Annotated in this window: 114 protein-coding genes, 2 tRNA genes and 1 pseudogene (2 of these 117 only partly in view); 61 read left to right on the top strand and 56 right to left on the bottom strand. The window is 64.5% G+C overall.

Features of this window, described 5'->3' with window-relative positions; genetic code table 11:
• The 8 genes from accD to GTK01_RS07985 all read right to left on the bottom strand — a co-directional run.
• Window positions 1-861, bottom strand: the 5' portion of a protein-coding gene (gene accD, locus GTK01_RS08020) for an acetyl-CoA carboxylase, carboxyltransferase subunit beta (protein WP_252925346.1). Its footprint begins 63 nt before the window's first position; 861 of the gene's 924 nt are visible here — the first part of the coding sequence; it begins with the start codon at window positions 859-861; its stop codon lies off the left edge, out of view.
• Between the two features lie 35 nt (window positions 862-896).
• Window positions 897-1,736: a tryptophan synthase subunit alpha gene (gene trpA / locus GTK01_RS08015; protein ID WP_252925345.1), complete on the bottom strand. Its 840-nt coding sequence runs from the start codon at window positions 1,734-1,736 to the stop codon at window positions 897-899.
• A gap of 5 nt (window positions 1,737-1,741) precedes the next feature.
• Window positions 1,742-2,962, bottom strand: coding sequence for a tryptophan synthase subunit beta (trpB, locus tag GTK01_RS08010; RefSeq protein WP_252925344.1), 1,221 nt, complete (start codon window positions 2,960-2,962; stop codon window positions 1,742-1,744).
• Entirely contained in the window at window positions 2,959-3,636 is a 678-nt protein-coding gene (locus GTK01_RS08005; protein ID WP_252925343.1) for a phosphoribosylanthranilate isomerase, read from the bottom strand. Before GTK01_RS08005 ends, trpB begins: the two co-directional genes overlap by 4 nt.
• Before the next feature lie 46 nt (window positions 3,637-3,682).
• Window positions 3,683-4,435, bottom strand: a complete 753-nt coding sequence (locus tag GTK01_RS08000; protein ID WP_252925342.1) for a M48 family metallopeptidase — start codon at window positions 4,433-4,435, stop codon at window positions 3,683-3,685.
• Window positions 4,436-4,534: 99 nt separating this feature from the next.
• Complete coding sequence (locus GTK01_RS07995; RefSeq protein WP_252925341.1) at window positions 4,535-4,963, bottom strand: DUF2852 domain-containing protein; 429 nt, start codon at window positions 4,961-4,963, stop codon at window positions 4,535-4,537.
• Window positions 4,964-5,063: 100 nt separating this feature from the next.
• Window positions 5,064-6,221 (bottom strand): benzoate/H(+) symporter BenE family transporter, encoded by a 1,158-nt coding sequence (locus GTK01_RS07990; RefSeq protein ID WP_252925340.1) that lies wholly within the window; start codon window positions 6,219-6,221, stop codon window positions 5,064-5,066.
• The gene (locus GTK01_RS07985; RefSeq protein WP_252925339.1) at window positions 6,221-6,997 is read right to left on the bottom strand and encodes a carboxylesterase; all 777 of its coding nucleotides are present in this window, start codon (window positions 6,995-6,997) and stop codon (window positions 6,221-6,223) included. Before GTK01_RS07985 ends, GTK01_RS07990 begins: the two co-directional genes overlap by 1 nt.
• A gap of 200 nt (window positions 6,998-7,197) precedes the next feature.
• Between GTK01_RS07985 and infC the strand changes: the two genes are divergently transcribed.
• The 13 genes from infC (at window position 7,198) to GTK01_RS07920 (ending at window position 19,466) form a co-directional block, all read left to right on the top strand.
• Window positions 7,198-7,734, top strand: coding sequence for a translation initiation factor IF-3 (gene infC / locus GTK01_RS07980; protein WP_252925365.1), 537 nt, complete (start codon window positions 7,198-7,200; stop codon window positions 7,732-7,734).
• Window positions 7,735-7,977: 243 nt separating this feature from the next.
• On the top strand, window positions 7,978-8,187 hold the full coding sequence (gene rpmI, locus GTK01_RS07975) for a 50S ribosomal protein L35 (protein ID WP_252925338.1): 210 nt from the start codon (window positions 7,978-7,980) through the stop codon (window positions 8,185-8,187).
• 37 nt (window positions 8,188-8,224) lie between these two features.
• Entirely contained in the window at window positions 8,225-8,626 is a 402-nt protein-coding gene (rplT, locus tag GTK01_RS07970) for a 50S ribosomal protein L20 (RefSeq protein WP_252925337.1), read from the top strand.
• Window positions 8,627-8,760: 134 nt separating this feature from the next.
• Window positions 8,761-9,849: a phenylalanine--tRNA ligase subunit alpha gene (gene pheS, locus GTK01_RS07965; protein WP_252925336.1), complete on the top strand. Its 1,089-nt coding sequence runs from the start codon at window positions 8,761-8,763 to the stop codon at window positions 9,847-9,849.
• Window positions 9,846-10,244: a GFA family protein gene (locus tag GTK01_RS07960; RefSeq protein ID WP_252925335.1), complete on the top strand. Its 399-nt coding sequence runs from the start codon at window positions 9,846-9,848 to the stop codon at window positions 10,242-10,244. The genes pheS and GTK01_RS07960 overlap by 4 nt, the downstream gene beginning before the upstream one ends.
• Before the next feature lie 21 nt (window positions 10,245-10,265).
• Window positions 10,266-12,671, top strand: coding sequence for a phenylalanine--tRNA ligase subunit beta (pheT, locus tag GTK01_RS07955; RefSeq protein WP_252925334.1), 2,406 nt, complete (start codon window positions 10,266-10,268; stop codon window positions 12,669-12,671).
• A gap of 2 nt (window positions 12,672-12,673) precedes the next feature.
• The gene (locus tag GTK01_RS07950; RefSeq protein ID WP_252925333.1) at window positions 12,674-13,660 is read left to right on the top strand and encodes a Gfo/Idh/MocA family protein; all 987 of its coding nucleotides are present in this window, start codon (window positions 12,674-12,676) and stop codon (window positions 13,658-13,660) included.
• Between the two features lie 197 nt (window positions 13,661-13,857).
• Window positions 13,858-15,777 (top strand): molecular chaperone DnaK, encoded by a 1,920-nt coding sequence (gene dnaK / locus GTK01_RS07945; RefSeq protein WP_252925332.1) that lies wholly within the window; start codon window positions 13,858-13,860, stop codon window positions 15,775-15,777.
• A 216-nt stretch (window positions 15,778-15,993) separates the two neighbouring features.
• Window positions 15,994-17,118, top strand: coding sequence for a molecular chaperone DnaJ (gene dnaJ / locus GTK01_RS07940; protein WP_252925364.1), 1,125 nt, complete (start codon window positions 15,994-15,996; stop codon window positions 17,116-17,118).
• Between the two features lie 107 nt (window positions 17,119-17,225).
• Complete coding sequence (pmtA, locus tag GTK01_RS07935) at window positions 17,226-17,822, top strand: phospholipid N-methyltransferase PmtA (RefSeq protein WP_252925331.1); 597 nt, start codon at window positions 17,226-17,228, stop codon at window positions 17,820-17,822.
• A 56-nt stretch (window positions 17,823-17,878) separates the two neighbouring features.
• Window positions 17,879-18,472: an NADPH-dependent FMN reductase gene (locus GTK01_RS07930; RefSeq protein WP_252925330.1), complete on the top strand. Its 594-nt coding sequence runs from the start codon at window positions 17,879-17,881 to the stop codon at window positions 18,470-18,472.
• On the top strand, window positions 18,469-19,173 hold the full coding sequence (gene pyrF / locus GTK01_RS07925; RefSeq protein WP_252925329.1) for an orotidine-5'-phosphate decarboxylase: 705 nt from the start codon (window positions 18,469-18,471) through the stop codon (window positions 19,171-19,173). Before GTK01_RS07930 ends, pyrF begins: the two co-directional genes overlap by 4 nt.
• Window positions 19,173-19,466, top strand: a complete 294-nt coding sequence (locus GTK01_RS07920; RefSeq protein ID WP_252925328.1) for a DUF1330 domain-containing protein — start codon at window positions 19,173-19,175, stop codon at window positions 19,464-19,466. The genes pyrF and GTK01_RS07920 overlap by 1 nt, the downstream gene beginning before the upstream one ends.
• On the opposite strand, the gene dgcN is transcribed toward GTK01_RS07920, so the two are convergent.
• The 10 genes from dgcN to GTK01_RS07870 form a co-directional block, all read right to left on the bottom strand.
• Window positions 19,467-20,465 (bottom strand): N-acetyltransferase DgcN, encoded by a 999-nt coding sequence (gene dgcN, locus GTK01_RS07915; RefSeq protein WP_252925327.1) that lies wholly within the window; start codon window positions 20,463-20,465, stop codon window positions 19,467-19,469. It lies immediately after the preceding gene.
• A 276-nt stretch (window positions 20,466-20,741) separates the two neighbouring features.
• The gene (locus GTK01_RS07910) at window positions 20,742-21,077 is read right to left on the bottom strand and encodes a hypothetical protein (RefSeq protein ID WP_252925326.1); all 336 of its coding nucleotides are present in this window, start codon (window positions 21,075-21,077) and stop codon (window positions 20,742-20,744) included.
• A 481-nt stretch (window positions 21,078-21,558) separates the two neighbouring features.
• Window positions 21,559-21,643: transfer RNA gene (locus GTK01_RS07905), tRNA-Leu, on the bottom strand.
• 95 nt (window positions 21,644-21,738) lie between these two features.
• Complete coding sequence (gene dapB / locus GTK01_RS07900) at window positions 21,739-22,554, bottom strand: 4-hydroxy-tetrahydrodipicolinate reductase (protein WP_252925325.1); 816 nt, start codon at window positions 22,552-22,554, stop codon at window positions 21,739-21,741.
• Complete coding sequence (locus GTK01_RS07895) at window positions 22,551-24,314, bottom strand: ABC transporter ATP-binding protein (protein WP_252925363.1); 1,764 nt, start codon at window positions 24,312-24,314, stop codon at window positions 22,551-22,553. Before GTK01_RS07895 ends, dapB begins: the two co-directional genes overlap by 4 nt.
• Before the next feature lie 157 nt (window positions 24,315-24,471).
• Window positions 24,472-25,497, bottom strand: a complete 1,026-nt coding sequence (locus GTK01_RS07890; protein ID WP_371924299.1) for a glucokinase — start codon at window positions 25,495-25,497, stop codon at window positions 24,472-24,474.
• Between the two features lie 69 nt (window positions 25,498-25,566).
• The gene (mepA, locus tag GTK01_RS07885; protein WP_371924296.1) at window positions 25,567-26,574 is read right to left on the bottom strand and encodes a penicillin-insensitive murein endopeptidase; all 1,008 of its coding nucleotides are present in this window, start codon (window positions 26,572-26,574) and stop codon (window positions 25,567-25,569) included.
• A 59-nt stretch (window positions 26,575-26,633) separates the two neighbouring features.
• Entirely contained in the window at window positions 26,634-27,524 is an 891-nt protein-coding gene (locus GTK01_RS07880; RefSeq protein WP_252925323.1) for an SDR family NAD(P)-dependent oxidoreductase, read from the bottom strand.
• Entirely contained in the window at window positions 27,521-28,666 is a 1,146-nt protein-coding gene (queG, locus tag GTK01_RS07875; protein ID WP_252925322.1) for a tRNA epoxyqueuosine(34) reductase QueG, read from the bottom strand. The genes GTK01_RS07880 and queG overlap by 4 nt, the downstream gene beginning before the upstream one ends.
• 1 nt (window position 28,667) lies before the next feature.
• Entirely contained in the window at window positions 28,668-29,360 is a 693-nt protein-coding gene (locus GTK01_RS07870; RefSeq protein ID WP_252925321.1) for a glutathione S-transferase family protein, read from the bottom strand.
• A 175-nt stretch (window positions 29,361-29,535) separates the two neighbouring features.
• On the opposite strand from GTK01_RS07870, the gene GTK01_RS07865 reads away from it, so the two are divergent.
• Window positions 29,536-30,342, top strand: a complete 807-nt coding sequence (locus GTK01_RS07865; protein WP_252925320.1) for an undecaprenyl-diphosphate phosphatase — start codon at window positions 29,536-29,538, stop codon at window positions 30,340-30,342.
• Here GTK01_RS07865 and GTK01_RS07860 read toward each other — a convergent pair.
• The gene (locus tag GTK01_RS07860; protein ID WP_252925319.1) at window positions 30,270-31,619 is read right to left on the bottom strand and encodes a polyhydroxyalkanoate depolymerase; all 1,350 of its coding nucleotides are present in this window, start codon (window positions 31,617-31,619) and stop codon (window positions 30,270-30,272) included. The two genes, GTK01_RS07865 and GTK01_RS07860, sit on opposite strands and share 73 nt — an antisense overlap.
• 192 nt (window positions 31,620-31,811) lie before the next feature.
• Between GTK01_RS07860 and GTK01_RS07855 the strand changes: the two genes are divergently transcribed.
• The 5 genes from GTK01_RS07855 to GTK01_RS07835 all read left to right on the top strand — a co-directional run bounded on the left by GTK01_RS07855 (window position 31,812) and on the right by GTK01_RS07835 (window position 36,285).
• The gene (locus GTK01_RS07855; RefSeq protein WP_252925318.1) at window positions 31,812-32,780 is read left to right on the top strand and encodes a zinc-binding alcohol dehydrogenase; all 969 of its coding nucleotides are present in this window, start codon (window positions 31,812-31,814) and stop codon (window positions 32,778-32,780) included.
• Complete coding sequence (locus GTK01_RS07850) at window positions 32,781-33,176, top strand: 6-carboxytetrahydropterin synthase (protein WP_252925317.1); 396 nt, start codon at window positions 32,781-32,783, stop codon at window positions 33,174-33,176. It begins immediately after the preceding gene.
• Complete coding sequence (locus GTK01_RS07845; RefSeq protein ID WP_252925316.1) at window positions 33,173-34,219, top strand: glycosyltransferase; 1,047 nt, start codon at window positions 33,173-33,175, stop codon at window positions 34,217-34,219. The genes GTK01_RS07850 and GTK01_RS07845 overlap by 4 nt, the downstream gene beginning before the upstream one ends.
• Window positions 34,216-34,977, top strand: a complete 762-nt coding sequence (locus tag GTK01_RS07840; RefSeq protein ID WP_252925315.1) for a class I SAM-dependent methyltransferase — start codon at window positions 34,216-34,218, stop codon at window positions 34,975-34,977. The genes GTK01_RS07845 and GTK01_RS07840 overlap by 4 nt, the downstream gene beginning before the upstream one ends.
• A gap of 75 nt (window positions 34,978-35,052) precedes the next feature.
• Window positions 35,053-36,285: an FAD-dependent oxidoreductase gene (locus GTK01_RS07835; protein WP_252925314.1), complete on the top strand. Its 1,233-nt coding sequence runs from the start codon at window positions 35,053-35,055 to the stop codon at window positions 36,283-36,285.
• Here the strand turns inward: GTK01_RS07835 and GTK01_RS07830 are convergent.
• On the bottom strand, window positions 36,251-36,802 hold the full coding sequence (locus tag GTK01_RS07830) for a cytochrome b (protein WP_252925313.1): 552 nt from the start codon (window positions 36,800-36,802) through the stop codon (window positions 36,251-36,253). The two genes, GTK01_RS07835 and GTK01_RS07830, sit on opposite strands and share 35 nt — an antisense overlap.
• 126 nt (window positions 36,803-36,928) lie before the next feature.
• Between GTK01_RS07830 and GTK01_RS07825 the strand changes: the two genes are divergently transcribed.
• Genes GTK01_RS07825 through GTK01_RS07810 form a run of 4 tightly spaced genes read left to right on the top strand, consistent with a single transcriptional unit; the run spans window position 36,929 to window position 40,820 of the window.
• On the top strand, window positions 36,929-37,675 hold the full coding sequence (locus tag GTK01_RS07825; RefSeq protein ID WP_252925312.1) for a CDP-alcohol phosphatidyltransferase family protein: 747 nt from the start codon (window positions 36,929-36,931) through the stop codon (window positions 37,673-37,675).
• A complete protein-coding gene (locus GTK01_RS07820; RefSeq protein ID WP_252925311.1) occupies window positions 37,672-38,415 on the top strand; it encodes an FkbM family methyltransferase in 744 nt (247 codons plus the stop codon). The genes GTK01_RS07825 and GTK01_RS07820 overlap by 4 nt, the downstream gene beginning before the upstream one ends.
• Complete coding sequence (locus GTK01_RS07815; RefSeq protein WP_252925310.1) at window positions 38,393-40,012, top strand: sulfatase; 1,620 nt, start codon at window positions 38,393-38,395, stop codon at window positions 40,010-40,012. The genes GTK01_RS07820 and GTK01_RS07815 overlap by 23 nt, the downstream gene beginning before the upstream one ends.
• Entirely contained in the window at window positions 39,999-40,820 is an 822-nt protein-coding gene (locus GTK01_RS07810) for a RibD family protein (protein ID WP_252925309.1), read from the top strand. Before GTK01_RS07815 ends, GTK01_RS07810 begins: the two co-directional genes overlap by 14 nt.
• On the opposite strand, the gene addA is transcribed toward GTK01_RS07810, so the two are convergent.
• The 11 genes from addA to GTK01_RS07755 all read right to left on the bottom strand — a co-directional run bounded on the left by addA (window position 40,817) and on the right by GTK01_RS07755 (window position 57,814).
• Window positions 40,817-44,338, bottom strand: a complete 3,522-nt coding sequence (gene addA / locus GTK01_RS07805; RefSeq protein ID WP_252925308.1) for a double-strand break repair helicase AddA — start codon at window positions 44,336-44,338, stop codon at window positions 40,817-40,819. The genes GTK01_RS07810 and addA overlap by 4 nt on opposite strands.
• Window positions 44,335-47,442, bottom strand: coding sequence for a double-strand break repair protein AddB (gene addB / locus GTK01_RS07800; RefSeq protein ID WP_252925307.1), 3,108 nt, complete (start codon window positions 47,440-47,442; stop codon window positions 44,335-44,337). The genes addA and addB overlap by 4 nt, the downstream gene beginning before the upstream one ends.
• Window positions 47,439-48,143: a nucleotidyltransferase family protein gene (locus tag GTK01_RS07795; RefSeq protein WP_252925361.1), complete on the bottom strand. Its 705-nt coding sequence runs from the start codon at window positions 48,141-48,143 to the stop codon at window positions 47,439-47,441. The genes addB and GTK01_RS07795 overlap by 4 nt, the downstream gene beginning before the upstream one ends.
• 20 nt (window positions 48,144-48,163) lie before the next feature.
• Complete coding sequence (tsaE, locus tag GTK01_RS07790; protein ID WP_252925306.1) at window positions 48,164-49,654, bottom strand: tRNA (adenosine(37)-N6)-threonylcarbamoyltransferase complex ATPase subunit type 1 TsaE; 1,491 nt, start codon at window positions 49,652-49,654, stop codon at window positions 48,164-48,166.
• Window positions 49,655-49,660: 6 nt separating this feature from the next.
• Window positions 49,661-52,237: an ATP-binding protein gene (locus tag GTK01_RS07785; RefSeq protein WP_371924295.1), complete on the bottom strand. Its 2,577-nt coding sequence runs from the start codon at window positions 52,235-52,237 to the stop codon at window positions 49,661-49,663.
• Window positions 52,238-52,369: 132 nt separating this feature from the next.
• Window positions 52,370-53,767 (bottom strand): adenosylhomocysteinase, encoded by a 1,398-nt coding sequence (gene ahcY, locus GTK01_RS07780; protein ID WP_252925304.1) that lies wholly within the window; start codon window positions 53,765-53,767, stop codon window positions 52,370-52,372.
• Between the two features lie 144 nt (window positions 53,768-53,911).
• Complete coding sequence (locus GTK01_RS07775; protein ID WP_252925303.1) at window positions 53,912-54,205, bottom strand: HPr family phosphocarrier protein; 294 nt, start codon at window positions 54,203-54,205, stop codon at window positions 53,912-53,914.
• Window positions 54,202-54,603, bottom strand: coding sequence for a PTS sugar transporter subunit IIA (locus GTK01_RS07770; protein ID WP_252925302.1), 402 nt, complete (start codon window positions 54,601-54,603; stop codon window positions 54,202-54,204). Before GTK01_RS07770 ends, GTK01_RS07775 begins: the two co-directional genes overlap by 4 nt.
• A 264-nt stretch (window positions 54,604-54,867) precedes the next feature.
• Window positions 54,868-55,296, bottom strand: coding sequence for an HPr kinase/phosphorylase (locus GTK01_RS07765; RefSeq protein WP_252925301.1), 429 nt, complete (start codon window positions 55,294-55,296; stop codon window positions 54,868-54,870).
• Window positions 55,297-55,300: 4 nt separating this feature from the next.
• Window positions 55,301-57,082 (bottom strand): stimulus-sensing domain-containing protein, encoded by a 1,782-nt coding sequence (locus GTK01_RS07760; protein WP_371924294.1) that lies wholly within the window; start codon window positions 57,080-57,082, stop codon window positions 55,301-55,303.
• 30 nt (window positions 57,083-57,112) lie between these two features.
• Complete coding sequence (locus tag GTK01_RS07755) at window positions 57,113-57,814, bottom strand: response regulator transcription factor (RefSeq protein WP_252925359.1); 702 nt, start codon at window positions 57,812-57,814, stop codon at window positions 57,113-57,115.
• Window positions 57,815-58,159: 345 nt separating this feature from the next.
• On the opposite strand from GTK01_RS07755, the gene GTK01_RS07750 reads away from it, so the two are divergent.
• The 4 genes from GTK01_RS07750 (at window position 58,160) to GTK01_RS07735 (ending at window position 61,608) form a co-directional block, all read left to right on the top strand.
• On the top strand, window positions 58,160-59,770 hold the full coding sequence (locus GTK01_RS07750; protein ID WP_252925300.1) for a phosphoenolpyruvate carboxykinase: 1,611 nt from the start codon (window positions 58,160-58,162) through the stop codon (window positions 59,768-59,770).
• Between the two features lie 94 nt (window positions 59,771-59,864).
• Window positions 59,865-60,533, top strand: a complete 669-nt coding sequence (locus GTK01_RS07745; RefSeq protein ID WP_252925299.1) for a nitroreductase family protein — start codon at window positions 59,865-59,867, stop codon at window positions 60,531-60,533.
• Entirely contained in the window at window positions 60,530-60,967 is a 438-nt protein-coding gene (gene arfB / locus GTK01_RS07740; RefSeq protein WP_252925298.1) for an alternative ribosome rescue aminoacyl-tRNA hydrolase ArfB, read from the top strand. The genes GTK01_RS07745 and arfB overlap by 4 nt, the downstream gene beginning before the upstream one ends.
• A complete protein-coding gene (locus GTK01_RS07735; protein WP_252925297.1) occupies window positions 60,967-61,608 on the top strand; it encodes an alpha-ketoglutarate-dependent dioxygenase AlkB in 642 nt (213 codons plus the stop codon). Before arfB ends, GTK01_RS07735 begins: the two co-directional genes overlap by 1 nt.
• Here the strand turns inward: GTK01_RS07735 and GTK01_RS07730 are convergent.
• The 5 genes and pseudogenes from GTK01_RS07730 to hisA all read right to left on the bottom strand — a co-directional run bounded on the left by GTK01_RS07730 (window position 61,580) and on the right by hisA (window position 64,782).
• Window positions 61,580-61,903 (bottom strand): annotated as a pseudogene (locus tag GTK01_RS07730) (YnfA family protein). The gene GTK01_RS07735 and the pseudogene GTK01_RS07730 sit on opposite strands and share 29 nt — an antisense overlap.
• On the bottom strand, window positions 61,900-62,859 hold the full coding sequence (gene coaA / locus GTK01_RS07725) for a type I pantothenate kinase (RefSeq protein WP_252925358.1): 960 nt from the start codon (window positions 62,857-62,859) through the stop codon (window positions 61,900-61,902). Before coaA ends, GTK01_RS07730 begins: the two are co-directional and overlap by 4 nt.
• Before the next feature lie 38 nt (window positions 62,860-62,897).
• Window positions 62,898-63,218, bottom strand: a complete 321-nt coding sequence (locus tag GTK01_RS07720) for a phosphoribosyl-ATP diphosphatase (protein ID WP_252925296.1) — start codon at window positions 63,216-63,218, stop codon at window positions 62,898-62,900.
• Between the two features lie 14 nt (window positions 63,219-63,232).
• Window positions 63,233-64,018: an imidazole glycerol phosphate synthase subunit HisF gene (gene hisF, locus GTK01_RS07715; RefSeq protein ID WP_252925295.1), complete on the bottom strand. Its 786-nt coding sequence runs from the start codon at window positions 64,016-64,018 to the stop codon at window positions 63,233-63,235.
• Complete coding sequence (hisA, locus tag GTK01_RS07710; RefSeq protein ID WP_252925294.1) at window positions 64,015-64,782, bottom strand: 1-(5-phosphoribosyl)-5-[(5-phosphoribosylamino)methylideneamino]imidazole-4-carboxamide isomerase; 768 nt, start codon at window positions 64,780-64,782, stop codon at window positions 64,015-64,017. Before hisA ends, hisF begins: the two co-directional genes overlap by 4 nt.
• A gap of 263 nt (window positions 64,783-65,045) precedes the next feature.
• On the opposite strand from hisA, the gene GTK01_RS07705 reads away from it, so the two are divergent.
• Window positions 65,046-65,333, top strand: a complete 288-nt coding sequence (locus tag GTK01_RS07705) for a hypothetical protein (RefSeq protein ID WP_252925293.1) — start codon at window positions 65,046-65,048, stop codon at window positions 65,331-65,333.
• Here the strand turns inward: GTK01_RS07705 and hisH are convergent.
• From hisH to hisB, 3 genes are read right to left on the bottom strand one after another with little or no spacing between them, the layout of a single operon-like run.
• On the bottom strand, window positions 65,330-65,980 hold the full coding sequence (gene hisH / locus GTK01_RS07700) for an imidazole glycerol phosphate synthase subunit HisH (RefSeq protein WP_252925292.1): 651 nt from the start codon (window positions 65,978-65,980) through the stop codon (window positions 65,330-65,332). The genes GTK01_RS07705 and hisH overlap by 4 nt on opposite strands.
• Complete coding sequence (locus GTK01_RS07695) at window positions 65,980-66,456, bottom strand: DUF2628 domain-containing protein (RefSeq protein ID WP_252925291.1); 477 nt, start codon at window positions 66,454-66,456, stop codon at window positions 65,980-65,982. Before GTK01_RS07695 ends, hisH begins: the two co-directional genes overlap by 1 nt.
• A 4-nt stretch (window positions 66,457-66,460) precedes the next feature.
• Window positions 66,461-67,072: an imidazoleglycerol-phosphate dehydratase HisB gene (gene hisB, locus GTK01_RS07690; protein ID WP_252925290.1), complete on the bottom strand. Its 612-nt coding sequence runs from the start codon at window positions 67,070-67,072 to the stop codon at window positions 66,461-66,463.
• Window positions 67,073-67,213: 141 nt separating this feature from the next.
• Between hisB and hslV the strand changes: the two genes are divergently transcribed.
• The 4 genes from hslV to GTK01_RS07670 all read left to right on the top strand — a co-directional run bounded on the left by hslV (window position 67,214) and on the right by GTK01_RS07670 (window position 70,646).
• Window positions 67,214-67,762, top strand: a complete 549-nt coding sequence (gene hslV / locus GTK01_RS07685; RefSeq protein WP_252925289.1) for an ATP-dependent protease subunit HslV — start codon at window positions 67,214-67,216, stop codon at window positions 67,760-67,762.
• The gene (locus GTK01_RS07680; protein ID WP_252925288.1) at window positions 67,752-68,267 is read left to right on the top strand and encodes a GNAT family N-acetyltransferase; all 516 of its coding nucleotides are present in this window, start codon (window positions 67,752-67,754) and stop codon (window positions 68,265-68,267) included. The genes hslV and GTK01_RS07680 overlap by 11 nt, the downstream gene beginning before the upstream one ends.
• Complete coding sequence (hslU, locus tag GTK01_RS07675) at window positions 68,264-69,562, top strand: ATP-dependent protease ATPase subunit HslU (protein WP_252925287.1); 1,299 nt, start codon at window positions 68,264-68,266, stop codon at window positions 69,560-69,562. The genes GTK01_RS07680 and hslU overlap by 4 nt, the downstream gene beginning before the upstream one ends.
• Before the next feature lie 121 nt (window positions 69,563-69,683).
• Complete coding sequence (locus GTK01_RS07670; protein ID WP_252925286.1) at window positions 69,684-70,646, top strand: DUF1402 family protein; 963 nt, start codon at window positions 69,684-69,686, stop codon at window positions 70,644-70,646.
• Here GTK01_RS07670 and GTK01_RS07665 read toward each other — a convergent pair.
• From GTK01_RS07665 to GTK01_RS07650, 4 genes are read right to left on the bottom strand one after another with little or no spacing between them, the layout of a single operon-like run.
• A complete protein-coding gene (locus GTK01_RS07665; protein ID WP_252925285.1) occupies window positions 70,595-70,999 on the bottom strand; it encodes a helix-turn-helix domain-containing protein in 405 nt (134 codons plus the stop codon). The two genes, GTK01_RS07670 and GTK01_RS07665, sit on opposite strands and share 52 nt — an antisense overlap.
• A complete protein-coding gene (locus GTK01_RS07660) occupies window positions 70,996-71,547 on the bottom strand; it encodes a Smr/MutS family protein (protein WP_252925284.1) in 552 nt (183 codons plus the stop codon). The genes GTK01_RS07665 and GTK01_RS07660 overlap by 4 nt, the downstream gene beginning before the upstream one ends.
• Entirely contained in the window at window positions 71,544-72,605 is a 1,062-nt protein-coding gene (locus GTK01_RS07655) for a murein transglycosylase A (RefSeq protein ID WP_252925283.1), read from the bottom strand. Before GTK01_RS07655 ends, GTK01_RS07660 begins: the two co-directional genes overlap by 4 nt.
• 16 nt (window positions 72,606-72,621) lie before the next feature.
• Window positions 72,622-73,320 carry a Tim44/TimA family putative adaptor protein gene (locus GTK01_RS07650; RefSeq protein WP_252925282.1) on the bottom strand — a complete coding sequence of 233 codons (699 nt, stop codon included), beginning with the start codon at window positions 73,318-73,320 and terminating at the stop codon, window positions 72,622-72,624.
• A gap of 258 nt (window positions 73,321-73,578) precedes the next feature.
• On the opposite strand from GTK01_RS07650, the gene GTK01_RS07645 reads away from it, so the two are divergent.
• Window positions 73,579-74,085 carry an FxsA family protein gene (locus GTK01_RS07645; RefSeq protein WP_252925281.1) on the top strand — a complete coding sequence of 169 codons (507 nt, stop codon included), beginning with the start codon at window positions 73,579-73,581 and terminating at the stop codon, window positions 74,083-74,085.
• Between the two features lie 98 nt (window positions 74,086-74,183).
• Complete coding sequence (gene secB, locus GTK01_RS07640; RefSeq protein WP_252925280.1) at window positions 74,184-74,714, top strand: protein-export chaperone SecB; 531 nt, start codon at window positions 74,184-74,186, stop codon at window positions 74,712-74,714.
• A gap of 49 nt (window positions 74,715-74,763) precedes the next feature.
• Here the strand turns inward: secB and dnaQ are convergent, their stop codons facing one another.
• The 5 genes from dnaQ to GTK01_RS07615 are packed head-to-tail and all read right to left on the bottom strand — an operon-like array spanning window position 74,764 to window position 78,369.
• Complete coding sequence (dnaQ, locus tag GTK01_RS07635) at window positions 74,764-75,489, bottom strand: DNA polymerase III subunit epsilon (RefSeq protein ID WP_252925279.1); 726 nt, start codon at window positions 75,487-75,489, stop codon at window positions 74,764-74,766.
• Window positions 75,482-76,081, bottom strand: a complete 600-nt coding sequence (gene coaE / locus GTK01_RS07630; protein ID WP_252925278.1) for a dephospho-CoA kinase — start codon at window positions 76,079-76,081, stop codon at window positions 75,482-75,484. The genes dnaQ and coaE overlap by 8 nt, the downstream gene beginning before the upstream one ends.
• Window positions 76,078-76,914, bottom strand: coding sequence for a shikimate dehydrogenase (locus GTK01_RS07625; protein WP_252925277.1), 837 nt, complete (start codon window positions 76,912-76,914; stop codon window positions 76,078-76,080). Before GTK01_RS07625 ends, coaE begins: the two co-directional genes overlap by 4 nt.
• Complete coding sequence (locus GTK01_RS07620; protein ID WP_252925276.1) at window positions 76,907-77,506, bottom strand: Maf-like protein; 600 nt, start codon at window positions 77,504-77,506, stop codon at window positions 76,907-76,909. Before GTK01_RS07620 ends, GTK01_RS07625 begins: the two co-directional genes overlap by 8 nt.
• Window positions 77,503-78,369 carry a pyruvate, water dikinase regulatory protein gene (locus GTK01_RS07615; RefSeq protein WP_252925275.1) on the bottom strand — a complete coding sequence of 289 codons (867 nt, stop codon included), beginning with the start codon at window positions 78,367-78,369 and terminating at the stop codon, window positions 77,503-77,505. The genes GTK01_RS07620 and GTK01_RS07615 overlap by 4 nt, the downstream gene beginning before the upstream one ends.
• Before the next feature lie 371 nt (window positions 78,370-78,740).
• On the opposite strand from GTK01_RS07615, the gene hemE reads away from it, so the two are divergent.
• From hemE to GTK01_RS07575, 8 genes are all read left to right on the top strand, one after another.
• Window positions 78,741-79,772 (top strand): uroporphyrinogen decarboxylase, encoded by a 1,032-nt coding sequence (gene hemE, locus GTK01_RS07610; protein ID WP_252925274.1) that lies wholly within the window; start codon window positions 78,741-78,743, stop codon window positions 79,770-79,772.
• Entirely contained in the window at window positions 79,769-80,299 is a 531-nt protein-coding gene (hemJ, locus tag GTK01_RS07605) for a protoporphyrinogen oxidase HemJ (RefSeq protein WP_252925273.1), read from the top strand. The genes hemE and hemJ overlap by 4 nt, the downstream gene beginning before the upstream one ends.
• 153 nt (window positions 80,300-80,452) lie before the next feature.
• Window positions 80,453-81,718, top strand: a complete 1,266-nt coding sequence (gene rho / locus GTK01_RS07600; protein ID WP_252925272.1) for a transcription termination factor Rho — start codon at window positions 80,453-80,455, stop codon at window positions 81,716-81,718.
• Between the two features lie 77 nt (window positions 81,719-81,795).
• Window positions 81,796-83,091 carry a tRNA uridine-5-carboxymethylaminomethyl(34) synthesis GTPase MnmE gene (gene mnmE / locus GTK01_RS07595; protein WP_252925271.1) on the top strand — a complete coding sequence of 432 codons (1,296 nt, stop codon included), beginning with the start codon at window positions 81,796-81,798 and terminating at the stop codon, window positions 83,089-83,091.
• 5 nt (window positions 83,092-83,096) lie between these two features.
• Window positions 83,097-84,971 carry a tRNA uridine-5-carboxymethylaminomethyl(34) synthesis enzyme MnmG gene (mnmG, locus tag GTK01_RS07590; RefSeq protein ID WP_252925270.1) on the top strand — a complete coding sequence of 625 codons (1,875 nt, stop codon included), beginning with the start codon at window positions 83,097-83,099 and terminating at the stop codon, window positions 84,969-84,971.
• Window positions 84,968-85,597: a 16S rRNA (guanine(527)-N(7))-methyltransferase RsmG gene (gene rsmG / locus GTK01_RS07585; protein WP_252925269.1), complete on the top strand. Its 630-nt coding sequence runs from the start codon at window positions 84,968-84,970 to the stop codon at window positions 85,595-85,597. The genes mnmG and rsmG overlap by 4 nt, the downstream gene beginning before the upstream one ends.
• A gap of 2 nt (window positions 85,598-85,599) precedes the next feature.
• Window positions 85,600-86,400 (top strand): ParA family protein, encoded by an 801-nt coding sequence (locus GTK01_RS07580; RefSeq protein WP_252925268.1) that lies wholly within the window; start codon window positions 85,600-85,602, stop codon window positions 86,398-86,400.
• A gap of 13 nt (window positions 86,401-86,413) precedes the next feature.
• A complete protein-coding gene (locus GTK01_RS07575; protein ID WP_252925267.1) occupies window positions 86,414-87,295 on the top strand; it encodes a ParB/RepB/Spo0J family partition protein in 882 nt (293 codons plus the stop codon).
• 28 nt (window positions 87,296-87,323) lie between these two features.
• On the opposite strand, the gene holA is transcribed toward GTK01_RS07575, so the two are convergent.
• The gene (gene holA / locus GTK01_RS07570) at window positions 87,324-88,358 is read right to left on the bottom strand and encodes a DNA polymerase III subunit delta (RefSeq protein ID WP_252925266.1); all 1,035 of its coding nucleotides are present in this window, start codon (window positions 88,356-88,358) and stop codon (window positions 87,324-87,326) included.
• A gap of 194 nt (window positions 88,359-88,552) precedes the next feature.
• Here holA and GTK01_RS07565 point away from each other — a divergent pair, with 194 nt between their 5' ends.
• The 4 genes from GTK01_RS07565 to GTK01_RS07550 all read left to right on the top strand — a co-directional run bounded on the left by GTK01_RS07565 (window position 88,553) and on the right by GTK01_RS07550 (window position 93,513).
• A complete protein-coding gene (locus GTK01_RS07565; protein ID WP_252925265.1) occupies window positions 88,553-89,686 on the top strand; it encodes an acyl-CoA dehydrogenase family protein in 1,134 nt (377 codons plus the stop codon).
• Window positions 89,687-89,834: 148 nt separating this feature from the next.
• Window positions 89,835-91,313, top strand: a complete 1,479-nt coding sequence (locus tag GTK01_RS07560; protein ID WP_252925264.1) for an aldehyde dehydrogenase family protein — start codon at window positions 89,835-89,837, stop codon at window positions 91,311-91,313.
• Window positions 91,314-91,380: 67 nt separating this feature from the next.
• Window positions 91,381-92,127: a glucose 1-dehydrogenase gene (locus GTK01_RS07555; protein WP_252925263.1), complete on the top strand. Its 747-nt coding sequence runs from the start codon at window positions 91,381-91,383 to the stop codon at window positions 92,125-92,127.
• Between the two features lie 243 nt (window positions 92,128-92,370).
• A complete protein-coding gene (locus tag GTK01_RS07550) occupies window positions 92,371-93,513 on the top strand; it encodes a CaiB/BaiF CoA-transferase family protein (protein ID WP_252925262.1) in 1,143 nt (380 codons plus the stop codon).
• Here the strand turns inward: GTK01_RS07550 and GTK01_RS07545 are convergent.
• Window positions 93,508-94,491, bottom strand: a complete 984-nt coding sequence (locus tag GTK01_RS07545; protein ID WP_252925261.1) for a LysR substrate-binding domain-containing protein — start codon at window positions 94,489-94,491, stop codon at window positions 93,508-93,510. The two genes, GTK01_RS07550 and GTK01_RS07545, sit on opposite strands and share 6 nt — an antisense overlap.
• 113 nt (window positions 94,492-94,604) lie before the next feature.
• Between GTK01_RS07545 and GTK01_RS07540 the strand changes: the two genes are divergently transcribed.
• From GTK01_RS07540 to GTK01_RS07495, 10 genes are all read left to right on the top strand, one after another.
• Window positions 94,605-95,777: an acyl-CoA dehydrogenase family protein gene (locus GTK01_RS07540; RefSeq protein WP_252925260.1), complete on the top strand. Its 1,173-nt coding sequence runs from the start codon at window positions 94,605-94,607 to the stop codon at window positions 95,775-95,777.
• Window positions 95,778-95,785: 8 nt separating this feature from the next.
• Entirely contained in the window at window positions 95,786-96,619 is an 834-nt protein-coding gene (locus tag GTK01_RS07535; RefSeq protein WP_252925259.1) for a MaoC family dehydratase N-terminal domain-containing protein, read from the top strand.
• A 2-nt stretch (window positions 96,620-96,621) separates the two neighbouring features.
• Entirely contained in the window at window positions 96,622-97,920 is a 1,299-nt protein-coding gene (locus GTK01_RS07530) for an MmgE/PrpD family protein (RefSeq protein WP_252925258.1), read from the top strand.
• A gap of 179 nt (window positions 97,921-98,099) precedes the next feature.
• Entirely contained in the window at window positions 98,100-98,870 is a 771-nt protein-coding gene (locus GTK01_RS07525; RefSeq protein WP_252925257.1) for a phosphoadenylyl-sulfate reductase, read from the top strand.
• Window positions 98,867-99,820 (top strand): sulfate adenylyltransferase subunit CysD, encoded by a 954-nt coding sequence (gene cysD / locus GTK01_RS07520; RefSeq protein WP_252925256.1) that lies wholly within the window; start codon window positions 98,867-98,869, stop codon window positions 99,818-99,820. The genes GTK01_RS07525 and cysD overlap by 4 nt, the downstream gene beginning before the upstream one ends.
• A 2-nt stretch (window positions 99,821-99,822) precedes the next feature.
• The gene (locus GTK01_RS07515; protein WP_252925255.1) at window positions 99,823-101,262 is read left to right on the top strand and encodes a sulfate adenylyltransferase subunit 1; all 1,440 of its coding nucleotides are present in this window, start codon (window positions 99,823-99,825) and stop codon (window positions 101,260-101,262) included.
• A 96-nt stretch (window positions 101,263-101,358) separates the two neighbouring features.
• Window positions 101,359-102,135 (top strand): molybdate ABC transporter substrate-binding protein, encoded by a 777-nt coding sequence (modA, locus tag GTK01_RS07510; protein ID WP_371924292.1) that lies wholly within the window; start codon window positions 101,359-101,361, stop codon window positions 102,133-102,135.
• A 5-nt stretch (window positions 102,136-102,140) separates the two neighbouring features.
• On the top strand, window positions 102,141-102,842 hold the full coding sequence (gene modB, locus GTK01_RS07505; RefSeq protein ID WP_252925253.1) for a molybdate ABC transporter permease subunit: 702 nt from the start codon (window positions 102,141-102,143) through the stop codon (window positions 102,840-102,842).
• Window positions 102,839-103,915: a molybdenum ABC transporter ATP-binding protein gene (gene modC / locus GTK01_RS07500; protein WP_252925252.1), complete on the top strand. Its 1,077-nt coding sequence runs from the start codon at window positions 102,839-102,841 to the stop codon at window positions 103,913-103,915. The genes modB and modC overlap by 4 nt, the downstream gene beginning before the upstream one ends.
• Before the next feature lie 3 nt (window positions 103,916-103,918).
• Window positions 103,919-104,269 carry a winged helix-turn-helix domain-containing protein gene (locus GTK01_RS07495; RefSeq protein ID WP_252925251.1) on the top strand — a complete coding sequence of 117 codons (351 nt, stop codon included), beginning with the start codon at window positions 103,919-103,921 and terminating at the stop codon, window positions 104,267-104,269.
• A gap of 55 nt (window positions 104,270-104,324) precedes the next feature.
• On the opposite strand, the gene GTK01_RS07490 is transcribed toward GTK01_RS07495, so the two are convergent.
• Window positions 104,325-104,399: transfer RNA gene (locus GTK01_RS07490), tRNA-Gly, on the bottom strand.
• Window positions 104,400-104,541: 142 nt separating this feature from the next.
• Here GTK01_RS07490 and GTK01_RS07485 point away from each other — a divergent pair.
• The 5 genes from GTK01_RS07485 to GTK01_RS07465 all read left to right on the top strand — a co-directional run bounded on the left by GTK01_RS07485 (window position 104,542) and on the right by GTK01_RS07465 (window position 107,488).
• Window positions 104,542-105,051, top strand: coding sequence for a prolyl-tRNA synthetase associated domain-containing protein (locus tag GTK01_RS07485; RefSeq protein WP_252925250.1), 510 nt, complete (start codon window positions 104,542-104,544; stop codon window positions 105,049-105,051).
• A gap of 42 nt (window positions 105,052-105,093) precedes the next feature.
• Entirely contained in the window at window positions 105,094-106,050 is a 957-nt protein-coding gene (gene trxA / locus GTK01_RS07480) for a thioredoxin (RefSeq protein ID WP_371924291.1), read from the top strand.
• An 85-nt stretch (window positions 106,051-106,135) separates the two neighbouring features.
• Window positions 106,136-106,807 carry an LON peptidase substrate-binding domain-containing protein gene (locus GTK01_RS07475; RefSeq protein WP_252925249.1) on the top strand — a complete coding sequence of 224 codons (672 nt, stop codon included), beginning with the start codon at window positions 106,136-106,138 and terminating at the stop codon, window positions 106,805-106,807.
• Complete coding sequence (locus GTK01_RS07470) at window positions 106,804-107,016, top strand: Trm112 family protein (RefSeq protein WP_252925248.1); 213 nt, start codon at window positions 106,804-106,806, stop codon at window positions 107,014-107,016. Before GTK01_RS07475 ends, GTK01_RS07470 begins: the two co-directional genes overlap by 4 nt.
• 49 nt (window positions 107,017-107,065) lie before the next feature.
• Window positions 107,066-107,488 (top strand): metallopeptidase family protein, encoded by a 423-nt coding sequence (locus tag GTK01_RS07465; protein ID WP_252925247.1) that lies wholly within the window; start codon window positions 107,066-107,068, stop codon window positions 107,486-107,488.
• A gap of 52 nt (window positions 107,489-107,540) precedes the next feature.
• Here the strand turns inward: GTK01_RS07465 and GTK01_RS07460 are convergent, their stop codons facing one another.
• The 5 genes from GTK01_RS07460 to GTK01_RS07440 form a co-directional block, all read right to left on the bottom strand.
• Window positions 107,541-107,843 (bottom strand): hypothetical protein, encoded by a 303-nt coding sequence (locus GTK01_RS07460; protein ID WP_252925246.1) that lies wholly within the window; start codon window positions 107,841-107,843, stop codon window positions 107,541-107,543.
• Between the two features lie 264 nt (window positions 107,844-108,107).
• Entirely contained in the window at window positions 108,108-108,344 is a 237-nt protein-coding gene (locus GTK01_RS07455) for a DUF982 domain-containing protein (protein ID WP_252925245.1), read from the bottom strand.
• Window positions 108,345-108,435: 91 nt separating this feature from the next.
• A complete protein-coding gene (locus GTK01_RS07450; RefSeq protein ID WP_252925244.1) occupies window positions 108,436-109,719 on the bottom strand; it encodes a TRAP transporter large permease in 1,284 nt (427 codons plus the stop codon).
• A gap of 4 nt (window positions 109,720-109,723) precedes the next feature.
• Window positions 109,724-110,236, bottom strand: coding sequence for a TRAP transporter small permease (locus GTK01_RS07445; protein WP_252925243.1), 513 nt, complete (start codon window positions 110,234-110,236; stop codon window positions 109,724-109,726).
• Window positions 110,237-110,295: 59 nt separating this feature from the next.
• Window positions 110,296-110,491: the 3' end of a TRAP transporter substrate-binding protein gene (locus tag GTK01_RS07440; protein WP_252925242.1), read on the bottom strand. 794 nt of this gene lie beyond the right edge of the window; only the last 196 of its 990 coding nucleotides appear in the window; its start codon lies beyond the right edge, outside the window — the gene reads right to left on this strand; the stop codon is at window positions 110,296-110,298.

The following is a 110,491-nucleotide window of genomic DNA, read 5'->3' as shown; positions in this document are numbered from 1 at the left end:
CACATCCGCGGCGGGCGTATGCGTCAGAATCTTCAGGAGACCGGAGATGGTCGCCTTCAGTTCAAGCCGCGAAACGACCATGTCCACCATGCCGTGATCCATGAGGTATTCGGCGCGCTGGAACCCTTCCGGCAGTTTCTCGCGGATGGTCTGCTCGATGACGCGCGGGCCGGCGAAGCCGATGAGCGCGCCCGGCTCGGCAATATGAACATCGCCCAGCATCGCATAGGAAGCCGTGACGCCGCCGGTCGTGGGATTCGTCAGGACGACGATATAGGGCAGACCGGCTTCCTTGAGCCGGTCGACAGCGACCGTCGTGCGGGCGAGCTGCATCAGCGAGAGGATGCCTTCCTGCATGCGCGCGCCGCCCGAAGCTGCGAAGAGCACCAGGGGGCGCTTCTTGTCGACCGCCGTCTCGAAGCCGCGAATGATTGCATCGCCCGCGGCCATGCCGAGCGAGCCACCCATGAAGGCGAAATCCTGCACGGTGGCGACGATCGGCAGGCCGTCGATCGTGCCGGTGGCATTGACGATGGCGTCTTCCATGCCGGTCTTGGTCTTGGCGTCGCGCAGGCGGTCCGTGTAGCGCTTCTCGTCGCGGAACTTCAGCGGATCGACAACCGCTTTCGGATTCTCGATCGTCTCGTACTGGCCATCGTCGAAGAAGTAGCGCAGCCGCTCCTTGGCGGAGATCTTCATGTGATGCCCGCTCGAGGGGATCACATACTGGTTGCTCTCGAGATCCTTGTGGAACACCATCTCGCCCGTCTCGGGGTCCTTGATCCACAGATTCTCGGGCATGTCGCGCCGGCCGAGCATCGAGTTGATCTTGGGGCGGACGTAATTGTTGATCCAGTTCATCGCGGAGCCTTCCGTTCTATCTGGAAAATGGGGTGTCAGACGGCCTGTGCAAGGCGCGCGGAACGAACGCCCTGCGCGAGGCCGGACACCAGCGTCGCAACGGCTTCGGCCGGATCGGCGGTCTTCTCGCCCTTCGGGCCGAGGACATTTGCCACCGCATTGACGATGGCTGTGCCAACCACGACGCCGTCCGCGGAAGCGCCGATCGCCCGCGCCTGTTCGGCCGTCTTGACGCCGAAGCCGACGCAGATCGGCAGATCGGTGTGGCTCTTGATCCGCGCAACCGCCCCCGCGACCTTCGACGTATCCGGCAGGGCCGAACCGGTGATGCCGAGCATCGAGACGTAGTAGACGAAGCCCGACGTATTCTCGAGCACCTTGGGAAGGCGCTTGTCGTCGGTCGTCGGCGTTGCAAGCCGGATGAAGTTGATGCCGGCCCTCAGCGCCGGGATGCACAATTCGCCGTCCATTTCGGGCGGCAGGTCGACGACGATCAGCCCGTCGATCCCCGACGCCTTCGCGTCGGTCAGGAATTTCTCGACGCCGTAGATGTAGATGGGGTTGTAGTAGCCCATCAGGACGATCGGCGTGGCGTCGTCTTGCCTGCGGAAATCCGCCGCCATTTGCAGCGTCTTCTTCAAGGTCTGGCCGGCCTTGAGCGCGCGCAGGCCCGCCGCCTGGATCGCGGGACCATCTGCCATCGGATCGGAGAACGGCATGCCGAGCTCGATGATGTCGGACCCGGCCTTCGGCAACGCCTTCATGATCGACAGCGAGGTGTCATAGTCCGGGTCGCCGCCCATGAAATAGGTGACGAGGGCGGGGCGGCCTTCGGCCTTCAAATCCGCCATGCGACGGTCGATGCGAGTGGTCATATGATTTACAGCCCCATGCCCAGGATCTTGCCGACGGTGAAGATGTCCTTGTCGCCGCGGCCGCACAGATTCATGACGATGATCTCGTCCTTGCCCATCTTCGGTGCGCGCTTGACGACTTCGGCCAGTGCATGGGCGGGTTCGAGCGCCGGGATGATGCCTTCGAGCCGCGTCAGGAGCTGAAACGCTTCCAACGCCTCGTCGTCCATGATCGGCACGTATTCGACGCGGTTCGTCTCTTTCAGCCACGAATGTTCCGGGCCGATTCCCGGATAGTCGAGGCCGGCCGAGATCGAGTGACCATCCTTGATCTGGCCGTCATCGTTCTGAAGCAGATAGGTTCGGTTGCCGTGAAGCACGCCCGGCGCGCCCGCGGTCAGCGAGGCGCAATGTTCTTCGCCGTCCAGCCCCTTGCCGCCTGCTTCGACGCCGACGATCTTCACCGAGGCGTCGTCCAGGAAGGGATGGAACAGGCCGATGGCGTTCGAGCCGCCGCCGACGGCTGCGATCAAGAGATCGGGCAGGCGGCCCTCCGCCGCCATCATCTGCTCGCGCAATTCCTTGCCGATGACGGACTGGAACTCCCGCACGAGCTCAGGATAAGGATGCGGCCCGGCAGCCGTTCCGATCAAGTAATAGGTGTCCTCGACATTGGTCACCCAATCGCGCAAGGCCTCGTTCATCGCGTCCTTGAGCGTGCCGTGGCCGGACGAGACGGGGATGACCTTTGCGCCCAGCAGCTTCATCCGGAACACGTTCGGCGCCTGCCGTTCGACGTCGGTCGCGCCCATATAGACGACGCAGGGAAGCCCAAAACGCGCGCAAACGGTGGCGGTCGCGACGCCGTGCTGGCCGGCGCCCGTCTCCGCGATGATGCGCGTCTTGCCCATGCGGCGCGCCAGCAGGATCTGGCCGAGGCAGTTGTTGATCTTGTGCGAGCCGGTGTGGTTGAGCTCGTCGCGCTTGAAATAGATCTTGGCGCCGCCGAGGTGCTCGGTCAGGCGTTCAGCGAAATAGAGCGGCGAGGGTCGGCCGGTATAGTGCGTGTTGAGGTGGTCTAGCTCTGCCTGGAAGGCTGAATCCACCCGTGCGGCTTTCCAGTGTTCCTCCAGATCGAGGATCAGCGGCATCAGCGTTTCGGCGACGAAGCGGCCACCGAAAATGCCGAACATGCCTTCCGGGTCGGGTCCGGCTCGGAAGGAATTGGGCGCAACGGGACTGTTCATGACGTCAACTCCCTTGAAGCCGGCGGGCCGGCACGGGCGGCTTCAACCGCCTCGAAGAATTTCGCGATCAGCGCCGGGTCCTTGATGCCCGGAGCGCTTTCGACGCCGGACGATATGTCGATGCCGGGCGGGTTCGCCTGCCGCAGCGCATCGGCGATGTTGCCAGCGTTGAGGCCTCCGGAAAGCATGTATTCGAGCCCGGGGTCAAGGGCGGCAAGAAGACGCCAGTCGAACGAGACGCCATTGCCGCCCGGCAGGTCCGAGCCCTTGGGCGGTCTGGCGTCGAAAAGGAAGCGATCGGCAACCCCGCGATAGGGCGCGATCCGCTCAAGGTCGGCCGCAGCGCTGACAGAAAAGGCCTTCATGACGGGCAGGCCGAAGCGCGCCTTGACCTCGGCGACCCGAGCCGGCGTCTCCTTGCCGTGAAGCTGGAGCATGTCGGGCGACATCGCGGAAACGATCGCATGGAGCATCGCGTCGTCGGCGTCGACCGTGACGGCAACCGACTTCACCTTGCCCCTGCCCCGAGCGGCGAGGCGTGCCGCCTCGTTCGGGCCGATATGGCGGGGGCTCTTCTCGAAGAAAATGAAGCCGACATGCGACGCGCCGCCTTCCAGCGCCGCATCGACGGCCGCATCCGTCTTCAAGCCGCAAATCTTGATGTCGTGGGTCATGGCCGGGCAAGTGCCATGGAATCGCGGCGAAGTCGAGAAGCGGGCGCTATTCGAACCGGATCGCCTGCAGGACGCCGCCGTTCTTTTTCAGCCACGCGCGGGCTTCATCGGCGCGGGGGCAAAGCTGTCGGCACAGCGCCCAGAACTTAGGCCCGTGGTTCATCTCCTTTAGATGCGCCACTTCGTGCGCGACGAGGTAGTCGATGACAGTCTTCGGCGCCATCATGATGCGCCATGAAAAGGAGAGCGTGCCGTCCGAGGTGCACGAGCCCCAGCGGCTCGTCGTGTCGCGATAGCGTACCGCTTTTGCACGACGGCCGACGGCGGCGGTGTGCCTGGCGACAAGGATTTCGATGTCGCGCTTCGCCTCGCGTTTCAGGAAATCGGCCAGGCGTCGCGGCAGATGCGCGCGATCGCCGTGGACGATGAGCGCCGGCTCGCCTTCTACCTCACCCAGCGTCACCGTGCCGCGCCCTGGATCATGGACGATCAGGTGCGGGATTCCGCGCAATGGCAGTTTCACGCCCGGGCGCAGCGCCGCGTCATTGGGCAGTTTCGCCAGACGCGTTTCGAGCCAGACCTGATGACGGTCGAGGAAGCGGTCGACCTCGCGCGGATCCATGCCGGGCGGAACGGTGATGCGCAGCCCCTTGCCACCGGTCTCGATCCGCAGCGTCAGCCGCCGGGCGCGCGCGTTCTCGACGATGCGCAGCGGCAATGTGCGCGCGGCAACCGTGTGCATTCGCTCGATGGAAGCGGCTGGAGGGCGCGGGCGTGACTTGAAGAGGCCGAGAACCATGACTGCAATCTAGACGATTCGGCACGAACCAGCGGAGCAAAAATGAAAAACGGCGCCGCTCGCGCGACGCCGTCTGCATGCTATCCCAATCGCGGCGGCTTAGGCCGGATTGAAGATTTCGCCATCCTGAGGCTTTTGCGGCGTGTTGCGCGAACGATTGGCCATGAAGCGATCGAACTCTTCCTGGTCCTTGGCGCGGCGCAGCTCGCGGGCATACTCTTCGAAATCGTCGCGCGCTTCATCGAGCTTGCGGCGCTCTTCGTTGAGACGGTCGAGTTCCTTGGTTCGCCATTCGTCGAAGGCGACATTGCCGGTGCGCGGAGCGCCCGCACGATAGGAAGCCTTGCGACAGGAGGAGAAGAAGCCGTCCGTCGCGCGATTGACGTCGCCCTTGAAGGCGTCGAGGCGGTCGCCCCAGATGATGTAGGCGAGCATGGCGAGGCCGAGCGGCCAGAACACCATGAAGCCGATGACCATCAAGGCGATGGTGGCAGGCGTCCATGCAGGACGGATCAGTGCTTTTGTCATCGTCACCCGTTCCTTTCGGTGGCTCGCAGCCCATCCGGCTGCTTCATTTCGAAATGGTAACGGGGTAATCCGACTTCAAGAAAATTCGGAGATGGCGCGATCAACGCCGCTTGCGCCGGCGTGCTGCCAATCGGTCGAGGACGAGCACGAACAGCCCGGCGACAAGACCCCAGAACGCCGCGCCGACGCCGCCGATCGTCAGCCCAGATGCGGTGACCGAGAAGGCGACGATGGCGGGGACGCGCTCGGTCGGATCGGCCATCGCAAGACCAAGCGCGTTGGTCAACGGCGCCAGAAGCCCGACGCCGGCCACCAGCAGGATGAGGCTTTGCGGTAGCACGTCGAACAAAGCGACGAGCGAGGCGCCGAAGATCGCGAAGACCACATACCAAAGAGCGTAGAAGGGCCCGGTGAGCCAGCGCTTGCCCGCGTCGGGATGGGCGTCGGGGTCCGTGCATATCGCCGCCGAGATGGCGGCAAGGTTCGTCGTCAGCGCATTGAACGGCGCAGAGAGAAGCGAGACGAAGCCGGTCGTGCCGATCAGGAGGCCGGTTGGCGGATTGTAGCCGGCGGCGCGCAGGACAGCGATGCCGGCAAGGTTCTGCGAGGCCATGGTGACGAGGTAGAGGGGAACGGCGAGACCGATGAATGCGGTCAGCGAGAAGTCGGGCGAAGTCCACACAAGCGTCGAAAGTTCGAACGCCGGCAGGCTGCCGACACGGCCGAGCGCAAAAGCCAGCACGGCCCCGCCCACGAGCACGGCCAGGACCGACAAGGCGGGATTGAACAGACGCAGGACAAAAAAGGCGAGAAGCAGCGGAAGGACGAGGATGGCGTCCATGCCGACGGCGCGCGCGGCGCCCATGACGAAGGCGACGACGATGCCGGCAAGCATGCCCGACGCGACCGAGGAGGGGATCATCGATACGAGGCGCGTCAGCGGCCGCATGAGGCCGGTCAGCATCAGGAGAAGCGCAGCACCGATGAAGGCGCCGACCGCGTCGGCCATGGTGAAGCCGGTGCTCGCGCCGAGAAGGGCGGCGCCCGGCGTCGACCATGCGGTGATGACCGGCATGCGCGTCCACCAGGAGAGAAACAGTGCTTCGGCCGCCTTGGCGAGGCAGACCGCCGTGACCATGCTGGCGGTTTGCTGCGTCGTCGCGCCGACCGCGGCGGCGGCGGCAATAACCAGCGCCAGCGTCGAGCCGAAGCCGACCACCGCCGCGACAAGGGAGGAGACGACGACCGATGGCCGCATCAGGCGGAAATCCGATCGCAAAGTCCCTCGGCGGCCTTCAGGATCAGCGCAATGTCCTGCGGCCGCGACAGCCGGTGATCGCCATCCTTGACCAGCGACACCGTGACGTCATCGGCAGGCAGGTGCTCGACGAGCTTCAAGGCATGCGTATGCGGCACGTCGGGATCAGCCAGTCCCTGGATAATGGTGACGGGGCAATGCGTATCGATGATGCCGTTCATCACGCGATTGACGCGACCATCCTCGAACAGCGCGCGCGTATAGATGTTTGGCTCGGGAGAGTATTCGGAATGCTCCTCCATGTAGCCCCTGGTCTCGAGGTCGCGCCGATGCGCTTTCGTGAGCTTCGGCTCCATGAGCTCGATCGTGAAATCGGGCGCGGGCGCGAGCAGGAGAAGCCCGCCGACCCGTCCGCTCTCTCCGGCCTTTTGGAGTTCCTGCACCATGCGCAGCGCGATCCAGGCGCCCATGGACGAGCCGACAAGGACCTGGGGCCCCTCGGTCTGGCTGCGGAAGACCGCGAGGCTCTCGGCCAGCCATCTGGAAATTGTCCCATCGACGAACGCGCCACCGGATTCGCCGTGACCGGAATAGTCGTGGCGCAGGCTCGCGCGGTCCGTCTCCAGCGCCCACGCATCCAGCGCCTCGGCCTTGGTGCCGAGCATGTCGGAGCGGTAGCCTCCAAGCCAGACAATGCCCGGGGCGCGGCCGGCGCGGCGGCGATAGGCGATGTCGATCCCGTCGACTTCAAGTGTGGCGGGCGCGGCGTGCTCCATGGTCGTCTCCTTGATATCCGGCCGTTTTGCGCCATCTGATAGCATGGGACGACGCCCTCGCCACTTTTTCGCGAAGCCCGTGATTTTTCGCGCCGCTTGTGCTATTGACACGCCCCATGATGCGGCGACAGAAACGCAAGCTTTTTCGCGAATACCGACTTTTTGACCCCGAACGTCAATGATTTGAGGAGACTACGACCATTCGCAGACCGTTCAAAGCCGCGGCGCCGACCAAGGAAGGCCCGCGCTCAAACCGTGATATCCGTGTACCGCAGGTGCAGCTCATCGATGCCGAAGGCCTGAATCGTGGCGTCGTCTCGATCAATGAGGCCCTGATCCTCGCCGAGGATGCGGGTATGGATCTCGTGGAAATCTCGCCGAACCAGACGCCCCCCGTCTGCAAGATCACCGATCTCGGCAAGATGAAGTATGCCAGCCAGAAGAAGGCCGCCGAGGCGCGCAAGAAGCAGAAGACCATCGAGATCAAGGAGATCAAGATGCGTCCGAACATCGACACCCACGACTACGAGGTGAAGATGAAGGCCGTGCGCCGGTTCTTCGACGAAGGCGACAAGGTGAAGCTGACCCTTCGTTTCCGCGGCCGCGAGATGGCGCATATGGAGCTCGGTATGAAGCTCTTGAACCGCGTGCGCGAAGAAGTCGCCGAGATCGCCAAGGTCGAGGCCGAGCCGAAGCTCGAAGGCCGGCAGATGATGATGGTGCTGGCCCCGCGCTGATCGAATCCGAGGCGTAATGGAGACGTTGCGAATCTCCGTTGCGCTTTTTGCGCCGCGCGTTTATAGACCGCGCGTTCGTGAGCCGTCCGGCAGGGCATGCCGTGTCGGCTCGAAATGCTTAAAGCTCATCGAATATCGAGCGAAGCGAGAAGCAGCCGACCGGCTGCCGTCGGTCGTCCGACGCCCTCGCGGAGCTGCCGATGTAAATCGACTGGTGTGAGCGCACAATAACGGAGAAGCAAAATGCCCAAGATGAAGACGAAGTCTTCTGCCAAGAAGCGGTTCAAGATAACCGGCACTGGCAAGGTCAAGGCGGCTGCCGCAGGCAAGCGCCATGGCATGATCAAGCGTTCCAACAAGTTCATCCGCGACGCACGCGGCATGATGGTCCTCGCGGAGCCCGACGCCAAGAAGGTGATCCGCAACTATCTGCCCAATGGCGGTGGCCTCTAAGGCCTCTCGGACCGACGAATTCTAAGGAGATCATGACATGGCACGTGTCAAAAGGGGCGTAACGTCCCACGCCAAGCACAAGAAGGTTCTGAAGGCCGCCAAGGGTTTCTACGGCCGCCGCAAGAACACCATCCGCATCGCAAAGCAGGCAGTCGAGAAGTCGCTGCAATATGCGTATCGCGATCGCAAGAACCGCAAGCGCAATTTCCGTGCGCTCTGGATCCAGCGCATCAATGCTGCCGTCCGCGAGCATGGCCTGACCTATGGCCGCTTCATCGACGGCCTCAACAAGGCCGGCATCGAGATCGACCGCAAGGTGCTTTCCGACATGGCGATCCACGAGCCGCAGGCGTTCGCCGCGCTCGTCGTCAAGTCGAAGGCTTCGCTCGACTATCTCAAGGACACGACCCCGAACCAGTTTGAAAGCGTTGTCGCCTAAGCGTCAGCGTCTTTCCCGAACTCGTTCGACCTGATATCGGGAACCCGCGCTGGCAGTGCCGGCGCGGGTTTTTCTTTGGGCGGCCGGTCCTTTGTAAGGATCGTCGTCAACCTTCTTCAAAGCTGGAATTCAAGATGAGCGATCTGCAATCCCTGGAAGCGAGCCTGATGAGCGACATCGCGTCGGCATCCGACGAGCAGGCGATCGAGGCCGTGCGCGTCGCGGCGCTGGGCAAGAAGGGCTCGATCTCGGAGAAGCTGAAGACGCTGGGCGCGATGAGCGCCGACGAGCGGCAAACGATGGGACCTGCGATCAACGGGCTCAAGCTGCGCGTCAGCGACGCGATCACAGCGCGCAAGAGCCAATTGCGCGACGCAGCCATCAACGCACGGCTTGCCGCCGAAACGCTCGACGTGACGCTGCCCGTGCGCCAGGCGCCGGCCGAGCGCGGCCGCATCCATCCGATCAGCCAGGTGATCGACGAGATCACGGCCATCTTCGGCGACATGGGTTTCGCCATCGCTGAAGGTCCGGACATCGAGACGGACTACTACAATTTCACCGCGCTGAACTTCCCCGAAGGCCACCCGGCGCGCGAGATGCACGACACGTTCTTCTTCCAACCCGACGAGGCGGGGGAGCGCAAGCTTTTGCGCACCCATACCTCTCCGGTCCAGATCCGGACCATGGAAGCGCAAAAGCCGCCGATCCGAATCGTAATCCCCGGCAAGACCTACCGGCAGGATTCCGACGCGACGCACTCGCCGATGTTCCATCAGGTCGAAGGCCTCGTCGTCGACAAATCGGCCAATGTCGCGAACATGAAGTGGGTGCTTGAAGAGTTCTGCAAAGCCTTCTTCGAGGTCCCGAGCGTCAAGATGCGCTTTCGCCCGTCCTTCTTCCCGTTCACCGAGCCGTCGATGGAAGTCGACATCCAGTGCGACCGCTCGCGGCCGGGCGAAGTGCGCTTTGGCGAAGGCAACGACTGGATGGAAATCCTCGGCTGCGGCATGGTGCATCCAAACGTGCTGCGCGCCGGCGGCCTCGATCCGGACGAATATCAGGGCTTTGCCTGGGGCATGGGCATCGACCGCATCGCCATGCTGAAATACGGCATGCCCGATCTGCGCGCCTTCTTCGACGCAGACGTACGCTGGCTGTCGCATTACGGCTTCCGTCCGCTCGACATGCCGACGCTGTTCGGGGGGCTCAGCAACGGATGACCCTCCATTCCGGCTCCTGTCGCTGTGGCCTGATCTCCGCCGAGGCGAGCGCGGAACCCTTCTGGCGCTCCTATTGCCACTGCCGCGACTGCCGCAAGCAGACGGGCGCGCCCGTGATGGCGTTTGTAGGTTTTCGCGACGGCGACCTGACCTGGCACGGCGAGCCGAAGACGTGGCGGGCCGGCGGTGTGGAGCGGCGCTTTTGCGACCATTGCGGCAGCCAGATCGGCTATCGCGATGACAAACTGCCGGGCGAAACCTATCTGTCGCTCGGCTTCATGGACGAGCCGGAGCGCTATGCGCCAACCATGCATGCCTTCGAGAAGCGGCGGCTGCCGTTCCTTCACATTGCCGACGACCTTCCGCGCTTTGAGGGCTTTTCGATCGAGCGCTGACGATACAACTGGACGAGACCGATGAAATTCACGCTTTCCTGGCTCAAGGACCATCTCGACACCGATGCCTCGCTGGCCGAGATCTGCGAGCGGCTGACCATGATCGGCCTCGAGGTCGAGGCTGTCGACGACAAGGCGGCGCTGAAGCCGTTCGTGATCGCAAGGGTGGTGAGCGCGGTCCAGCACCCCGACGCCGACAAGTTGCGCGTCCTCATGGTGGATACCGGCGACGGGAAGCCGATCCAAGTCGTATGCGGCGCGCCCAATGCGCGCGAGGGTCTCGTCGGGGCGTTCGCGGCACCCGGTTCCTACGTGCCCGGCATCGACGTGACGCTTTCGGTGGGCAAGATCCGCGGCGTCGAAAGCCACGGGATGATGTGCTCGGAGCGCGAATTGCAGCTCTCCGACGAGCATGACGGCATCATCGACCTGCCCGCCGATGCGCCCGTCGGCACGCCGTTCGCGACCTATGCCAGGCTCGACGATCCGGTGATCGAGATCAACCTGACGCCGAACCGGCCTGACGCCACCAGTGTCTACGGCATTGCGCGCGATCTGGCCGCTTCCGGGCTCGGCACGTTGAAGACCCCGGCCATCGCTCCCGTCGCCGGCAAGGGCGAGACGCCGGTCAAGGTGTCGATCGCCGATCCGGAGCTTTGCCACGGCTTCGCGCTGCGCCTCGTCAAAGGGGTCAAGAACGGCCCCTCGCCGAAGTGGATGCAGCAGCAGCTGATCGCGATCGGCCTTCGCCCCATCAACGCGCTGGTCGACATCACCAACTATGTCACCTTCGACCGCGGCCGCCCGCTGCATGTCTTCGACGCGGCCAAGGTCGCCGGCGACCTTGTCGTGCGCCCGGCCAAGGATGGCGAGAAGGTGCTCGCGCTCGACGGCCGCGAGTATACGCTCAACGCCTCGATGTGCGTCATTGCCGACGACAACGGCGTCGAATCGATCGCAGGCGTGATGGGCGGCGAGCATTCGGGCTGCGACGAGACAACGACCGACGTACTGATCGAATCCGCGCTCTGGTCGCCGCTGAACATCGCGCGAACGGGCCGCGAGCTCGGCATCATCACCGATGCGCGTTATCGGTTCGAACGCGGCGTCGATCCCGAATTCATGATACCGGGCATCGAGCTTGCCACGCAGCTCGTCACGGACATTTGCGGCGGCGCGCCCTGCGAGACGGAAGTCGTCGGCTATGCCGGGCACGAGGCCAAGCGCATTTCGATGCCGGTGTCCGAGGTCAGGCGCCTGACCGGGCTCGACGTGCCGAAGGCCGAGTCCATGTCGATCCTCGACCGTCTTGGCTTCAAACCCCAGGACAAGGGCGATGCGATCGAGGTCGCGGTACCCTCCTGGCGGCCGGACATCGACGGCAAGGCCGATATCGTCGAAGAGGTGATGCGCATTTACGGCGTCGACCGGATTGCGCCCGCGCCGCTGCCCACCTTCGGTGCCGTGAACGGCAAGATGCTGACGCCGATCCAGATCCGCACGCGCTTCGTCAAGCGCGCGCTCGCCGTTCGCGGCATGATGGAGGCCGTGACCTGGTCGTTCATTCCCGAGGAACATGCGAAGCTTTTCGGCGGTGGCCAGCCGGCGCTCCGCCTTGCCAATCCCATTGCCGCCGACATGTCGGACATGCGGCCTTCGCTCCTGCCCGGGCTCATAGCCGCCGCGCAGCGCAATGCTGATCGCGGTATCGGCGACGTCGCGCTGTTCGAGGTTTCGGGCATCTATGAGGGCGATGGCGCCGACAACCAGCGCCGCGTCGCCGCAGGTGTGCGCCGCGGCACGGCAAAGCTCGACGGACAGGGCCGCCACTGGGGCGGCAATGCGGGCGCCGTCGGCGTCTTCGACGCCAAGGCCGATGCTTTCGCCGCGCTGGAAGCTGCCGGCGCGCCGGTCGACAAGCTGCAGGTCGAGGCCAGCGGACCGGCCTGGTATCACCCTGGCCGATCCGGCACGATCAAGCTCGGACCGAAGATCGTGCTCGGAACGTTCGGCGAGTTCCACCCGCGGACGCTGGAAGCGCTCGACGCAAGCGGGCCGCTCGCCGGCTTCGAGATTTATCTCGACACGATCCCCGAACCCAAGGCGAAGCCGACGCGCACCAAGCCGCGCCTCGACCTGTCGCCCTTCCAGGGCGTCAAGCGTGATTTCGCCTTCGTCGTCGACAAGAGCGTCGAGGCCGCGGCAATCGTCAAAGCTGCCGCCGGCGCCGACAAGAAGCTCGTCACGGACGTGCGCGTCTTCGACGTGTTCGAAGGCGCCTCTCTTGGACCCGACAAGAAATCGATCGCCATCGAGGTCGCCATCCAGCCGACCGACCGGACGCTCACCGATGAGGATTTCGAAGCGCTCGGCGCCAGGATCGTCGCGAATGTCGAAAAGACGACGGGAGGCGCTTTGCGGGGGTGAGCATGTTTCGCTGGGGAGTTCTGTCGACGGCCAAGATCGCGCGCGACCACGTGATCCCGGCAATCCTCGAATCCGAGAACGGCGTGCTGTCCGCTATCGCCAGCCGCGACGAAGAGCGCGCCCGTGGCTTGGCAGACCGGTTCGGGGCGCCGTACGCGTTCGGCACCTACGAGGCGTTGCTTGCGTCCGATACGGTCGAGGGCGTCTACATTCCGCTACCGACTTCGGATCACGTGGAGTGGGCGATCAAGGCGGCGGATGCCGGCAAGCATGTGCTGGTCGAAAAACCGCTGGCGTTGCGGGCGGCCGACATCCAGCCGGTCATCGACGCGCGGGACCGCAACAAGGTCATGGTTTCCGAAGCGTTCATGGTCTTCTACCATCCGCAATGGGCAAAGATACGCGAACTGATCGCAGCGGGCGCGATCGGGCGGCTGCGGCACGTGCAGGGCGCGTTCTCCTATTTCAACCGTGATCCGGACAACATGCGCAACCGGCCGGAGCTGGGCGGGGGCGCGCTGCCAGATATCGGCGTCTACCCCGTCGTCACTACGCGGATTGCAACGGGCATGGAGCCTCGGCGCATCCGCGCCACGATCGAGCGGGACCGCGATTTCGGGACGGATACCTACGCCAACGTCACCGCCGATTTTGGCACGTTCGATCTTTCCTTCTACTGCTCCACGCAGATGGCTCTGCGGCAGGAAATGGTGTTCCACGGCGAGGAGGGATTCATCCAGGTCCAGGCGCCGTTCAACGCCGGCGACTTCGACCACCACAGGATCGAACTGCACGATCAAAGGCGGGTCGAAGCTCGCGTTTTCCGCTTCCCCGGTACGCGGCAGTACCGGCTCGAGGTCGAAGCCTTCGCCCAGGCTGCGCGCGGCGAGGAGGCCCAGATCTTCACGCTCGAGGATTCCGTGCGCAATCAGCAGGTCATAGACGCCGTGTACCTGGCCGGCGAAGGCGGCGGGTGGGCGCAAATCTGAGGGTCGGTCACATCCGGCTCAAAAACGCCGCAAGCCGTCACTTGCGCCAAAAATGTCGCCTTCTTATATACGCCGCACAGTCAAGCCGGGCCTGGTCGACAGGTGCCGGTGGCGGAATTTTCACTGAACAGGGGCCGTCGTCCGGAACGCCTCGCATTGGGTCCAGACGGCCTGCTTAAGCGGAGAGAAGAAAGAAAATGGCTAAAGTAATCGGTATCGACCTTGGAACGACCAATTCCTGCGTCGCGGTCATGGACGGCAAGGATGCCAAGGTGATCGAGAACGCCGAAGGCGCGCGTACGACCCCCTCGATGGTCGCCTTCACGGAAGATGGCGAGCGCCTCGTCGGCCAGCCTGCCAAGCGCCAGGCGGTCACCAATCCCGAAAACACCCTTTTTGCGATCAAGCGCCTCATCGGCCGCACGTTCGACGACCCTACGACGCAGAAAGACAAGGGCATGGTGCCCTACAAGATCATCAAGGCGGCGAATGGCGACGCCTGGGTGCGCGCGCACGACACCGATTATTCGCCCTCGCAGATCTCGGCAATGATCCTTCAGAAGATGAAGGAGACGGCTGAATCCTATCTCGGCGAGAAGGTGGAGAAGGCGGTCATCACCGTCCCGGCCTATTTCAACGACGCGCAGCGCCAGGCCACCAAGGACGCAGGCAAGATCGCCGGTCTCGAAGTGCTGCGCATCATCAACGAGCCGACTGCGGCCGCGCTCGCCTACGGCCTCGACAAGAAGGACGGCAAGACCATCGCGGTCTACGATCTTGGCGGCGGCACGTTCGATATTTCCGTCCTGGAGATCGGTGACGGCGTCTTCGAGGTGAAGTCGACCAATGGCGACACCTTCCTCGGCGGCGAGGACTTCGACATGCGCCTCGTCGAATATCTGGCGGGCGAGTTCAAGAAGGAACAGGGCATCGACCTGAAGGGCGACAAGCTTGCCCTGCAGCGCCTGAAGGAAGCAGCCGAGAAGGCGAAGATCGAGCTCTCCTCCTCGCAGCAGACCGAAATCAACCTGCCCTTCATCACCGCCGACCAGACCGGTCCCAAGCACCTGACGATGAAGCTCACGCGCGCCAAGTTCGAGAGCCTCGTCGACGATCTCGTGCAGCGCACTGTCGGCCCCTGCAAGGCGGCGCTCAAGGATGCCGGCCTCAATGCGGGCGAAATCGACGAAGTCGTCCTCGTCGGCGGCATGACGCGCATGCCCAAGGTGCATGAGGTCGTGAAGCAGTTCTTCGGCAAGGAGCCGCACAAGGGCGTCAACCCAGACGAGGTCGTCGCCATGGGCGCGGCCATCCAGGCCGGCGTGCTGCAGGGGGACGTCAAGGACGTGCTTCTGCTCGACGTGACGCCGCTGTCGCTCGGCATCGAGACGCTGGGCGGTGTGTTCACGCGCCTGATCGAGCGCAACACGACGATCCCGACCAAGAAGGCGCAGACCTTCTCGACGGCCGAGGACAATCAGTCGGCGGTTACGATCCGCGTCTTCCAGGGCGAGCGCGAGATGGCTGCCGACAACAAGGCGCTCGGCCAGTTCGATCTCGTTGGCATTCCGCCCGCACCGCGCGGCGTGCCGCAGATCGAGGTCGCATTCGACATCGACGCCAACGGCATCGTCAACGTCTCGGCCAAGGACAAGGGCACTGGCAAGGAGCACCAGATCCGTATCCAGGCTTCTGGCGGCCTTTCGGACGCCGACATCGAGAAGATGGTCAAGGACGCGGAAGCGAATGCCGACACGGACAAGAAGCGCCGTGCGGCCGTCGAGGCGAAGAACCAGGCCGAAAGCCTGCTGCACTCGTCCGAGAAGTCGCTGAAGGACTATGGCGACAAGGTTTCGGCCGAAGACCGCAAGGCGATCGAGGATGCGATCGCGGACCTGCGCAGCGCGACCGAAGGCGACGACGCGGAGGCGATCACCGCCAAGACCAATCATCTTGCCGAAGTGTCGATGAAGCTCGGTCAGGCGATGTATGAAGCCAGCCAGGCGGAATCGGCTGAAGCCGACGCCAAGGCCGACGCGCAGAAGAGCGGCGAGGACGTCGTCGACGCCGATTTCGAGGAAATCGACGAGAACGACGACAAGAAGAAGTCCGCCTGATTCTTCCTTTGCTCAAAGAACGAAACCCGGCCGTGCGCCGGGTTTCTTCGTTCGTGGCGATTTAACGCCATCTGTTGCCGAAATACGCATGGCGTGGCGCCTTGCCTATGGCATACCGGCTCTAGGCTTCCTAAATCGGGCCTAGATGTGCCGCGCATCGCATCGATGCCGCCGTGCCCCCCTTCGCCTAATCTTGAGATCTGACCAGGGATGACCATGAAGGCCTGCTATTACGAAACCCTCGGCGTGCAGAAGGGTGCCGACGAGAAGGAGCTGAAGGTCGCGTTCCGCAAGCTGGCCATGCAGTACCATCCCGACCGCAATCCGGGTGACGGCGAGGCGGAGCGCAAGTTCAAGGACATCAACGAAGCCTACGAGGCGCTGAAGGACCCGCAAAAGCGCGCCGCGTATGATCGCTTCGGCCACGCCGCTTTCGAGCAGGGTGGATTCGGAGGTGGCGGCGGCGGCTTCGGCCAGGCCGGCGGCTTCGCAGACATCTTCGAGGACATCTTCGGCGACATGATGGGCGCGCGCCGACGCGGCGGCGCCAACAATCGCGGCGCGGACCTGCGCTACAACATGGAGGTCACGCTCGAGGAAGCCTTCGCCGGGAAGACCGCCCAGATCCGCGTGCCCTCTTCCATGGTCTGCGACGAATGCTCCGGCTCCGGCGCCAGACCGGGCACCCAGCCCGTCACCTGTTCGATGTGCTCGGGCTCCGGGCGGGTTCGCGCGGCGCAGGGATTCTTCTCGATCGAGCGAACCTGTCCGCAATGCCAGGGTCGCGGGCAGACGATCCAGGATCCCTGCCGCAAGTGCGCCGGCCAGGGTCGCGTCACCGAGGAACGCGCGCTGTCGGTCAACATTCCGGCCGGCATCGAGGACGGCACCCGCATCCGGCTCGCCGGCGAAGGGGAAGCTGGTCTGCGCGGCGGACCATCGGGAGATCTCTACATCTTCCTGTCGCTCAAGCCGCACGAATTCTTCCAGCGCGACGGCGCGGACCTTTACTGCAAGGTGCCGATTTCGATGACGACGGCAGCGCTCGGTGGTGCGTTCGAAGTCGCGACGCTCGACGGCACGCAGACCCGCGTCAAGGTTCCCGAGGGCACCCAGCACGGCCGCCAGTTCCGCATGAAGGGCAAGGGCATGCCGGTGCTGCGGCAGAACCAGGTGGGGGATCTCTACATCCAGGTCGCGGTCGAGACGCCGCAAAATCTCTCCAAGCGCCAGCGCGAATTGCTGGAGGAATTCGAGGAACTCTCCTCGACTGAAAACAGTCCGCAATCGTCGGGCTTCTTCAATCGCATGAAGGACTTTTTCGAATCGTTCGGAAACTAGGAAAAGCGCAGTTGCGACACACGATCCTGTGTGAGCGACAGGATTGTCCTTGTTCGGTCACGCTTAGCCTGTAGGCTTTGCCCCACCAGATGGAGGGACGACGCCGCATGAAGAACGGGCTGCAGAAGCTGACGCGCCATTTCGACGAAGAGCTGAAGTTCCTCAAGGGGTGGATCGACCAGCCACGCGCCGTCGGCGCTATGCTGCCGACGAGTTCGGTAACCGCGCGACGGATGGCGGCGGTGATCAACCCGGACTCGGGCCTGCCGGTACTCGAACTTGGACCCGGCACGGGGGTCATCACCAAGGCGATCCTGGAGCGGGGCATTGCGCCGCAAAAACTCTATTCGATCGAATATTCGACGGATTTCGTCGAGCATCTCGAAGCTGAGTTTCCGGAGGTCAACATCATCGAGGGTGACGCCTTCGACCTCGACAAGACGCTCGGCGACAAGAGCGGCCTCATCTTTGATTCGATCGTTTCGGCGGTGCCTCTCCTCAATTTTCCTGTACCGCGCCGCGTTGCCTATGTCGAAGACCTCTTGACGCGCGTTCCCCATGGCCGCCCGGTCGTCCAGATCAGCTACGGTCCGAAATCTCCCGTTCCGTCCGGCCACGGCAACTATACGGTCGAGCACCACGACTTCGTGTTCCGCAATTTCCCGCCTAGCCAGCTCTGGCTCTATCGACGACCCCTCGCCTGACACTTTGACAAGCACCGGCGGGCGCTTTAATCGCGTTGCGAGCGATGAGAGGCGGCATGCAGGCAGCACCCAGAATCCTGGTTTTCGCCGGATCGATCCGGACCGGCGCCTTTAGCGGCCAGACCGCCGACGTGGCGCAATCCGAACTCGGCGCGCAGGGCGCCGACGTCACCCGCATCTCGCTGGCCGACTACCCTTTGCCCATCGTTGACCAGGATTTCGAGCGCGAGCACGGCGTTCCGGAAAATGCGCTTCGGCTGGCGCGCCAGATCGCGGCGCATGACGGGCTTCTCATTGCGAGCCCGGAATACAATTCCTCGATCCCGCCCCTCCTGAAAAACGCCATCGACTGGGTGAGCCGTGTCCGTGCCGACAATGGCAGGCCGTTCAAGCCATATGCCGGGAAGGTCGCCGGTCTCTGCTCCTCTTCGGACGGCAATTTCGCCGGTATTCGCGGGCTCTACCATTTGCGTGCCGTTCTGATGAATTGCGGCGTCGAGATCATCACCCCGCAATGCTCGGTCGCGCGCGCGGGCGATGCTTTCGACGAGGCCGGCCGCTTCAAGGACGAGCGCACACGCAAGGCCATGGAAAATGTCTGCCGCACGCTGATCGATCGTGCGCGCCTGCTCTCGCCGAGGATGAGATGACCACCATCGACAACCGCCTGATCATCGGGCTCGACGTGCCGACGATCGCCGACGCCGAAAAGGCGGTGCGCGATCTCGACGGGATCGCAGGCTTCTTCAAGATCGGCTACCAGCTCGTCTTCGCCGGTGGACTGGAATTCGCGCGCGACCTTGCGGCAGAGGGGAAGCAGGTCTTTCTCGACATGAAGCTTCTCGATATCGACAACACGGTGTCGAAGGGCGTCGAGAACATTGCGAAGATGGGCGTGACCATGCTGACGCTGCATGCCTATCCGAAGGCGATGCGCGCGGCCGTGGAGGCTGCGCGCGGCAGCGACCTCATCCTTCTCGGCGTCACAGTCCTGACCTCGATGGATGCAGCCGACCTTGCCGAGGCCGGCTATCGCGATGACCCCGAAACGCTGGTCACCCGCCGCGCCGAGCAGGCGCGCGTCGCGGGCATGGGCGGCATCGTCTGCTCGGCGGCGGAAGCCGCGCGAGTTCGCGGCATCGTGGGAGCTGAAATGGCCGTCGTCACGCCCGGCATCCGCCCCGCCGGCGCCGATCATGGCGACCAGAAGCGCGTGGTGACGCCCGCCGACGCGCTCACAGCCGGCGCCAGCCATCTGGTCGTCGCACGTCCGATCATCGCCGCTGCCGACCGGCGCGCGGCCGCACGCGCCATTCTCGAAGAAATGCAAACCATCCAAAGGAGGAACTGATGGCAAAGGGTTACTGGATCGCACATGTGGATGTCCGCGATCCCGAGCGCTACAAGGATTACGTGTCGACCGCCAAGCCAGCCTTCGAGCGCTATGGCGCGAAATTCCTGGCGCGTGGCGGCACCTATCACGCCATGGAAGGCAAGGGCCGCTCGCGCAACGTCGTCATCGAATTCGCCTCGATGAAAGACGCGCTCGACTGCTACAATTCTGCCGAGTACCAGGCGGCCAAGGCGATCCGCCAGGAAGTGGCGGATGCCGAGATGACCATCATGGAAGGCTACGAGGGGTAATCACCCCTCCAGCGCGTCGACAAGCCGTTCCGCGCCATCGCGGAACGGATCGACGGCCGGCAGGCCCATCTTCGCCTCGACGTCTGCGAGGTACGCCCGGGCGTCGGCTGCCGACATCGCCGCCGTATTGACCGAAATGCCGACCACCTTGCAGTCGGCATTGACCATCCGCGCCATGGTCAGCGCCAGATCGCGCAGAGCCTCGAGCGAGGGCAGCTTGTAGCCAGGCAGGCCGCGCATGTGGTCGCGCGTCGGTTCGTGGCAGAGAACCAGCGCATCCGGCTGGCCGCCATGAATGAGGGCGAGCGTCACCCCCGAATAGGAGGCGTGGAAGAGGCTGCCCTGCCCCTCGATCAGGTCCCAGTGGCTCGCATCGTTGTCGGGCGTCAGCCATTCGATCGAGCCGGCCATGAAATCGGCGATCACCGCATCGAGCGGCACGCCCTCGCCGGTGATCAGGATGCCGGTCTGGCCGGTCGCGCGGAACATGGCCTTCATGCCGCGCTCGCGCATGACCTTTTCCATCGCGAGCGCGGTGTACATCTTGCCCACCGAACAGTCCGTGCCGACCGCCAGGCAACGCTTGCCGGCGCGCCTGACGCCATTGGCGATCGGATAGTCGACGGTCGGAATGCGCACGTCGATCAGTCTCGTGCCGTGCCGTTCGGCGGCTTCGACCAGTTCGGGCACTTCCGACAGGAGATCGTGCAGTCCCGAAGCGATGTCCATCCCGGCCTCGATCGCCTCTTTCATCACCGCGATCCAGCTTTTCGAGATCACGCCGCCGCGATTGGCGGCGCCGATCACCAGCGTCTTGGCCCCCGCAGCCTTCGCCTGCGCGATCGTCATGTCGGTCAGGCCCATGTTGGCCTTGCAGCCTTCCATGCGGAACTGCCCGACCGACAGCTCCGGGCGCCAGTCCTTGATGCCATTGGCCACCTTGGCCGCAAGCTGGTCGGGCGCGTCGCCGAGAAAGAGGAGATAGGGGGTCTTGAGCATTGCGTGCCTCGGTTTCCTAGGAGGTGCTTGTTGTCGCATCTCACCCGCCACGCCTCAAGGGCGAGGTCCGGGCCGGCCGTAGGGCCAGACCCGAGGAAACTCAGCCTTTTCCAGCTGCCTTGTTGAGGACCCTCGTCCGCTCGACGATCAGGGCGATGGCGGCCTGCAGAATGGCTCTACGAATCGAGGGGGGAATAGCCAGCCCGGGCCAGAATGCACCGAAGCGACGACCGATTGGCGCAGCGTCATCCTCAGCAACACAATGCAGGTGCCAAGCTACGTCTTCAGCTCCGCCGTGAGAGCGCTGATCTTTCCGAGAAGTTGGTCCTGCGCTTCCAGCGTGCGCAAGCGCTTCTCGTAGCTGAGGATCGCGTCGCTGTGCTGGTCCAGTCCCGCCGCGAGCTTGCCGCTGGACGGACTTTCCTCCAGCACCTCCATGGCAAAACCCGCATCGCGGCGGCTTTCATCGTAGCGGCGGCGCAAGCCTTCCTTTTCACGCCCGATCTCGGCGCGGCATGATGCGACCGCGAGGGACAACCGCTCGAACCGATGCTTGTCCGTCTCCCCGTCCCGCGCTGCGGAGCGGATGCGAAATGGCTTGAAGAGGTTCATCGCTCGTCTCCCTCATGCCTCACTTGGCGGCGACGGCCGCATTATACCCGGCCGAGCGCTTCTTTCCAGGCAAGCTGATGGGCGACGATGCGCGTCGGGTCGCGCACGATAAAACCAGCACCACCCGCCACGCAATCTTCTTGTCGTGAACAGTTCCTCCACCTGAGATTAGAGCCACGCCTCGAATGAAGGACGGATTGAACTAGTGGAAACGATTCACGGGAGAGCGGGGAAGGCGGACAATGCGGGGTGGCGCGAACTCGCGAGCCTCGTGCATTGCTCCACCATGGTCTGTGCAAAACAGACGCAACGATAGCGGGCGAGAATGGCGCGGCGGACACTTGAAGCAGACATTGCTTTGCAACGCGTAAGCCATGCAGAAGGCATCGCGGCTAACCGCGATGCACAAGCTCATACCGGATCAATTCGAGAAGCAGCTTGTCCCGCATCGTGAGCCAATCGGCCTTTCCATCCGAAGGGATGGTGCCCAGGAGAGGACTCGAACCTCCACGCCTCGCGGCACACGGACCTGAACCGTGCGCGTCTACCAATTCCGCCACCTGGGCCAGGTGCGCCGCCGATGTAAGCGGGCGGGAAGATGGTGTCAACGGATAAACCACCCGACAGCGAAAGAATCGCCGGCATTGCCACTGACGCTTCGTCAGTCGTTCAGGCCCAGCACGTCGCGCATGGAATAGAGGCCGGGCTTGCGGTCCTTCGCCCAAAGCGCAGCCTGCACCGCACCGCGCGCGAAGATCGCGCGGTCCTCCGCGTGATGCGAAAGCGTAATGCGCTCGCCCGTGCCCGCCAGAAGCACCGAGTGGTCGCCGACGACGGAACCGCCGCGCAGCGTCGCAAAGCCGATCGTACCCGCCTCGCGCGCGCCCGTATGGCCATCGCGGACACGGACCGACCGTTCGGCAAGCGCGATCTCGCGGCCCTTTGCCGCCGCCTCGCCGAGCAGAAGTGCGGTCCCCGAGGGCGCGTCGACCTTGTGGCGGTGGTGCATTTCGAGGATCTCGATGTCGAAATCGGCGGCGGGCAGCGCGCGCGCGGCCTGCTCGACGAGCGCGGCCAGAAGATTGACGCCGAGGCTCATATTGCCCGATTTGACGATGGTCGCATGGCGGGCAGCAGCCGCGATCGCGGCATCGTCCTCGACCGAGCATCCGGTCGTGCCGATGATGTGGACGATGCGCGCCTGTGCGGCATAGCCGGCATATTCGACGCTTGCGGCAGGCGCGGAAAAGTCGATCACACCGTCAGCCTTCGCAAAGAGTGGCAGCGGATCGTCGGTGATCGGAACCCCGATATGCCCCACCCCGGCCAGTTCGCCGGCATCGCGGCCAACGGCGGGCGCGCCCTTGCGGTCGAGTGCGCCGACAACCGTGACACCTTCGATGGCGGAAATGGCGCGCGTGATGGCCTGTCCCATGCGGCCCGCGGCACCCACGACAACAAGACCCATGTCGCTCATGCGTTGTTCTCCTCAACTGGTTGATCGCCGACCAGGTCGAGACTGCGATCACCCTGCAGCCTGTGGAAACGGGCATAGAGACCGGTCGGATCGGAGATCAGGGAACGGTGCGTACCCTGCTCGACAACGCGTCCCTCCTCCATGACGACGATCTTGTCGGCATTGACGACGGTCGAGAGCCGATGCGCGATGACGATGGTCGTGCGGCCCTTCATGACCGTGTCGAGCGCATCCTGGACGCGCGCCTCGGATTCGTTGTCGAGCGCCGAAGTCGCCTCGTCGAGGAGCAGGATCGGCGCATTGCGCACGATGGCACGCGCGATCGACAGGCGTTGGCGCTGGCCGCCGGACAGCGTGACGCCGTTCTCGCCGACCAAGGTTTCGTAACCCAAGGGGCTTTCGCGGATGAAGTCGTCGGCATTGGCGAGCCGCGCCGCCGTCTCGATCTCCGCATCGGTCGCGTCGGGGCGGCCGTACCGGATATTGTCGCGGATCGTGCCCTCGAACAGGTACGGATGCTGCGACACATAGGCGATCCGGCTGCGCAGCGAAGACTTGGTGACGCCGGCAATGTCCTGCCCATCGATCTCGATACGGCCGGATTCCACGTCGTAGAAGCGCTGGACCAGCGCGACGATCGTCGACTTGCCTGCGCCCGAAGAGCCGACGATGGCGGTTACCTTGCCGGGCTCGACCTCGAAGGACACGTCGTCGAGCACGCGTCTATCGGGGCCGTACGCAAAGCACACATGGCGAAAGGCGATGCCGCCAGCACCGACGGCGAGTTCCTTCGCGCCAGGCGCGTCGCGCTGGGGCGGCTCCTGGTCGAGCAGTTCGTAGATCATGCGCGCATTGACCAGGGATCGCTCGAGATTGACCTGGACGCGGGCGAGCCGCCGCGCCGGATCATAGGCGAGAAGAAGCGCGGTGATGAACGAGAATACCGAACCTGGCGACTGGCCGGCCGAGGCGGCACGGAAAGCCGCGTAGCCGATGACGCCGGCAATGGCGAAGCCTGCCAGCATCTCGGTGATGGGCGTCAGGCGCTCGGAAACCCGGGCGATCTTGTTGGCGCGGTTTTCGGCCGACGTCACCAGTTCGGAGAGCTTTCGCGCGAGCTGCTCTTCCATGGTGAACGCCTTGACGATGGCGATGCCCTGCACCGTTTCCTGCATGGCGCCGAAGAGATGGGAGTTCACCTCGACGGATTCACGTGTGACGCGGCGCAGGCGGCGCATGAGGTAGTTGACGGCATAGACCAGCGGCGGTCCGATCAGGAGACCGATTACGGACAGAAGCGGATCCTGCATGACCATGACCGCGACGAGGCCGATCAGCGAGACGAGGTCGCGCGCGATCGACGTCAATGTGATCGACAGCATGTCGCGAATGCCGGTGACGTTCTGGCTGATCTGGGCGGCGAGCTGGCCCGAGCGTGCATTCGAATAGAAATCGAGCCCGAGGCGCATCAGATGGTCGAACAGGCGGCGCTGGTAGCGGGCGACGAGATTGTTGCCGATGCGCGCGAGGATCACCGCCTGACCGTAACTGGCAATGCCCCGGATCGCGAAGGCCGCGATGATCGCGGCGCAGATATATGGCACGAGCGCATAGTTCTCGCGGTAGAAGATCTCGTCGATGATGTCGCGCATGATCCACGCGCTGAACGCGGTGGTGGCAGCAACGGCAAGCAGGCACAGCGTGGCGAGCGCATATTGCGGCAGGTATTCGCGGCCGTTTTCGGCCAGAATCCGCCGCATCACCGCGACGATTTCGCCCGGTTCGGCCCTGCGCTTCGTTGTCTCGGCGTTGGCCAAGTGTTCGAAATCCCGTTGTTCGCCCGCCGGACAAGCGCGGACCGCCTGCCCTATGCCTCCTCGGGACCGGCGATGCAATCGCCAATCCGCCGCATCGACCTCACACGGCTCTCCAATGCCGACCGGTGGTGCGGATATGGAACGTCTGCGGCGTGCGTGCGAAAGCGCCAAGGCCGGCGAGCGCTGCCAACGGATGCGTCATCACGAAAACCGGCAGGTTCCGCATCAGGCCCGAATGCGGTGCCTTGTCCTCGAAAGCCGCGCGAAACCGCGGATTGCGCAGCGCCGGCACGATCTTCTGCGCGATGCCGCCGGTCAGGTAGACGCCGCCGCGGCTCATGAAGATCAGCGCCAGATCGCCCGCGAGCCGCCCCAGACAGGTGACGAAGATGTCAAGCGCTTCCTCGGCCACCGGATCTGATTTGGCGAGCGCGGCAGCCGTAATGCCGGCCGGCGAGGTGAACTCGGACGGCTTGCCATCGGCGATGGCGACCGCGCGGTAGAGATTGACGAGGCCGCGGCCGCACAGCATCTGCTCGCCGGAGATGCGACCCTCGATGCGCTCGATATGGGGAAAGACCTCGAAGTCGCGCGCGGTGCGCGGGCCCATGTCGACATGCCCGCCTTCGCCCGGCACCGGCACCCAGACCTCGCCCGCGCGCACGAGGCCGGCGACGCCCAATCCGGTGCCGGGGCCGAGCACGACGCGGCTTGCCTCGGGGTCGGCCGCACCGCCGCCGATCTTTTCCAGATGCCCAGACCCGGTGGCGACGACGGCCAGCGCCTGGGCCTCAAAATCGTTTAGGATCACGACCTCGGCAAAGCCGAGCCGCGCGATCATGACGCGCGGGCGCACGGTCCAGGGACAATTGGTCAGCCGGATCTCATCGCCGGTCACGGGCGCGGCGATGGCGAGCACGGCCGATCGCGGCTTCACATCCGTACGCGCCAGGATGGCACGTTCAAGGGCGATGTCGATGTCCGGATAGTCGGCCGTCGCCACGGTCGGGAACTCGATCGCGGGGGCATCACGCGAAGGCAGGATGGCAAAGCGCGCATTGGTGCCGCCGATATCGCCGACGAGAACGGGAAACTGCAGAACGCCCGCGGCGTCAATATCAGGAATCATCTAGGCGGCTGCCGCGTGTCGCTGTTCAAACAGAGGGTATTTGAAGGTCACACGCGGACGGCCAAGTCAAGGCTGGGGGCGCGGGAAGGGCAGCGGGATGGCGGTCTCTGGCGTCGGCGCATAGGCGTTTGCTGCTATCGGCGGCGCGCCGGTCTGGGCGGTCGTGCGACCGGGGCCGCCGATCGTCACCATCGCTTCGGACTGCGGCGCGGGCGCCTGCAGCACGGCCGCGCATTCGCGCGGCAGGTCGGCCATGCGCATCACGTCGCGGGCGCGTGGCTCTTGCGGACCCGTCGCCGGGCGCCACGGCTCATCGGTAAACCACCAGGCGAGCGAGGAATCGCAGCCATCGCCGCGGCCTATCGGCTCTTGCGGGCGGCAGCCTGGGGAGCCGGCGGGGCAGCCGATACGGATGTGGAAATGCGAATCATGACCCCAGAACGGGCGCACCTTGCCGAGCCAGGAACGCTCGCCCGGCACCGTGTCGCACAGCTTCTTCTTGATGCCTGGGTGGACGAGGATGCGCTCGACCTCGGGATAAGACGCAGCGCGGCGCAGAATCCCGGCATGGGCTGGCGACCATTTGCGATCGTCGACGGTCAGTTCGCCCTCACGCAGCATGGAAACGAATTCGAGGTTCTCGCGCTCGAACGCTGACAGGCGCCTCTGCGGCATCGGCTGGAACCAGATATCCGCATCGAGGCCAAGCTGGTGCGAGGCATGGCCCGACAGCATCGGGCCGCCGCGCGGCTGCGAGATGTCCCCGACGAGAAGGCCGGGCCAGCCATCGGCGGTGGCGTCGCGCGACAGGCGCTCGACGAGGCGTACCATGTTCGGATGGCCCCAGCGGCGGTTGCGGGACGGGCGCATCGCCTGCCAGTTGGGGCCATCGTTGGCGATCGCCATGCCGCCGGCAAAACAGCCCTTGGAATAGGAGCCGTAGACGCGGGCTTCGGTGGCCGCCGGCAGCGGCTGGTTGCCGAAAAGGTCCTTCGCCAGTTGCGCGTCGGCGCTCGTTGCGGCAGTCATCGATAGGACGACACAGGCGGTCTTGATCCAGTTCCTCGCACGCATCGATGATTCTCCACGGATTTCGTCAGCCCGAGCCTGCGGCCGGCAAGGTTAGCGAAACCCTAACGCGGCTGTGGCTGTCGCCAAGTGTGATCGTGCCACATTGCATCGAGAGCGTCGCGATATGTCGGAAAGCGGAACACGTAGCCCGCTGCCTTCAGTTTGGCGTTCGAGACACGCTTGTTCTCGCCGTAGAAGGAGCGCGCCATCGGCGTCATGCTTGCCGCCTCGAACGGGGTTTCGGCCGGCGGCTCGATGCCCATCAGGTGCGCAGCATAGGCCACGACGTCCTGCGGCGGAGCGGGTTCGTCGTCGGTGACGTTGAAGATGCCGTCCGCCTGGTGGCAAGCCAGAAGTGCGAGCGCCCCGGCAATATCGTCGACATGGATCCGGTTGAAGACCTGAGCCGGCTTGACGATGCGCCGCGCCCTGCCCGCTTCGAGATTGACAAGGGCGTTGCGGCCGGGACCGTAGATTCCCGAAAGACGCAGGATCGCGAGTGGCTTGCCGATCTCGGTGGCGAATGCGCGCCACGTGGCTTCGGCTGCAAGCCGCGCGAGCGAGCGTTTCGAGACCGGGCGGCAATCGCCTTCCTCGTCGACCCAGTCGCCGCCGTGATCCCCATAGACGCCGACGGTCGACAGATAGCCGATCCAGCGCAGCCGAGGCATGTGCGTGTGGACGATGTCCCGTGCGGCGCGCAGCACCGGATCGCCGCTCTCGTCCGGTGCCGCCGAGACGACAAGATGGGTGGCTTCTCCAAGCATCGCGATGAGGTCGCGGCCGGACGAATGTCCGTCGAAGAGCAGCGGCTCGATGCCGAGCGCGGAAAGTTCGGCGAATTTCTCAGGGCTGCGGGTCGTCCCGATCACGCGGTGCCCCGAGGCGATCGCCTTCCGGGCAAAAGCCCGCGCGGAATAGCCTGCGCCGAAGATGAAATAAGCCTTCGTCATGCCGGCTCCAGCGCGTGCATCCATTCGGCGTTCACGTCGTCATCCTCTTCCTTCGCCGCCAGCCGCAGGCGGTCGAACGCGTCCTGCCCGGCCAGCCGCGACAAGGCCCACACCGCCGCCCCGCGCACGAGCGGCGACGGATCGACCAGGAGGGTCTCCACCAGCGGCAGCAATCGCGCTTCGTTGGAGTTGCCGGCCGCGATCAGCACATTTCGAATGAAGCGGTCCCGCCCGATCCGCTTGACCGGCGAGCCGGCGAACTTCTCGCGAAAGGCCGCATCTTCGAGCGTCAGCAGTTCTGCAAGCGCGGGCGTGGCCAGGTCGTCGCGCGCGGCGAGCTTTGCCTCGCGCGTCACCTTAGCAAACTTGTTCCAGGGACAGACGGCCAGGCAATCATCGCAACCATATATGCGGTTGCCCATCGCGGCACGAAACTCGTGCGGAATCGGCCCCTTGTGCTCGATGGTCAGGTAGGAAATGCAGCGCCGCGCATCGAGCTGATAGGGCGCGGGAAATGCGTTGGTGGGACAGATGTCGATGCAAGCGCGGCACGAGCCGCAGTGATCGCTTTCCGCCGCATCGGCCCCCAGGTCGGCGACCGTGAAGATCGACCCGAGGAAGAGCCAGGAGCCGAACTCGCGGCTGACGAGGTTGGTGTGCTTGCCCTGCCAACCGATGCCCGCAGAAGCCGCGAGCGGCTTTTCCATCACCGGCGCGGTGTCGACGAAGACCTTGACGTCAGCCCCGGTGCGCGCTGCGAATTTCTGCGCGAGCGTCTTCAAACGGCCCTTGATGATGTCGTGATAGTCGCGGTTGCGCGCGTAGACGGAAATCGCAGCCCGGTCGCGCTGGTCGAGCAGCGCCAGCGGGTTCTCGTCCGGGCCGTAGTTCATGGCGAGCATGATGACGGAGCGCGCCTCGCTCCAGAGCGCATTCGGATGGGCGCGCCTTTCGAGCGTTTCAGCCATCCATTCCATCGTGCCGTGACGGCCTGCCTCGACGAAGGCGCCAAGCCTTGGACCAGCCTCCGCGATCGCATCCGGCCGCGTCACGGCGACGGCGTCGAAGCCGAGCGCCTTCGCCTCGGTTTCGATGAATTCCCGAAGACGCGCCGCCGGAACGGGGTTTCGGGGCGATCTCATGTCAGAAATCGAGGTCCGCATAGTGGGAGGCCGGGGTGAGGCCGCGGATCCTGTCGGCAAGCAGCGGCCGGAACGAGGGGCGAGACTTCATGCGCGTGTACCATTCCTTGGCCGCAGAGTGCTCGGTCCAATCGATCTCGCCCATATAGTCGAGCACCGAGATCGATGCGGCGGCGGCAAGGTCGGCATATGTCAGGCGCGGGCCGGCGAGCCAGTTTCGCGTCCCCGCAAGCCAGTTCGTATACTTCATATGCTGGCGCACATTTGCGCGCGCGGCGCGGATTGCCGCCGAATTGGGCGAGCCGCCTCCATGTTCGGGCGGCATATGCGGCTTGAGGGCGCGCTCGCGCACCAGATGCCTGGTCACCTCGCCATCGGTCTTGACCAGATACCAGTCGACCAGCCGGCGGATTTCGGCCCGTGTGATCGGGTTTTCGGCCATCAGGCGCTTGTCGCGCTTGAGCGCTCCGCGCGTCTCGTCGACATACTCGGCGATCACCGAAGCCCCGACGATCGGCTCGTCGGCCTCGGCGAGCAGAACCGGCAGCGTCGCGGCCGGGTTCAACTGCAGGAATTCCTTGCGCCGCGCCCACGGCTTTTCCTCGATCAGCGAGAGATCCTCGCCATATTCGCCAAAAGCCAGGCGAATGAAACGGCAGGACGCATACAGCGGGTGGTGGAACAGGGTCAGCATGGGCACTCGGTGGGTATGTCGCAGGGGGACCGGCCCGAAAAGTCTGGCCTTTTGATGGCCCGATGGCTAATCCTCGGCGCAGATTCGGGTTCGAAAGCGGCGATGCGCGCGCAGCTATAGGCAAGCGCGGCCCACCTGACAAGCGACCTTTGAGCGCGGCCCGCGTGGAGTTTCCATGGAAGAGCAATCCCTTCTCGTTGCAGCCCTTCTCGGCATTCTCGAAGGGCTGACGGAGTTCATACCGGTCTCTTCCACCGGTCATCTCCTGCTTGCCGGGCATTTCCTCGGCTTCGAGTCCACCGGGCGCAGCTTCGAGGTCCTGATCCAGCTCGGCGCGATCATGGCCATCCTCACCGTCTACTCCGCGAGGTTATGGCATCTGGCCGTGACCTTGCCGAAGCATCGCGAGACGCAGCGCTTCGTCGCCGGCGTCCTCATCGCTTTCCTGCCGGCGGCCGTGATCGGGGCGCTGGCGCATGATTTCATCAAGACGGTTCTATTCGAAACGCCGATGGTGATCTGCGTCATGCTGATCATCGGCGGGTTCGTGCTCCTTTGGGTCGACCGGCGCCATGTCGAGCCGAAATACAACCATGTCGCGGAGTTTCCGCTTTCGGTCTGCTTCAAGATCGGCTTCATCCAGTGCCTGGCGATGATCCCCGGCACGTCGCGGTCAGGCGCCACCATCGTCGGCGCGCTCTTGATGGGCGCCGACAAGCGCTCGGCCGCGGAGTTCTCCTTCTTCCTTGCGATGCCGACGATGGTCGGGGCCTTTTCCTACGACCTTTTCAAGAACCGCAGCATCCTGACCATGGATGATTTCTGGATCATCGGCGCGGGCTTCGTCACCGCTTTCATCGCGGGCGTCATCGTCGTGCGCTACCTGCTCGATTTCGTGGCCAAGCGGGGCTACACGCCCTTCGCCATCTGGCGGCTGGTCGTCGGAACGGTCGGCCTCGTCGCACTGCTCGTCTTCGGCTGATCAGCCCTTGGCAGAGACGATGCGCGGTTTCGGCCGCTGGCGCTTTCCGCCGCCCGGATGCTGGCCATGAAGTCGACGATGCGCGGCACGATCTCCGAGCGGAAGCGCGAGCCGTTGAAGACGCCATAGTGGCCGACCTTCGGCTGCATGTAGTGGGCGCGCATGTCGTCCGGGATATTGACGCACAGGTCGTGCGCCGCCTGCGTCTGGCCGATGCCCGAAATGTCGTCGTTCTCGCCCTCGACGGTCAGCAGCGCGACATTGCGGATCGCCGTCGGATCGACCAGGTCGCCGCGATGGCGCATCGTGCCGTTGGGCAGCGCGTGCTTCACGAACACCGTATCGACCGTCTGGAGGTAGAACTCCGCGGTCAGGTCCATCACCGCCAGATACTCATCGTAAAAGTCGCGGTGCTTCTCGGCCGAATCCCCGTCATCCTTGACGAGGTGCATGTAGAAGTCCTTGTGCGCGATGATGTGGCGGTCGAGATTCATGCTCATGAAGCCCGACAATTGCAGGAAGCCGGGATAGACGTTGCGCATGAAGCCGGGTTCCGGCCACGGAACCTGCATGATGACATTGTCGCGGAACCACTCGATGCCCTTTTCCTCCGCCAGCTTGTTGACGGCGGTGGGGTTGCGGCGTGTATCGATCGGGCCGCCCATCAATGTCATCGATGCGGGTGCGAGACGGTCACCCCGTGCTTCCATGATCGACACGGCCGAAAGCACCGGCACAGAGGGCTGGCAGACCGCCATGACGTGGGTGTCCGGCCCCAGGTGGTGCAGCATCTCGATCACATAGTCGACATAGTCGTCGAGGTCGAACCGTCCCTCGGCCACCGGGACCATGCGCGCATCCGTCCAGTCCGTGATGTAGACTTCGGCATGCTGGACCATCGATTCGACCGTGCCGCGCAGGAGCGTGGCGTAATGGCCGGACATTGGCGCGACGATCAGAAGCTTGGGATCGGCCTTGCGTGTCTTGGGAAGATCGCGCTCGAAATGGATCAGGTTGCAGAACGGCTTCTTCCAGACGACGCGTTCGCTCACCGCCACCTTGTCGAAGCCGATCTTGGTTTCGGTAATGCCGAAGGACGGTTTGCCGTAGCGCCGCGTCGTGCGCTCGAACATTTCCGCGCCGGCCGCGATCGTGCGACCGATCGGCGTGTGCGACATCGGATTGAGCGGATTCGAATAGAGAAGCTTCACCGCGTCGGCGAAAGCGCGCGCCGGTTGCAGCGCGGCATGGTTCAATTCGTAAAACTGATAATACATGGATTAGCCCCCAAGAGCCTCGGCCCGCGACTTGCCTGGCCGGTCGGGGCTGTTGTCATCGTAATGTAACGAATCTAGCAGTCGTCTGTTGCATTGCAATAGAGCATAACCTTCGGCCAATTCGCCTTTAGTCGGGGCGGCGCCTTGCCAAGTGCCCGAAAGCATCTAGCTTTTTGGCCGAAGCGAGGAAACATGCCGACGGCGCTGTGGATCACCGGGAAGAATATGAGTGCACTGCGGCCGGAAGAGTTGCCCGCGGGCAACGATCTGGTCGAAGTCGAAACGCTCTTCAGCGGGATTAGCCGGGGCACCGAATCGCTCGTCTTTCTCGGTGCGGTGCCGGAATCCGAGCGCGAGCGGATGCGCTGCCCGAACCAGGCGGGCGATTTTCCGTTTCCGGTCAAATATGGCTATTCCAATGTCGGGCGGATCAAAACCGGTCCGCGGGCGGGGGAAATCGCGTTCTGTCTGTTTCCGCATCAGGATCGTTTCGCCGTTCCGGACACTGACCTGGTGACGCTTCCGGCCAATCTGCCGCCTGCACGGGCAGTGCTTGCCGCGAACATGGAAACGGCGCTCAACATCGTATGGGATGCGCGCGCGGCGCCGGGCGATCGCATCGCGGTGATCGGTGCCGGCGTCGTTGGGGCGCTTTGCGCCTGGCTTTGCCATCGCATCCCCGGAGCGGAGGTCACACTGGCCGACGTCAACGCCGCGCGGCGCGTGCTCGCCGAGCGGCTGGCCGTTCCGTTCGCTTCGCGGCCGCCCGCCGACTGCGATATCGCCATCCATGCGAGCGCCAGCGAGGCGGGGTTGCAAAGCGCACTCGATTGCGCCGGCAGGGAGGCGCGTATCGTCGAAGCGAGCTGGTACGGCGACAGGCGCGCCGAACTTTCACTGGGCGCCAATTTCCACGCCGGGCGGTTGAAGCTCGTCTCCTCCCAGGTCGGCTCGATCCCGGCGGCACGGGCGGCGCGATGGGATTTCCGGCGACGGCTTTCCAAGGCGCTAGATCTTCTCGCCAGTGACCAATCGCTTGACGCGCTTATCTCCGGGACAAGCGAATTTGCCATGCTCGACCGCGACTATTCGAAAATCCTCGCCGATCCGGCGACGCTCTGCCACCGTATCAGCTATCCACAAGCCTCCGAAGGACACTGAATGTTTGCCGTCGAAGTTCGTGATCACATCATGATCGCCCACAGCCTGCCCTCGCCCGTTTTCGGCCCGGCGCAGAACATGCACGGCGCGACTTTCGTGGTCGACGCCGCCTTTTACACACAGGACATCGACGAGAACGGGCTGACCGTCGATATTGGCCTTGCGACCGATGCGCTGAAGGCTGCGCTCGACCCGCTGCGTTACGGCAATCTCGACGAAGTCGACGCGTTCAAAGGCAACATCACGACAACCGAGTTCCTGTGCAAGCACATCTTCGACCAACTCTCCGAAACGGTGCGTACCAAGGGCCTCGGCGACAATGGCCGGGTCGTCAAGATCCGCGTGCAGCTTCATGAGAGCCACGTCGCGCGCGCCTGGTACGAAGGCGAGCTGTGACGAAGCCGCATCTGCATTTCATCGTTCCGGGGGACATAGACACACCCACCGGTGGCTATGGTTACGACCGCAAGATCGCGGCAGGACTGCGCGAGCTGGGCTGGACTGTCGACATCGTCTCGCTTTCCGGCAGTTACCCCGACACGGACACCGAAACCCGCCTCGCAGCCGAGGCAACGCTTGCGCTGCTGCCGAACGATGCCCTCGTCCTGGTTGACGGGCTCGCCTTCGCGCGGCTTCCCGATCTGGTCGCGCGCCATGCCGGACGATTGCGGCTGGCCGCGCTGATCCATCATCCCCTTGCCGACGAGGGAGGATTGCCCGCACAGACTGCGGCCCTGTTCGAAGCGGACGAACGCGAAGCGCTGCGCCATGCGGCTGCGATCATCTGCACGAGCGAAACGACGGGACGTCGGCTGGCGGATTACTTCGGCGTGTCGTCCTCGCATCTGCACATCGCGCCACCGGGAACATCGCGTAAGTCATTGCTTACGGATAAACGAAGTCGGACCCGCCTCTTGTGCGTCGCATCCATCGTCCCGCGCAAAGGCCACGACGTACTCATAAGAGCCCTCGCTCTCATTGCCGATCTCGACTGGACGGCCCGCTTCATCGGCCCCTCGCGCGACGGCGAATGGCGCGCGCGCCTCGACCAGATGATCGCGGATGCCGGTTTGGAAAATCGGATCGACTTTGCCGGCCCGTTGAACGATCTCGATCCGGAATATACGCAAGCTGGAATTTTTGTTCTCGCCACCCGCCACGAAGGCTACGGCATGGCCTATGCCGAAGCGCTTGCTGCGGGCCTTCCCGTGGTCGGCTGCGCGGTGGGCGCAGTGCCCGAAGTCGTGCCGCCCGAGGCCGGTGCCCTCGTGCCCGCCGACGATCCCACCATCTTTGCGGAAGAATTGCGGCGGCTTCTCACGGATGACGCGACCTATCAGGACGCTGCAGAAGGCGCCCGCCTTGCCGCCGAACGCCTACCGCGCTGGTCTGACACAACGGCAATCGTCGCCCGCGCACTCACGGAGAGCGGCCGATGAGCTTTTCCACCGCATGGCTCGATCTTCGCGAACGCGCCGACAACGCCGCGCGCGATTCGTCGATGCTGGCCAAGGCTCGCGACTTCCTCGCGCAGCGGCCAATTGCCTTGGTCGTCGACCTCGGCTCGGGCACCGGCTCGACCCTGCGGGCCATCGGGACCGTTCCCGCACGTTGGCGGCTGGTCGACCACGATCCGGCGCTGCTCGGGGAGGCTGCGCGACGGTCCGCTCCAACCATCGAGACGGTCGAACTCGACCTCACCAGAACCGCGCAAATCCCCCTCGAAGGCGCCGCGCTCGTCACCGCATCGGCATTGTTCGATCTTGCCAGCGCGGAATGGATCGATGCCCTCGCCGACCGGCTAGCGGCATCCCGGATCGGTCTCTACGCCGCACTGAGCTATGACGGGGTGCTTGAATGGGACCCGGCTGACGCGGACGATGCAGCCGTCCGAGCCGCATTCAACACGCATCAGCGCAGCGACAAGGGCTTCGGTGCCGCGCTCGGTCCTTCAGGCGCATACCATCTCGCCGAAGCGATGCGCGAGCGCGGCTACGGCGTTGCGACGGCGGCAAGCCCATGGCGGCTCGGTCGCGATGAGGGCGAACTGCAGCGCGCGCTCGTCACCGGCATCGCGGACGCCGCGCGCGAACTCGGCGTCGCATCGGCCGATGCCTGGCTCGAGCGCCGACTCGAAGCCGCTCCGACGACCCGTTGCACGGTTGGCCATCTCGACGTCCTGGCTCTGCCCGCCTAGGGCGGTTGCCGCCTTGCACATGCTGCCATCCCATCGCACATAGCAGGCAAAGTGAGCGAGCGGATTGGAGCGCGCGTGGAAGATCGGGTCATCATCGTCGGTGCAGGGCATGGCGGGTCGCAGACGGCCGCAAGTTTGCGGCAGGAGGGCTTTTCGGGCCGGATTGCGCTCGTCAATGACGAGACCGAGCTGCCCTATCACAAGCCACCCTTGTCAAAGACCTTCCTCAAGACGGCCGACGGCGGATCGCAGATGCTGCGGCCGGAAAGTTTCTACCGCGACAATGATGTCGATCTCGTCTTTGGCCGCCGCGTCACATCGATCGACCGGCAGGCCGGCACGGTAGCGCTCGACGACGGCACGTCGATGCCGTTTTCGCACATCATTCTCGCGACCGGCTCCCGCCCGCGCCTGCCGCCCATCGACGATCTCACGCTCGACGGCGTCTTTGCCCTTCGCAACTTCGCAGATGCCGGCCGCATCCGGCAGGCGACGGAAGCCGCGCAATCGGCCGTGGTGGTCGGCGGCGGGTTCATCGGCATGGAGATCGCCCACACGCTTGCCAGTCTCGGCAAGCACGTCACGCTTCTCGAAATGGCGCCGCGCGTCCTCGGGCGCTCGGTGGCGCCGGCCATCTCGGCCTATGCGGATGCCCGGGCGCGGGCAATGGGCATCGATCTTCGGGTCGCGACGGGCGTCGCCGGTCTGGAAGGCTCGAACGGCCACGTCGAGGCCGTACGCCTCGCCGATGGCTCGCGCGTGCCGGCCGATCTCGTTATCCTGGGAACCGGCGTCGTGCCGAATGTGGAGCTGGCAGCCGATGCCGGGCTCGAAATCGCCAACGGCATCGTCGTCGACGAGGCGATGCGCACCGCCGATCCGCGCATCCTTGCGCTCGGCGATGCGGCGAGCTTCCATCACTGGCACGCTGCGCGGCCGGTGCGTCTGGAATCGGTACAGAATGCGAGCGACCAGGCCAAGCACGCTGCGCGCACCATCACCGGCAAGGTCAGCCCCTATCGCGACGTTCCCTGGTTCTGGTCGGACCAGGGCGACATCAAACTGCAGACCGCAGGCCTGTCCTTCGATGCCGATCGCTTCGTGCTTTCGGGAAACCCGGAGGAGAATGCGTTCTCCGTATGGCATTTTGCCGGACCGCGGCTTCTGGCGGTCGATTCGGTCAACCGCGCGGCCGACCACATGATCGCCCGCCGGCTGCTCGCCGCCGGCGTCAACCCGACCGATGCCGACATCGCAGCCGGCGCGCCGCGCCTCAAGGAACTCGCGCAGCCGAGGCCGGCGCCGTAGGCGGCCACATTCGCGAAAATACGCCGTCGCGGCGAATGAGGCCGTGATAGGCGGCCGCGGCGACATGGAGCGCGATAAAAAGGCCGATGCCGAATTTGGCGCGGGCGTGAATCGCTTTTGCCGTCTGCGCCAATTCATCGTCGCGCGGCACGAAATTCGGCATGCCGATCGCATCGAGAAGCTCGACCGGGAAGCCGCCAGCCCTGACCCGGACGTAGCCGCTCACCGCCATCACGATCAGCAAAAGATAGAGTGCAACATGCGTCGCGCGCGCCGCGAACTTCTGGATTGTCGGCAGGCTGTCGGGAAGGGGCGGCGCCCGGTGCGTGGCGCGCCAGACCAGCCGCAGGGCGAGCAGAACGATCAGCAGTGCGCCGGCATTCTTGTGGAAGATGAAGAGCGGGTCCTGAATCGCGCGGTCGTCGACATTGGTCATGATGAGGCCGACCGGGATCATCGCCATCACGATCAGCGCGGTCAGCCAATGCAGGATGCGGGACATCCGATCGTAGCCCATCGTCGTATCTCATCCAATTGGACGACCAGAGAATGACGCAGTGTTGAGCAAAGTCAAAGGTCTAGAGCAAAGAGCGGGCTTGCAGCCGGCAAAGGGCACGGCATACTCGTCGATCGGGAGCAGGACATGACGACGACATCGACCCGGGCAGCAGGATTCGGTTGGCCGCACGGCCTTGCGGCGCGCGCCGGTCTTTGGATCCAGGCCGTCGGTGCGGCGACCGCACTCGCTGCCATGGGGCTCGATGCTCTTGGCGTGGGCTGGGGGGCGGCGAGCATCGTTCTCTATCTCGTCGTCGCGGCGTGCATCATCACGCGCATCGGGGCCAGTCATCCGCACGAGGCCTTTGGTCCGGCAAATGTAGTCACTCTCGTCCGCGCGGGGCTCGTCGCGCTTATCGCGGCGACGCTTTTCGCGCCTGCACCGAGCGGCGACGCGGCGCTACTCATCGGCGGGCTGGCTTTCCTCATCCTCGCACTGGACGGGGTCGATGGCTGGCTGGCGCGCCGCACCGGTCTCGCTTCCACGTTCGGTGCAAGGTTCGATCTCGAGATCGACGCGCTCTTCGTCCTCGTCCTGTCGGCACTCGCCTTCACGAACGGCAAGGCCGGCGCATGGGTGTTTCTCATCGGCGCGATGCGTTATGCCTTCTTCTTCGCTGGCCGCCTGACGCCCAAGCTCGAGGCACCGCTGCCCGAGTCGATGCGCCGAAAGGCCGTCTGCGTCATCCAGATCGCCGCGCTCGGATTGCTCCTGCTGCCACAGATCGAGCCGCCGCATTCGGTGTGGATCGCCGCAAGCGCGCTCGGCCTTCTTTTCTGCTCCTTTGCCGTCGACATCCGCCATCTCCTCAGCCGGCCGGTGCCGGCATGAGCGGACTGCGCAGCGCGGCTGGCCTCGCGCGCTCGCTGATCATCTACTATTCGCGGCCTCACAGGATCGGCCGGACGGGACGATTTTACAGCCAGTTCGCAGGGCCGGGCGATGTCGTCTTCGACATCGGCGGCCATGTAGGCAACCGTTCGCGCGCGCTGCGCCGCACCGGGGCGAAGGTCGTGACTTTGGAGCCGCAGCCGCTTTTCTACCGCTTCCTGAAGCGCACCCTTCCCGCCGATATCACCGTCCTGCCGCTTGCGGTCGGGCCGCGAAACGGCGCCTCGTCCATGTCGGTGTCGAGTCTCCATCCAACCGTTTCCTCGCTGCGCGCAGATATCGGCAGCGCGGTGAAGGGGGATGCCGGGTTTGACGCGGTCGTCTGGGACGAGACGACCGAGATCGAGATGACGACGCTCGACGCACTGATCGCAGACCATGGCGCACCAGCCTTCATCAAGATCGATGTCGAAGGTTTCGAAGATCAGGTCCTTGCCGGGCTCAGCCGGCCGGTTTGCGCGCTCGCCTTCGAGTTCCTGCCGTCGATGCCCGACGTGGCGGAGGCCTGCATCGCGCGGCTGGAAAATCTCGGCCGCTACGAGTTCAACCTGATGACCGGGGAGAGGCTGCAGTTCCTGTCGCCGGGCTGGGTCGACGGGGCTGCCATTCGTCGACTGGTCGCTGCGACGATCGACGAGGGTCGGTCGGGAGATGTCTATGCACGCCGCGCGACAGTCTGAGCGGCCCCACCTTGGGGCGGTCGCCGCCGCCTGCGCGCTCGTTTTTGCCATTCTTGCGATGCCGTCGCGCCCGCAGGATGCCAATCTCGGCAATATTGCGCTGTTTCCGGTCGAACTGGCGCTGATCGCGGGCCTGCTCGCCGCGGTGCCGCGCAACCGTCGCGTTCTGTCCGCATTGCGCGTCTTCTTTACCGCGCTTCTCGGGATCGCGCTTCTGGTCAAATGCGCGGATCTCGGTCTTCATGCCTCGCTCAACCGGCCGTTCAACTTCGCCTATGATCTGCCGCTGCTGCATGCGGGCTGGATGCTGGCCACCGGAACGAGCGGAGCCGCAGCGAGCCGCTATCTTCTCGCGGGCGTGGTGACTCTTGTCGCGGCAATGGCCGCAACCTGGTGGGCGACAGGCGTTCTTGCGCGCATTTCCGCACGCCGCACCATTCCGACACTGGCAATCCTGCTCATCTTCGCCGGCGCGCTGGTGCTGACCGGCCGCGCGTCGACTGCATCAACCGAGCTTCTCGCCGTGCATGTGACAGCAGCGCGCTCTGCCCAGGCCGAAATCACGGCCCTGGAGGTCGAGGCCCGCTCGGACGACATCGACCCCAACGAACCGCTTCTGCAAGGGCTCGCCGGTCGTGACGTCTTTCTGATCTTCGTCGAATCCTATGGCCGCTCGACGCTGGAAAACCCTCTTTACGAAGCCTCCACCAAGGCGGCCCTGACCGAACTGGAAGCCAGCACGAGGAAAGCCGGGCTCGACGTCCGATCCGCCTATCTGACCGCACCCATGGTCGGTGGCCAGAGCTGGCTTGCCCATGCCAGCGTCCTGTCAGGCCTGTGGATCGACAGCCAGGGCCGCTACCGCGCCATGCTCGCCAGTTCGCGCAGATCGCTGATGGCACTTGCCTCGGATGCCGGCTGGGAGAGCGTGGCGGTGATGCCCGCCATCACCATGGCGTGGCCGGAGGGGAGCTATTTCGGCTATGACCGCATCCTCGCCAGGGACGATCTTGGCTATCGCGGCCTTCCCTTCAACTGGGTGACGATGCCAGACCAGTACACGCTTTCGGCCTTGGAAAGGCTGGTGCTGGACCAGCCGGGTCGCAGGCCCGTCTTCGCCGAGATCGCGCTCATCTCCTCGCACGCGCCATGGACGCCCATTCCGGAACTGGTCGACTGGGACGCGATCGGCGACGGCGCGATCTTCAACGATCAGGCGCGCGCAGGCGACAGCCCCGAAACCCTCTGGCGCGATCACGACCGCGTGCGCGCGCAATTTGGCCTGTCGATCGTCTACACGCTGCGCACCATTGCCTCTTTCGTGGAGCGGCAGGGCCGTCCAGCACCGCTGATCGTCGTTCTCGGTGACCATCAGCCCGCGACCTTCGTCTCGGGAGACGAAGAAAATCGCGACGTGCCCGTTCACTTCATCGGCGATCGCGCCACATTGGATTCAATTGAAGGTTGGTCTTTCGATGAAGGCGCGATTCCCGGTCCCGGCGCACCCGTCTGGCGGATGGACGCGTTCCGCAAGCGCTTCGTCGATGCGTTTGGGACACCGAAGCCAAGGGAAACGGACAGCGATGAACCAGCATGAGCGAATCAAGGCGGAAGACCGTCCACCAGCTGATGCCGACATGCCAGTTGCAGCCGCAGCGGTCACGGATCGCGTCTGGAATACGCTGCTGGCTGCGCGCAAAACAGGTGCTGCGCGCCCGTCACCAGGCTGGACCACCGCCGAAAGCGCGGCCTGGAAACTCTACGCGCCGCTTCTTGGCCGCGACGACCGGCCGCTCGTCTTCGCTCAGATCGGCCAGTCGCTCGACGGCCGCGTCGCCACCGTGGACGGCGACGCCGCGGACGTATCGGGAGCGGAGGGCCTCATGCATCTCCATCGCTGCCGGGCGCTTGCCGATTGCGTCATCGTCGGTGCGAACACGGCGATTCAGGACAATCCGCGCCTCACGGTCCGCCTCGTCAAGGGCGACAACCCGGCGCGCGTGGTCATCGATCCGCGCGGCCGTCTTTCCGAGGATGCGGCGCTGCTGACCGGCGCGGGATGCCTCGTCGTCCAGGCATGCGAGCAGAAGCGGCCGGCCGGCGTCGAAACCATCAAGGTTGCGTCATCCGCCGAGGGTCTCGATGCGGTGTCGATCGTGGCCGGGCTGATCGAGCGCGGCTTCAGGCGCATCATGATCGAGGGCGGCGGCAAGACGATCGGCCGCTTCATGGATGCGGACCTGGTCGACCGGCTTCATGTCGGCATCTCGCCGCTGATCATCGGCGCAGGCCCGTCCGGCCTGACGACCAACCCTGTGTCCCTGCTCGCGCAAGCCAAACGACCACGCGCCCGAGTCTATGGGCTCGGCAGCGACATCATCATCGACTGCGATCTGAAAGGCTAGGACGCCTGCGCCGCGATGCCGGCAAGGCTGGCATCCATGTCCTCGCCTGGAACGTGGATCAGTACCGGGGCTTCGGTGAAGAGCAGCGCCGCGCGGATCTGTCGGTTCGGATAGAGCGGCTGCAACAGCGCGCGATAGAGCGCGAGCTGCGCAACATAGCCGGGCGGTACGTCGCCAAGGCTTCGCGGCGGCGGGCGGTTGGTCTTGTAGTCGATGATCAGTACATCGCTGTCGGTGACGACCAGCCGGTCGATCTTTCCTGACACTGCGCGCTCCGCGCCGCCGACAGTCACCCGGCCCATGATGGAGACCTCGGCCCTCGAACCCGAAGCGAACACGCCGGCGAACGCCTCATCGCCCAGGATCGCGGCGATCTGGCTCCACATTCCGTCGCGTTCCTGGCTGTTCCAGCCTTCGCCCAGGCGATCGAGATAGCGCCGCGCCGACGCCTCGCGCTCGTCCTCCGCCACGTCCGGCAGCGATTGCAGGAGCCGGTGGATCGCCGAGCCGCGTTCGAGCGCGCGCGATGGCCCGGCATCCGCTGCGAAAATCGGCGAGCCCTGTGACTCGATCGGCTCGTTCGCCGCCTCGATCACGGCGCCAACGCCTGATGGCGCGAGCGGGCGGGGCAGAACGGGCGGCGCCGGAACCGGCGCGCGCAAGGTAGCCGGAAGCGCCGGCGCTTCCACGGGCGGCCCCGCCTCGATCATTTCCACCGCCATCGGACGGCGCGGGGTCTCGCGATAGACGATGATCTCGTCGCCCGACACGGGATGCGGTTCGGCGCGCGAATGCTCCGAATCATTCAGCGCTTCGCTCACCATGCGATGCCAGGTCAGGTCCGCCGGCGCGCGCTTGCCGTGATAGCCGCAGACGACCAGTCGGTCCTCTGCGCGCGTCATGCCGACATAGAGCAGCCGGCGATATTCTTCCTCCGCCTTCTCGCGCACCACTGCCGCGATCTGCCGGGCGAAACCGTTGTTGGTCTCGACGCCCGTGCGCCAAAGAAAGCCCGGCCCTTGCCAGAGCCCGCGCGGCGGGTCGAACGGCATCAGCGTCGGCAGGTGGCTGTCGGAAAAGGGTGCCGCGCCACTGTCCACGAGAAACACGACCGGCGCCTCGAGCCCTTTGGACGCGTGCGCGGTCATGATCCGCACCTCGCCGCGCGACTGGTCCATCTCGCGCTTGATCTCAGGCCCGCCGCCGTCGAGCAGCGCAAGCACCGCCTCGAGCCCGGCCGCACCGCTGCGCTCGGCGGCGAGGCAGAAACTCAGGAATTCGTCGACCACGTCCCCGGCCTCGGGTCCAAGCCGCGCCACGATCCGCGCCCGCGCCGCGTCGCGCCCCAGCACCCGCCCATAAAATTCGAAAGCGGGCATGAAGCCCACTTCGTCGCGCCAGACCTGCAACTGGTCGCGGACCAGCTTCAACTCGACATCGCTCTCCGCTTCCGCCCGGATCGCGGCATAGAGCGATCCCTTGCGTCGATAGGCGAGTTCCATCAGCCGCTCTTCGGAAACGCCGAATATCGGGCTTTTCAAGAGTGCGGCGAGCGATAGATCATCTTCCGGCTGAAGCGCGAAACGGCCGATCGCCATCAAATCCTGCACCGCGATGTGATCTGCAAGCACAAGCCTGTCCGCGCCCGCAACGGGCACGTGGCGGTTCTTCAACTCGCGCGACAGCGCGTGAACGAAACTGCCGCGCTTGCGCACCAGTACCATCACGTCGCCCGCCGTCATGCGGCGGTTGCGGTCGGGGATCAGTTCTCCCTTCGCCAGCCAGCCCGCAACCGTTTTCGCAATCAGTTCGGCGAGCTTGGCCGCCGGCGCGGAGGTATGGTCGATCGCCTGCGTCCAGTCGTCAGGCGCCTCCACATCTTGCGGCGCGAGCGAGGGCCAGACCTCGACCTGGCCAGGCGCATCGGTCCGGATCGCGCTGTGCCGGATGTCCTCGATGTCGCGCGTCAGGCCCTTGCGCGTCTCGGGCCGGGCGAAGACGAGATCGACCGCCGAAAGCACATCTTGCGTCGAGCGGAAGGAATGACTGAGCCGCACCCGCTCGAAGCTGCGCTCGGCCGCTTCGACATGGGTTGCGAATTCGCGGCCGGACACCGCGAAAGCTTCTGGTTCGGCGCCCTGGAACGAATAGATGGACTGCTTCTCGTCGCCGACCGCGAAGACGGTGCGCTCCACCTGTCGCGCGGTTTCTCCGGCGAAGAACTCGTCGGCAAGCCGCTTGACGACCCGCCATTGCTCCGGGCTCGTATCCTGCGCCTCGTCAAGCAGGATGTGGTCGATGCCCTTGTCGAGCTTGTAGTGCACCCACGCGCCGGCATCCTGCCGCGCCAGCAGCGACGCGGTGCGCCGGATCAGGTCGTTGAAATCGAGAAAGCCCCGCGCGCTCTTCAACCGCTCATAGCGCGCGATGAGCCAATCGGCCACGATCAGCGCGGAACGCGAGGCCTTGAGCATCGCGAGCAGGGCCGCGCGGTCGAGTGCCCCCTGGACCGCGGCCGCCATGCGTGCGAACTCCTCCTCGAAACCGGCGAAATGCTCCGCGACGCCCTTGGCGAGGATCGGCTTGATCGCGCGCGGTTCGTAGACCGGCCCCTTCTTCGTCAGGAAGGTCTGGCGCAGCGCCTGCAAGCAGGCTTCCGCGTCGCCCGCATCGCAGGCAGCGAGAAGGTCATCGGCGAATTGCTGCGCCTTGACCTTGCCCGCGGCGAGGGCCCGGTCGGCGAAACGCTCGGCCAATGACCGGCCGAAATGAGCGTCCGGCCAGATCGATGCCAGTACGTCCTCCGCCGTCTCGGCTCCAGTAAAGCCGAATGCCGCGAAGAGCGGCATGTGGTTCTCAGGTTCCGGGGCAACCTCATCGATGAAGGACCGCAGGTCGTCGCGACGACGGACGATCGCGCCCAAAAGGCTTTCAAGCCCTGCCTCGCCGCTGATGTCGAGAATGTCGGCGAAGGCCTCTGCCAGTTCCGGCTCGTTGCCGCCGGCCGCACCGGCGATCATCGAGCGACGCGCCTCCGCGATCAGCGCGGCCTCCATCTGATTGTCGAGCAGCTCGAAATGGCCTGCGACATTCGCTTCCAGCGGAAACTGGTGCAGGATCGCTTCGCAAAACGCGTGAATTGTCTGGATCTTCAGACCGCCCGGCGTCTCCAGCGCCTCGGCAAAGAGTCGCCGCGCCCGGATGAGGCGGTCATGTGTCGGCGCGCGCCGGTCAATCTCCGCGATCCTTGCGGCAAGCGCCGTATCGTCCAGTGCCGTCCACGAGCTCAATGTCGCGAACACGCGGTTCGACATGTTCGCCGCCGCCGCCCGCGTATAGGTCAGGCACAGAATGCGCGACGGGTCGGTGCCGTCGAGCAGGAGCCGGATCACGCGCTGAGAAAGCACATGCGTCTTGCCCGAACCGGCATTGGCCGAGACCCACGCCGAATTCTTCGGGTCCGACGCACGAGCCTGGTCCAGGATCGTCGACTCGGGAACGACGAAGGGCGATTTCATTCCTCGGCCCCTCCCTCATCGCCGCCGGCGGACCATTCAAGGACCCGCGCCAGATGGTCGTAATTGCCGCTCACATCGCCCTCCTTGAAGGGCAGCGCGCGCGAAAGATAGCCGGCTTCCGGCCGCTGATAGTGCGCGACCAGCTTCTCCAGCCGGTCCCACGCGTCCTGCGCCAGTTCCGGCCCCGACTTCGTTTCCTTCTTGAACTCGTGGATGGGGTCATGATCGACCTCGCCATTCGGCCTCAAACGGACATAGGCGAGTTCGGCAGGAATAGCCGCGCCGATATCGCCGAACGCGCCACGTGCCAGAAGCGCCGCTTCGAGCGCCAACTGCGGTGCCAGCAGCGTATGCGCCTGACCCTTGGACGGGTTGGAGCCGGTCTTGAAGTCGATGATGTCAGCCATCCCTGCCGGCCGCACATCGATGCGGTCGGCATAACCGCGCAGCGTTACGCCGGTGACGCCGATTTCGGTCGGAGCGGCACGGGCTTCTGCGAAACGGTGCGTGACGCCGAGCCGCAAACGTTCCCAGCCAACGAAGCGGCCCGCCATCTTTTGGAAGCGTGGCCACCAGACGGCGTCGACGTCGGCAGGCAGGGTCGCCTTGTCGAACTCTTCTCGTCCGATCCGCAGAAGCTCGGCCGTCGCGTCGGGCGAGAACGGGTCGATTGCCGCCACGGCAAAGCCGTGGAGGATTTCGTGGAACAGCGTGCCGCGCTCGGCGGCGCCGGGATCGCGCAGCAACGGGTCGACCGGTTGAAGCCGCAGAATCTGACGCGCATAGATCGCATACGGGTCGCGCCGCAGCGTCTCGATCTCGGTGACGGAGAAGCGCTTCGGGCGCCAGTCGACCGGCGGCTTGGGCTCCGGCCGCCTGGCGAACGGCACTTCCGGCCCCTCGTCCAATTGCCTGGCCCAGGCGAGCCGTTCAGCACCCCGCGCGCGCATCTCGTCCGCATGGGCGGGCCCGGCGCATGTGATGAGCCGTTGCAGCCAGCGCGAAGCAACCGCGGGCGCTTCGCCTGCGCGTGCCGAGCGCGTCAGGATGATGTTTCGGTTCGCCATCGCCATGGTGAAATCGTGCGCGGACTGCCCGATCCGGCGTTCCGGCGGTTCGAGATCGAGGCCTGATTTCATCATCCGCGACATGAAACGATCGGGTTCCGCCTTGCGCGGCCAGATCCCCTCGTTCAGCCCGCCGATGATCATCGTATCAACGCTTTGCAGGCGCGCTTCCAGCGGACCCCAGATCGACACGCGCGGATCGCCGGCCGGGGTGGGCTTTACCGTCTCGCCCGCGATCAGCGCCGCCAGAATGTCGGGCCATTCGTCGGGCGCAAATGACAGCGCGCCCTCAAGACCGGCAAGGCCACGCAGGAAATCGGCAAGACGGCCTCCGGCCTCGCCGCCATAAATCGGGTCGAGCCGGCCCGTCTCGTCGCGCCCGAGGGATTCCAGCGCCTGCACCGTAGCGCGCAATGCCTGAGTCAGATCGACTTCGTCGGCATCACGCAGCGCGGCCAAGGGTTGGACGGCGGCGGCGATCCGCGTCGCGATGTCGGCCGCCTCGCCGCGGCGCTCATCTCCGAGGCGCTCGAGCCAGAAGGCGCGCCGCGAGGCCGCGTCGTGCGACGCCAGACGCGCCGGGAAATCCTCGCCCATTTTCCCGATGTCCGGTCGGCCGGTTCCGCCGCGCAAAGCCACGAGGTCGATGGTCTCGGCCCCGCGCCGCACAAGCCCCCGCGGGAGGCCGACATGGAGCAGCGGATGCTTGAGCAGCGACAAGAGCGCGACCGGGTCGCCAGGCCGCAGCGCCGCTTCGGCGGCAAGACGCATCAGCACCGCCGGCGGAGAAGCCGACAACAGCGTGCCGGCGGAATCGTCGGCGACGATGCCGAATCGGCGTAGTTCATTGGCGACGCGCCGCGCCAGTTCACGGTCGGTGGTGACAAGAGCGGCCGAGCGGTCCGGCGCATCGATCGCCATCCGCAACGAGACAGCGATCGACAGCGCTTCCTCACGCTCGTTGGCCGCCTCGATCAGGGTAACACCCTCCAGTGCGCCGGCGAGAAGCGCGGCCTCCAGAACGTCGCGCTCATGTGACCATGCCTCGGTCGTCTCGGCGGGGCGCAATGCCTGTCCCACAAGGTCGATCCGCGCGGCGAGATCCGGCGCAGCCGTCCCGATGTCCACGACTTCGCTGCGATCGACACCCAGCCGCTGCAGCAGTTTCTTCAGCCCCGTCTGTGGATGGCCGTGGATCGATGGCGGCGCGTCCGCGCGCCCGATCGCTTCCCAGCTCTTCACATCGATCGAGCGATCGAGCCCGGGCAGGACGACTGCACCTTGCGGCAGCCGGCTAATTGCCTGCAACAGCTCCGCAGTCGCGGGGATCGAGCCCGTCGAACCGGCGACGATCACCGGGCCTCGATTGATCCGCGTTGCCAAGCGTTTGGCCTCCGCGCGAATCTGCGCATCGCGATATGTAGCCGGATTCGAACGATCGGCGGCGGCGAGATAGGCGGGCCAGGCCGTTGTCACGATCTGCAGGAATTCGAGCGTGATCTGCCACCAGCCGGCAAGGTCCGCCGGCACGAGTTCGGACAGCCGCGACCAGTCGCCGCCCTCTGTCTCGATTTCGTCGATCAGCACCGAAAGGTCCCGCGCGAGCCAGAGCGCATCGGCGAGCGAGGCGGGGATGGCGAGGTCTTCGCCGTAGAGCGCGGCCAGGTGTGCCGGCAGCCTGCGCTTCCATGCCTGCACCAACGGCGCCAGACGCACGATGCGTTCCAGCGGCTCTATGGGTGGCGGCAGGTCGAACAGCGCGCCATCGCCCGACAGCCAGCCATCGTCCTCGAACTCGCCCAGGGGCCGGATCACGGGGAGAATTGCCGAGCGGCCGCCAAGCTTGTCGACGAAGCTCGAGCGCAGTTCGCGTGCCGCGCGTCGCGTCGGGACGTAGATCGTCACATCGGCGAGCGCAAGCGGCGAGCCGTCATGGCGGAACCCCTCCACCAGTTGGCCATCGAGCAGCGCGTCGATCAGGGTCGGCAGGAAGGGCGCGGCCGCCGGGATGTTCAGGACGTTCGGGGCATCCGTCATGCCAGTGCCGGCTGATGCGTCCTGATCGCCGCTTCGGCTTCGGCGATGGCGCCGGGTGTGCCGACGGTGATCCAGTGGCCGTCCATGACATGGCCGTGGAGGCGGCCGGCGTCGATCGCGCGGTCGAAATAGAGATTCAAGGAGTGCGGATCGGCCTCGGCATCTTTGAAAATGGCAGGATCGACGATTGCCGCTCCGGCATAGACGAAGCCCGCAGCATCGCCCTTGGCGCGCGCCAGACGCCCCTCGCCGTCCATCAGGAAATCCGTCTTGGTCCCATGGCCGGTCGTATGGGCGACCGGAACAAGCATCAGCAGCATATCCATGCGCGAAGCGTCCCACGCTACGGCGAGCGCCGCAAGGTTGGACTGGCCTGTGTCGATCCAGAACGTGTCGGCGTTGAGCAGGACGAAGGGAGCAGAACCCAGCAATGGCAAGGCCTTGACGATGCCGCCGGCCGAATCGAGCAGCCGGTTGCGCTCGTCGGAAATAATGATGCGTGGATGGTTGCGGCGCGCGCAATGGGTGACGATCTGGTCGCCAAGATGGTGAACGTTGACCACTGCCGATTCGATGCCCGCATTGTTCAGCGCATCGAGCGCGCGGTCGAGGAGCGTACGGCCGGCCACCTCGACCAGCGGCTTGGGGATCGTATCGGTGATCGGGCGCATGCGCGTGCCCAGACCCGCCGCCAGCACCATCGCGTTCATGTTCGCCGGGGTCACACCGATCCCTCCGGCAGCACCTTCATGGACCTGTAGAGCGCGCGCAACTCGGCCAGCGCCTCGTGCCGCGTCGCGCGCTCCAGATAGTCACGTATGCGCGGCAGATGCTTCAGATAGTGCGGCTTGCCGTCGCGCCGGTCCAGGCGCACGAAAATACCGATGATCTTCGAATTTCTCTGCGCCGCCATGATTGCATAGGCCTCATCGAAACCGGCGCGATCGAAAGCCGCGCCTCGCGCCTCGACATAAGCATTGACGATATCGGCTTCCAGCACCTCGGAAATCGTCACGCGCGCGTCCATGGCGAGTGACGCGACGTCGTACGCTGCAGGTCCGATGAGTGCGTCCTGAAAGTCAATGATGCCGACGCGACCGGTTCCCGCCTCCTCCTCGCGCCAGATGATGTTCGGCGAGTGGAAGTCCCGCAGGACAAGGCTCTTCTCGGCGGTCTCCAGACGATCGAACAACGCCTGCCACGCCGCCTGGAACGCGCGCCGTTCCGCCTCGGTCGCTGGGCGACCTGCGGCAAAGGGCAGATACCAGTCGATCAAGAGTTCGGTCTCGATCGCCATAGCGCCGCGATCGTAAGCCGGCACAACATATGCTTCGCCGCTCGCCAGAGGGGCGGAGGCCGGCCACTGGCGCTCATGCAGGGTGGCGAGTACATCGGCAGCGGCGTGATATCGTTCCGCGATCGGCTTGCCGTCTGCGTCGAGCACGATGTCGCGGCCGAGATCCTCGATGAGAAGCAGCCCCGCATCAAGATCGGTGGCCCTGATTTCCGGCGCGCAGAGGCCGTTCGCCCGCAAGGCCTCCCCGATGGCGACGAAGGGCAGCACGGATTCGGCCAGATGCGCGATCTGGCTGTAGGGCTTGCCGTCGCGGATTGGTGGTCCGTCGGGCTGGCGCGGAGCGTTCATCAGAATTTCGTATGCGCCGTTGCGATCGACCGTCTCGTAGCTGCGGGCCGAGGCATCGCCTGCCAGATAGCCACGAACTGCGCCTTGGCGGTCCGCTTTGTCGAGAAATTCGCGAATGACGAAGGTGCGCTCGAACCGCGCAATGGCTGCCTCCGGGCCATCGATCGTCATTCGCCGGCCAAGGCCGTCTTCCAGAAGTTTCACGTGAATCGTGGTTTCGGGAAGGTAGACGCCCGCCTTATCCGGCCATTCGACCAGCGCAGCGCCGTCTGCCAGCGCCTCGTCGAGCCCAAGTTCCTGCATCTCGTCAGCGTCGCCGATCCGGTAAAGATCGAAATGCGCCACGGGCAGCCGGCCGGAATAGGTCTGGACGAGCGTGAATGTCGGGCTTGGCACTTCGAGATCGGCATCGGCTGCAAGAGAACGGATGATAGCACGCGCCAGCGTCGTCTTGCCGGCGCCAAGATCTCCATGGAGCGCAACGGCGTCGCCCTGCCTCAGCGCAGCGGCAATGTCGTTGCCGGCCTGCCGCGTCGCGGCTTCGTCTGCAAGCAGGCGGTCGATCATACGGCCCTACTCCGCCGCCGCGCGGTTCTGCGTGGCGACAGCCGGAAGGCGGCAGATCACCGTCGTGCCCTGATCGCGGCCGGTCCTGATCTCCACCTTCCCCGAGTGCAGCTCGACGAAACTCTTGACGATGGAAAGGCCGAGCCCCGCGCCGCGTTTGCGACCGCCATTCGCGTGCGACTCGAAACGCTGGAAGATCGTTTCCAGGACCTCGTCGGACATGCCGGGCCCGTCGTCGCTGACGCGGAATTCGACCATTTCGCCTCGAAGCGTCGTCACGTCCAGCCTCACGGTCGATCCTTCCGGGGCATAGTTCGCCGCGTTGTTGAGGAGATTATAGAGAATCTGGCGCAGTCGATGCCCGTCGGCGTGGATCGTGGCAGGCGCTTGCGAGAGATCGACCGCGAGCTTGATGTTATGTTCGCGCAGCCGTTCGACAACGAGGTCGGATGCCGAACGGACCGCTTCATCAATGACGATCTCGCCGATATCGAGTTCCATGATGCCCGCGTCCACCGTCGCCAGATCGAGAATGTCGTTGACGATGGTCAGCAGCACCGCCGAGGACGAGCCGATATGGCCGACATATTCGCGCTGGCGTTCATTGAGCGGACCGGTCCCACCGAGCGACAAAAGCTCGGTGAAGCCGATGATGTTGGTCAGCGGCGAGCGCAGTTCATAGGACACGTGCTGGACGAAGTCGTTCTTCAGCCGGTCGGCGCGCTCCAGCGCCTCGTTTCGATCCTTCAGCGCACGCTCGACATTGACGCTGTCGGTCACGTCGACGAACGTCGTCATCACCTGGCCATTCGGCAAGTGGATGACGGCATAGCGCAACACCGCGCCATCGCGCATTTCGGCCTGTCCGTGCCGGTCGCGGCGTTCCTCGTCGAACCCGGTCACCACCGAGACGAGTTCGCCCCACGGGCTGTCGATGGCGTGTCCCTCGCATGCGGCGCGGATCACGGCGATGTGGGTGCCGGTCTTCACGAGCCCTTCGGCAAGGTTCCACAGATGAGAGAAGGCGGGATTGGCAAGGCGCACCTTGCCGTCCGGGCCGAACACCGCGACGCCCTCGGCCAGATTGTCGAGCGTCTCGCCCTGCACGCGCACCGCCGAATGGTAGCGGCTTTCCAGATTGAGCTGTTCGGTCAGGTTCTCGAATACCCATGTCACGCCGCCCTTGGGCTGCGGATTGCCGACGACGCGCAGCGTGCGCCCGTCGGGCAGATGCCAGACGTGCTCCTGCGGATCGATGGCGCGGTAAGCGGCAAGGATCGTCTCCTTCCAGCGGCGCCATTCGGGCTGTTCGGCCAGCTTGCCGTCGCTGCGCAGCCTGTCGAGCAACAGCGTCTGATCGGGCGCGCTTTCGAGAAAGGCCGGGTCGAGTGCCCACAATTTCTGGAAGGCCTGATTGAAGAAGAGCAGCTTCTGGTCGGCATCGAATATCGCAACCGCCGTCTGGAGCTGGTCGAGCGTGTCGGCGTGGCTGATGATGGTGCGCTGATATTCCTCGCGGATCGCCTCGACTTCCGTCTTGTCGAGCGCCAGGCCGGCAGACGCGTCCGGCGCGGAAAAATTCGTCACCGCATACATGTGCCGTTCGCCGCCGACGACGACTGACAGTGTCTGCTCGAAGATCGGCCGGGCCAGATGATGCCGCGCCACGGCTTCCCGGGCATTTTCCGACAGAAGCTCACGTTCTTCGCGCAGAACCGCCTCGGGCGAGGTGGCCTCGACCAGCCGCGCGTAGGCCTTGTTGACCCATTCAAGCTTGCCGCGTCCGTCGCGCAGCCAGAACGGTGCCGGCAGCGCATCGATCAGCGCCAAGATCGTTTCGTGGTCGCGCAACACGCGCTGGTGATCGAGCTTCAGCTCGGCCAATTCCTGCTGGCGGCGCGACAGGGCGGTGAATCGCACCACGCAATGCGACAGGCTGGAGCGACCCTGCGCCTCCATCACGGTTCCGGAAATCGTCTCGATGACGAGTTCGAAACCCACCCCCTTCTCTCGAAGCTGGGCGAGCGCGCGCTCCAGGGCCGAGGCCGATTGTGGGGTCAGCCAGCGGCCGAAGGCGAGAAAGGTCGCGCGCTCCTCGGGCGCACCGGCATCGGCGGGAAGCGCGCCGATCAGTTCAGGCCGCGCGTTGCGGTCGCTCCAGACGACGACGCGCTGGTCGCGCAGATTGAGGAGCGCCTCAGCGCGCTGAAGCGACGTGCCGAGATCGCTGAGCCGCGCCTTGAGCTGCTGGTTCTCGCGGTCGATGCGGCCGCGCTCGCGGATAAGGAGGAAGGCGGATATGAAGGCAGCGGAAACGACGCCCGCGAGAAGGGCGAACTGCGCCACGCTGCTGACCTCCAGACCGTCGCCGGCCTGTGCGAAGGCGGCGCGGGGGGCGAGTGCCGTCGTCGCGCCCAGCACGGCGGCTGCGGCGCGCAGGCCGAGCCTTCCCGCTCGCCGGCGCGCATCCGTCCGCAATGCTGCCGCTTCGCCTCGTGCCAACGTCCCACCTCTCAGCCGCTCAAATGGGACCTGTCTGCTGTCCAAGTGCTCCCGAGCTCCCGGATCGCCCCCACGAATCATGGCCCCACGAATCAAGCCAATGTATCGCCTCGTCCGGACTGCGTGAAGCTTGCGGCACCTTGAAACAACTTCGGCGGCAATGAAGCCGCCGAAGAAATTCCCAGGTGTTGCGCGCGCGTCGCGTCGCGGACGTCAGTAGCGGTAGTGCTCCGGCTTGAACGGACCGGTCGGGGTCACGCCGATATAGGCGGCCTGCTCGTCCGACAAGGTGGAAAGCCGCGCGCCGAGCTTGTCGAGGTGAAGCCGCGCAACCTTTTCGTCGAGGTGCTTGGGCAGCACATAAACCTCGTTTTGGTAGCGCTCGCCCTTCGACCACAACTCGATCTGCGCCAGCACCTGGTTGGTGAACGATGCAGACATCACGAAGCTCGGATGGCCGGTCGCGTTGCCGAGGTTGAGCAGACGCCCCTCGGACAGCAGGATCATGCGCTTCCCGTCGGGGAAGGTGATCATGTCGACCTGCGGCTTGACGTTCGTCCATTTCAGGTTGCGCAGCGCGGCGACCTGAATCTCGTTGTCGAAATGACCGATGTTTCCGACAATCGCCATGTCCTTCAAAAGGCGCATGTGTTCGAGGGTGACGACGTCCTTGTTGCCGGTCGTCGTGATGACGATGTCGGCGGTCGGCGCGGCATCTTCCAGCGTCACGACCTCGAATCCGTCCATCGCCGCCTGAAGCGCGCAGATCGGATCGACCTCGGTGACCTTGACGCGTGCGCCGGCGCCCTTCAGCGAAGCGGCCGAGCCCTTGCCGACGTCGCCATATCCGCAAACGACGGCGACCTTGCCCGCCATCATCACATCGGTACCGCGCCGGATCCCGTCGACCAGCGATTCCTTGCAGCCATACTTGTTGTCGAATTTCGACTTGGTGACGCTGTCATTGACGTTGATGGCCGGAAACGGCAGGAGGCCGGCCTTCTGGAGCTGGTAGAGCCGGTTGACGCCAGTCGTCGTCTCTTCCGTTACGCCCTTGATCGCGTCGCGCTGGCGGGCAAAGAAGCCCGGCGTCTCGGCGAGGCGCTTTTTGATCTGAGCGAAAAGGATCTCTTCTTCCTCGGAGCCCGGCTTCGAAAGCACGTCCTCGCCCGCCTCGGCACGCGCGCCGAGCAGGATGTACATGGTCGCGTCGCCGCCATCGTCGAGGATCATGTTTGAGGGCTGGCCGTCCGGCCATTGGAAGATCCGGTCGGTGTAGGTCCAGTAGTCCTCGAGCGTCTCGCCCTTGATCGCAAAGACTGGCGTGCCACCCGCAGCGATGGCGGCAGCGGCGTGGTCCTGCGTCGAGAAGATGTTGCACGAAGCCCAGCGGACGTCGGCGCCAAGCGCCTTCAGCGTGTCGATCAGCACCGCCGTCTGGATGGTCATGTGCAGCGAGCCGGTGATGCGTGCGCCTTTCAGCGGCTGGTCGGTACCGAATTCTTCGCGGCAGGCCATCAGGCCCGGCATTTCTGTCTCGGCGATCTCGATTTCCTTGCGGCCCCAATCGGCCAGCGAAATATCGGCGACTACATAATCATTGGCGGCCATGAACGGCTCCCTGTCTGACATATCGGTGAAGGGTCATCGGCCGCGCACGGCCTTTCATGGCGCGGTAACTAGCAGACCGACAGCCGATCGGCAATGGCACATAAAGACATCGTTATGTCATGAAGAGGCGACTGACGCCGAGGTTCAGACTTCCTCGCCAAAGCGGTCTGCGACCAGCGTTTCGATCGCCCGCATCGCCTCTTCGGCCTCCGGACCCGAGGCGGAGACGCGGATGCAGCAGCCGGGACTGGCGGCCAGCATCATCAGTCCCATGATGGAGGTGCCGCCGACCGTCGTGCCATCCTTCTCGACGTGGATGGTCGCGTCGAAGGCGCCTGCGGTCTGGACGAACTTCGCCGACGCACGGGCATGCAGGCCGCGCTGGTTGACGATCGGCAGGTCTCGGACGATGGATGGGCGGTCGGTCGTCTCGCTCATTTGGCGTTCAGAACCTGGCTTGCGACATTGATGTATTTGCGGCCGGCATTTTGTGCCTCTTCCAAGGCCTTCAGCATGTCGTCGCCCTTGCGCACGCTGGTGAGCTTGATCAGCATCGGCAGGTTGACGCCGGCAATGACCTCGACCTTGCCCGGCTCCATGACCGATATGGCGAGGTTCGACGGTGTGCCGCCGAACATGTCCGTGAGGACCACGACGCCTGTTCCGCTGTCGGCCCGGCGAATGGCCTCGACGATATCGAGCCGACGCTGCTCCATGTCGTCCTCGGCTTCGATCGAAACCGTCTCGAGCTGGTCCTGATGGCCGACGACGTGCTGGACCGCCGATCGGAATTCATCGGCCAGCCGCCCATGCGTGACGAGCACGATGCCGATCATGCCGGGCGTTTCCCCTTGCCGGTCGTTCTGTCTGCACGTTTCCGCCGGCCCCACAGCGCGGTGCGTGTCTCGGTCAATTGGTGCTCCGTAAGCTTTGTGTCGTGCCGAATGCCGTGCCGGCAGACCGGATCTGATCTCTTCTCAGTTTGGCGCCGGTCTGTTCCCTGCGACAGGGCCGGTATCCTTGTCACGACTACGCCGGTTGACAAGGTCGAATCCGCCGCAGTCGGCCTGCTTTCGCATGATTTGAGACTTGAGTGTGGCCTAAAGTCCCGATTTCGGCTGCATGAGCGCGAAGGCGACATGTTGACGCGCCGGGGTGCATGCGCGCCATGGGAGACGCAGAAACGGCACTCCGTTCCAGAACGCTGCATCGGGCATGCGCTCCACACTCTCGGGATCGACCAAGTCGACGACGAGGTCGACCACGGCGCGCGGCTCGAAGGAACGCGCGACAATGCCGATCCCGCGCATCTCGATCTGGCCAGCGATGACGGAAGGTGCGCGACCGATCAGCCGGCCGTCGGCTCCACGCTCGATCAACACCCGGTCGTCGCTCACGAGCAGCGCGAAACCACGCGCATGGGCGATGAGGTCAAGCGCCAGGCTCGACTTGCCGCTTCCGGAGGGACCGGTGATCAGGACACCGCGGTCGCCGAGGATTACAAGCGTGGCATGGATGTTTTCGGCCACCGGATCAGTCTTCGGCGGGCAGCCTGACGGTGAAGCGGGCTCCGCGAAGGTCGCCCGGCTTGCCGCCTGGAATGTTCTCGGCCGTGATGGTGCCGCCATGCGCCTCCACGATCTGGCGGCTGATCGACAGGCCGAGGCCCGAATTCTGGCCAAAGGCCTCGCCGGATGGCCGGTCGGTATAGAAGCGCTCGAAAATGCGGTCGATGTTTTCGATGCGGATGCCCGGTCCGTTGTCCTCGACGGTGATCAGCACCCAGCGCTGCGTGCGCGCCAGCGTAACCGTCACGCGGCCGCCCTCCTCCGGTACGAAGGAGCGCGCATTCTCCACCAGATTGGTCACGACCTGTCCAAGCCGCAGATCGTGACCGTGCACGATGAAACCGCGGCTCTGGTGCGGTGCCTTCTCGACCTTGAAATCCAGCCTGATCGCCTTGGCGTGGGCGCGGCTCTGCTGCGAGATGAGCTGCGTCAGGTCGCCGACCAGCTTCTCGACGTCGACGCGGCCGGCATCCTCGCGCGCGAGCTCGGCGTCGAGGCGCGAGGCGTCGGAAATGTCCGTGATCAGCCTGTCGAGCCGGCGCACGTCGTGCTGTATCACTTCCATCAGGCGCGCACGCGACTGATCGTTCTTGGCCAGCGGCAGGGTTTCCACGGCGCTGCGCAGCGAAGTCAGCGGGTTCTTCAGCTCGTGGCTGACATCGGCGGCGAAGCTCTCGATTGCCTCGATGCGCGCGTAGAGCGCGTTTGTCATGTCGCGCAGCGCGACCGAGAGATTGCCGATCTCGTCCTGGCGGTCGGAGAAATCGGGGATTTCCTCGCGGTTCTTGCCGCCGCGCCGCACGCGCACCGCCGCCGCGGAAAGCCGGCGCAGCGGGTTTGCAATGGTCGATGCGAGAAGCATCGACAAGATCGCGGTGACGAGCGCGGCCACGCCGAAAAGCCTCAGGATCGCGCGGCGCTCGGCCGCCACGATGCGATCGATGTCGCCGCCTTGCGTCGACAGCATCAGGACACCGTGAACCGCCCGAAAGCGCTGTATCGGCACCGCGACCGAGACGATCTGTTCGCCCCTCTCGGAGAGGCGCACGAGATAGCCGGGCGTGCCGTTCGCCGCAGCTACCACTTCCGGAAAGGCCGTACCGGTGCCGCCGGGCTGCTCCCGGTAGATCGGCAGATCGGTGCGGCGGAAGAATTCGGTGTACATCACCCGCAACCGGTCGAAGAAGCTGGGTTCCGCCGGCACCACCGGCGGCAGGTCATAGCGCAGGATCTGGCCGCGCGAATAAAGGTGACGCGAATCCAGCAGCAGGTTCATGTCCGGATCGAAGATGCGCGCGCGCGTATGAGTCGGCGAGATCAGGCGGCGCAGCACCGGCGCCACCTTTTCCGGGTTGATCGGAAATTCGAGGCTGTCGAGCGCGCGCTGGTCCGGCGGCAGACTCTCGCCCGCCTGAAGTTCGAGCAGCTTTTCCGGGTCGATGGTGATCGAATCGGTCTCGACCGTCGCCGAGGCGGCGATCGCGCCGGCGATGATCTCGCCTTGCGTCATCAGGCTTTCCACGCGCGCATCGATCAGCCCGTCGCGGAACTGGTTCATGTAGAGGATGCCGACGACGAGCACGCCCAGCGCAGCCAGATTGAGGAACAGGATGCGCTTGGTGAGGCTTGAGAACATGTACTGGCCGAGCAGGCGCCGCATCGCGCGCCAGGACCGCGTCCAGCGCACCACGCTTGGCCTTGCTGCACGCGGCAGCGTCCTGACGGGTCGGTCCGTATCAGCCGCCATGTCTCATCCGGCTACTCCGGTCCCTGCGGCTCAGGCTTCGCGGAAGCGGTAGCCGACGCCGTAGAGCGTTTCGATCATGTCGAAACTGTCGTCGACCGATTTGAACTTCTTGCGCAGCCGCTTGATATGGCTGTCGATGGTCCGATCGTCGACATAGACCTGTTCGTCATATGCCGAATCCATCAGCGCGTCACGGCTTTTGACGACGCCGGGTCGCTGCGCGAGCGAGTGCAGGATCAGAAATTCCGTCACCGTCAGCGTGACCGGCTCGCCTTTCCAGGTGCAGGTGTGCCGCTCCTGATCCATGACGAGCTGGCCGCGCTCGAGCGAGCGCGCCTGCTGCGTGGCAGGCTTGGCTCCCGGCTCGCGGGCACTCGCCCGGCGCAGAACCGCGCGGACCCGCTCGACCAGGAGGCGCTGGGAGAACGGTTTGCGGATGAAATCGTCGGCTCCCATCTTCAGGCCAAAAAGCTCGTCGATTTCGTCATCCTTGGAGGTCAGGAAGATCACAGGCAGGTCGGTCTTCTGGCGCAGCCGGCGCAGGAGTTCCATGCCGTCCATGCGCGGCATCTTGATGTCGAGGATCGCAAGGTTCGGCGGGCGTGCGCCGAGCCCTTCGAGCGCCGACGCTCCATCCGTATAGGTCTCGACCCGATAGCCCTCGGATTCGAGCGCTATCGAGACCGACGTGAGAATGTTGCGGTCGTCATCGACAAGCGCGATCGTTGCCATCTCAAGCGGCTCCTTCATAGGCGGCTGTCCCTTGCTCTCAAAAGAAACGCGGCCCGTCTCTTGGGGGACAAATCTGGTACAAAATGTGGCACAGATTTCGCGCCGTGTCACAGCCTGCGTCCAAATAGTGCCGGCCCTTCCCGCCGCCATATGGCAACGCCACCTCAGCTTTAAAGTAGATATAACCGATTTAACGCACGGCCCGAAGTTTTAAATCGATTAATGATTTGATATCGCTAGGCTTTTCTGTTTCTGGACCATTGAACCCTGCATATCGGTCGCCGGAGCGGCGCGGGTCGTGCAGGGTTTCTCTATTTCTTCGGTGCGGCTTTTTAGGTGGAGCAGATGACGGAAATCGGTAAGCGCAACCCCGCCTGCGGGATCGACGCCAGCGGTCTGAACGACCTCGGCAAGGTCCATTACAATCTCGGCGCTGCCGAACTCTACGAGGAATCGCTGCGGCGCGGCGAGGCCGAACTGACGGCCCATGGCGCGCTCGTTGCCCGTACCGGCCAGCACACCGGCCGTTCGCCCAAGGACAAGTTCATCGTCGAGGACGAGATGACGGCGTCCCGCGTCTGGTGGGACAACAACAAGAAGATGTCGCGCGAGGCGTTCGACCGGCTCCATGCCGATTTCCTCGAGCACGCCAAAGGCAAGGACCTCTTCGTGCAGGACCTGATCGGCGGCGCCGACGCCGCGCACAGCCTGCCGACGCGCGTCGTCACCGAATATGCCTGGCACTCGCTCTTCATCCGCAACCTCCTCATCCGCCCCGACGCGGCCGATCTTGCCGGCTTCGTTCCCAAGCTGACGATCATCGACCTGCCCTCGTTCCGCGCCGACCCCGCGCGTCACGGATCGCGCACCGAAACCGTCATCGCGGTCGACTTCTCGCGCATGATCGTCCTCATTGGCGGCACGTCCTATGCGGGCGAGATGAAGAAGTCGGTCTTCACCGCGCTTAACTATCTGCTTCCGGAAAAATCCGTCATGCCGATGCACTGTTCGGCCAATGTCGGGCGCGACGGCGATTCGGCTGTCTTCTTCGGTCTGTCCGGCACCGGCAAGACCACGCTTTCGGCTGACCCGACCCGCACGCTCATCGGCGATGACGAGCATGGATGGGGCGAGGACGGCATCTTCAATTTCGAAGGCGGCTGCTACGCCAAGACCATCAAGCTGTCGGCCGAAGCCGAGCCTGAAATCTTCGCGACCACGCGCCGGTTCGGGACCGTGCTCGAGAACGTCGTCCTCGATGAGGCCCGCGTGCCGGACTTCGACGACGGATCGCTGACCGAGAACACGCGCTGCGCCTACCCGCTCGATTTCATCCCCAATGCAAGCGAGACGGGCGTCGCGCCGCACCCAAGGAACGTCATCATGCTGACGGCCGACGCTTTCGGCGTCATGCCGCCCATCGCGAAGCTGACGCCGGCGCAGGCCATGTACCACTTTCTTTCCGGCTACACCGCCAAGGTTGCCGGCACCGAAAAGGGCGTGACCGAGCCGGAGGCGACGTTCTCGACCTGCTTCGGCGCGCCCTTCATGCCGCGCCATCCCTCCGAATACGGCAATCTCCTGAGGGATCTGATCGCCCGCCACGACGTCGATTGCTGGCTGGTCAACACCGGCTGGACCGGCGGCGCATATGGCGTCGGCAAGCGCATGCCGATCAAGGCGACGCGCGCGCTCCTCGCTGCTGCCCTCGACGGCTCGCTGCGCGATGCCGAGTTCCGCACCGATGCGAATTTTGGCTTTGCGGTTCCCGTCGCGGTCGACGGCGTCGATTCGTCGATTCTCGACCCGCGCTCGACCTGGGCCGACAAGGCGGCCTACGACCGTCAGGCGGCGAAGCTCGCGGCCATGTTCACGGACAACTTCACCAAGTTCGAGGAACATGTCGACGCGACCGTCAAGGACGCCGCGCCGCGCTACCAGGAAGCGGCCGAATAGACCTTCCCACCATTCCAACGAAAGGCCCGGCATCGACCGGGCCTTTTCTTTTGACCACGGCCAGTGCAAATCTCGCTTGATCGGGAGGATATCCATGAAGCACACGCCGCACAGACCGCTCGAATTCAGGCATCGCGACGAAGCCGAGATGATGGCCCGCGCGCAGGATTTCCGGGCGCTGATGAAGGCACGCCGCACCGTGCGCGATTTCTCGCCGCGGCCCGTCCCGCGCGAACTGATCGAGACCTGCATCATGACGGCGGGCGGCGCGCCGTCGGGTGCCAACCAGCAGCCCTGGACCTTCGTGTGCATCGGCGATCCGGCAACGAAGACGGCGATCCGGGAGGCGGCGGAGAAGGAAGAGCGCGAGTTTTACGCCGGCCGCGCCTCGGAGGAATGGCTGGATGCGCTCGCCCCGATCGGCACCGACGCCAACAAGCCCTTCCTGGAAACCGCGCCCTGGCTGGTCGCGATCTTCGCGCAACGCTACGGCCTCGCGGCCGACGGCAAGCGCGTGAAGCACTATTACGTGCCCGAGTCGGTCGGCATCGCCACCGGCTTCCTCATCGCCGCGCTTCACAATGCCGGGCTTGCGACGCTGACCCACACGCCCTCGCCGATGGGTTTCCTCAACGAGATCTGTGGCCGGCCCGAGCATGAGAAGGCGCTGATCCTGCTTGTCGTGGGCTATCCGGAAGACGGCGCGCTGGTGCCGGACATCGGCAAGAAGTCCGCCGGCGACATCATCGTCTGGAAGACATGAGCACGCGCGACGGGCTTTTCATCGCGCCGAATATCGAGATCGCCGAGAGCGAGCTCGAGGAGCAGTTCATTCGTTCTTCAGGGCCCGGTGGCCAGAACGTCAACAAGGTCGCGACCGCCGTCCAGCTCCGCTTCGACGCGGCCAGTTCGCCTACCCTGTCCGAGCGCGTGCGCGAACGAACGATCAAGCTCGCCGGCCAGCGCGCGACCAAGGACGGCGTCATCGTCATCGAGGCCGGCCGCTTCCGCACGCAGGAACAGAACCGCGACGACGCGCGCGCGCGGCTGGCCGAGCTGATCGCCAAGGCCGCCGAACCGCCGCCCAAGCCACGCAGGAAGACCAAGCCGACAAAGGGCTCGGTCGAGCGGCGCCTGAAGGCCAAGTCGGGCCGCTCCACCATCAAGAAGAACCGCGGCAAAGTCGGCTTCGACTGATGGGGAGCTTTGCCCTTCCGACCGGTTTCCGGCACCTGCCCGGCTATTTCGACCGCAGCGCGCAGGAAGCGCTCGTCGCCGAGATCCGTACCGTCGTCGCCGCCGCGCCGCTCTACGTTCCGCGCATGCCGCGTTCGGGCAAGGAAATGAGCGTACGGATGACGAATTGTGGCGATCTGGGCTGGGTCACCGACAAGGAGCGCGGCTATCGCTACCAGCCGACCCATCCCGAGACCGGCGCGCCTTGGCCGTCGATCCCCTCATCGCTTCTGAAACTCTGGAAAAATGAGGCGCAGTTCGCCCCCCCGCCGCAGGCCTGCCTTGTCAATTTCTACGACGCCTCGGCGAAGATGGGCCTCCATCAGGACAAGGACGAGCAGGAGTTCGGGGCACCAGTCGTCTCCGTCTCGCTCGGCGACGATTGTCTGTTCCGCATCGGCGGAGTTGGTCGTTCCGATCCGACGCGCTCGCTGCGACTTTCCTCCGGCGACGTTGTCATTCTTGGCGAGCAAAGCCGACTGGCCTTCCATGGCGTCGATCGCATCTACCCCGGCACGTCGACGCTCTTGAAGAATGGCGGTCGGATCAATCTGACGCTGAGGCGCGTAACGCCTAAGCCGTGCGGGGCCCAAACAGGATGACGGCGGCGCCGATCGGGCAGATCGCGGCGCCCGTCACGTCCCAGCGATCCGGCCGCATGCCCTCGAAAGCCCACAGCTAGGCCAGCGAAGCGGCAATGTAGACGCCGCCATAGGTCGCATAGGCGCGACCTGCGGCTTCCACCTCGACAAGCGTCAACAGATAGGCGAAGGCCACCAGCGAAAGCATGCCGGGGATGAGCCAGAGCGGCGACCTGTCCAGTTTCAGCCATGCCCAGAATGCAAAACAGCCTGCGATTTCGGCAAACGCCGCTGCGATGTAGATCGCGGCGGTCACAGGCGGCGCAGCGCGACTTCCTCGACCAGATGATCGCCGCCTTTGCGCAGGATCAGATCGGCGCGGGGGCGGGTCGGCAGGATGTTCTCGGTCAGGTTCTTCAGGTTGATGTTGGTCCACAGCCCTTCGGCAATGGCGAGCGCGGCCGTTTCGGAAAGCTGCGAATACTTGTGGAAGAAGGCCTCGGGGTTGCGGAAGGCGGTCTCGCGCAGGCGCATGAAGCGCTCGATATACCACTGCCGGATCTGGCTTTCCTCGGCGTCGACATAGATCGAGAAGTCGAAGAAGTCCGAGACGAAAGGCACCACCTTGCCGTCCTTCGGCAGATCGCGCGTCTGCAGGACGTTGATTCCCTCGAAGATCAGGATGTCCGGTTGGTCGATGGTGACGAACTCGCCCGGTAGCACGTCGTAAGTGAAGTGCGAATAGAGCGGCGCGCGCATGTTACGGGCGCCGGACTTGATGCCGGAGAGGAAGCGCAGCAGCGCGCCGACGTCGTAGCTTTCGGGGAAACCCTTGCGCTCCATGAGGTTCTGCCGGCGCAGCTCGGCATTGGGCTGCAGAAAGCCATCGGTCGTCACCAGGTCCACCTTGGGGCTCGACGGCCAGCGCTGAAGGAGCTCCTTCAGGACGCGCGCCGTTGTCGACTTGCCGACCGCCACGGAGCCGGCAATGCCGATGATGAACGGCGTCTTGGTCGCCGCCTCGGACCGGAAGAAAATCTGCCGTTGGCGAAAGAGAAGCTGGCTCGCCTCGACATGGGCAGACAGGAGCCGCGACATCGAGAGATAAATGCGCCGCGTTTCCTCCAGGTCGATCGGATCGCCCATCGAACGCAGGCGCCGGATCTCGTCTTCCGTCAGCGTCAGCGGCGTGTCGGCGCGGAAGCCGGCCCATTCCTCGGCCGAAAACCGGCGATAGGGAGAATAGAACTGGTCCGGCGTGAGCTGGTCCATGCCGCCCGCCTTTTCCTTGCGTGGTCGCTTGCGCGCGCTCATTGCGGTCGCGAGGCCTTTTCGGCGATGCCCGACTGTCCCGTCCGCCGCTCTAGTTCAGCCATCACGTCGGAGAGCGGGATGTCGGCGAGCGCCAGCACCACGGTCAGATGATAGAGCAGGTCGGCCGTCTCGGAAACAAGCTCGCAGCGGTCGCCCTTGACGGCGGCGATGACGGCCTCGACCGCCTCCTCGCCCATCTTCTTGGCAGCCCGCTCAGGCCCCTTGGCGAAAAGCTTCGCCGTCCAGGAATCGGCGGCGCCCGAACGCCCGCGCTCGGAAACGATGCGCTCGAGATCGGCGAGCGTGAAATCGGTCATCAAGCCTCCACGGCTCAGGCGGCGGGATCGAGCCGCATGGGCAATCCAGCTTGTGCCATATGCGCCTTGGCCTGCGCAATCGTATAGGTGCCAAAGTGGAAGATGGAGGCGGCCAGCACAGCCGTCGCATGGCCGTCGCGCACGCCCTCGACCAGATGGTCGAGATTGCCGACGCCGCCCGATGCGATCACCGGCGCGCGCACGGCGTCCGCAATGGTCCGTGTGAGCGCCAGGTCGTAGCCGATCTTGGTGCCGTCGCGATCCATGGAGGTGAGCAGAAGCTCCCCTGCGCCGAGATCGACCATCTTGCGCGCGAACTCCACCGCGTCGATGCCGGTCTTCTCGCGCCCGCCATGGGTGAAGATCTCCCAGCGATCCGGCTCGCCCTCGGCCGAAACCCTCTTTGCGTCGATCGCCACGACGATGCACTGGTTACCGAACTTGTCGGCGGCCTCGGCGACGAAGTCCGGGTTCTTCACGGCTGCGGTGTTGATCGAGACCTTGTCCGCACCGGCAAGCAGCAATTTGCGGATATCCGCAACCTGCCGCACCCCACCGCCCACAGTCAGCGGCATGAAGCACTGCTCGGCGGTGCGCGCCACGATGTCGAAGATCGTTTCGCGATTGTCAGACGAGGCTGTGATGTCGAGGAAACACAGTTCATCCGCACCCGCCGCGTCATACGCCTTCGCCGCCTCCACCGGGTCTCCGGCGTCGATCAGGTCGACGAAGTTGACACCCTTGACGACACGGCCGTCCTTGACGTCGAGACAGGGAATGACACGGGCCTTGAGGGTCACGAACGCGGCTCCTCGAACAGCGCGGGCGGAGCCGGCTTCTCGCCCTTCAGGATCGCCAGCGCCTCGGCCGGGTCGATCCGTCCGTCGTAAAGCGCCCTGCCCGAAATCGCGCCTTCGAGCTTTTGCGCGTCCGGCATGGTCATGCGCACGATGTCGGCGAGCGAGGCGAGCCCGCCCGACGCGATCACCGGGATCGACACCGCGTCGGCAAGCCCGATGGTCGAATCCCAGTTGATGCCCGTCAGGACGCCGTCGCGGTCGATGTCCGTGTAGATGATGGCGGCAACGCCCGCGCCTTCGAATCTCCTGGCAAGTTCCACGACACCGAGGGTCGAGGCTTCCGCCCAGCCCTCGACCGCGACCTTGCCGCCCTTTGCGTCGATGCCCACGGCGATCTTACCCGGGAAAAGCCGGCAAGCTTCCTTCACCAGTTCCGGGTCGCGTACGGCGACCGTGCCCAAGATCACGCGAGAGAGACCCTTTTCCAGCCAGCTTTCGATATGCGCCAGCGTGCGGATGCCACCACCAAGCTGTACCGGGTTCTTCGTCGCCTTCAGGATCGCCTCGACCGACGCGCCATTGACCGACTGGCCCTCGAACGCGCCGTTCAGATCGACGACATGCACCCATTCGAAGCCTTGGTCCTCGAAGGCCTTCGCCTGCGCGGCGGGGTCGGGATTGTAGACGGTCGCCGAGTCCATCTCGCCGAGCTTCAGGCGCACGCACTGACCGTCCTTCAGGTCGATGGCGGGAAAGAGGATCATTAGCTTTGTATCCAGCAGAACCTTTGTAGAACAAGTCTACATGTGAATGAAAGCTTTCGTCTCTGGACTCCTTGAGCGACTCACCCGTAAAAGTTGAATCGCGAATGCAAAAAGCCGGGATTCCGGCCCGGCTTTTTGCGCCCGAAACTAGAAGCGTCGTGGGGCAATAGGATGTTTCCTACAACGGTCAAAAAGCATATCGCCGATTCACCGTCAACGCCTGACATTCGCCGATGCTTCCTGTCCTTCCAGGAGTTACACGAATGACATACTTCTCAGACAAGCAGGCCAAAGATATCTGGAAAGCGCGCTGGCGCGGTGAGGCCGTCCAGTCGCTTGTTGCGCGCTATGGTGAGAACCCGTTCCGCTTCTATGAGGTCTGGAGCGAAGAAAGAAATGAGGGGTCGCGTAAAGCGGCCTATCAGGAGCTCATGACTGAAGATCCATCTTTGGCGAAGCGAACAAATCCAACCCCTCACACTCCTACCCGCCGGGTAACGCAACGCCCACTGCCAAAACCTGACGGTCAAGCCAGTCTGTTCTTTGACTAAGGCTTCCACCTGAGGAAATTGGCGATCAGGGCCAGGCCAAGCGTCTGGCTCTTTTCGGGATGGAACTGCGTGCCGGCGATATTGTCGCGGCCGACGGCGGCTGTGACCGGCCCGCCATAATCGGTCGCCGCCAGAACATGGGCCGGATCGTGGGCGGCGAGTTGGTAAGAGTGGACGAAATAGGCGTGAAGGCCGCCCTCGCCGGTCGGAATGCCGGCGAAAAGCGGGTGGTCCTGTTTCACGTGAATCGTGTTCCAGCCGATTTGCGGAATCTTCAGCGCGGCATCCGCCGGCTCCATTTCCTTCACGTCGCCGGGAATCCAGCCAAGCCCCTCAGTGACGGTCTTCTCGAGGCCGCGCGTCGAGAGCAGCTGCATGCCGACGCAGATGCCGAGAAAGGGGCGCCCCTTGTCGATGACCGTTTCCGTCAGCGCCTCGACCATGCCCGGTACGGCATCGAGCCCACGGCGGCAATCGGCATAGGCGCCGACGCCCGGCAGCACGATGCGATCCGCGCTCGCCACCCGCCCGGCATCGTCGGTCAGTTCGATCTGCGCGTTCGTGCCGCCCTCACGCGCGGCGCGCTCGAAGGCCTTGGTCGCCGAGCGCAGATTGCCTGACCCGTAATCGATGATCGCAACCCGCATCATTTGGCTCCCGGATAGCCGAACAGGCCAAGCGCTGGCCCGCTGTGGCGGACGGCCGGCGTCGGGCGGGACCATGGAGCCATGACGCGCGGCGGCGTTTCGGCTTCCGCGATCACGTCGCGATCGGCCAGATAGCGGATTTCGGCATCCGCCGCGTTCCGCGCCTCGACGACGCCCCACTCGTTCCAGTCGTTTCGCTTCAGGGCGGCGATGCGCAGCGCCGAACCTTCCAGCCCGACATAGATGCCGACGAGGAGCGACAGCCAGGCCGTCGCGCCCCCGAGCCCTGCATAGGCGCCTGCCACCGAAAGCGCCATGGAGGCCACAAGCGCAATTGCCGCTTCCCGCCACATGCGATGGAACGCGAACCAGACGAACGGCACGAGAAAGCCGAAAAAGTGAAAGCCGTCGCGGACCAGAACGGCCTTTTCGGCCGGGTCGCGAACCGGCGGCTCCATCACGACAAAGCTTGCCATTGCCTCAGCCTTTCAACGTGCCCTTGGTCGACGGGATCATGCCCGCCTGCCGCACATCGGGCTCGACCGCCATGCGCAGCGCCCGCGCCACCGCCTTGAAGCAGGTCTCGGCGATGTGGTGGTTGTTGACGCCGTAATGGTTGAGGACGTGCAGCGTGATCCCGGCATTTTGCGCCAGCGCCTGAAAGAACTCGCGCACCAGTTCGGTGTCGAACGTGCCGATCTTCGGTGCGGAGAATAAGACGTTCCACACCAGGAACGGCCGGCCCGACACGTCGATCGCCGCCTTGGTCAGCGTCTCGTCCATGGCAAGGTCGATCGACGCATAGCGCGCGATGCCACGGCGCTCGCCGAGTGCCTTAGCGATCGCCTGGCCGATCGCGATGCCGGTGTCCTCCACCGTGTGGTGGTCGTCGATATGGAGGTCGCCCTTCGCCTTGACCGTCATGTCGATCAGCGAATGGCGCGCAAGCTGATCGAGCATATGGTCGAAGAAGCCGACGCCGGTCGCGATCTGCGAGCGACCCGTGCCGTCGAGATCGACCGTGACGGCGATCTCCGTTTCCTTCGTCTTGCGCTCGATCGTCGCGCTGCGCGCGCCCTTGCCGTCGGCCATCGTGGCGTCCCTGCCCTCATGAGATAAGCGCTTGCCTCATACCAGCCTCGGTGCGCCGATTGCAAACGCTTACCGGCAGCATACATAACCAGCCGAGTGGCGGGCGCCGTCGGGCCTGCCGGAGACAGTATCGGAGAAGATATGTCCAACGAGACTTCCATGCACGCGACGACAATCGTCACCGTGCGCAAGGGCAACAAGGTCGTGATCGCCGGAGACGGGCAGGTCAGCCTTGGCCAGACAATCATGAAGGGCAACGCCCGCAAGGTGCGCCGCATCGGAAAGGGCAACGTCATTTCCGGCTTTGCCGGCGCCACTGCCGACGCCTTCACCCTTCTCGAACGGCTTGAAGCCAAACTCGAGCAGTATCCCGACCAGCTCACCCGCGCCTGCGTCGAACTCGCCAAGGACTGGCGCACGGATCGCTATCTGCGCCGCCTCGAAGCCATGATGCTCGTCGCCGACAAGTCGGTGACGCTCGCGCTCACCGGCAATGGCGACGTGCTCGAACCCGAGCAGGGCGTCATGGCGATCGGTTCCGGCGGCAATTATGCGCTCGCGGCCGCCCGCGCCCTGATCGACACCGACCGCGACGCCGAGGAGATCGCGCGCCGCGCCATGCAGATCGCCGGCGAAATCTGCGTCTACACCAACTCCAACGTCGTCATGGAAGTGCTGGATGCCGAATAGGCCGCGCTACGCGTTCCGTTCGCTCGAGCCCGACGATCTGCCGATGCTCCGCGCCTGGCTGCGCGCGCCACATGTACGCGAATGGTGGGGCGATCCCGACAAGGGCCTGGCCGAGATCGAAGCGGCGATGGACGACATCTCGACCGAACCGCTGATCGTCGAGCTCGACGGCAGTCCGATCGCCTACCTGCAGTCCTACGATCCGCATCTGGAGGACGAGCATCCCTACGCCGACCAGCCCATGGGCACACTCGGTCTCGACATCTCGATCGGTGCAGCCGATCTCATCGGCAAGGGACACGGCAGCGCGATCGTCGCGCAGTTCGCCGCGGAACTCTTCGGCGAAGGCGCGCCGCGCCTCGTCATCGACCCGCATCCCGACAATGCCCGCGCGATCCGCGCCTACGAGAAGGCCGGCTTCCGCCATATCGACACGCGCAACTCACAATTTGGTCCGGCCCACCTGATGGCGCTGGACGCACCGCAGGACATCGAAAACTCATGAGCACATTTTCCCCCCGCGAGATCGTTTCCGAACTCGACCGCTACATCATCGGCCAGAAGGACGCCAAGCGCGCCGTCGCCATCGCCTTGCGAAATCGCTGGCGCCGCCAGCAGCTCGACGGACAGATGCGCGAAGAGGTCATGCCGAAGAACATCCTGATGATCGGGCCGACCGGCGTCGGCAAGACCGAGATTTCGCGCCGCCTCGCCAAGCTCGCCGGCGCCCCCTTCATCAAGGTCGAGGCGACCAAGTTCACCGAGGTCGGCTATGTCGGCCGCGACGTCGAGCAGATCATCCGCGATCTGGTCGAGACCGCCATCGGCCTGACGCGCGAGAAGATGCGCGAGGACGTCAAGGCGCGTGCGCATATCAATGCCGAGGAACGCGTTCTCGAAGCGCTGGTCGGCAAGACGGCCAGCCCCGCGACGCGCGATTCCTTCCGCAAGAAGCTGCGCGCCGGCGAGCTCGACGACAAGGAAATCGAGGTGGAAGTCGCCGATACCGGTGCGCCGATGGGCGGATTCGAGATTCCCGGAATGCCCGGCGCGCAGGTGCTGAACATCAACGACATGCTCCAAAAGGCGATGGGCGGACAAAAGACGAAGACCCGCAAGACGACCGTCAAGGAATCCTACGGCCACCTGATCAATGACGAGTCCGACAAGCTTCTCGACAATGACGAGGTCATCGCCCGCGCTCTGGACGTGACGCAGAATGACGGCATCGTCTTTCTCGACGAGATCGACAAGGTGGCCGGCAGCGACAGCCGCACCGGGCCTTCCCGCGAGGGCGTCCAGCGCGATCTCCTGCCGCTCGTGGAGGGTACGACCGTTGCAACCAAATACGGGCCGGTGAAGACGGACCATATCCTCTTCATCGCGTCCGGCGCGTTCCACGTCGCCAAGCCGTCGGACCTCCTGCCAGAGCTTCAGGGCCGTCTGCCGATCCGCGTCGAACTGCGCGCGCTCGAGAAGGACGATTTCCGCCGCATCCTCACGGAAACCGAGGCGAGCCTCATCAAGCAATACATTGCGCTGATGGACACCGAAGGCGTCACGCTCGATTTCACGGACGATGCGATCGACGAACTTGCCGGCATCGCCGTCGACCTCAACGCCAGCGTCGAGAACATCGGCGCGCGGCGCCTCCAGACGGTCATGGAACGCGTGCTGGACGAGATTTCCTTTGAGGCGCCGGACAAATCGGGCTCCACGGTCACGGTCGACGCCGAATATGTGCGCAAATACGTCGGCGATCTTGCCAAGAACACAGATTTGTCCCGTTTCATTCTGTAGGCCGTTTGGCAACACCTCGCGACGAAGTGAGCGAATCACGAACCGTCGGGCGCAATCCGCGCTCGACGGGTCGATGACCGCTCACTATGTTCGCGGCGCTTTGGCCGGGGCCCCGAATCTCATGAAAGCATTTGCCGGACTGGTTCTGTCCCTTTCGCTTGCGCTCGTTGCGGGCGAGGCGCAGGCCGTCACGAAAGTTCCGCCCGGCAACCGCAATGTCGAGCAGCCGAGCGTTCCCGGTGGCTCCGCAAGCCGGACCCGTGCGCTGTCGACGACCTACGAGGCGAAGTACCAGCGCGTCCTGCGCCTCTTCCAACAGGACGAGACGCTTCGCTCCAAGATCCGACAGGTGTCCGCCAGCTATGGCCTCGATCCCGTTCACATGGCGGGCGCCATTATTGGCGAGCACACCTACAATGTCGACGCCTACGACCGGCTGCAGACCTACTACGTCAAGGCCGTCTCCTACCTGTCGACCAGCTTCCAGTTCGCCCATGGCGGGGAAAACATCGCCACGTTCGTCGGCCGACCCGAATTTGCCGAATGCAACGCCGTCGCCGCCGACAGCTATGATCTGTGGTCGTGCCGCGAAGTCGTCTGGGAACGGGATTTCCGTGGCCGGACCGTGGACGGCCGCTCCTACCCCGACGATCGGTTCGGCGCGGTCTTCTTTCAACCCTTCTATGCCGGCCAGACCTTCGGCATCGGCCAGCTCAACCCGCTGACCGCGCTGCAGATGAGCGACCTCGTCCACCAGGTCTCCGGCCTGCCGAAGCTCGATGCGTCCGACCCGCAGGCTGTCTACCGCACGATCATGGACCCGGACCTGACGCTCGCCTACGTCGCCGCGACCTTGAAGACCTCGATCGACGCCTACCGCCGCATCGCCGGCTTCGACATTTCCGACAATCCAGGCGTCACTTCGACCCTCTACAACGTCGGCAATCCCGAGCAGCGCGCCTATGGCCTCAAGCTTGAAAACAGCCAGCGTGCCGCGCGCGGAGAAGCCCCTCGCCTTCCCGAAGAGAACTACTATGGCTGGCTGGTCAACGATCGGCTCGAGGATCTGGAAGCGCTTTTCTGATCGATCTCGTCGAGTAGCGCGACGATCCGCGCGATGTCGTCCTCGCCCAGCGCACCGATCTGCAGCGCCATGCGGTTCGCTAGCGCCGTCGCCGATGGCGACAGCCCGGCCGTATTGACGGTGACGCGCGGATCGGACCGGGCCGCCAAGGCCTCCAGTTCCTCCGCTTCGTCCCAGATCACATTGAAGAAGCCGATGATCTTCTGCACCGTTGCCCAGTTGGGCACGCCCCGCCGGCCATGCTCCAGTGCCGACAGATAGGCCGGGCTGACGCCAAGCGCGGCCGCCATCTCCTTTTGCGCGATGCCGCGCTCCGTGCGCATCGCGCGCAACTTCTCGCCGAACGGCGTCACGCCGCATCTCCCGGACGCCGGCGCAGGCGCACATACATCGCGCCCTGCCCGCCATGGTGGCGTGCGGCATCCTCATGCGCCGAAATCAGGCCGCGAAAAGCGGGCGTTGCGAACCATTGCGGCACCTGCCGGCGCAACACGCCGTCGCTGCCCATCGAAGATCCCTTTCCCGTCACCACCAGAACATGGCGCCGCCCCTGCGCATAGGCATTGTGCAGGAAAGCGAGGAGGACGCCATGGGCCTCGGCAAGCGTCATGCCGTGAAGATCCACCTTGCCTTCGATCGCGAGCCGCCCCTTGGCGAGCTTCTTCTTCGTCGGCCGATCGATTATTGGCCGCTGCACTGGCTCGCGGCGCAAGGCCTCGGCCTGGTGCTTGGCGTCGGCGATTACCGGCGGCAGAGCCGGTGAAGCCTTGGCCTCGTCACTGGCCAGACCCTCCTCCATCTCTTCGGGAAAGCTCTTGCCCGGCATCGGCGCGACGGACCGCGCGACCTTCGACCAGAGCTGGCGGTCCTCCCGGCTCAGTCCCCTGGCGCGCCGCGTCATGTCAGCCGCTCCGCGGCCGCATTGGGCACCAGCATGATGAATTCGGCCGGATGCTTGATGACGCCCGCGGTTTCGCCCGCCTCGTCTCCCGAACCGCAGAAGATGTCCCCCCGCGCCGGACCGACGATCGCCGAACCGGTGTCCTGCGCGATCATCAGCCGCGCGAAATCCAGGTCAGGCGCTTCGACGAAGAACGGCGTGGCGAATGTGTGCAGCTTGCGGTCGATTGCGAGCGACCGCCCCGCCGTCAGCTGCACCTTCGCGGCTGCGATCGCGCCGAGAGCCGGGTCGTCGACCTGGACATCCTTGAAGAAGATGAACGAGCGATTGTGCCAAAGAATTTCGTCGATCCGGGCCGGATTGACGGCAAACCAGGCCCGGATCGACTGCATCGTGACGTCTTTTCGCGGAATTTCGCCTAGGTCCGCGAGAATTTTCCCTGGTCCGACGAAGGAGTGGCCCGATTTCGCCGCATAGGTTACCCGCCGCTCGCTGCCATCCGTCATCATCAGTCGGGCCGCGCCCTGGACATGGATAAAGAACAGATCGACCTTGTCGGCCAGCCACGCGATTTCAAGGCCGCGCCCTTCAAGCGCGCCGCGCTCGATCTCGCCTCGGTCGAAGAACGGAACGATGCCCGCCGCGGTCTGCCGACCGAAGACGATTTGTGCATCCCACCCGGCGGGGCGATTCTCGTCGGTGACATCGACGAGGTCCGCTGGCCGCGTCAGGATGGGATGGCGGAAATGCGCGGTGCGTTTGGGACTGGCCTCGACCACAGGCTCGTAGAAGCCGGTGACGAAACCCTCGGCCAAGATTCGCGCTGGACGGAAATGCCGTTCGAAGAAGGCGCGGGCATCGTCCACGCCGTCTCGCGCGCAAGCGAATGCAGGCTCGAGATCTTCGGCGCAAATGCCGAACGCGCCCGTCTTGCAGCGCTTTTCCAGATTGCGGAAAGCCGAGCGGCGGAATGCGCCAAAGGCGGCGCGATGCTCGTCGCTGCGCCAGTTCGCGATGTCGTCGAACCTCAGGAAATCGAGAGCAGCCGGCGTGTTCATGCCAGCGGAACCGGATCTATTCTTCCGCTTCGGTGGCGACCAGCTTCCAGTTCGGGTCGCGCGAGCGCGTATCGCGGGCGAAGGTCCACACATCCTTGACCTCAACGACAGCCTCCGGATCGCCGTCGATCACCTCGCCCGATGCATTGCGCGTCGCCGAGATCAGTTCGCTGACGATGCGCAGCGTGACATGCGCCTCCGAGCCCTTCTGCTCGGCACCCACAATTTCCGCCTTGTCGATGCCGACGAAGGAAGACTGCACCTTTTCGCCCCGCGCCTCGCGGTCGGCGATAGCCTGGACGAAACCGTCATGAACCTCGCGCGAGAGCAGGTTCTTCAACGTTTGGCGGTCGCCGTCAGCATAGGCCATCACGATCATCTCGTAGGCCATCTTGGCGCCATCGACGAACTGCGCGGGATCGAAACTCGGATCGGCCTGCCTGATGGCGCGCAGGCCGTTGTTGACGGGCGTGCCTTCCGGCGCGACGGCGTCGATCGCCGCATAGTCGGGAGCAGGCGCAGCGTCGCCCATGCGGCGGCGCGGCAGCGAAACGACATTCTCGGGAGCCGCCTGCTTGTCGCTCTCGGGCCGTGTGTAGGGATCTTGCGGCGGCCGCTCGTTGCCCGTGCGCCTGCCGAGCACGCTGCGCAGTTGATAAAAGATCACCGCGGCGGCGACGAGGAAGAAGATGGTTCCGAAATCGAAGAATTCCATGTCGTCCGCCAAGACCCTGTTTGTCGTTACACTGGAGCGCCGGATCGAATTCCTGCCGGTCGCCCGGCGATGCCCGATGCTCGCTACTCAATTCGGATCGCAAATCCACGCTTGGAGCGTGGTTGCGCACTAGGTGAAGCCCTCTGGCGCGAATTCAAGCGCCCGTTCCATCTTTTGCATATAGATCGCCGCAGCGCTGCATTCAAATGGACGCAGGCCCTTCCTATATATCGGCGAACCGACTTTGAGGCTTCTATTGTGCGATTTTCGCTGATCCCCCTTCTCATCCTCGCCATGCCACTGGTCGAGATCGCGACCTTCATCGCGGTCGGCAGCCAGATCGGCGTGTTGGCGACGCTCGGACTTATCTTCGCGTCGGCTTTTCTCGGCATCATTCTCGTGCGCGTCCAGGGCTTCAGCACGATCCAGCGCATCCGTGCCGAGCTCGATCGCGGCGGCTCGCCCGGACGCGACCTCGTGCACGGCATGATGATCGTGGTCGCCGGCCTCCTCCTGATCATTCCAGGCTTCGTCACCGACGCCATCGGCCTCCTCCTCTTTCTGCCGCCGGTGCGCGATTTTGGCTGGCGCCTGCTGCGCGAGCGCATTCGCGTAACCACTGTCCAGGGCGGTGCCGCATGGCAGGCGAGGCGCCGCACGCGCGACGGCGTGGTCGATCTCGATGCCGATGACTACAGCGACCTTTCGGCGCCGGGCGAGCAACCCACGCGCTCGCCCTCCGATCCGCGCCTGCCGCCGCGCTGAACTTGTAACGATCGGGCGTGCATGTTAGCGAACGCCCGATTTATTGGAGCAACAGCCGTCCGGACGCCCCTGGTTCGGACGAGGAGAGGAACGACGAGATGGCCGAAACGCCCGAAAACACCAATGGTCAAAACGGCGGCGGCGCCGCACAGCCCGGCGCGCAGCCCCAGCAGGGGGCGACCTTCAACGTCGTCTCGCAATATGTGAAGGATCTGTCCTTCGAGAACCCGGGCGCGCCCAAGTCGCTGCGCACGCGCACTCAGCCGCCCGGCATCAACATCAACGTCAATGTCAATGCGAACCCGATCGCCGACAAGGAATTCGACGTCGTCCTGACGATCAACGCCAAGGCGGAAGTCGAAAACACAGTCGTCTTCAATGCCGAGCTCGTCTATGGCGGCGTCTTCCGGATCGACGGCTTCCCGCAGGAACACATGCTGCCGCTGCTCTTCATCGAGTGCCCGCGCCTGCTCTTCCCTTTCGCCCGCCAGATCATCGCCGACATCACGCGCCAGGGCGGCTTCCCGCCGCTGATGATCGACCCGATCGATTTTGCGCAGATGTTCCAGCGCCGCATGGCCGAGGAACAGGCACGCGCCAAGGTGGCGCAGCCGACCGGCACCGCCTGATCACTGCACCAAGAACCAGAAACCCGGCCTTAGCGCCGGGTTTTTTGTTTCAGGAGCCGTTGGCCGACGCTGCATATGACGGTTCCACCACCCGCCAGATCGCATTGTCGCCAAGCGTGCCGACGAGGGCCGCGTGGGCTGCGATCTCGTCCTCGCTGAGACGAGGCGCGAGCGGCCGAGGGCGCGGACGGATATCGATCACCGCCATTCCATCGGAACGCTCGCCAGTGCCATTCGCCTGCACGTCGAGCACGAGCGCGGCCTGCCTACCGCCGATCAGTTCGATATAGACTTCCGCAAGCAGTTCCGAATCGAGCAGCGCGCCGTGCTTGGTACGGTGCGAATTGTCGATGCCATAGCGCCGGCAAAGCGCGTCCAGCGAGTTCGGTCCCATCGGGTGCTTGCGCCGTGCTATCGCCAGCGTGTCGACGACACGAGCCGGTTCGATCATGTCGACGCCAAGCCGGCCGAACTCGGCATTGAGAAAGCCGATGTCGAAATTGGCATTGTGCGCGATCAGATGCGCGCCCTCGGTGAAGGCGAGCAGGTCGGCGAGAATACCGTCGAAGGTGGGCTTGTCGGCGAGCGAGGCATCGGTGATGCCGTGAACCGCCAGCGCCTCGGGATGCACCTGCCGGCCTTGCGGATTGATATAGACGTGGAAGCTGCGCCCGGTCGGGAAGCGGTTGACGAGTTCGATACCGCCGAATTCGATGATCCTGTCCTCGTTCGGGTCGAGACCGGTCGTTTCGGTGTCGAATATGATCTCACGCATCGGATCTCGCTTCTGCCTCGAGTTTCGCCACGATCGCCTCGACGGCCGCCCGCGCCGCCTCCAACCCTCCGCCACTGTCGACGATGAAATCGGCGCGTCGTCGCTTGTCGGCGTCGGGCACCTGCTTGGCAAGGATCGCCTCGAACTTCTCCACCGACATCCCGGGCCGCGCAAGCACCCGTTCGCGCTGGATTTCGGCCGGCGCGGAGACGACGACGATGCGGTCGACCCGCCCCTCCCCGCCGGTTTCGAACAGAAGCGGGATGTCGAGCACCACCAGCTTGCGTCCCGCCGAGCGATGTTCGGCGAGAAAAGCGTCGGCATCGGCCCGCACCAGCGGATGGACGATGCGCTCGACGGTCTTCAACGCCGCTGCGTCGCCCAGGATGCACGCACCGAGAAGCGTGCGGTCGACGACGCCGTCCCTCACGGTTCCAGGGAAGGCGGCTTCTATCAAGGGTGCGGCCTTGCCGGCATAGAGCCGGTGCACAGCCTCGTCCGAATCGTGAACCGGCACGCCCGCCTCGCGAAAAAACCGCGCGGTGGTCGACTTGCCCATGCCGATCGATCCGGTCAACCCGATGACGATCATCTCGCGCCCTCCAGATCGGCGACGATCATCGCGCGCAATTGCGGCGTAACCGCCGGCCTGACGCCGAACCAGCGCTCGAACCCGGGCACTGCCTGATGCAGCAGCATGCCGAGCCCGTCGACCGTCTTCAAGCCGCGTGATTTAGCGCGCGCCAGAAGCGGCGTTGTCAGAGGCGCATAGACGATGTCGGTCACGATCGCGTGGTCCTGGAGTGCGTCGAGGTCGAGGTCGAGCGGCGGCTGGCCCTTCATGCCGAGCGACGTCGTGTTGATGAGCAGATCCGTTTTCGCAAGCAAGGCCGACGCCTGGTCGAGCCCGGCCGGCTTGACGCCCGGAAAGGCCAGCGCCAGCTCGCCGGCCCGCGCGGCCGAACGGTTGGCCACCGTGACCTTGCCGATGCCCGCCTCGCGCAAAGCATGAAGCACCGCCCGCGCCGCGCCGCCCGCGCCCAGCACGAGAGCCGTCTCCGCCGCGCGCCAGTGCGGCGCGCCCGCGTCGAGATTGGCTGCGAAGCCATATGCGTCGGTGTTGCCGCCGATGAGTTGGCCGTTGTCGAGCCAGAGCGTGTTGACCGCGCCGATGGCGCTTGCGGCAGCGTCGCGGCGATGGACGGCCTCGAAGACGGCCTCCTTGTGCGGGATGGTGACGTTGCCGCCGCAAAACAGGCCGCGCCGCACGCTTTCGAGGAATCCGGGCAGGTCGCCCGGTGCGACGTCGACGGCCCGATATTCGCCCGCAATGTCATGCGCGGCCAGCCAATGGCCGTGTATCATCGGCGAGCGAGAATGCGCGATCGGATGGCCGATCACGAAAGCGCTGGTCATGTCAGCCATCGATGGCGCCCAGTTCGCGCAGCCTTTTCAAGAGCGGCAGGAGGGGCAGGCCGATGATGGTGAAGTGATCGCCCTCGATCTTCTCGAAGAGCTGGATGCCCCTGCCCTCGATCTGATAGGCGCCCACGGACGACAAGGCCACGTCTCCCACTGCCGACAGATGGCGACCGACGAAACACGGATCGAGTTCGCGCATCGTCATCGACGCGACCGACAGATGACGCCAGATCGTCTCGCCATCCTGAACGATGACCACCGCGCTGTTCAGCTGGTGCGTCTTGCCGGACAGCATCAGGAGCCGTCGGCGCGCCTCCTCCATGTCAGCGGGTTTGTGAATGAGTTCCTCGCCCAACGACAAGGTCTGGTCGCAGCCGATGACCAAGGCGCCCGGATGGTTCTGGCTGACATCCACGGCTTTTGCCTCGGCGAGGATTTGCGCCAGGTCGTCAGGGCGAAGACCTGCACCACCGACTGCATCCTCGACCGCGCGCTCGTCTATGGCCGGTCGTTCCACGCTAAGGTCAATGCCGGCGTCTTCCAGCATCTTGCGACGGAACGGGCTCCCCGAAGCCAGGATAATCTCTTGTCTCACAGCGCCTCCTCGCGATGGCTCTTGTTGCGCAACGCGACGATGGCTGCTGCGGTTTCCTCGATCGAGCGCCGCGTGACGTCGATCATCGGCCAGCCATGCCGGTTGCAGATCTGACGGGCATAGGCCAGTTCCTCCGAAATCGAAAGCCGGTCGACATAGTCGCCATGATTGAAACCGGCCCCGCCCAGCATGCGGTTCTGGCGCACCTGCGAAATCCGCTCAGCCGTCGCGATCAGGCCGACGATCAGCGGCTTTTTCGCGGTGACGATCTGCGGCGGGATCGGCACCCCGATGACGATCGGGACATTCGCTGTCTTGATACCGCGATTGGCGAGATAGATCGAGGTCGGCGTCTTCGAGGTGCGGGAAATACCGATCAAAACGATGTCGGCTTCTTCGATGTCCGGCGGCAACTGGCCGTCATCGTGTTCCATGGTGAAGTTGAGGGCGTCGATGCGGCGGAAATAATCCGCATCGAGAACATGCTGTGCGCCGACGCGGCGGCCTGCCGGCGTACCGAGATAGGACTGGAAAACCAGCAAAACCGGCTCGAGTACGGAGACGCATGGCAGGCCGAGTGACTGGCAATGCGCATCGATCCGTGCCGCCAGTTCCTGGTCGACCACCGTATAGAGCACGATGCCCGGCGCTTCCTCGATGTCGACAAAGACGTTTTCGAGCTGCTTTTCGGTTCTGATCAGCGGGTAGATGTGCTCGATCGCGCGTGCGTTCTTGTATTGCGCCGCCGCGGCGCGGCCGGCCGCCAGCAGCGTCTCGCCGGTCGCGTCCGAAATCAGGTGAAGATGGAAGAAGTTCTGCGGTTTGTTCACGGGATTCTGCCTGCCCTGTGGGCGACTGTGCATAAAGCGGGAGAGCGGCAGGGCCGATCGCGGGCCAATGTATCAGATGGCGGTTTCTCCACAATTCGCTCTCCTGTGAGATCGGAATCGCGCTTGTGGGAAACTGCGTGGGCAACGGCGCCGGTTTCACAGGCCGGGTTATGAAGGCGCATTGGCATGGGCGAGTGCAAGTGCTTGGCCAGTAAAGACGAATCACGCCCGTCCCCGTTGATCGTCAACAGGTTTCGCAATTCGCCTTGCGGCGATATAACCACTGGCCGACGCGCACGCGTTCGGGGAGAAGCGGGAAACCCCGATTCCAACAGACTCTAAGAACCATAAGACTCCTTAAAAATTTCTTTAATTTCTTAAGGGGCTCGACGGAGAGGCCGCGAATGTCGATCGAACGGAAGATGCTGAAGGTCTTGCAGGGAGAAAGCGTCTTTCCGCCTCCGATCTGGATGATGCGACAGGCAGGGCGCTATCTACCGGAGTATCGGGAAGCACGCCGACAGGCCGGCAGTTTCCTCGACCTTTGCTACAATCCCGATCTGGCGGTCGAGGTGACACTCCAGCCGATCCGTCGTTTCGGTTTCGACGCATCGATCCTGTTCTCCGACATTCTCGTCATCCCGCATGCGCTCGGCCGCGATCTGCGCTTCGAGGAAGGACGCGGTCCGCTGATGACGCCGATCGAGGCGCATGAGGTCGAGCGGCTCGACGGGTCCAGGATCCACGATCATCTCGCGCCGGTCTATGAGACGGTGCGGCGCCTGCGCGCCGAGCTGCCGGCAGAGACGACGCTGATCGGCTTTTGCGGCGCGCCCTGGACGGTGGCGACCTACATGATCGCCGGGCACGGAACGCCGGACCAGGCGCCGGCACGGCTGTTTGGCTATCGACACCCGGCGGAGATGCGAATGCTGCTCGCGCTCCTCGCCGATTTTTCCGCCGATTATCTCATCCGCCAGATCGATGCGGGCGCGGATTGCGTCCAGATATTCGATTCGTGGTCCGGCGTCCTCGACGAGACCTCGTTCGAAGCGTTTTGCGTTCAGCCGATGAAGCGGATCGTCGACCAGGTCTGCGCGGTTCATCCGAACATGCCGATCATCGGCTTTCCGAAGGGGGCAGGCGCGCTCTACGACGGTTACAGGGCGAAGACGGGCGTCACCGCGCTTGGGCTCGACTGGAGCGTTCCCTGGAGCCAGGCACGGCGCTTGCAGGCTGAAGGGGCCGTTCAGGGCAATCTCGATCCACTGCGGCTCGTTGTGGGCGGCGAGGCGCTCCGTGAGGGCGTGCAGGCCATTCTTGAAAATCTCGGCGGCGGGCCGCTGATCTTCAATCTCGGCCACGGCATCACGCCGCAAACGCCAATCGATCATGTCGAGGCGATGATCGCTCAGGTTCGGGGAGCAAAGCGGTGACCGAGGCGGGGAAGACGAAGGCGGGACCGGGCGCGCGGGCGGGCATCGCGCTTGCCGCCTTTCTCGTCCTGACGGCGGCCGCGTTGTTTTTCTTTCCGGCGGAGGCGTATCTGTGGGCCAAGGCCGTGCACGTCATCGCCGTCATCTCGTGGATGGCGGGGATGCTCTATCTGCCACGCCTGTTCGTCTATCATGCGGAGGTGGGGCCCGGCACGCCGCAGTCGGAAACCTTCAAGGTCATGGAACAGCGCCTTTTGCGCGTCATCATCAATCCGGCGATGACGGTCACCTGGGTGCTCGGTTTCTGGCTTGCCTGGCAAGGTTTCGGCTTTTCGGGCGGCTGGCTCCACTTGAAGATCGCACTCGTCGTGGCCATGTCCGGACTGCACGGCTATTTCTCCAAGGCCGTCCGTCTCTTCGCCGAAGATAGTAACGAAAAGTCGGCGCGGCACTGGCGGCTGATGAACGAGGGCCCGACCTTGTTGATGATTGTCATCGTCGTCCTGGTCGTGGTAAAGCCGTTCTGAGGCACGCGCGCCCCGCTTGCGCTTTTTCAGGTGCGGCGCTAAGAGATCGGTCCTTCCTTTCGCCGCGCGGCCCGCTTGTTTCTTGACGGCCCATCCGCGCCGCAACCTTCCTACGTCTCTTCCAGACTCCCCAATCGCCAGTCGAGTGCGCATATGCAGGAAATGAAACTACAAGAGCTCAAGAGCAAGGGTCCGACCGACCTCATTGCGTTTGCCGAATCGCTCGAGGTCGAGAATGCGAGCGTCATGCGCAAGCAGGAGCTCATGTTCGCGATCCTGAAGAAGCTCGCGGCGCAGGATGTCGAGATCATCGGCGAAGGCGTCGTCGAAATTCTTCAGGACGGCTTCGGATTCCTGCGCTCGGCAAATGCGAACTACCTGCCAGGCCCGGACGACATCTACATCTCGCCGTCCCAGATCCGTCGTTTCTCGCTGAAGACCGGCGACACGGTCGAAGGCCCGATCCGTTCGCCGAAGGAAGGCGAGCGCTATTTTGCGCTTCTCAAGGTCAACACGATCAATTTCGAAGACCCTGAGAAGATCCGCCACAAGATCCATTTCGACAATCTGACGCCGCTCTATCCGAATGAGCGCTTCAAGATGGAACTCGAGGTTCCGACCTCGAAGGACATGTCGGCGCGCGTGATCGATCTGGTCGCACCGCTGGGCAAGGGCCAGCGCGCCCTGATCGTCGCACCTCCGCGCACCGGCAAGACCGTTCTCCTCCAGAACATCGCACATTCGATCGCGCACAATCACCCGGAAGCCTATCTGATCGTCCTTCTGATCGACGAGCGGCCGGAAGAAGTGACCGACATGCAGCGCTCGGTCAAAGGCGAGGTCGTCTCCTCCACCTTCGACGAGCCGGCGGTGCGTCACGTGCAGGTCGCCGAAATGGTCATCGAGAAGGCCAAGCGCCTTGTCGAGCATGGCCGTGACGTTGTCATCCTGCTCGATTCGATCACGCGTCTGGGCCGTGCCTACAACACGGTCGTGCCGTCCTCCGGCAAGGTCCTGACTGGCGGCGTGGACGCCAACGCACTGCAGCGCCCCAAGCGCTTCTTCGGTGCGGCCCGAAACATCGAGGAAGGCGGCTCGCTGACGATCATCGCGACCGCGCTGATCGATACCGGCAGCCGCATGGACGAAGTCATCTTCGAAGAGTTCAAGGGCACCGGCAATTCGGAAATCGTGCTGGACCGCAAGGTCGCCGACAAGCGCATTTTCCCCGCCATGGATATTCTCAAGTCCGGCACCCGCAAGGAAGACCTTCTCGTCCAGCGCCAGGACCTGCAGAAAATCTTCGTCCTGCGCCGCATTCTCGCGCCGATGGGCACGACGGATGCGATCGAATTCCTCATGGACAAGCTGAAGCAGACCAAGACCAATGGCGACTTCTTCGATTCCATGAACACCTGACCGTTTTTCGGTCGCCATTTCAGGCTTATCGATCCGGCGGGCAACTCATGCCCGCCGTTTCGCATTGGGAGTGACGAATGCGTTCGACGACGACGATCTATGCGCTTTCGAGCGGCGCGTTGCCCGCCGGCGTTGCGGTCGTGCGCATGTCCGGTCCGCACGTAACCTCGCTTATCGAACCGCTCACCGGCCGCACCTCGCTCCAGGCGCGCCGGGCCGCGCTGTGCACCATCCTTGATGATGCGGCTTCGCCGATCGATGACGCGCTATGCATCCTCTTTCCCGCGCCTGCGAGCTTTACGGGAGAAGACGTGCTGGAAATCCAGCTTCACGGCAGTCGGGCCGTTACCGCAGCGCTATTCCGCCGCCTTTCCATGTTCGAGGGGCTGGAACCAGCCGAGCCAGGCGCGTTCACCATGCGTGCATTTCTCAACGGGCGCATCGACTTGACCGCGGCCGAGGCACTTTCCGATCTGATTGTCGCCGAGACGGACTTGCAGCGCCGCCTGGCTCTGTCCAATGCCGATGGCGCGCAGCGTCGGCTATACGAGGGTTGGCGGGAAAGCCTGTTGTCGATCTGGGCGCGGATCGAAGCAGATCTCGATTTCTCCGATCAGGACGATGTGCCGCCTGAGTTTGGCGATGGGGTCCGCATCGAAATCGATAGCCTTAGGCAGGCGATCGAAAAGCACTTAGCCGGCTATAGAATAGCGGAGATCATCAACGACGGTTATCACATAGTCGTCGCTGGTGCTCCGAACGCTGGTAAATCAAGCCTGATCAATTACTTGGCGAAGCGTGAGGTCGCGATTGTCACCGATATTCCCGGCACGACCCGTGATCTCATCGATGTCCGACTTGATCTCAACGGACGGCTGATTCGCATCACCGATACGGCCGGCCTGCGCGAGACCGGTGACGTGGTGGAGAAGATCGGCGTCGATCGCGCCCACCAAGCCATGCGCGCGGCCCATCTCGTTATCGTGCTGGACGATGGCGTGCAGCCTCTGCCCGAAATCGAGTCCACGAATGTTTTGGTTGTCGACAGCAAAGCGGACCTGCGCGCTTCCGGGCGTTGGAAACTGGCAATTTCAACGCAAACGGGCGCCGGGATCGAAGAGCTGCTGGCACGCGTTGGCAACATTCTTGATTCTCACACGCAAATCCACGATACGGTTCCCTCACGTCAAAGACACGTCGCGCATCTCACCGACTGCATAGATGCTCTCGGCCGGGCCGGCGAGATGGTCGAGTTCGAGCTGGTGGCGGAAGAGCTGCGTGTGGCTGCGGATGCGCTGGGACGACTGACGGGATCGATAGATGTCGAGGATCTGCTTGGCGATATATTCTCCCGCTTCTGCATAGGGAAATGACTCACGTGAAACAGGATCGTTCCAACTTCGATGTGATCGTTGTGGGCGGAGGGCATGCGGGCGTCGAAGCCGCTGCTGCGGCAGCACGGATGGGTGCTGTGACGGCTTTGGTCACGCTGAGCGCCGACAATCTGGGAGTCATGTCCTGCAACCCCGCGATTGGGGGTCTTGGAAAGGGCCAGCTCGTTCGCGAGATCGACGCGCTCGACGGCGTCATGGGTCGTGCAGCGGACATGGCCGGTATCCAGTTTCGGCTCCTCAACCGCAGCAAGGGCCCAGCGGTGCGTGGCCCGCGCACGCAAGCCGATCGCAAACTCTACGCCCGCGCGGTCAAGGAACTCGTCGCGGCTCAGGAGAATCTCCACGTACTCGCGGATGAGGTGGTCGATCTCGACGTTAGCGCGCGTCACGTTCGCGGAGCGCATCTGAAGGACTTGGGCTATATCAGCTGCGGGGCGGTGGTCCTGACGACCGGAACCTTCCTGCGCGGGCTGATCCATATCGGTGCGGATACAACGGTAGCCGGGCGCATGGGCGAGCAAGCGACGTCGGGCCTGGCTTTGACATTCCGCAGGCTAGGCATCCGTCTCGGCCGTTTGAAGACTGGAACGCCGCCGCGGATCGCGCGCGCGTCTATCGATTGGACCGCTCTCGAGAAGCAGGCCGCAGACGAGAACCCGATACCATTCTCCACGATGACCAAATCGATCACGACGCCGCAGATCGAATGTGCGATCACCCGAACAACCGGATCCTCGCACCAAATTATTCGAGACAATTTGCATCGATCCGCAATGTATAGTGGCGCGATCGAAGGCGTCGGCCCGCGCTACTGTCCGTCGATCGAAGACAAAATCGTCCGCTTCGGTGACCGGGACGGACACCAGATATTTCTCGAACCCGAAGGTCTCGACAGCGAACTCGTTTACCCGAACGGCGTCTCGACATCTCTGCCGCTCGATGTTCAAGTCGCATTCATCCGATCCATGACCGGGCTGGAACGGGCAGAGATCATGCAACCGGGCTACGCGATCGAGTATGACCACGTCGATCCACGCGATCTGTCGGCGGCGCTGGAGCTGCACGCCTGTCTGGGGCTCTTCCTCGCGGGCCAGATCAACGGCACGACAGGGTATGAAGAGGCCGGGGCGCAAGGCATCCTGGCGGGGATCAATGCGGCGATGAGATCCGGCGGTGGAACGCCTGTCAATCTGTCTCGCTCTGACGCCTACATTGGTGTCATGGTCGATGATTTGACGACCCGCGGAGTCACTGAGCCGTACCGCATGTTTACCTCGCGTGCCGAGTATCGACTGTCCATCCGGGCGGACAATGCCGATGAGAGGCTGACGCCAATCGGCGTGAAGTGGGGCGTGATTGGTTCGGGTCGGGAGGCCATGTTCGCGCAGCGCTCCGACGAACTCAACTCAATCAGGGCGCTGCTCACGGCATCGGCGTTGTCGTCGTCCGCCGCAATTCGCGCGGGTCTGCCAGTTAACGCCGATGGCAAGGTCCGCAGCGGCTATGAGCTTCTCGGTCACTCCGGCATATCGCTTGCCGACTTGGATTGTATTTGGCCCGGACTGCGAAACTTCGCCGTGCCGACCCGAGACCTCATCGAGATCGAGGCCGGCTACGCCGTTTATCTAGAGCGCCAAAGTGAGGATATTGATCGCCTTCGGAAGCAGGAGAGGCTGACAATACCGCGTGATCTCGACATCGGGGCAATCGCGGGACTCTCAAACGAAACCAAGTCGAAGCTTGAAAAGACACGTCCTGAGACAATTGCGCAGGCTGCGAGGATCGAGGGAATGACGCCGGCGGCCCTGTCATTGCTGCTCGCACACATCCAGCGTACACGTGGTTCGGAGGCTGCATGAAGCAGTATGACGAACTTTGCCGGGGGGCTGGAGACGTTTCACGTGAAACTTATACCCAGCTTGTGGAGTTCGAGAGGCTGTTTCACCATTGGAACAAGTCCATCAACCTTGCATCTGCTGGAGCAGCACAGGACTTTTGGTCTCGGCACGTCGTTGATTCGGCGCAACTTTGGCGATATCGCGCGCACGAAAGGGACTGGACCGATATAGGCAGCGGCGGCGGGCTGCCTGGTATCGTTATCGCCACGCTGGGGAAATCAGCCGGGCTGCGCACAACGCTTGTCGAAAGCAATCATAAGAAGGCAGCCTTTCTCCGCGCTGCTGCGGTTGAACTGGGTCTTCCAGCGACGGTGAGAGCAGAGCGTATTGAAGAAGCCACGGGCGTACTAACGCCCTCGATCGTTTCGGCGCGCGCTTTGGCCCCGCTTTCGCGGCTCCTGGATTTGACGCAGATATGGCTGGGACCCGGCCGGGGACGAGCATTGTTTCCGAAGGGCCGAGATTTCCAACAGGAAATTCAAGAGGCGCGTGACCATTGGCGATTCGATCTGATAGAACATGGCAGCGTGGTTGACGCGATGAGTCGCGTTCTCGAACTGTCGAACGTCCAGCGTCTGGAGCATTGATCATGGTGGGCTCTCAGCCACGGATCATCACGGTGGCAAATCAGAAAGGCGGCGTCGGCAAGACGACAACCGCCATCAATCTCGCGACGGCGCTTGCAGCCATAGGCGAGCGCGTCCTCATTGTGGATCTCGATCCGCAGGGCAATGCAAGCACCGGCCTTGGTATCGAGCGGGCAGAGCGCGCAATTTCCTCTTACGACCTGCTTATCGGCCAGGCGACGATAGCGCAGTCGGCCGTCAAGACTGCGGTGCCCGGGCTTTCGGTCGTGCCCTCGACGCTGGACCTGCTTGGGGTCGAAATGGAAATTTCGGCCAAGCCAGACCGTGCTGTGCGGCTCCGCAATGCGATTCAGTCGGCCGATGGCGGCGCCGCATCATACGACTACATTCTTATCGACTGCCCGCCTTCCCTCAATCTCCTGACGCTCAACTCGATGGCCGCGGCTGACTCCGTTCTCGTGCCGCTTCAGTGCGAGTTTTTTGCACTGGAGGGGCTCAGCCAGCTCCTGCATACAGTCGACCAGGTGCGCGCCAACCTTAACCCGCGCCTTACAATTCAGGGTATCGTGATGACGATGTTCGATGGTCGGAACAATCTGGCCAATCAGGTCGTGCAGGATGTGCGTACGCATATGGGTGACAAAGTCTATGACACGGTCATCCCGCGAAATGTTCGTGTGTCCGAGGCGCCGTCATACGGCAAGCCGGCGATCCTTTACGACCTGAAATGCTCTGGCAGCCAGGCTTATCTGCAACTCGCGTCGGAAGTTATCCGCCGCGAGCGAACCTTGCGCGCCGCATAGGAGGGAGAGCGAGATGAACGAAGACCTGTCCCGCAAGCGCCTCGGGCGCGGCCTAGCTGCCCTGATCGGCGATCTCGACAAGCCGAGCTCTCCGGCCGGGCAATCCCCGCAGATCCGCGCCGACCGCTCGGCGCCGATCGAATTGGTTTCGCCGAATCCGCGCAATCCTCGCCGCTCGTTTGGGGAAGAAGATCTTGAGGATCTGACGCAGTCGATTCGAGAGCACGGGATCGTTCAGCCTGTGGTCGTGCGGACGATGCCGGACAATCGCTACGAGATCATCGCGGGCGAGCGTCGGTGGCGTGCCGCACAACGCGCCGGTCTGACAAGCGTACCTATCGTCATCCGGGATGTGTCGGATCGCGTTGCGCTTGAACTCGCCATCATCGAGAATGTCCAGCGAGCCGATCTTAATCCGGTTGAAGAAGCTCTAGGGTATCAACAGCTTATTGATGAGCACCAGTACACCCAGGCAGATCTCGGGCAGGTGATCGGCAAGAGCCGTAGCCATGTGGCGAACACGCTACGCCTGCTGAAGTTGCCGGAACATGTTCGCTCAATGGTAACTGACGGGTCGCTGTCGGCCGGTCATGCGCGTACGCTGGTAACGGCGCTCGACCCGGAAAGCCTTGCGCGAAGGATCGTCGACGAGGGTCTGTCCGTGCGCCAAGCCGAGGCACTTGCGCAGCAGCCGCCGCGCGTCGACACGGGTCGTAGCGAGCGTGGCGCGCCCTCCGAGAAGGATGCTGACACGATTGCGCTGGAGAAGACCTTGTCCGATGCGCTCGGTCTCAAGGTGTCGATCACGCATGGCCAGCGCGGCGGCGACATCAAGATCCGATATTCGAGCCTCGAGCAGTTGGACACGATCTGCCATCGTCTTCAGCGGAATTGAGCGGGATTCACGTGAAACAGCCGGAAAGTCAACGCAGGCGTCGTGCCTCGACCGCCAGTGCAAGCAGCGCTTGGCGGGCTGTTGGCTCATCGAGCTGTGCGCGCGTACGCATCGCCAGCACGGTCGCCTGAAGTCGATCAAGCCCGCGCGCAATTGCTGCCGCCGTCCATCTTTGCACCGCGCGCTCGACTGTATTTCGCCGACTAAAGAAGATCGGAGGTTTTGCGGCGCCTACGGCGGAGGCGGCGCTGGCTCCGCCATCTAGCGCCATGCGCAGCATTTCAAGTTGCTGAAACTGGCGCATCACGGCCGATACCAACTGAAACGGTGCGTTTCCTGCGTTAACCCAGCCGGAATAGGCGCGGTCGAACGCCGCGATGTCGCCGACAAGTATTGCATCGGTCGCGTCATCAAGTGACTTCGCGGATACGTCCCCAATGACCTCCGTGACATGGGCCACTTCGATCCGGCTGTCGGAGCGAGCGTAGAGCGCCAGCTTCTCGATCTCGGATCGGCTGGCGAGCCGATCGCCGCCGAGTGATGCCTTGAGCGCCTGGCGCGCGTCCGCGGCGATCGTCAGCCCATCGCGTGCCAGAACCTGATCAATGATGCGGTCGATCGCGCGTGCCTGGTCCACATAGCAAGGCAATGCCATCCCGGCCGATCCCTGTTCGATCGCCGCGCGGATGGGCGCGCCCTTCTTCAGGTCGCCGCCCTCGACGAGGATGATGGTAGCGGCGGGCGGGTTTGCACAGAGGTCCTTAAGCGCCGCGCCCAGCGCCTTGTGCGCGCCCGCGCCCTTGATCCAGATCAACCGCCGGTCCGCAAACATCGCCACCGTGTTGGCCTCGTCCATCAGGCGGCCCGGATCGCCTTCAAGTTCGCCGGCGTCGAGCCGCGTGACCGAGAAGGGATCGTCCGCCTGGAAGCCCGCCTGCCGCACGAACAGCGTCGCGCGTTCCGACACGAGACCGCGATCAGGGCCGTAGATTAGCACGATCGGAAAGGCGCCAGGCGGTCGTGCCAGCCATCCGTCCACCTCGTGCGCCTTCTTCTGTGCCATTCGCTCTCCGTGGGTACGTGCCGTTAGGGGGCGAGAAACGCGCCGAGTGTCAAGACGGCATCGTGCCGAACGCTTGACCGATCCGCCGATCCGCTGAATAGGTCTGGCGAGGATAGATGGCAACAAGATCGGCCGGGCGTGCGCAAGTCACCGCAGCTGCACGGAGATTTGCCGGCAAACCGAGGCAGGGAACGATGATCCTTTCAGACGAACAGTCCATGGTCCGCGATACGGCACGCGCGTTTGCGTGCGAGGTGCTCGCGCCTGGCGCGGCGCGGCGCGACATCGAGAAGACCATCGAGCCCGAAGTCATCAAGGGCCTGGCCGAACTCGGCTTCATGGGCATGACAGTGCCGCAATCCGATGGCGGAGTCGGCGCCGACTATGTGTCCTACGCTCTGGCGCTGATGGAGATCGCCGCGGGGGACGGTGCGATCTCCACCGTGATGAGCGTCCATAATGCTCCGTTCAATGCGATCCTCCAGCGCTACGGCAGTGAGGAGCAGAAGGCGCGCGTGCTGCGCCCGGCGGCGGCGGGAGAGTTCATCGGCGCCTTCGCGCTCACGGAGGCCGAGGCCGGGTCGGATGCGGGCGCGCTCAAGTCGCGGGCGCGGCGGCAGGGGGATCGATATGTCGTGGATGGATCGAAGGAATTCATCACGTCGGGCAAGATCGGTGGCTTTACCATCCTTTTCGCCCGCATGGAGGGCGCGGGGCCGAAGGCCGGGATCACCGCCTTCCTGACGCCGACCGATGCGCCGGGCTACATCGTGGCAAAAGTCGAAGACAAGCTTGGCCAGCGCTGTTCGGACACATGCTCCCTGCGCTTCGAGGGGCTTGAGATCCCCGAGGAGAACCGGATCGGCGAGGAAGGCGAGGGCTATCGCATCGCATTGTCGAGTCTGGAGACAGGCCGCATCGGCATCGCGGCGCAGTCGGTCGGCATGGCGCAGGCGGCGTTCGATCATGCCGTCGCCTATGCCAGGGAGCGCCGGTCCTTCGGCAAGACGCTGATGGAGCATCAGGGTGTTGCCTTCCGCCTGGCCGAAATGCGCACGCAGATCGAGGCCGCCCGCCAGTTGGTCCTCAGCGCCGCTCAGATGAAGGATGCGGGCGTGCCCTGCCTCACCGAGGCGGCAATCGCCAAGCTCTTCGCGTCAGAAGCTGCGGAACGCGTGATTTCGGCCGCGCTTCAGACTTTCGGCGGATATGGCTACATGGCCGATTTCCCGCTTGAGCGCATCTACCGAGACGCGCGCGTGTGCCAGATCTACGAGGGCACGTCCGACATCCAGAAAATCATCATCGCCCGTTCGCTCGCCGGGTAGATGGCAATAGCCATAGCCCCGGTAGTTCCGGACATCGACGGGCAGTGAGCTTGTGCCACCCCACGAGCTGTTCCAGGGTCTAGTCCCGATCCTTGCCAGTCGATATGGCACGACATCCAGCAGTCAGAACTCGTGGAGGCGTTCACCAATGAACATCCAGTCCAAGCCCGCCGCCGGCCAGATCGCGGAGGCCAAGGGCATCTTCGTCGACAACAAGTGGCACGCCAATGAAACCGGCAAGACGGTCGACGTCTACGCGCCGGCGACCGGCGCCGTCGTCGCGCGGATCGCCGCCGGCAGCGCAGGCGATGTCGACCGCGCCTACAAGGCCGCCCGTCGGGCTTTCGAGGAGGGCGCCTGGGGCCGGCTGACCGCGGTCGAGCGCGGACGGCTGCTCCTGAAGCTGTCGCGCGCGATCGAGGACCATGCCGATGAGCTTACGAAGCTCGAAGCGTTCGACTGCGGCAAGCCGCTGAAGCAGGCGCGCGCCGACATCGCCGCCTGCGCCCGCTATTTCGAGTTCTACGGCGGCGCCGCCGACAAGGTGCACGGCGACACGATCCCGTTCCTCAACGGCTACCTCGCCCTGACCGAGCGCGTGCCGCATGGCGTGACCGGCCAGATCATCCCATGGAACTACCCCGCGCAGATGTTCGGCCGCACGCTCGGCCCGGCGCTCGCGGTCGGCAATGCGACCGTGATGAAGCCGGCCGAGGACGCTTGCCTCACACCGCTGCGTCTTGCAGAACTCGCCGCCGAAGTCGGCTTTCCGGAAGGCGCGATCAACATCGTCCCGGGCCTGGGCGAAGAGGCCGGCGCGGCGCTCACCGCCCATCGCGGCTTCGATTTCCTGTCCTTCACCGGCAGCCCGGAGGTCGGCACGATGGTGCAGATCGCGGCGGCCAGGAACCATATCGGCTGCACACTCGAACTCGGCGGCAAGTCGCCGCAGGTCGTCTTCGCCGATGTCGATCTCGATGCGGCGCTGCCCTCGCTGGTCAATGCCATCGTCCAGAATGCCGGCCAGACCTGCTCGGCCGGCTCGCGGCTCCTGGTGGAAAAGTCCGGTTACGACCGGATCGTCGGCGCAGTCGCCGAGCGCTTTTCCAAGCTCACGGCGGGCACGCCCGACATGGACCTTGACCTCGGCCCGGTCATCAATCCCGGCCAGAAGCGCCGCGTCGAGCGGTTCTGCAGCAATGCCGGGAATGACGGGATCGAGGTCATCGCCGAGGGCAAGATTGCCGATGGCGTGCCCGAAGCTGGCTACTATGTCGCCCCGAAGATGTTCGGCCGCGTGCCGCGCGACAACGCGCTGGCGCTCGATGAGGTGTTCGGGCCGGTCCTTTCGGTCATTCCGTTCGAGGACGAGGCGGATGGCGTTGCGCTCGCCAATGGCACCGATTACGGCCTTGTCGCAGGCGTCTGGACGCAGAACGCCAACCGCGCGACCCGCGTCGCGCGCAAGGTGCGCGCCGGCCAGGTCTACGTCAACGCCTACGGCGCCGGCGGCGGCATCGAGCTTCCGTTCGGCGGCATGAAGAAGTCCGGCCATGGCCGCGAGAAAGGCTTCGAGGCGCTGAAGGACCTTTCGGTCGTCAAGACCATCGTCGTCAAGCACGACTAGATCGATCCTCATTGCGGAGCGGCCGCCGTGCCGCTCCGCCATCCATTTTTCAAGGGAAGAGCTGAACATGCGTTTGCAAGGCAAGACGGCACTGGTGACGGGCGGGGCTTCGGGCTTCGGAGCGGAGATCGCGGCGACGTTCGCGCGCGAGGGGGCCCGCGTCACCATCATGGATCTGAACGAGGACGGGGCGAAGACCCAGGCGCAGGCCTGCGGCAACGGCGCGGTCGCGATCGGCGGCGACGTCACCAGCGCAGCAGACATTTCGCGCGCGGTCGAAGCGGCCACGCAGAACGGCCGGCTCGACATCGTCGTCAACAATGCCGGCTGGACCCACCGCAACAAGCCGATGCTCGACGTCACCGAGGAAGAGTTCGACAAGGTCTACGCGATCAACGTCAAGTCGATCTTCCACATGACCAATGCGGTCGTGCCGGTCATGCGGGCGCAGGGCGGCGGCGCGGTCATCAATGTCGGCTCGACGGCAGGCATCCGCCCGCGTCCGGGCCTCACCTGGTACAATTCGACGAAGGGCGCGGTGAACCTTCTGTCCCGCTCGATGGCGGTCGAGCTTGCGCCGGACAAGATCCGCGTCAACTGCATCGCCCCGGTCATGGGCGCGACGGGCCTCCTGTCCGCCTTCATGGGCGTCGAGGACACGCCGGAGAACCGCGCGAAGTTTGTCTCCACCATCCCGCTCGGCCGCATGTCGACACCGAAGGACATCGCCAATGCGTGCCTTTATCTCGCATCTGACGAGGCGGAGTTCATCACTGGCGTCATCCTCGAAGTGGATGGCGGCCGTACGATCTGACCGCAGCTCAGGACGACGCGCCCCGTTTTCGTGCATGCGCCCGCCTGACTCATTCCGGCAGCGCTCAAGTTGCCCTTTGAAAGGCCGGTTCTACGAGCCGGCTTTCGCTTGAGGAGTCTTCGATCCCTGGGGCCGTGCGCCTGCGCCAAAACAGAATGTTATAGGCCAGATAGCGCATAAGTATTGGCGCCGGTCCGCAATGCCGACCACGATCCGTGTCCAAACGAATGGAGGTAAAACCGCATGAAGCCACTCGACGGTCTTCTCGTGGTCGCGCTCGAACAGGCGGTCGCGGCCCCCTACGCCTCAGAACGGTTGGCGGAGGCGGGTGCGCGCGTCATCAAGCTGGAGCGCGCCGAGGGCGATTTCGCGCGCAACTATGACAGCTTTGCCGAGGGCTCATCGTCTTATTTCGTCTGGCTGAATGGTGGCAAGGAAAGCTGCGTCGTCGACCTGCGGGCCGAAGACGACCTTGCCATGGTGCGCGAGATGCTCAAGGGCGCGGACATCTTCATCCAGAATCTGGCGCCCGGCGCGGCCACTCGCCTGGGTCTTGGTCACGAGGTGCTTCGCGCAGCCAATCCGCGCCTCATCACCTGCGCCATATCGGGCTATGGCGCGTCCGGCCCCATGGCCGAGCGCAAGGCCTACGACCTTCTCGTCCAGGCCGAAAGCGGACTTTCCTCGATCACCGGCACGGAGCACGGGCCGGCCCGTGTCGGCGTCTCGGTCTGCGACATCGCCACCGGGATGCATGCCTACGAGGCGATCCTCGAGGCGCTGATCGCGCGGGGCCGGACGGGCGAGGGGACGCATATCGAGGTCTCGCTCTTCCATTCGCTGATGGACTGGATGAACGTCCCCTGGATCGCGCACCATTATGGCAACTCGACGCCGAAAAGGCTGGGCCTCGCGCATCCGTCCATCGCGCCTTACGGCATCTTCGATGCGAAGGACGGACAGTCATTCCTGATCTCGATCCAGAACGACGTCGAATGGCGAAAGCTCTGTCTTGACGTTCTTTCGCGGCCCGATCTTGCGGCCGATCCGTCGTTTGCCACCAACAACGACCGCGTGGCGCGGCGCGCCGAGACGGACCAGGCGGTTCAGGAAGCGCTTGGCCGGCTGAACGGCCATGAGGTCGTCGAGCGCCTTCAGGCGGCTTCGATCGCCTATGGCAAGGTCTCCGAAGTCGCCGACATCGAGGATCATCCGCAGGCGCGCTTCGTCGATCTGGCCGTTCCCGGCGGCGAAATCCGCATGTTCTCACGTGCGGCGAGCTTCGACGGCACTGTGCGCACGCCCGGCCCGGTGCCGGTGCTGGGCAGCCATACGGGCGCCCTTCGCGCAGAATTCAAGCCTGGGCGCGACCGCAAGGCATCATGAAGAAGGGACGGCCTTGCGCGGAGCGCTCGCGCCTTGCCGATGTTCGTAAAGGAGCCGCGCCTGCCAGATGCCTTCGCCAACGAGCTGCGACAGCATCTCCATCGTGAGGGCCTCGATCGCCCTGGTGGCGCTGCTCATGGGCCGGTCGGCCGGCGTTGCGAGAAGGAGCTGGCGGCGCAGTTCCGGCTCGCAGAGCCGCCAGGCGACTAGCCGTCCCGCCTCCGTCTCTGCCTTGATCGCCATCGCCGGCAGTATGGAATAGCCAAGGCCCTGCTCGACCAGTGTCTTGATCGGCGCATAGGAATCGATTTCGGTGCGCGCATTGAGCGGCACATCGCAGTGGCTGAGCGCCATTTCGTCCAGAAGGTCGCGCAGGCCATGGCCGGGGCTCGGCACGATCAGCGGCAGTCGGATCGCGTCGACATAGGGAACGGCGTCGCGGCCCGGCTGCGCCGCGCCAACGCTCATTCCCGGCGCCGCGAACAGGCGCAGTTCCTCCGAAAGCACCGGCGTCAGCGTCAGGTCGCGCGTCTCGCGGGCACGGTAGAGGACGGCGATGTCGACCTTGCCCTCACGCAGCCAGTCGAAGATGAAGCCGCTCATCGCCTCGGCGATCCTCAGCCGGATCTTCGGATAGCGCCTTGAGGCTTCGTCGATCAGCCGGGCGGAGAGCACCTGGCTCACCGTCCCTGGCAGGCCGAATCGAACCTCTCCGGACAGCTCGACCTCGGTGCCGCCGACAATGTCGGCGAGCTGCTGGAAGGAATCCACCACCAGCCGACCGTGTTCGAGCAGCCGCTTGCCGGCCTCCGTCAACTGCACGCCGCGCGAGGAGCGGAAGAGCAGCGTGACCTTCAGATCTTCCTCGATATTGCGCATGTGCTGGCTCAGCGCGGGCTGGGCGACGTTCAGCCGCTCGGCGGCCTTCGACAGAGACCCTTCCTCGGCGATGGCGATGAAGTAGCGGAGATGACGCATGTCCATGCGGCAGGCTATAATGAAATCATATCGTCGCTAAAAGGAAATTATCTTTGCCTTAGAGCCGGTTCGGGCACAGTTTGCGGGCCCATACTGCAGCCCACGCGAGACCGATGAACGCCGCACAGACGATTTCCGACGACGACCTCGAGCCGATCCGCGAGACGACGCGCGCGCTTTGCAGGCGCTTTCCCGACGCCTATTGGCGAAAGGTCGATCGCGCGCGGGAATATCCGACCGAATTCGTCACCGCGATGGCCGAGGCGGGGCTTCTGGCAGCGTTGATCCCGGCCGAGTATGGCGGCAGTGGGCTGCCCCTGCGTGCCGCGGCTGCCATCCTTGAGGAAGTGCACGCCTCGGGCGCCAACGGGGCCGCTTGCCACGCGCAGATGTACACGATGGGCACGCTGCTGCGCCATGGCAGCGAGGCGCAGAAGCAACGCTACCTGCCGAAGATCGCAAGCGGCGAACTGCGCCTGCAGGCCTTCGGCGTCACGGAGCCCGGCGCAGGCACCGATACGCTCTCGATCGCGACGACGGCGGAGAAGCGCGGCGACACCTATGTCGTCAACGGCCAGAAGGTCTGGACGAGCCGGGCCGAGCATTCCGACCTGATGATCCTGCTCGCCCGCACCGCGCCGAAGGGTTCCTTGGCTTCGCGCACCGATGGCCTATCGGTCTTCATCGTCGACATGAAGGCCGCTCCGAAGGACCGGATGCGGATCACGCCGATCGCGACGATGATCAATCACGCGACGACGGAAATCTTCTTCGACAATCTCGAAATCCCGGCCGACGCGCTGATCGGCGAGGCGCACAAGGGTTTTCGCTACATACTCGACGGCATGAATGCCGAGCGCATCCTGATCGCGGCCGAATGCATCGGCGACTCCCGCTGGTTCATCGAGCGGGCGACGAACTACGCCAAGGAACGCAAGGTGTTCGGGCGCCCGATCGGCCAGAATCAGGGCATCCAGTTTCCGATCGCGCGCAACCATGTCGAGCTCCATGCCGCCCGCCTTGCCGTGCGTCACGCAGCCGAGATGTTCGATCGCGGCGAACCTTGCGGGGCGGAGGCCAACATGGCGAAGATGCTGGCCTCGGAAGCGTCCTGGCGCGCGGCGGATACCTGCCTGCAGACACATGGCGGTTTCGGTTTCGCCGAGGAATATGACGTCGAGCGCAAGTTTCGCGAGACCCGCCTCTACCAGATCGCTCCGATCTCGACCAATCTGATCCTCTCCAACGTAGCCGAGAAAGTGCTCGGCCTTCCCCGCTCGTTCTGAAGGCGATCATGACGGATTACAGCGACTGGGTCGGCCGGACCCGAAGCGTCACCGACGACATCGTGCGCTCGCCTGCAACGCGCGCAAGTGCAATGCTTGGCGACTGGTCGACGTCGTTTACCGCGGGTGATGCGACGCTGCCGCCGCTCTGGCATTGGTTTTACTTCCTCGAGGCGACGGCGCGCAACGCGACCGGTCCTGACGGCCATGCGGCCAAGGGCGGGTTCGTGCCGCCGATCCCGCTGCCGCGCCGCATGTATGCCGGCGGTCGGTTTACGTTCCCGGGCGACCTCGCCTTCGGCACTGAGGCCGAGAAGCGCTCGAGCATTCAGTCGGTCGCCAGGAAAGAGGGCCGGTCGGGTCCGCTCGCCTTCGTCACCGTGCGGCACGAGATCGTGCAGGGCGGCAAGGTGGCTGCCACCGAGGAGCACGACATCGTCTATCGCGAGGCGGAAGATCCGACGGCATCGAAGCCGCCCGCCCCGCGCTCCGAAAAGCCCGCCCTGTCGGAGATGACGGTCACGCCCGACGAGGTGATGCTCTTCCGCTTTTCCGCGCTCACCTATAACGGCCACCGCATCCACTACGACCAGCCCTATGTGACCGGGGTCGAGCATTACCCCGGATTGATCGTCCACGGCCCGCTGGTCGCCATGCTGCTTTTCGAGCGCGCTCGCGAGATTGCCGGCAAGCGGCCGTCCACCTTTTCCTTCCGGGCGATGTCGCCTGTCTTCTGCGGAACGGCGATCCGCCTCGTCGAAGTTGCGGGCGAGGGCGCGATGGTGCTCGAAGCCCGCGCCGCCGACGACCGCCTGATCATGACCTCGACCACGGACTTGTGACCATGACACTGACCCGCGAACTCGTCCGGCTGATCCGCAACAAGCCCGTCACCGATGCCGACCTGGAGCGCGCCGCCGGCTTCGTCGTCGATACGCTTGCCTGCGCGCTCGCCGCGCGGAAAACGGTTCCGGCCCGGGCGATTTCGACGCTGTCCTCATGGTCGACGCAGGACGCGGGCCGCCGGGCGTTCTATTTTGGCGGGCTGGCGCACATTCTCGAGCTCGACGACCTTCACCGCACCTCCGTCACCCATCCAGGCACCGTCGTCGTCCCCGCAGCGGCCGCCTTGGCCGAAACGATGCAGGCGAGCGGCCGCGATTTCCTTCTTGCGGTCCTTCACGGTTATGAGGCCTGCTGCCGGGTCGGCAACGCCGTCGGCAAGGCGCATTACCGGGTCTGGCATAACACCGCGACCTGCGGCACGTTCGGGGCGGCGATGGCTGCTGCCCATCTCCTCGACCTCGACGAGGACCAGGCCGTATGGGCGCTCGGCAATGCCGGCACACAATCGGGCGGTGTCTGGGAGTTCCTGTCGGCCGGCGCGATGAACAAGCATCTGCATACCGCGCGTGCGGCCGAATCCGGCGTCATTGCCGCCCTCCTCGCGCGCCAGGGGTTCACCGGAGCCGACACGATTCTGGAAGGCGAGAAAGGCTTCTTTGCCGCGTTTTGCCCGGACTCCGTTCCCGAGGCCGTGCTCGCCGATCGGCAAGGGCCGTGGGAACTCGTCCAGACCTCGATCAAACCCTGGCCGTGCTGCCGTCATACGCATCCGGCGATCGACGCTGCGCTTGCGCTCCATGCACGGCTTGCCGGCGCTCCGCCCGAGGAAATCCGGGTCGAGACCTATCGCGCGGCGCTGGACGTGTGCGACCGACCGGAGCCGACCGAGCCCTATGGCGCGAAATTCTCGCTCCAGCACTGCGTCGCCGAGGCGATCCGCACCGGGGCAGTCACCACCGCCTCCTTCGATGGCGAGCACCGCGACGCCGCGCGGCAGCTTCGCGGCATCACCGCGCTCGCCGTCGATCCGAAGATCGAGGCGGCCTATCCCGACGCATGGGGCGCAAGTGTTAAGGCAAGGGTCGGAGGCGAGTGGCTCGAGGAACGCCGCGCGGCCTGCAAGGGCGATCCGGAAAACCCGCTCGACCGGGAGGAGCTGACCGTCAAGGCCGTCGAACTGCTCGGCCTTGCCGGCTTCGACGCCGCCGCAGCTCGCGAGCTGATCGACGGGGTCTATGCGCTGGCCGACCGCAATGCGCCCGTCTCGGTCTTCTCCGAAGTGTTTTCGGCAATCTGAGTCGTTCGACAAACCATCCGCTTCGCCTTCAGGCAGCGCGCGTCGAGGATCTTCCCCCGCCCATTTGAGGCCGCGAATTGCGCGGGCGCGGCGAAACGGGTTCGAATTTGCTCGCTTGCGCGGCAAAATGAGAGCCTGTTTCCTGTCGCGGCGCGCTTTGATCCCGCATCTTTGCGGTCATGACGCATATATCTGCCCCGATAGGCGACCTCGCCGGCGAACTTGCCTCCCTCGATCTGGAAGCGCGGCTCCAGCGCGTGGCGCGTTTTGCCGGCCGCAAAGTCTTCACGACGTCGCTTGGTATCGAGGACCAGGCCATCACGGCCGCCATCGCGCGCTCGGGTACGGCGGGCTCGATCGAGATCGTCACGCTCGACACGGGCCGGCTCTTCGACGAGACGCGCGCGCTGATCGAGGAGACCGAGAAGCGCTTCGCCCTCGCCATCGAGCGCTATCGTCCGGCTCCGGTCGACGTGGAGGCCTTTCGACAGCTCTACGGCCTCAACGGCTTCTATGACAGCGTCGAGGCGCGCCATGCCTGCTGCGACATCCGCAAGCTGCGACCGCTCGCGCTGGCGCTCGACGGGGCTGCGATCTGGATTACCGGCGTCAGGCGCGGCCAGTCCGGCGCGCGCGCCGATACCCCGCTCGCCGAATGGGACGACCAGCGCGGGCTCCTGAAAGTGAACCCGCTCGCCGACGTCACGCTCGAAGCCATCCGCGCCTATGCGCAACGTCACGAAATCCCGCTCAACCCGCTCCATGCGCGTGGCTACCCCTCGATCGGCTGCGAGCCCTGTACCCGTGCGATCAAGCCGGGCGAGCCCGAACGTGCCGGCCGCTGGTGGTGGGAACAGGACCAGACCCGCGAATGCGGTCTCCACGTCAAGGACGCCGCCGCGCCGATCACCCCGATCTCCTCCCCGAAAGTGCAAGTGCCCGCCACATGACCGCAGCCACAGCCCGCCTCCAGAGGACCGACGACAGCATCCGGTCCAGCCGCCTTTCACCCCATATCAAAGCGCTCGAGAACGAAGCGATCCACATTTTCCGCGAGGTCGCGGCCGAGTTCGAGCGGCCGGTGATGCTCTATTCGGTGGGCAAGGATTCCTCCGTCCTGCTGCACGTCGCGCGCAAGGCATTCTGGCCCGAGCCGATTCCGTTTCCGCTGCTCCACGTCGATACCGGCTGGAAGTTCTCGCAGATGATCGCGTTTCGCGACCAGACCGCGCGCGACCTCGATCTCGACCTTCGCGTCCACACCAACCCGCGCGGCGCGGCCGAGGGGCTGAGCCCGCTCAAGCACGGCTCGTCCTACTTCACCGAAGTGATGAAGACCGAGGCGCTGCGTCAGGCGCTCGACGCCGGCCGCTTCGACGCGGCCTTCGGCGGCGCGCGGCGCGACGAGGACGCCTCCCGCTCCAAGGAGCGGATCTTCTCCTTCCGCTCGCCGGACCATCGTTGGGATGCCCGCAACCAGCGGCCGGAGCTCTGGAATCTCTACAATGGCCGCATCGCCCGCGGTGAAAGCGTGCGCGTCTTTCCGCTGTCCAACTGGACCGAACTCGACGTCTGGCACTACATCAAGTCCGAAGAAATCCCGATCGTCGATCTCTATTTCGCCAAGCGCCGCCCCTTCGTGCTGCGCGACGGGATGATCATCCTCGCCGAGGACGAGCGGTTGGAACTGTGGCCCGGCGAAGTGCGTCAGGAAGGGTCGATCCGCTTCCGCACGCTCGGCTGCTTTGCGCTCTCCGGCGGCATCTTCTCCGAGGCCGCGACAATCGACGACATCATCGACGAGATCACCACCGCGACCGTTTCCGAACGCCAGGGCCGAGCGATCGACCGGGACGAAGCGGGCTCGATGGAAAAGAAGAAGCTCGAAGGATATTTCTGACCATGAGCCTCGAAGCCGACATTCAGCAGCTCGAACCCGAATTCGAGCGCGAAGCCGACCCTGCCGCCCAACAGCCCGAAGCCGGGCGCCGTCTGCGCTTTCTCGTCTGCGGCAGCGTCGACGACGGCAAGTCGACGCTGATCGGCCGCCTGCTCTGGGATACCAAGTCGGTCGCCGAGGATCACCGCGCCGCGCTGATCGCCAAGGGCTCGAAGCAGAACGATCTGTCGCTGCCGGATTTCGGCCTCCTCCTCGACGGACTCAAGGCCGAACAGGAACAGGGCATCACCATCGATGTCGCCTATCGCTATTTCCAGACACCGAGGCGGGCCTTCATCGTCGCCGACACGCCTGGTCACGAGCAGTACACGCGCAACATGGCAACCGGTGCCTCGACCGCGGATCTCGCCGTACTTCTCGTCGACGCGCGCGCCGGCCTTCTCGAACAGACGCGCCGCCACGCCGCCATCGTCCATCTGATGGGCATCCGGCAGGTCGTGCTCGCGGTCAACAAGATCGACCTCGTCGGCTATGACCGCGCCGTTTTCGACGATATCGAACTCGAGTTCCGCGCCTATGCCGCCCGCCTCGGCGACATGGCGATCACCGCCATCCCGCTTTCCGCGCTGAAGGGCGAGAACATCGTCTCGCCAGCGCGCGCGAACCTTGAGTGGTATTCAGGCCCGACACTGATCGAGGCGCTCGAAGCGGCACCTGCGGCGAAGTCTTCCCGCCTTTCCTTCCGCATGCCGATCCAGCGCGTCTCGCGCCCCGGCGAGAGCTTTCGCGGCTATCAGGGCACGGTCGCGGCCGGCGCAGTCGCGGTCGGCGACCGCGTCGTCGTTGCGCCGTCCGGACAAACCGTCTCGGTTGCTCGCATCGTCACCTTCGACGGCGACGTGCCGCGCGCCGAGGCCGGAGCGGCCGTCACGCTCGTCTTCGACCGCAAGGTCGACACCGCGCGCGGCGATGTCCTGACCGCAGCCGATGCCACACCGCTTGCCGGCCGCGATTTCACCGCGACGGTCGTCACTCTCCAGCCGGACGGGCTCAAGGACGGCGCGCGCCTCTGGCTCAAGGCTGCCGGCCGCATGAAGCGCGTGCGTGTCGCTGTCGACGAGGCCTATGTTCTCGCCGCCGGGCACTGGTCGAAGTCCAGCGCGCTGCCCGTCAATGCCATCGGCCGGGTGCGTCTGCGATTCGATGAAGAGGCGATCTTCGACCGCTTTTCCGATTGCCGCGACACCGGCGCTTTCATCCTGATCAGCCCGCAGACCAACAACACGGTGGCCGGTGGCATGATCGCCGACCTCGCGCAAGCTGCGAGCGACGGGCAGGAGCAGGTGACGCTGGCGCTGCCGCGCGACCTCGCGGAGTTCGTCCTTGGGCTGCCCGCGGTCAAGGCGAGGCGCGCGGAGATCGAGGTCCTGCCGGACCGCTGATCCGTCCGGACATATCGACAATCATCTGGCCAGCGGTTTAGGGCCTTGCATGGCGGGCATCGTTATGCTCACCTGAAACCATCGCTATTTCAGGGAGTGCTTTTGATGCGACGAATCCTTGCTGCCGTGTCCATCGCTCTGTGTGCCCTCGTCATGCCAGCGAGTGCGCAGGAGCCGGTAACGGTGTTCGCTGCCGCCAGCCTGAAGAATGCGCTCGACGCGATCAATGAGTCATGGTCGCAGGAAGAGGGCAGGACAGCCACGATTTCCTATGCCGGCAGCTCCGCGCTCGCCAGGCAGATCGAGGAAGGCGCCCCGGCCGATCTTTTCATCTCCGCCGATCTCGACTGGATGGCCTATCTGTCCGAACGCGCGCTGATCGATACGCAAAGCGAGCGGCGTCTCTTGGGCAATCGCATCGTTCTCGTCGCTCCGGCCGATGCGACGACCGAGCTTTCCATCGCGCCCGGCTTTGACCTTGCCGGGGCTCTCGGCGACGGGCGGCTTGCCATGGCCAATGTCGACGCCGTGCCCGCTGGCCGCTACGGCAAGGCCGCGTTGGAAACGCTCGGCGTCTGGGACAGCGTCGCCGACAAGGTCGCGCAAGCCGAGAATGTGCGCGCCGCCCTCCAGCTCGTCGCCCTCGGCGAGGCTCCGCTCGGCATCGTCTACCAGACCGACGCGACCGCCGAGCCCGATGTGCGCGTCGTCGGCACCTTCCCCGAAGACAGCCACGACCCGATCGTCTATCCCGCCGCGCTGACCACCGGGGGCGCAAACACTGACGCCGCCGCGTTCCTCGATTATCTGCAGGGCGGTGCAGCGCGCGCGATCTTCGAGGAGCAGGGCTTCACCGTGCTTGCCGGCGACTGACCGGAATGGAGTGGCTGCAGCTTTCGCCCGACGAATGGACAGCGGTGCGCCTGTCGATCTGGGTCGCGAGTTGGGCGACAGCCGCTAGCCTGCCGTTCGGCATCCTCGTCGCCTACGCCCTTGCCCGCTGGTCCTTTCCCGGCAAGGCTTTCCTCAACGGCCTCGTCCACTTGCCGCTGATCCTGCCGCCGGTCGTCACCGGCTATCTGCTTCTCCTCGCCTTCGGGCGGCGCGGCCCGCTCGGCCAGTTCTTCGAAACGGTCTTCGGGCTCGTCTTCTCCTTCCGCTGGACCGGCGCCGCGCTTGCCGGCGCGGTCATGGCGTTTCCGCTGATGGTGCGGGCGATACGGCTCTCCATCGAGGCGGTCGACCCCAGACTCGAACAGGCGGCGGGCACGCTTGGCGCCCCTCCGGCCTTCATCTTCGCCACCGTGACCCTGCCGCTCGCCCTGCCCGGCATCATCGCCGGCACGATCCTCGCCTTCGCCAAGGCGATGGGCGAGTTCGGCGCGACGATCACCTTCGTCTCCAACATACCCGGCCAGACGCAGACGCTGCCTTCTGCCATCTACACCTTCACGCAAGTGCCCGGTGGCGACGCGGGCGCGATGCGGCTGACGCTCATCGCTGTCGCCGTCGCCATGGCCGCGCTCGTCGCAAGCGAAATTCTGGCGCGCCGCGTTTTGCGCCGCATGGAGGGCGCATGAGCCTCGAAGTCGCGCTGCGCCACAAGCTGGGTGCGTTCGCGCTCGACATCGCGTTTAGCTCGCCTGGCGGGCTGACGGCGCTCTTCGGCCCGTCCGGCTCGGGCAAGACGTCCGTCATCGACATGATCGGCGGGCTGATGCGCCCCGAATCGGGCCGCATATCCACGGATGGGCGGGTTCTGGTCGACACCGCGACGGACACGTTCCTGCCTGCCCACAAGCGTCGCATCGGCTACGTCTTCCAGGATGCGCGCCTCTTTCCGCATCTCACCGTGCGCCAGAACCTCACTTACGGCCGCCGCTTCGTGGCCGGCGCCGAGCGCTATGGCGATTTCGACGAGACGGTCGCGCTCTTGGGCATCGGCCATCTGCTCGATCGCAGGCCGGCGAAGCTTTCGGGCGGCGAGAAGCAGCGCATCGCGATCGGCCGCGCACTGATTGCAAGTCCCCGTCTGATCCTGATGGACGAGCCGCTCGCCTCGCTCGACGACGCCCGCAAGGCCGAGATCGTGCCGTTCATCGAACGCCTGCGCGACGAGGCCCGCGTGCCGATCGTCTATGTCAGCCATTCCGTCGCCGAGGTCGCGCGGCTTGCGTCCGACATCGTGGTTCTCGATCGTGGCCGCGTCAGCGCTGCGGGGCCGGCGCGCGACATCCTTGCCGGGCTGGACCTCCTGCCTGGCGCAGCGGGTGACGAGGGCGGTTCGCGTCTCCTTTTAAACTTCGCGCGCCTTGATGCCCAAAGTGGCCTGTCCCTCTTTCAATCGCCCGCCGGCAACTGGCACCTGCCGCCATCCGCCCACCGGCCCGGCGACCGCGTGACAGTATTCGTCAAGGCGTCCGACATCCTTCTCGCCACGAAGCCGCTCGAAGGCATCAGCGCGCTCAACGTCTTTTCAGGCCGCGTCACCGCGTTGCGACCAACCCGCGCGCATGAGATTCTGGTCGATCTCGACTGCAATGGAGATCTCCTGACCGCGCGAATCACCCGCCATTCGGCCGAGCGCCTCGGTCTTTTCGAAGGCATGGCCGTCCAGGCCATCGTCAAGACCGTCCGTCTCAAGGAGAGTTGAGCCATGATCGGCGCGCCGCGTCTGAGCCTGCGCATCGACCTGCCGCCGAAGGGGCGGATCGGGCCGGGCAAGATCGCGCTTCTGGAACATATCGCAGCAACCGGATCGATTTCGGCCGGCGCGCGCGAGATGAAGATGTCGTATCGCCAGGCGTGGTCGCTCGTCGAGGAACTGACGCAGCTTTTCGGACGGCCGGTCATCGTCGCGCAAAAAGGTGGATCGGGTGGCGGTGGGGCGGAACTGACGCCGCTCGGCCTCGCCCTCGTCACCCGCTACCGAGCGGTTGAGCGCGCCGCGGCGACCGCCGCGCAGGCGCATCTCGACGCCATGGTGCGCGAGATCGACGAGAACTGACGCCTCGAAACGACAAAAGCCGCGGACGAGCCGCGGCTTTTTGGCATGTGACAAATGGAGCGGGTGAAGCGATTCGAACGCTCGACCCCAACCTTGGCAAGGTTGTGCTCTACCCCTGAGCTACACCCGCTCGCAACCGGCGTCAGCCGGGAACGGGGCTTATATGGCCGAACTCGATTGTGATTGCAACAGGGAAATATCTCCCGGTGAGCTTTCGCAACGGAGCCTCGGCAGCTATGAGGACGCTTTGCGATCCCGCCACGCGAGCGCCCATGACCAAGACAGTTGACGACCTCTTCGGCATGCTGGCCGAACTCGGCATCGACGTCACGACCGTCGAGCATCCGCCGCTCTTTACCGTCGGCGAATCGCAGTCGCTGCGCGGCCAGATTGCGGGCGGGCACACCAAGAACCTGTTCCTTAAGGACAAGAAGGACCGGTTCTTTCTCGTGACCGTGGAGGAAGAGGCCGAGGTCGACTTGAAGCAGATCCATCGCATCATCGGCGCATCGTCGCGCGTCTCCTTCGGCAAGCCCGAGAAGCTGATGGAGTATCTCGGCGTCATTCCCGGAGCGGTCACCGCCTTCGGCGCGATCAACGACACGGGAAGCAACGTCACCTTCGTGCTCGATGCCACGTTGATGGCGCACGAGACGATCAACGCCCATCCCCTCGTCAACACCGCGACGACGTCGATTCGTGCCGACGATCTCATCAGGTTCCTGCGCGCCACCGGACATGAGCCGCTGATCTTGAATGTTTCGACGGTTTCGCCACATTGACGGCACGCCGCACGCCCGCTTCTTTTTGAAAGGACAGTTCCCATGCACCGCGATCCCGTCCGACCCGCCTTTGCCGCTTCAATGGAAGGGGGCGCCGGTCTCGTCGGCGGCTCAGTCGCACCGGCCGAGGGGCTGATCAAGGACACCACAACCGCATCCTTCAGCGCCGACGTCGTGCAGGAATCGCGCAAGCAGCCGGTCCTCGTCGACTTCTGGGCGCCGTGGTGCGGGCCTTGCAAGCAGCTGCAGCCGGCGCTCGAAAAGGTCGTCAAGGCCTCCAAGGGGCGGGTCAAGCTCGTCAAGATGAACATCGACGAGCATCCCTCGATCGCTGGGCAACTGGGTATCCAGTCGATCCCCGCCGTCATCGCCTTCAAGGACGGCCAGCCGGTCGACGGCTTCATGGGTGCGGTGCCGGAAAGCAAGATCATCGAGTTCATCGATAAGGTCGCGGGCCCGGGCGGGGCGGGCGCCGCCATCGAGGACGCACTCGCCGCCGCCGCCGACGCGCGCAAGTCGGGCGACCTTCAAGGCGCGGTGGGCATCTATTCGGCCGTGCTTGCCGAGGAACCCGGCCACCCGCAGGCGAGCGCCGCGCTTGCGACGCTTCTCCTCGACGCCGGCCAGAAGGACGACGCGCTCTCGGTTATCGAGCAGGTTCCGGCCGACAAGGCCGGCCATGCCGACATGCTGGCGGTGAAGGCGCGGCTCGATCTCGATAGCCAGGTCGCCGGCCTCGGCGACCCTGCGGCGCTCGAACAGCGCCTTGCCGCCGACCCTGCCGACCACGAGGCGCGCTTCGACCTTGCCCTCATCCAGAATGCGCGCGGCGACAGGGCCGCTGCCGTCGATTCGCTCCTCGCCATCGTCAAGGCCGACCGTGAATGGCGCGAGGATGGCGCGCGGGCGCAGCTCCTGAAGTTCTTCGAGGCCTGGGGCATGACCGATCCGGCGACGCTTGCCGCGCGGCGCAAGCTCTCCTCGGTGCTCTTCTCCTGATCGTCCCCACCCTTGAGCTTCACCGCCGCTGCACCACATAGAACCCTGAACCGGGACCGGTTCGGGGCAATCCAGGGAGCAGGCCGTGCAGGCGGGTAACGCACGCTATCGCAGCGCAAAGGACATTCCGGAACTCGTGCCGGTCTTTCCGCTGGCGGGCGCCCTCCTTCTGCCGGGCGGGCGCATGCCGCTCAACATCTTCGAGCCGCGCTATCTGGCGATGGTCGACGCGATCCTGTCGAAAGGCCGGGTGATCGGAATGATCCAGCCGGCGCTCGACGGCGCGCTGCGCGACGATGGCGAGCCGGAATTGTGCGAAGTCGGTTGCCTTGGCCGGCTGACCTCCTTCGCCGAGACCGGCGACGGCCGCTACCTGATCTCGCTGCAGGGCGTATGCCGGTTCCGCCTGGACCACGAGGCGAATGTCAAATCCGCCTACCGGCAGTGCCGCATCCTGCCGTTCATCACGGATCTCGACGAAGCTTCGGATACGAGCGAACTCGATCGGCCGGCGCTTTTGCGTGCCTTCCAGGCTTATCTGCAGGCGAACGATCTGGAGGCCGACTGGGATTCGATCCGTCGTGCGGGAAACCGGTCTTTGGTCAATGCGCTGTCAATGATGGCACCGTACGGCGCGGCGGAAAAGCAGGCGCTGCTCGAGGCGCCGGACCTGAGGACGCGCGCCGAGACGCTGATCGCGATCACCGAAATGGCGCTTGCCCGGGACGGGGATCTTGGCGGCGGCAGTCTCCAATGACGGTCTCGGTGCCGGCCAGAACGCGCGCGACCGACCCGAAGCTCCTGGAGCTTCTCGTCTGTCCGTTGACCAAGGGCAGCCTGACCTATGACGAGTCCCGGCAGGAGCTCGTCTCGCGCCATGCGCGGCTTGCCTATCCGATCCGCGACGGCATCGCGGTCATGCTGCCTTCCGAAGCGCGAACGCTGGAAGATGACGAACAGCGCTGATTCGCCCTGAGGGCTCGAAATCCCTCGATAAAGGTTCTATATGGCGCCCATGGGCCGCATCTACAAAACGCGCGCCTGGCATGATCAGCTCTCGCCGTCCCTGGAAGAGTTCGAACTGCTGGCGCTGGAAACCTACGCACATTTGCCGGAAACCTTCAGGCAACTGACCGGCGAGATCGTCATTCTCATCGCCGAGTTCCCGACCGACGAGATCATGGACGATCTGGCGCTCGAAACGCCGTTCGACCTGCTCGGCCTGTTCGAGGGCAGGGGCATCGCCGAGCGCTGGAATCCCCAATCGGGCGACGGTCCGAATCGCATCACCCTCTATCGCCGCGCCATCCTGGACTACTGGTCCGAAAACGAGGAAACGCTTGGCGACATCGTCAGCCATGTCCTGATCCACGAAATCGGCCATCATTTCGGCCTGTCGGACGACGACATGGAAAAGATCGAGGAAAACGCAGACTGACTTTTTTGCGGCCGGACGGTTTGGTCCCGGTTCGCAAAATTGCGGCCGGACCTTAGTCACCGACGGCCAAGGCTGGCCTTGGAACGGGCGTCCTGCGCGGCTGGTCGACAGGCATCGACACGGGTGCGACCGGTTTTGGTCCCTGTCTGACCGAAGCCTTGGGCAGCGCCGCGCGCTGGACGTTCGCCGGCTTCTTCTGCGCGGGCCTTTCGATCATCGTCGGCTTCAACTGCGCGTCGTGCAGCCTGCGCGCAGCATCGTCTCCCAGCCAGAACCAAGCCCCGCCCGCCAGCGCCGCAGTCAGCATGCCGGTGACGATCCATTTTCCGATCTTGGATTTCCTGCGCCGTGCCATCCGTGCATTGTCGCCGCCGACCCTTAAGAGCGGGTAAGCGCCGATGGGGTTTGCGCGCACAAAAAAGGCCCGCCGGGGGAGGAGGTCCGGCGGGCCGATTTCTCGCGACGCGGGAGGAGGTGCGTCGCGCAAGTCGGGGGATCGGGGAGGAGGTCGATCCCGTCGACACTCCAAATCTAGGCATTTCGATTTATTTCGACAAACGAAAAAATTGCATGGAAGCCATGCAGAATTATCCGCGACAATCTGTCAGGGCAGGACCGCTCAGGCGCCGAGGCGCGATTCGTCCACGGCCTGGACGAACATCGAACGTGCAAGTTGCGGTGATGTCTCGCCCTTGACCGCGCTGCGGCAGGCGCGATTGGCAGCATGATACCATTTGCCGCGCGTTTCCGGCCAGGATTCGGCCAGCGTCTGGGCCGCCTGCATGGCGTCGCGAATTTCGAGCAAACGATCTCCGGCGCGAAGCACTACCGGTTCTGGAAACTGGACATCCGTCATGACGCCTCCTCGCGCATTTCACGCTTTATGACAGACAAACTCTTTCCGTGATATTAAGTTCCCGTCAAGATGGCAAAAGATTGACGGAATCTTAAAATCCGCTGGCGCGTGGTGCCCAGGTCGATATCGCCGGGATGAATGTGATGAGCAAAAGCACCACCAGGTGAGCAAGGAGAAAGGGCGGCATCTGGCGGACGAGACGGCTGACCTTCAGGTCGACCGCCGAGGACACCACGAACAGCAGGCTTCCCACCGGCGGCGTGATCAGCCCGATCGTGAGGTTCAAGATGACGACGACGGCGAAATGGGTCGGGTCGATGCCCAGCGTCGTCGCGATCGGGGCGAGGATGGGCACCAGCACCATCACGCCGGGAAGCGGGTCCATGAAGAGCCCGAAGGCGAGCAGCAGCACGTTGACCGCCAGCAGGAAGACGATGGGCGACAGTTCCATTGCGATGATGGCGGCGGCAAGCGTCTGCGGCACGCTCTGGATGATCAGCACCCAGGCGAAGGCGCGGGCAGCCGCAAGGATCAGCAGCACGGAGACGCTGACCAGCGCGGCGCGCAGGATGATCTCCGGCAGGGCACGGATTTTCAGCGTGCGATAGAAGAACATGCCGCAAAGCAGTGCATAGAACACAGCGACGACGGACGCCTCGGTCGGCGTGAAGACCCCGAAGCGGATGCCGCCGATGATGATCACGATCAGGAGCAGGGCCGGAATGGCGTTGATCGTGGTCTTCACCATCTCGCGCACCGGCGGGCGGGGCTCGTCGCTCTTGTATCCACGCTTGCGGCTGATGAAGAAGTTGGTGGAGCAGAGCGCCAGCGCGATCAGGATGCCCGGCACGATGCCGGCGACGAATAGCCCACCCACCGACACCTCCTGCACCTGCAGCGCGTAGATGATCATGATGATCGATGGCGGAATGATCGGGCCCATGACGGCCGACGAGGCGGTCAGCGCGCCAGCATAGGCCTTGTCATAGCCGCTCTTCTCCATCATCCGCGTCATCATCGCGCCGGGACCGGCGGCGTCCGCGAGCGCGGAGCCGGAAATGCCGGAGAACATTGCCGAGGAGAGGACGTTGGCGTAGCCGAGCCCGCCGCGCAGATGGCCGACGAACTGGGCTGCAAAGCGCAACAGCACCATCGTCATCGCGCCGCCTGTCATCAGTTCGGCCGCGAGGACGAAGAACGGCACCGCCATCAGCGGGAACGAGTCCAGCCCCGAGAACATCTCCTTCACGATGACGAGCATCGGATAGTTCGATCCGAAGGCGACTGCGAGGAAGGCCGAGATCGCCAGCACGAAGGCGATCGGAAAGCCGAGGACGAGGAGGATCAGGAACGAGGAGAAGAGGATGGTGGTCATCGGGTCAGCCGCCGGCAGCCGAATTTTGGTCCACGCCTGCGATGCGGTCGAACGCGTTGTCGCCGATGAAGCGGCGGGCGATGAACAGGAGGTGGACGGTCATCAGCGCGAAGCCGATCGGCATCGCCGCATAGATGGCCGAAAAGGGGATGCGGGTCGCCGGCGTCATCTGGAAGCGCATGCGCAGCGCGTAGGAATAGCCGACCCAGATCATCACTGCGAAGAAGATCAGGAGGCCGATGACGATCAAGGCCCGCAAGGCGCGCTGCGGGCGGTCAGGCACAGCGTCGTGCAGATTGGTGATGGCGACCAAGCCGCCGGTGCGAAGCGCCAGGCCGGCGCCGAGGAAGGTCATCCACACCATCAGGTAGCGCGCGACCTCTTCGGCCCAGACGATGGAGAAATTGGTCGTGTAGCGCAGCGACACATTGGCGAAGACGATCGCCGACATGGCGGCGAGAATCAGGACGAGCGCCCATTTGTTCGCCTCGACGAAGATCTTTTCGACGGTCCGCATCCGCATTCTTCCAGGAGCGAGGAAGGGCCGGCGAAACCGGCCCTTCGTTTCGGCAGGCTTTACTCGACGGCGGTGATCTTTTCGATCAGCGCGCGATCGTACTGGCCGTAATACTGCTCGTAGGCGGAAGCGAGCGCTTCCTGGAACTCGGCCTTCTGTTCGTCAGACAGTTCCCCCACTTCCATGCCCGCGGCGCGAAGCTCTTCGACGCCGCGTGTCTCGACCTCGTCGACGAAGCCGCGCATGGCGGTCACG

This window comes from Aliihoeflea sp. 40Bstr573, from assembly GCF_024105655.1.
In the GTDB taxonomy this organism is placed as follows: Bacteria; Pseudomonadota; Alphaproteobacteria; order Rhizobiales; family Rhizobiaceae; genus Aliihoeflea.
Note: the sequence above shows the minus strand (reverse complement) of the source record. Positions and strands in the feature narration are given on the sequence as shown.

What these genes read in the sequence shown, in the direction of transcription:
- trpA (WP_252925345.1), bottom strand. Translation starts at nt 1,736, where the DNA reads ATGACCACTCGCATCGACCGTCGCATGGCGGATTTGAAGGCCGAAGGC.
- trpB (WP_252925344.1), bottom strand. Translation starts at nt 2,962, where the DNA reads ATGAACAGTCCCGTTGCGCCCAATTCCTTCCGAGCCGGACCCGACCCG.
- GTK01_RS08005 (WP_252925343.1), bottom strand. Translation starts at nt 3,636, where the DNA reads ATGACCCACGACATCAAGATTTGCGGCTTGAAGACGGATGCGGCCGTC.
- GTK01_RS08000 (WP_252925342.1), bottom strand. Translation starts at nt 4,435, where the DNA reads ATGGTTCTCGGCCTCTTCAAGTCACGCCCGCGCCCTCCAGCCGCTTCC.
- GTK01_RS07995 (WP_252925341.1), bottom strand. Translation starts at nt 4,963, where the DNA reads ATGACAAAAGCACTGATCCGTCCTGCATGGACGCCTGCCACCATCGCC.
- GTK01_RS07990 (WP_252925340.1), bottom strand. Translation starts at nt 6,221, where the DNA reads ATGCGGCCATCGGTCGTCGTCTCCTCCCTTGTCGCGGCGGTGGTCGGC.
- GTK01_RS07985 (WP_252925339.1), bottom strand. Translation starts at nt 6,997, where the DNA reads ATGGAGCACGCCGCGCCCGCCACACTTGAAGTCGACGGGATCGACATC.
- rpmI (WP_252925338.1), top strand. Translation starts at nt 7,978, where the DNA reads ATGCCCAAGATGAAGACGAAGTCTTCTGCCAAGAAGCGGTTCAAGATA.
- rplT (WP_252925337.1), top strand. Translation starts at nt 8,225, where the DNA reads ATGGCACGTGTCAAAAGGGGCGTAACGTCCCACGCCAAGCACAAGAAG.
- pheS (WP_252925336.1), top strand. Translation starts at nt 8,761, where the DNA reads ATGAGCGATCTGCAATCCCTGGAAGCGAGCCTGATGAGCGACATCGCG.
- GTK01_RS07960 (WP_252925335.1), top strand. Translation starts at nt 9,846, where the DNA reads ATGACCCTCCATTCCGGCTCCTGTCGCTGTGGCCTGATCTCCGCCGAG.
- pheT (WP_252925334.1), top strand. Translation starts at nt 10,266, where the DNA reads ATGAAATTCACGCTTTCCTGGCTCAAGGACCATCTCGACACCGATGCC.
- GTK01_RS07950 (WP_252925333.1), top strand. Translation starts at nt 12,674, where the DNA reads ATGTTTCGCTGGGGAGTTCTGTCGACGGCCAAGATCGCGCGCGACCAC.
- dnaK (WP_252925332.1), top strand. Translation starts at nt 13,858, where the DNA reads ATGGCTAAAGTAATCGGTATCGACCTTGGAACGACCAATTCCTGCGTC.
- dnaJ (WP_252925364.1), top strand. Translation starts at nt 15,994, where the DNA reads ATGAAGGCCTGCTATTACGAAACCCTCGGCGTGCAGAAGGGTGCCGAC.
- pmtA (WP_252925331.1), top strand. Translation starts at nt 17,226, where the DNA reads ATGAAGAACGGGCTGCAGAAGCTGACGCGCCATTTCGACGAAGAGCTG.
- GTK01_RS07930 (WP_252925330.1), top strand. Translation starts at nt 17,879, where the DNA reads ATGCAGGCAGCACCCAGAATCCTGGTTTTCGCCGGATCGATCCGGACC.
- pyrF (WP_252925329.1), top strand. Translation starts at nt 18,469, where the DNA reads ATGACCACCATCGACAACCGCCTGATCATCGGGCTCGACGTGCCGACG.
- GTK01_RS07920 (WP_252925328.1), top strand. Translation starts at nt 19,173, where the DNA reads ATGGCAAAGGGTTACTGGATCGCACATGTGGATGTCCGCGATCCCGAG.
- dgcN (WP_252925327.1), bottom strand. Translation starts at nt 20,465, where the DNA reads ATGCTCAAGACCCCCTATCTCCTCTTTCTCGGCGACGCGCCCGACCAG.
- GTK01_RS07910 (WP_252925326.1), bottom strand. Translation starts at nt 21,077, where the DNA reads ATGAACCTCTTCAAGCCATTTCGCATCCGCTCCGCAGCGCGGGACGGG.
- dapB (WP_252925325.1), bottom strand. Translation starts at nt 22,554, where the DNA reads ATGAGCGACATGGGTCTTGTTGTCGTGGGTGCCGCGGGCCGCATGGGA.
- GTK01_RS07895 (WP_252925363.1), bottom strand. Translation starts at nt 24,314, where the DNA reads ATGCGGCGGATTCTGGCCGAAAACGGCCGCGAATACCTGCCGCAATAT.
- mepA (WP_371924296.1), bottom strand. Translation starts at nt 26,574, where the DNA reads ATGCGTGCGAGGAACTGGATCAAGACCGCCTGTGTCGTCCTATCGATG.
- GTK01_RS07880 (WP_252925323.1), bottom strand. Translation starts at nt 27,524, where the DNA reads ATGACGAAGGCTTATTTCATCTTCGGCGCAGGCTATTCCGCGCGGGCT.
- queG (WP_252925322.1), bottom strand. Translation starts at nt 28,666, where the DNA reads ATGAGATCGCCCCGAAACCCCGTTCCGGCGGCGCGTCTTCGGGAATTC.
- GTK01_RS07870 (WP_252925321.1), bottom strand. Translation starts at nt 29,360, where the DNA reads ATGCTGACCCTGTTCCACCACCCGCTGTATGCGTCCTGCCGTTTCATT.
- GTK01_RS07865 (WP_252925320.1), top strand. Translation starts at nt 29,536, where the DNA reads ATGGAAGAGCAATCCCTTCTCGTTGCAGCCCTTCTCGGCATTCTCGAA.
- GTK01_RS07860 (WP_252925319.1), bottom strand. Translation starts at nt 31,619, where the DNA reads ATGTATTATCAGTTTTACGAATTGAACCATGCCGCGCTGCAACCGGCG.
- GTK01_RS07855 (WP_252925318.1), top strand. Translation starts at nt 31,812, where the DNA reads ATGCCGACGGCGCTGTGGATCACCGGGAAGAATATGAGTGCACTGCGG.
- GTK01_RS07850 (WP_252925317.1), top strand. Translation starts at nt 32,781, where the DNA reads ATGTTTGCCGTCGAAGTTCGTGATCACATCATGATCGCCCACAGCCTG.
- GTK01_RS07840 (WP_252925315.1), top strand. Translation starts at nt 34,216, where the DNA reads ATGAGCTTTTCCACCGCATGGCTCGATCTTCGCGAACGCGCCGACAAC.
- GTK01_RS07830 (WP_252925313.1), bottom strand. Translation starts at nt 36,802, where the DNA reads ATGGGCTACGATCGGATGTCCCGCATCCTGCATTGGCTGACCGCGCTG.
- GTK01_RS07825 (WP_252925312.1), top strand. Translation starts at nt 36,929, where the DNA reads ATGACGACGACATCGACCCGGGCAGCAGGATTCGGTTGGCCGCACGGC.
- GTK01_RS07820 (WP_252925311.1), top strand. Translation starts at nt 37,672, where the DNA reads ATGAGCGGACTGCGCAGCGCGGCTGGCCTCGCGCGCTCGCTGATCATC.
- GTK01_RS07815 (WP_252925310.1), top strand. Translation starts at nt 38,393, where the DNA reads ATGCACGCCGCGCGACAGTCTGAGCGGCCCCACCTTGGGGCGGTCGCC.
- GTK01_RS07810 (WP_252925309.1), top strand. Translation starts at nt 39,999, where the DNA reads ATGAACCAGCATGAGCGAATCAAGGCGGAAGACCGTCCACCAGCTGAT.
- addA (WP_252925308.1), bottom strand. Translation starts at nt 44,338, where the DNA reads ATGAAATCGCCCTTCGTCGTTCCCGAGTCGACGATCCTGGACCAGGCT.
- addB (WP_252925307.1), bottom strand. Translation starts at nt 47,442, where the DNA reads ATGACGGATGCCCCGAACGTCCTGAACATCCCGGCGGCCGCGCCCTTC.
- GTK01_RS07795 (WP_252925361.1), bottom strand. Translation starts at nt 48,143, where the DNA reads ATGGTGCTGGCGGCGGGTCTGGGCACGCGCATGCGCCCGATCACCGAT.
- tsaE (WP_252925306.1), bottom strand. Translation starts at nt 49,654, where the DNA reads ATGATCGACCGCCTGCTTGCAGACGAAGCCGCGACGCGGCAGGCCGGC.
- GTK01_RS07785 (WP_371924295.1), bottom strand. Translation starts at nt 52,237, where the DNA reads ATGATTCGTGGGGGCGATCCGGGAGCTCGGGAGCACTTGGACAGCAGA.
- ahcY (WP_252925304.1), bottom strand. Translation starts at nt 53,767, where the DNA reads ATGGCCGCCAATGATTATGTAGTCGCCGATATTTCGCTGGCCGATTGG.
- GTK01_RS07775 (WP_252925303.1), bottom strand. Translation starts at nt 54,205, where the DNA reads ATGAGCGAGACGACCGACCGCCCATCCATCGTCCGAGACCTGCCGATC.
- GTK01_RS07770 (WP_252925302.1), bottom strand. Translation starts at nt 54,603, where the DNA reads ATGATCGGCATCGTGCTCGTCACGCATGGGCGGCTGGCCGATGAATTC.
- GTK01_RS07760 (WP_371924294.1), bottom strand. Translation starts at nt 57,082, where the DNA reads ATGGCGGCTGATACGGACCGACCCGTCAGGACGCTGCCGCGTGCAGCA.
- GTK01_RS07755 (WP_252925359.1), bottom strand. Translation starts at nt 57,814, where the DNA reads ATGGCAACGATCGCGCTTGTCGATGACGACCGCAACATTCTCACGTCG.
- GTK01_RS07750 (WP_252925300.1), top strand. Translation starts at nt 58,160, where the DNA reads ATGACGGAAATCGGTAAGCGCAACCCCGCCTGCGGGATCGACGCCAGC.
- GTK01_RS07745 (WP_252925299.1), top strand. Translation starts at nt 59,865, where the DNA reads ATGAAGCACACGCCGCACAGACCGCTCGAATTCAGGCATCGCGACGAA.
- arfB (WP_252925298.1), top strand. Translation starts at nt 60,530, where the DNA reads ATGAGCACGCGCGACGGGCTTTTCATCGCGCCGAATATCGAGATCGCC.
- GTK01_RS07735 (WP_252925297.1), top strand. Translation starts at nt 60,967, where the DNA reads ATGGGGAGCTTTGCCCTTCCGACCGGTTTCCGGCACCTGCCCGGCTAT.
- coaA (WP_252925358.1), bottom strand. Translation starts at nt 62,859, where the DNA reads ATGGACCAGCTCACGCCGGACCAGTTCTATTCTCCCTATCGCCGGTTT.
- GTK01_RS07720 (WP_252925296.1), bottom strand. Translation starts at nt 63,218, where the DNA reads ATGACCGATTTCACGCTCGCCGATCTCGAGCGCATCGTTTCCGAGCGC.
- hisA (WP_252925294.1), bottom strand. Translation starts at nt 64,782, where the DNA reads ATGATCCTCTTTCCCGCCATCGACCTGAAGGACGGTCAGTGCGTGCGC.
- GTK01_RS07705 (WP_252925293.1), top strand. Translation starts at nt 65,046, where the DNA reads ATGACATACTTCTCAGACAAGCAGGCCAAAGATATCTGGAAAGCGCGC.
- hisH (WP_252925292.1), bottom strand. Translation starts at nt 65,980, where the DNA reads ATGCGGGTTGCGATCATCGATTACGGGTCAGGCAATCTGCGCTCGGCG.
- GTK01_RS07695 (WP_252925291.1), bottom strand. Translation starts at nt 66,456, where the DNA reads ATGGCAAGCTTTGTCGTGATGGAGCCGCCGGTTCGCGACCCGGCCGAA.
- hisB (WP_252925290.1), bottom strand. Translation starts at nt 67,072, where the DNA reads ATGGCCGACGGCAAGGGCGCGCGCAGCGCGACGATCGAGCGCAAGACG.
- hslV (WP_252925289.1), top strand. Translation starts at nt 67,214, where the DNA reads ATGTCCAACGAGACTTCCATGCACGCGACGACAATCGTCACCGTGCGC.
- GTK01_RS07680 (WP_252925288.1), top strand. Translation starts at nt 67,752, where the DNA reads ATGCCGAATAGGCCGCGCTACGCGTTCCGTTCGCTCGAGCCCGACGAT.
- hslU (WP_252925287.1), top strand. Translation starts at nt 68,264, where the DNA reads ATGAGCACATTTTCCCCCCGCGAGATCGTTTCCGAACTCGACCGCTAC.
- GTK01_RS07670 (WP_252925286.1), top strand. Translation starts at nt 69,684, where the DNA reads ATGAAAGCATTTGCCGGACTGGTTCTGTCCCTTTCGCTTGCGCTCGTT.
- GTK01_RS07660 (WP_252925284.1), bottom strand. Translation starts at nt 71,547, where the DNA reads ATGACGCGGCGCGCCAGGGGACTGAGCCGGGAGGACCGCCAGCTCTGG.
- GTK01_RS07655 (WP_252925283.1), bottom strand. Translation starts at nt 72,605, where the DNA reads ATGAACACGCCGGCTGCTCTCGATTTCCTGAGGTTCGACGACATCGCG.
- GTK01_RS07650 (WP_252925282.1), bottom strand. Translation starts at nt 73,320, where the DNA reads ATGGAATTCTTCGATTTCGGAACCATCTTCTTCCTCGTCGCCGCCGCG.
- secB (WP_252925280.1), top strand. Translation starts at nt 74,184, where the DNA reads ATGGCCGAAACGCCCGAAAACACCAATGGTCAAAACGGCGGCGGCGCC.
- dnaQ (WP_252925279.1), bottom strand. Translation starts at nt 75,489, where the DNA reads ATGCGTGAGATCATATTCGACACCGAAACGACCGGTCTCGACCCGAAC.
- coaE (WP_252925278.1), bottom strand. Translation starts at nt 76,081, where the DNA reads ATGATCGTCATCGGGTTGACCGGATCGATCGGCATGGGCAAGTCGACC.
- GTK01_RS07625 (WP_252925277.1), bottom strand. Translation starts at nt 76,914, where the DNA reads ATGGCTGACATGACCAGCGCTTTCGTGATCGGCCATCCGATCGCGCAT.
- GTK01_RS07615 (WP_252925275.1), bottom strand. Translation starts at nt 78,369, where the DNA reads ATGCACAGTCGCCCACAGGGCAGGCAGAATCCCGTGAACAAACCGCAG.
- hemE (WP_252925274.1), top strand. Translation starts at nt 78,741, where the DNA reads ATGTCGATCGAACGGAAGATGCTGAAGGTCTTGCAGGGAGAAAGCGTC.
- rho (WP_252925272.1), top strand. Translation starts at nt 80,453, where the DNA reads ATGCAGGAAATGAAACTACAAGAGCTCAAGAGCAAGGGTCCGACCGAC.
- mnmE (WP_252925271.1), top strand. Translation starts at nt 81,796, where the DNA reads ATGCGTTCGACGACGACGATCTATGCGCTTTCGAGCGGCGCGTTGCCC.
- rsmG (WP_252925269.1), top strand. Translation starts at nt 84,968, where the DNA reads ATGAAGCAGTATGACGAACTTTGCCGGGGGGCTGGAGACGTTTCACGT.
- GTK01_RS07580 (WP_252925268.1), top strand. Translation starts at nt 85,600, where the DNA reads ATGGTGGGCTCTCAGCCACGGATCATCACGGTGGCAAATCAGAAAGGC.
- GTK01_RS07575 (WP_252925267.1), top strand. Translation starts at nt 86,414, where the DNA reads ATGAACGAAGACCTGTCCCGCAAGCGCCTCGGGCGCGGCCTAGCTGCC.
- holA (WP_252925266.1), bottom strand. Translation starts at nt 88,358, where the DNA reads ATGGCACAGAAGAAGGCGCACGAGGTGGACGGATGGCTGGCACGACCG.
- GTK01_RS07565 (WP_252925265.1), top strand. Translation starts at nt 88,553, where the DNA reads ATGATCCTTTCAGACGAACAGTCCATGGTCCGCGATACGGCACGCGCG.
- GTK01_RS07560 (WP_252925264.1), top strand. Translation starts at nt 89,835, where the DNA reads ATGAACATCCAGTCCAAGCCCGCCGCCGGCCAGATCGCGGAGGCCAAG.
- GTK01_RS07555 (WP_252925263.1), top strand. Translation starts at nt 91,381, where the DNA reads ATGCGTTTGCAAGGCAAGACGGCACTGGTGACGGGCGGGGCTTCGGGC.
- GTK01_RS07550 (WP_252925262.1), top strand. Translation starts at nt 92,371, where the DNA reads ATGAAGCCACTCGACGGTCTTCTCGTGGTCGCGCTCGAACAGGCGGTC.
- GTK01_RS07545 (WP_252925261.1), bottom strand. Translation starts at nt 94,491, where the DNA reads ATGCGTCATCTCCGCTACTTCATCGCCATCGCCGAGGAAGGGTCTCTG.
- GTK01_RS07540 (WP_252925260.1), top strand. Translation starts at nt 94,605, where the DNA reads ATGAACGCCGCACAGACGATTTCCGACGACGACCTCGAGCCGATCCGC.
- GTK01_RS07535 (WP_252925259.1), top strand. Translation starts at nt 95,786, where the DNA reads ATGACGGATTACAGCGACTGGGTCGGCCGGACCCGAAGCGTCACCGAC.
- GTK01_RS07530 (WP_252925258.1), top strand. Translation starts at nt 96,622, where the DNA reads ATGACACTGACCCGCGAACTCGTCCGGCTGATCCGCAACAAGCCCGTC.
- GTK01_RS07525 (WP_252925257.1), top strand. Translation starts at nt 98,100, where the DNA reads ATGACGCATATATCTGCCCCGATAGGCGACCTCGCCGGCGAACTTGCC.
- cysD (WP_252925256.1), top strand. Translation starts at nt 98,867, where the DNA reads ATGACCGCAGCCACAGCCCGCCTCCAGAGGACCGACGACAGCATCCGG.
- GTK01_RS07515 (WP_252925255.1), top strand. Translation starts at nt 99,823, where the DNA reads ATGAGCCTCGAAGCCGACATTCAGCAGCTCGAACCCGAATTCGAGCGC.
- modB (WP_252925253.1), top strand. Translation starts at nt 102,141, where the DNA reads ATGGAGTGGCTGCAGCTTTCGCCCGACGAATGGACAGCGGTGCGCCTG.
- modC (WP_252925252.1), top strand. Translation starts at nt 102,839, where the DNA reads ATGAGCCTCGAAGTCGCGCTGCGCCACAAGCTGGGTGCGTTCGCGCTC.
- GTK01_RS07495 (WP_252925251.1), top strand. Translation starts at nt 103,919, where the DNA reads ATGATCGGCGCGCCGCGTCTGAGCCTGCGCATCGACCTGCCGCCGAAG.
- GTK01_RS07485 (WP_252925250.1), top strand. Translation starts at nt 104,542, where the DNA reads ATGACCAAGACAGTTGACGACCTCTTCGGCATGCTGGCCGAACTCGGC.
- trxA (WP_371924291.1), top strand. Translation starts at nt 105,094, where the DNA reads ATGCACCGCGATCCCGTCCGACCCGCCTTTGCCGCTTCAATGGAAGGG.
- GTK01_RS07470 (WP_252925248.1), top strand. Translation starts at nt 106,804, where the DNA reads ATGACGGTCTCGGTGCCGGCCAGAACGCGCGCGACCGACCCGAAGCTC.
- GTK01_RS07465 (WP_252925247.1), top strand. Translation starts at nt 107,066, where the DNA reads ATGGGCCGCATCTACAAAACGCGCGCCTGGCATGATCAGCTCTCGCCG.
- GTK01_RS07460 (WP_252925246.1), bottom strand. Translation starts at nt 107,843, where the DNA reads ATGGCACGGCGCAGGAAATCCAAGATCGGAAAATGGATCGTCACCGGC.
- GTK01_RS07455 (WP_252925245.1), bottom strand. Translation starts at nt 108,344, where the DNA reads ATGACGGATGTCCAGTTTCCAGAACCGGTAGTGCTTCGCGCCGGAGAT.
- GTK01_RS07450 (WP_252925244.1), bottom strand. Translation starts at nt 109,719, where the DNA reads ATGACCACCATCCTCTTCTCCTCGTTCCTGATCCTCCTCGTCCTCGGC.
- GTK01_RS07445 (WP_252925243.1), bottom strand. Translation starts at nt 110,236, where the DNA reads ATGCGGACCGTCGAAAAGATCTTCGTCGAGGCGAACAAATGGGCGCTC.